Source organism: Mesorhizobium sp. Cs1299R1N3 (genome assembly GCF_037179625.1).
GTDB lineage: Bacteria > Pseudomonadota > Alphaproteobacteria > Rhizobiales > Rhizobiaceae > Mesorhizobium > Mesorhizobium salmacidum.
Genome location: NZ_JAPYKQ010000004.1, coordinates 282446 through 397788, shown reverse-complemented (window position 1 = coordinate 397788; position 115343 = coordinate 282446). Strand labels below are relative to the sequence as shown.

Here is a 115343-nt window from a genome sequence, read left to right as displayed (position 1 = left end):
TTGAGGGCGTGCGTGAACCGATCACGGCGGGCATCTTTCCGACGCATGCTCTGGCGGTGACAGGTTACATCTGTATCGGTGCCTGGGCTCTTGCGTTGCTGCTGCTGGGCCGTTACCGCAAGCACGTCGTTTTCCTGATCTGAGCCTCATGACCTCCATCAAACTGAACAATATCAGCCTCGTCTACCGGCTGTTTGAAAAGCTGACGCTTTCGGCGCCTGGCCGGCGTCGCAGCGCTCTTGGCGGCAACATAGCAAAGGCGGGCACCAAACAGGTCGTGCAGGCGCTCGACGGTGTCAGCTTCGAGCTCAAGGCGGGCGACCGGTTAGGACTTGTCGGCCCGAATGGCGCCGGCAAGACCACCCTGCTCAAGGTTCTATACGGAATCTATCAGCCATCGGGCGGCACGATGTCGATCGCTGGCAAGGTCGATGCGCTGTTCAACATCAACATAGGGTTTCGCCCCGAAGCCACCGGGCGACGAAACATTGTGCTGAGGGGATTGATCAATGGCTGGACGAGAGACGAGATCGAAGAGAAAATGAGCGAAATAATCGATTTCAGCGAATTGGGCGACTTCATCGATGTGCCGTTCAAAGCCTATAGCCAAGGCATGGCCGCGCGCTTGGCCTTCTCGGTGGCGACCGCACTAGAGCCAGAGATTCTGCTAATGGATGAGTGGATAGGCGCAGGCGACGCCTCATTTCAGGAGAAAGCCAAGCGACGCATGAACGAACTCGCGGAGAAGGCAGGCATCATCATTCTGGCGAGCCACGATGAAAGTCTGATCCAGCGCGTATGTACGAAAAAGTTAACGCTTAAAGGGGGACGCGTGGAATCGCTTGAAGACCAAGCGGTTTAACAGCTCCTAGGCGGTTGCACTCCGCAACCGGCAGCGAATAGCCCAGTCGCATCAAAATAGCTGCTGAGCGTCCGGAGAATGAACGGCAATGATTATATCTCATGCTCGTAAATTCGTGTTGTTTTCGCCATGGAAAACGGCGAGCAGTACCTGCAACGACCGGCTAGAGAGGTACAATGAGAGTACGTATAGCAAATTTTTTTACTTTAACAAACACCTGAATAGAGTTACCCATCAGCACATCACAATTTCTGAATTTAAAGCTCTTCCAGAAAGCAAGCTTGGATACACTACAGCGTCGTTCGTTAGAAATCCATACGACAGAGCATATTCTGGCTTCATCCAGCTACAAAGAGACATAGCTTATCAGCCCCTGGCGGAGTATCCTCACGCATGGATTAGAGAGCTCGTAAAAGCTCAATTGAGTGAAAACCAGAAACGCATTGCTGATTCGGACTACGATTTTAATAGATGGATTATGCTTCTGCCGGAATACGAGATAATGGATGTCGGCCGCAACACTAACATGCCATTACACCCCGCAAGCTACTGGACGCACTTTGAAGGCAAGCCGTACGTAAATTTCATAGGAAAAGTGGAGAGATTTGAGCAAGATTTTGAAATTTTCTGCCAACGCGCGGACTTGGATACGCCACCAATGATAAATAGAAACGTAACAAACCTTACCTCATCTGATAAGAACGGGTACCGATATACGGGAATTATGTCGAAGCGCGCAATCTGCCGGATAAACGAAGTCTTCAAAACCGATTTTGATCTTCTTGGCTACGAGATGATTATGTGAGTCTTAGATGATGATTTGAGGTGCAAATACAGGGCCCAATCACTTCGCCTCACTCCGGCGATAGCATTGGCCTCTTGGCGGCATGCTCCGCTGTCGCGGCGCACCCTCAAATGACCTAACATCACCCCATCAAACGATTGTGACTTCGACCTCCTCGACTGTTGACAATCCTTTTTGCTCCGCCAGCCAGCGATCGGCCAGAATTCGGATCGCCTCCTCCGCTTCGACAATCATCTTGGAATAGCGATCATTCTGGAACCCCCAGAGCGTGGACGACACGTCCTCGCGGTGACCAACGAGAAAAGGCAGCGTCACAACGACGCGGAGATTGTCCTGATTTTCCAGATAGCGATCGACCGTGTTTGTCTCAACATTCGTATTCGTTGGATCCCATTCAGCTAGAAGGTTAATTGCATGACGATTGTAGATGTTGAACACCATACTCGTCATGCGATCAATCTTAACAAACGTCATACCGTTGCGCACTTCCACCCCCAACACCTGCGTCTGGGGGTGGACTGATGCAATCATACCAGAGAAGATATCCCAGCGCTCTGTCGAGTCGAGATAGCTCTCAATTGTCTCCATCCTCGTAGAATGATCATCGCGGAACAGCACATCGTCTTCGAAAACAACCAGCCTCTTTTCGTTGGCGGCCCGAGCATGCTTTGCGAGGGCACTATAGCTTGACCCGCAACCGATCCAGCCCTTGATATTCCTTATGCCGTCGAATATTGCGCAGTCGTCGGGCCTCTCACTGAGGAAAGTTCGTCTCCGTTTTATTGTTTCGGGCAACGAAAGCGCTATCTGACTCCCGGCCGGAAGATAAATTGCCTCCTTAAGCGCAACGTGGACGGGAAGTATACCAATGGCCACCAAAAATCGATCAAACATAAAGGTGAAGCGACGGCTACTAAATTCCACGGACCGGGTAACCTCCCGCGCGATCTGCTCGCTGTGAGCCAAAAATTCGCGACCAGCGCTAATCATATCTTCGATAGAATTCTGCTTGAAGAATCGGACCGCCCCTTTGATCTCTGGATAGTCATCTTGGTCCCTAGCTTCCTCCGAAAGAACCGGAATACCTTGCGAAAGGCATTCCTGGATACGCGGCATTTCTAGAAGGGCATCCTCGTAGTAGTGAATATTGATGACCCCACGCGCTTTGCGAATAACTGCATGCATATCCTCGCCAAAGGTACCATTGCATAGCTTGACCTTAAAATGTCGACCAAATTCGTCAAGCATCCTTCTGCGTCTTTCAGAACTGAAATAATCGCCGTAGAATACGAAATCATATTCCTTTTCTCGTGAATCAACCTCATATATCAACTTGTCAGAAGCACCAATCGGCAGGTAGAAGACATGAGGATATGCGATATTATGCTCTTCTAAAAATTCGATATTTACGAGAGAATAATCTAATACGGCAACAGAGTTTTCAAGAGCTACAAAATATTCTTTTGTAAACCAACGAGAACTGACGGTTTGTTCCAACTGGAAGAGAACTCGCTTTTCACCTTGCGGTAGGCGATCAAACATTTGCGCACAGAGAACTATATAGAAATCATGGTCGAATATCTCGGGCGGAGACAGCAGGATCTCGCTCGCGATACCCTTGGCGGCTAGCCGATCTGCGATGCAGTGGGCAATGAAGACGGTGTGCGGCGTTGTCATGATGCCCCAAAGGGTTCCCGTTCGCCCACGGTTCGTATGCACCTCCATTGCCAGTGCCTGCCGGCGGTAGTGCCGCACCCGATCGACGAAGCCCCTGAGATTACCCCGTATCAAGTAGCGGAGAGCATTCTTGACGCGCATTTGCAAAGTGGGGTTGCGCCCGCCGAATATGCCTAGCGTCGCTAGCTGATGAGCTTGTCTATTTAAAACACGGAGCGGGGCCGTGATCTTCCAGGACCTCGAGTCCACAATCCGCTGGTTGGCAACCCTTAACTCACTGTTGAGATTTCGAAGTATCTCAGCTTCGGCGCCAAGCTTCCGCCTCACGGATTCAATTTGGTGCTCAAAAAGTAGAGAGCGCTGCCGTAAATCTCGATTTGCCGCCTTCTGTTGCTCCAGGGCTGCTCGTACATCATCACGCTCCTGCGTTAGCGCCCTCTTCTCCTCCGATTCTTTCTGCAGCATCCCCTCATCCGCTGCAACCTGTATCCGAAGCTGATTTACCTCCGCATCGCGCTCAGCCATCACCCGTTCCCAAGATCGAATGATCTCGGTGTCATTAATCGGCTGCTCCAACACGCCAGCGTCCAACGAGCCGATCTCCCCGTCGGATGCGATAGCCAAAAGGTACAGCGGTTCGTATATACCTTGCGCGACGGAGATTTCGTTATCGGCGTAGAAATAGCTTCGAGCAGACGCCGACGTGGCTATCGGAAGCACCAGTGAACCGAACACTATTCTTTGGGAATAGAAGCTGGCATTTTGAAAATGTTGTTTAATTAGCTGCCGAAATTGATCTTCATATAGTTCTTTTACGTGGAATTTATTATTGAAATTACGAGCATCCGAATAATATTTTTTGTCTGGGCTTGAAATAACTAAAAATCCCCCCGGCTTCAGCACGCGCTTGAATTCGCAGAAGGACCGCTCGTGCTGATCATGATGCTCCAGAGTCTCAAAACTGACGATGACGTCAACGGAACTGTCCTCAAGCGGGATGTTGGCGCAGTCGCCATCTTTGAATTCAAGATTATCGCGCTTATACCGAAGCCGCGCGTGTTCCACTGCCTCTGATGCGATATCTACCCCGACCACATGCTTCGCATGCACAGCCAGAAGGTCGCTGCCGTATCCTTCACCACTCGCGATATCGAGGACGACTTTTCCGGCAACCAGATTCGAAGCTAGGAGATAACGATGGAGGTGTTCCAGGGCGATATTGCCCTGCTCCTCCGGAACAAACCGCTCTCCAGTGAAAGTCATGATATTCGTGTCAGGCATGTTATAACCGCGTTAGGGAGAATGTTTGGGAGGGTATGCGGCGCCACCCACAACCACGCGCCTTCGGCAACCGTCCCCCGTCTGGGAATGACACATGCATCCAATGCATTTGGGGCGTCCGAGCGAATATAATCACCACATCGAGCGTACACAAGGTTGCCCATCGACAGGTGCATAGAGCCCGCGCACGGCCGAAGGAGCGGAGAACAATTTCCAACTCTTTCAGTTGCGGGATGATTGAGAGATATCGCCGCTGGACACATCGGGTGACAACTACCCACTGCAGATTGCGTTATAGTCCGCGTAAGGACCGAACCAACGATTGTGTGGCGAATTTTTTCCATGGCGAAAGATCGTCGGAGGCTGCTATTAGAGTGGTGTTAGGATTCGAGCTTACAGTCCAAACTTCACGAATGCGACCACAATCAGTGCATTTCAACAACAGGCATTCCGCGCTGCATCGGGCCGCCATTTTTTCGGTTTTTTACGGATGGCTAAATTAGCAACAGATGACGATTTCGAGATGCTTAGGCATCTGGCGTCGAAATACTTGTGGAGCGAAGAACGGATCCGCTCCGCTCTTGAAGAGAACGGGGTCAACTTAACCAGAGCGGACTTTTATTCCGAATCGCCGACGATTGCTGAGATTAATCAATCCTTTGAATACGATGAGACAGGAGCACAGCTTCCGGTGTACGAAGATCCCTTGATCTTCGACGTCGACCAAATGGCAACTCTCGCATATTCGCTATCCCCGCTTTTGGCGGGATTTGACCCCTCTATGGACAACGACGGGAGTTCGCGGTTTTTTTGGAAGAATGGGCAGTTCAGCCACTCGGATGCTGCCGCACTCTACGCGTTGATAATTGCGCGGCGCCCGCCAACCATCATAGAGATTGGATCGGGACACAGTACTCGACTGTCGAGCGAGGCATTAGAGGTTGTGGGCGGGGGGCGCATCGTCTGCATCGATCCCGAACCTCGTGCAGAAATCGCGAATCTGCCAAGTGTCGAGTTTATTCGACAACCGGTCCAATCCATTCCCCAGAGTTTCTTTCGTGATTTAATCGCTCCCGGCGATTTTGTCTTTTATGACGGATCTCACACTATCAAATCCGGCAGCGATGCCGTGTTCTTCTATCTAAATATCCTCCCTTATTTACCGAGCGGAACGCTTGTGCATGCGCATGACGTTAGTCTACCATATGCGACTCCTAAAGCCAGCTTGACGAAGCACAGGATGAATTGGAGCGAGCAATACATCCTGATGGCTCACCTTCACAATCGAGCCCGCTACAAAGTACTTCTGGCTAATGCGCTTCTGTGGAAGCAGCGCCCTGCGGCGCTTGAAGAGCTTATGGATGGAAAGTTCGAGCCTGGCGGGCAAAGCCTTTGGTATGAGGTAATAGGCCCAGCAACCTGAGCGCAAATGCTGCCTTTGCGGGATTGTGCGTCAGTTGGAGAGTTCGGCGACTGCTGACACCTCAACCCGTTGTGGCATATAACTGTTTGACGAGCTCGCCTGTCGCGCTTAGTAGATTGACGCTCACTAGGGTTCCGTGGAACAGCCAATCGATACTTCCTGCCTAATTTGGCAATCTCGTTCAACCCAGCCAAGTCTCACCAAATACGGCACCGATGAACCATCGAGCTACCCAGTCATTTTGTGTCTACACAACGATGATCGGTGGGTATGAGCGGCTTAACGAGCAGCCGATCGTTGCGCGTTCAGGAATGCCTTTTATATGCCTGACCGACGATCCGAAGTTGAAGAGCGATACGTGGCAATTCAGGATAGTCTCGCCCATCTTTGGTATGGATCCCATTCGAAGCCAACGTGCCTTGAAGCTTCGCCCTCATGTGCACCTAACAGAATTCAGTGGATCACTTTACATTGACAACACTATAATCCTCAAAGAACCGCCAGAGTTGATTGTCGATCGTTATTGGTGCGAATCTGGATTCAGCGTCCCCACTCACAGTTACCGTGAAACGGTGATGGATGAGTTTATTGAGGTGGCTCGGCTAGGCCTAGATGATCAAAGCCGAATTTTTGAGCAGCTTAATCATTATCTGGTCGAATGCCCAGAAGCGTTAGCCGATAGGCCGTTTTGGAATGCTATTCTGTTGCGGGATCATACCGATCCAACTGTGTGCAACATGTCAGAATTGTGGAGTTCGCATGTCTTACGGTACTCCCGACGTGACCAGCTATCGATAAACTACGCTTTTCGAAAAACCGGACTAAAGCCTGGATTGATCGCTATCGATACCTTCAGCTCTTGGTTCCATGATTACTCACATTTTAACGATCGCGACAACATGGGCGGGATACGGGACCCCATTAACTCGCTTATGCCGCCGCGCGGGCGCATTCGCGATCTTGAAGCAACTCTTATTAAGCAACAGCTAGTGTCAACGGAGCAAGAGCGCATCCATGAAGCCACCGTGCTTACGCAGATGCGGTCTCACGAAGAAGCCCTAACATCGCAAGCGTATGCCCTCAACTCTATCATTGAGGCAACCGCGAACAGGCTGGCAGCAATAGAAGCGTCGAAAAGTTGGAAAGTGGCCCGCTTTTTAAGACAACAAGCCGTTCGATACCCAAAGTTAGCCAAATTCTTTTGGTATTATTTTGATCGACCTTGAGGAAGGTAAGGCGTTTTTTCGCATTCGTTGCTGATACACTCGCTCAGATTTTGGCGCACCACCGCTTCCGTCGACTGCCGCCAGTCTGGCGCGTTCCATCCGAACACACCCGCGAATTTCGCGCTTGATAGCCGGGAGTTGGCGGGACGGCGCGCCTTGGTTGGGTAGTCCATCGTTGTGATATCCCCTACCCGCGCCCAAGGACCACCAGACTTCAGGCTTGTGTCGAGGATATGACGGGCAAAGCCGCTCCAGTTGGTCTCGCCGGTGCCGGCCAGATGATAGGTGCCGAACGCGGCGAAGTCCTTGTCGCGGTGCAGCATGGCGGCCGCATGCAGGATCGCGTCGGCGATATCTAGCGCCGATGTGGGATTGCCCCATTGATCGGCCACCACCGAAATCTCGTCGCGGTCGGCGGCGAGCCGAAGCATGGTTTTCACGAAATTCTTGCCGAACGGGCTGTAGACCCAGGCGGTGCGCAGGATCAGGTGGCGCGGGTTGGCGGCCGCTACCGCCTGCTCGCCGGCGAGCTTGGAGGTTCCATAGATACCGAGCGGCGCCGTCGGGTCGGTTTCGACATAGGCATCGGCCTTGGTTCCGTCGAAGACATAGTCGGTCGAAAGATGGATGACGGGAACACCGAGCCGTGCCGCGGCCTCGGCCACCTTGCCGGCACCGGTCGCGTTCACCGCAAAGGCCAGATCGGGTTCGTCCTCGGCCTGATCGACGGCGGTATAGGCGGCGGCCGACACGACGAGATCGGGCTTCGCAACCGCGATGACGTCGATGACGGTGTCGGGTCTTGCCAGGTCGAGATCCGGGCGACCGAGGGAGACAACCTCCACGCCCGCGCGCGCCTGGCCGGCCTCGAGCAGGCTCGCCGCGACCTGGCCGTCGCGTCCGGTGACGAGGAGCCTCACGCGCCCACCTTGCGTGCTTCGCCCAGCCTTTCGCCGGCATAACGCTGTTCGCGGATCGGCCCCCACCACCATTTGTTGTCGAGGAACCAGTCCACGGTCCTGGCAAGGCCGCTGTCGAAATTCTCCCTGGGCGTCCAGCCGAGCTCGCGGCTTATCTTGGAAGCGTCGATGGCGTAGCGGCGGTCGTGGCCGGGGCGATCGGTGACGAAGGAGATCAGCTCGCGATAGCGCCTGCCGCTGGCGCGCGGGCGCCTGGTGTCGAGCAGGTCGCAGATCGTCTCGACGACGGCGAGGTTGGTGCGTTCCGAATTGCCGCCGACATTGTAGCTCTCGCCCGGATGGCCTTTCGTGGCGACCAGTTCCAGGGCACGCGCATGATCCTCGACGAACAGCCAGTCGCGCACATTGGCGCCGGCGCCGTAGACCGGCAGCGGCCTTTCGTCGAGCGCGTTGAGGATGACGAGCGGGATCAGCTTCTCGGGGAAATGATAGGGCCCGTAGTTGTTCGAACAGTTGGAAAGCACGACCGGCAGGCCGTAGGTCTCGTGCCAGGCGCGCACCAGATGGTCCGAGGCCGCCTTAGAGGCGGAATAGGGCGAGGACGGCGCGTAGGGCGTCTCCTCGACGAACATGCCGCCGTCGAAGGGTAGATCGCCGAACACCTCGTCGGTGGAGACGTGATGGAAGCGGAAGCGGGCCTTCCTGTCGTCGGGCAGGCCACGCCAGTATTCGAGCGCGGCATTGAGCATCTTGTAGGTGCCGACGATGTTGGTCTCGATGAAGGCGCCCGGTCCATCGATCGAGCGGTCGACATGGCTCTCAGCGGCAAGGTTCATGACAATGTCGATATCGTCGCGGCGCAGTATGTCGAGCACCGCCCTTTCGTCACAGATATCAGCCTGGGCGAAGCGGTAATTGTGGACATTCTCGATCGGCCGCAGCGAGGCCAGATTGCCCGCATAGGTCAGTTTGTCGAGGTTGGTCACCCGGTAGGCCGGATTGGCGCACAGATGCCGGCATACCGCCGAACCGATGAAGCCGGCACCGCCCGTCACCAGAAAATTCATCCCGCTGTCCTTATGCACCACACGCTCCATCAGGCGAACACCTCGGCCGCTGCCAGCATCGGCGCCTTGAGATCCTTGTCGGAAAGCTGGAACCCGCCGGCCAGCGACGGCCATTCTATGCCGATGGCAGGATCGTCGAAACGGATCGACCGGTCATGCTCGGGCGAATAGGTGTCGGTCACCTTGTACAGCACCTCGGTGTCGGGCACGAGTGTTACGAAGCCATGCGCGAAGCCCTTTGGCACCAGGATCTGGTTGCCTTTTTCGGCCGACACTTCGAGGGCGACCCATTTGCCGAAGGTTTTCGAGGCGCGGCGGATGTCGACCGCGACGTCGAGAATACTGCCACGGATAACGCGCAACAGCTTGTCCTGGGCGCGCGGCGCAAGCTGGTAATGAAGCCCGCGCAAGACGCCCGGGGCGGCGGAATAGGAGTGATTGTCCTGCACGAAAGTCAAATCAATGCCGGCCTGCGAAAAGCGCTCGGCATTGTAGGTTTCGATGAAGAAACCGCGTGCGTCGCCATGGCGTTTCGGAACGATTTCAAGCACCCCGTCGATGCCCAGGGATCTCACCTCCAGCATCTCTAGCCCTCCGAAAGATCGACGACACGCCGGCGCAGATAAGCGGCGTATTCATTTTTGCCCAGGCGGGCTGCGCGCTCCAGCACCATGTCCGCCGTCAGCCAACCCTGTTCGAAGGCGATTTCCTCCGGGCAGGCGACCTTGATGCCCTGGCGATGTTCGATCGTGCGTACGAAGGAAGAGGCTTCGTGCAGGCTGTCATGGGTGCCGGTGTCGAGCCAGGCATAGCCGCGTCCCAGCCGATGAACATGGAGCTGGCCGCGCTCGAGATAGACGTTGTTGACCGCCGTGATCTCGATCTCGCCACGCGGCGAAGGGCGGATGGTCGGGGCGATGTCGACGACATCATTGTCGTAGAAATAGAGACCCGTGACGGCCCAGTTGGACTTCGGTGTTTGTGGCTTTTCCTCGATCGTCAGCGCGGTTCCGGTCGCCTTATCGAAAGACACCACGCCATAGCGCTCGGGATCCTCTACATGGTAGGCGAACACCGAAGCGCCCCTCTGGCGCGATGCCGCGGCGCGGCAAAGCTGCGACAGCCCGTCGCCAAAATAGATGTTGTCGCCCAGGATCATCGACACGCTGTCCTTGCCGATGAAATCGCGGCCGATGATGAAGGCTTCCGCGAGGCCATTGGGCTGCGGCTGCTCGGCGTAAGACAGTGCCAGCCCAAAATCCGATCCGTCGCCGAGTAAACCACGGAAAGCGGGCAGATCACGAGGCGTCGAAATGATCAGAATCTCTCGTATTCCCGCGAGCATCAACACGCTCAGCGGATAATAGATCATCGGCTTGTCGTAAATGGGAAGAATTTGCTTAGAGACTGCTAATGTTAGTGGATAAAGACGTGTTCCACTGCCTCCAGCAAGGATAATTCCTTTCAAAAAGCTCTCCTTGACATGCCAAAGCCCCCCGGCCCTGAGTGCCTGTGCTTAGGTTTCATGCCTTGGCTTGTCAATGCGGCACACGACAAATGCGTCGACCGTGTTGAATACCGTCTATCGACGGGCGCCTCCCGCTTCGGCCGAACCCGTCTGATCCCATCCTGGCAAGGCCGAGGCCCTGATCACCGATCGCACTTTCGGCTTTATCGAGCACGGGCTTAGGGCAGATGTATCAACACCTAGGCCACAGCCATGATTACATGTGCCTGGATTTTGGCGGCAACTTCGCCGTTGCCATGTCTGTCTGCAATGGCGGATGCCGCGTAGTCGGTCGCGGCGTCCAGTTTTTCAGCGTCCCTGGCCTCGATTTCGCTGCGAAGAACTGTGCCTTGGCAATAGGCGACGGCCGGAAGGCGCGGCGAGGATGCGCGGCTTTGTTCGGCTCTCGTCTCGATCGCGACATCGGAGAAACCCGCGTCCTCCAGATCGCGGCGGATCAGCACCTTGTCGTGGTAGCCGTGCGGCGTGCGTGCCAGGAAGCGCGGCGGATCGTCGGGGAAAATCCTCGCCAGCGCGTTGGTCACGTCATCGGCGAACACATTCTCCTCGATGCGGTCCCATACGTTGAACAAGAACCGTCCTCCCGGCTTCAGGACCCGCCTGGCTTCGCGATAGGCGGAGGTGCGGTTTGGAAAGAACATCGCACCGAACTGACAACAGACGAGATCGAACGCCGCATCCTCGAACGGCAGCGCCATCGCATCCGCCTGGCGCCATTCGATGCGGCTGTCGGGTGTCTGCCGCGAAGCGGCGTAGTCGAGCATCGGCTGGTTCAGGTCGGTCACGACATAGCTTGCGTCCGGGGATAGTCTTGGTGCCAATGCGCGGGTGACGACCCCGGTGCCCGCAGCGATTTCCAGGACCGCGCCTGGCGACAGCGCCGCGGCCCGTTGCGCGATATCCACGGCGAACGGCTCGAAAATTAAGGGCACCATGTAGCGGTCGTAGTTTTCTGGAATCGAGCCCGCGAACAGCTTGTCCGTTTCCAACATGGCAATCCCCACCATCCGATGACTTGGGAGACTAGCACATTTTTTGGTCCCTGGTCCTTTTCGACCGAAGGCCGGCCTCTACGCGGCCAAGAGCGCGTTCATCACGCCCGCCCAAAATAACCCTGGTACCACTCGACGAACCGCCCTACCCCCTCCGTGACGGAGGTGCGGGGGCGGTAGCCGACCGCCGCTTGCAGCGCCGAAGTATCGGCGAAGGTGTCGGGCACGTCGCCGGCCTGCAGCGGCAGGAGCTCGATGACGGCCTTGCGGCCGAGCGCATTTTCCAGCGCCTCGACATAGGCGGTCAGTTTCACCGGGTTGCTGTTGCCGATGTTGAAGATGCGCCAGGGCGCGCTGCTGGTCGCCGGATCCGGATGGCCGGAGTCCCAGGCCGGGTGGGCCGCGGCAGGACTGTCGCTGGCGCGAATCACGCCCTCTGCGATGTCCTCGACATAGGTGAAGTCGCGCGTGTGGTTGCCGTTGTTGAACAGCTTGATCGGCTCGCCGGCCAGGATGTTCCTGGTGAACAGGAACAGAGCCATATCAGGTCGCCCCCAGGGACCGTACACGGTGAAGAAACGCAGCCCCGTGGTGGGCAGGCCGAACAGATGGCTGTAGCTGTGCGCCATCAGTTCGTTGGCGCGCTTGGTGGCGGCGTAGAACTGCAAGGGATGGTCGGCCGGGCGATGCTCGGAAAACGGCATGTCGGTGTTGGCGCCATAGACACTGGAGGTGCTGGCATAGGTCATGTGCCCGACACGGCTGCTGCGGCAGGCCTCGAGTATGTTGGTGAAAGCAACGATGTTGCTCTCGACATAGGCGCGTGGGTTTTCCAGGCTGTAACGGACGCCTGCCTGGGCGGCGAGATGGATCACCCGGTCGAAGGCGTGGTCGGCAAAACAGCCGTCGACCACGGTATGGTCGGCGAGATTGCCGTGGATGAAATGATAGCCGGCATTGGTGCCGCGACTCGCCTCGGCCAGGAGCCGCAGCCGCGCCTGCTTGATCTCAGGGTCGTAGTAATCATTGATGCTGTCGATGCCGACAACCTCGTCACCGCGCTCCAGGAGCCGCCTGGCGACATGATAGCCTATGAAGCCGGCAGCGCCGGTGACCAGAACTTTCATCACAAAGGCCCGTCCGTAACATGCCTGGTGACCAGGCCCGAGCTGACCGTACGCCAAGCTCCGGCCCGGAGTAATCCGGGCCGGATGATCTCAAATCAGGAGCGCTTCAGCAATGACCAGGCGGCGGGCACGAGGCTGGCCGCGAGAGCGACCTTGATCAGGTCGCCGACGATGAACGGCACGACGCCGAATTGCCAGGATTTTTCCGGACCGATGAGCAGCGCCAGCCAGGCGAAACCCATCGCCATCATGACCACTTCGGCAACCAGCATGGCGTTGAAAAGCTTGATCGGATGACGGTCCCAGCCGCGGTCGGCGGCCCAGCCGACAATCGCGGCCATGACCACGAAGCCGGCGAGATAGCCGCCGGTCGAGCCGAGCATATAGGCGATACCTACGCCTTTTTCCGGCGTGCCCTGGAAGACCGGGAAGCCCATCGCGCCTTCCGCCATATAAAGCAGCAGGGTGGCGACGCCGAGCCGCATGCCGAAGGCGGCGGCGATCAGGAAGACGGCGAGCGTCTGCATGGAGATGTCGACAGGCCCGAGCACCACCTTGGTCTTGGCCGAAAGGGTCAACAGCAGCGTCCCGGCAATCGCCAGGACAAACTGCGTTGCCAGTCGCGCGGCACCTTCTTGCGGCAAGGCCAGAAAAACAAGCGGGCGCGTCGTCGTTGCGGTTGTCATGGTCTTCCCCATTCAATCTTGCCGCGAACCAACAATCGCGGCCTTGCGTTTTTCTATATTTGCTTGCGTGCTATGCGGCAATCGGTTTTGCCGTTCTTGGAATAATGTGGCGACATGGCCCTCAAATTCGATATCAGCTTCGACCCCGCTTATGGCCAAGGCGTAAGCGTGGCCCCGGACGTGCAACGCGTCACGGCTGGGAATCCCAGTCCCTTCACCTTTCATGGCACCAACAGCTATGTCGTGGGCCGCGACACGCTGGCGGTGATCGATCCCGGTCCGGATGACGAGGCACATCTTCAAACCTTGCTCGACGTGATCGCCGGCCGGCCGGTCAGCCACATTTTCGTCAGCCACACGCATCGCGACCATTCCCCGCTGGCGGCCCGGCTGAAGGAGCGCACCGGCGCCCAGGTGCTGGCGGAAGGACCGCACCGGCCGGCGAGGCCCTTGCGTATCGGCGAAACCAATCCGCTCGACGCCAGCGCCGACACCGCTTTCGTTCCCGACATCGCGTTGCCGGACAGTGAACTGGTCAGCGGCGATGGCTGGGCGATCCGGACGGTCCTGACCCCCGGCCACACCGCCAATCACGCGGCATTCGCGCTGGAAGGCACCGGCATCCTGTTTTCAGCCGATCATGTCATGGGCTGGGCAACATCCATCGTCGCGCCGCCGGACGGGGCAATGGCCGATTACATGGCATCGCTGGACCGGCTGATCGAGCGCGGCGATCGCCTGCTGCTGCCTGGCCATGGTGGACCGGTGGCTGCGCCGCGCGCTTTCATGCGTGGGCTGAAGACCCATCGCAAGATGCGCGAACGAGCCATACTGGAGCGGATCAGAGCCGGTGACAGGACTATTCCCGCCATGGTCAAGGCGATCTACAGGGATACCGATCCCCGGCTGCACGGCGCCGCCGGCCTGTCGGTGCTTGCCCATCTGGAGGACCTGGTGGAACGCGGCGTGGTGGCGACGGACACTGCCCCCGCCATGGATGGCGTTTTCACCCCGGGCCGATAAGCCTGCCCGCCCGCCCACGGTGTTCACCCGACCATCGCCGCCGGCGCGCAATTCGACCGAAAAAATGGCTATTGGGCCGGCGCCGCGCCGACCTGGCCGGCGACTTCCTGATCCAGTTCCGCCAGGAAATCCGTGATGCGCGCGGCATTGTCGCCAAGATCGTGGCGGCCGTAACGCGAGGCAGATCGCATATCAACGATGACCGTGTCGCCGTCATCCCTCACGCGAATGGCGACGTCCGCAGGAAGGCCAAGAACGAAGCTCGAGGCGATGGCGGTAATGGTCACCTCTGTCTGCCCGGCGAGTTCGGGATAAGGCTCCGAAAGGTCCCAGCCACGCCGGTCGAGCACGGTTTCAACGGCATTGACGACGGTCTCGAATGGCAGGTCGTAGCTGCGTGCGGTGACCAATGGATAGCTGTCGGTCTGCAATGTCTGCTCACCCGGCGTCGGCGGGGACAGCACGTTCATGTCCCTGGTCCGGTCACCGACATCGAGCGCGGGCGGTTCATCGAAATCGGTCGAGATGTCGCGCAGTGGCGGATAGATCGTCGCCCAGTAGGCGGCAACGCCGTAGGGGGTGAGCACCAGCAGCGCCAGCAAGGCGCCGACGGTGAGATCACGGCCCCCACGGTCACCAAAATTCCACAGCCTTGCAAAGGCCAGGCCGGCGAACAGCAGCGCCAGCGCCGCCAGCAGGGCGACAATGCCCAGCACCCACAGGAACACCGGCGTTTGGACGAGGCCGAAGCGATGGCCGACAAAGTTCGTCAGCAAAAGCACCATCGAAAAGGCGGCCGTGCGTCGCGACCAGCCGGCAGCCTTCGACGTTTGCCGTTCGGGAATGCTAACCATTATTCTCTGCGCTGCCCCAACCAGGCTGGAGGTTTAGTGCCTTTTTGCGGCGGCTTGAAGCCGAAACACGCAACATCCCCTCAATCCGTCGGCAAGCGATAGTCCCTGAACTGCTGACGCAAGGTGATCTTCTGGATCTTGCCGGTGGCGGTGTGCGGTATCTCGTCGACGAAGGCGACGTCGTCCGGCATCCACCATTTGGCCACCTTGCCATCCATGAAATCGAGAATCTCGGCCTTGGTCGGTTCCTTGCCAGGCTTGGCAACGACGACCAGCAAGGGCCGCTCGCCCCATTTCGAATGCTGGACGCCGATCGCCGCCGCTTCCGCCACATCGGGATGGCCGACAGCCAGATTTTCCAGGTCGATGGTCGAAATCCATTCGCCGCCGGACTTGATGACGTCCTTCGCGCGATCGGTGATCTGCATGTAACCGCCGGCATCGATATGAGCGACGTCTCCGGTATCGAACCAGCCATCCTCATCGAACTGCTCCGCCCCCACACCGCCATAATAGGCGCGGGCGACGGCCGGGCCGCGGACCTTGAGCCGGCCAAACGTCTTGCCGTCCCAGGGCTGCGCGTTGTCGGCGTCATCGGTCACCTTCATTTCGACGCCGAAGGGCGGGTAACCCTGCTTGCCCTGGACGTCGAGCCTCGCCTCGCCGTCCAGGCCTGCATAGTCCGGCTTCAGGGTGCACAGCGTGCCGAGCGGCGACATTTCGGTCATGCCCCAGGCGTGGATGACCTGGACACCGTAATTGTCCTGGAATTTCGCCATGATCGCGCGCGGGCACGACGAGCCGCCGATCACGACCTTGTTGAGATGGGGAAGCGTCTTGCCGGTCTCTTCCAGATATTGCAGCAGCATCATCCACACGGTCGGCACGGCGGCGCTGAATGTCACCTTCTCCTGATCGAGCAACTCATAGATCGAGGCGCCGTCCATCTTGCAGCCAGGCATGACCAGCTTGGCGCCGGTCATCGGCCCGCTCTGGCCAAGGCCCCAGGCATTGGCGTGGAACATCGGTACCACCGGCAGGACCGTGTCGCGCGCCGACAGGCCCATGGCGTCGGGCATGGCAGCGATCATGGCGTGCAGCACGTTCGAGCGATGGCTGTAGACGACGCCCTTTGGGTCACCCGTCGTGCCGGACGTATAGCACATGCCGGCCGCGGTGCCTTCGTGAAAGGTCTTCCAGGCGAAGTCGCCATCAACCTCGTCAAGCCAGTCCTCGTAGGCAACGACACCGGGCAGGGTCGTTTGCGGCATGTGCGCCTTGTCGGTGAGCACGATCACCTTCTTCAGCGATTGGACGGCACCCGCGATCTTCTCGAGCAACGGGATGAAGGTAAGGTCGACGAAGACGGCCTTGTCCTCGGCGTGGTTCATGATCCAGACGATCTGTTCGGGAAACAGGCGCGGATTGAGGGTGTGGTAGATAGCACCGATGCCCATGATGCCGTACCACGCCTCGATGTGGCGGGCGGTATTCCAGGCCAGTGTCGCGATGCGGTCGCCCAAGGCAAAACCGTCGCGCTCCAAGCGCTGGGCGACCTTGAGGGAACGACGATGGATGTCGGCGTAGGTGGTGCGCACGATCGGTCCCTCGATCGAACGCGACACGATCTCGCGCACACCATGCTGCCTTTCGGCGTTGTCGATCAGCTTGTGGCACAGTAGCGGCCATTCCTGCATCAATCCCAGCATGCCGTTCCCTCCCTCACGCTTTTCACGTCGCGCTTTTGATCGCATTGTGAAGCGAACCGGCGAATTGTCCAGCCACCTACAGGCGCAGCGGACGAAAGTCGGAGTTCGACCTGTATTTGGCAAACGATTGAATCCGGACGCTTTTTGATTTCGTTTGGCGGGCCTTGCTGCCATTCGAGTGACAGGGGCTTCAAATCCATTACGTCCACGCAAACTCTCGTGATCGGACCAACCGCAAAAAAGTGTCATAATCCGGCCATCGTCGGTGTTAAGGTTCGTTAACGGGCAAAGGGGTGCGATTGGCGACTGAGAGAGGTTCGCATGGACGCGCTCGACGATAAGGTTCTCGAGAGTACGCTTGCCGAAAGCCTGGCCGATCTGGTGCCGGACGAAAAGACTGTTTCCGAAGACGAGTTCGTAGAGGTTGTCGGCGGCGCGCTGGAAGCGGTCGGCGGCACGCTGCTGTTCAAGATGTGCGTCCAGAACGAAGGGGAAGGCCAGCATGTCGCGGCGGCATCCGTCGGCGATGGCGGCAATCGCCAGTTCCTGCTGCTCACCTTGCCAACCGGCGGCGGGGCGCTGAAAGTCGAGACCATTTCCAGAAGCAGCAATCCGGTGGCGGGCATCGCGGCCGCCTATGCCGGGCTGATGGATGCCTTCAAAACCGCCGCCTGAATTTCCGCGGCCACGAGAAGGCAATCTTCGCGCCACGCACGGGCGCATGGCGTCTGTTTTGTTTGTGACTACGGGTCTTGCGCAATCCGGCCGTCCACCACACTTAAGGTCGGGGCAAGGAGGAACCAGCATGGACAAGATCGCCAACCCGGCACCCGGCTTCCAGCGCAATCCCGACAAGATCATCACGATAGAGCCCTATTCCGGCACCGTCACGGTCCGCGCCGGCGATACCGTCATCGCGTCGTCCGCGAGGGCGAAGGTGCTGACGGAGGCCCCCTACCCCGCCGCCTTCTACATTCCGTTCACCGACATCGATTTCGACAAGCTCAGCCGAACGGACCACGCGACCCACTGCCCCTATAAGGGTGACGCCAGCTATTGGAGCGTGCTGCCGGCGGGCGAAGCGGGCAATGACGCGATGTGGGCCTACCGCCAGCCGTACGACGAGATGACCGAGATCCGCGACCACGGCGCGTTCTATGCCAGCAAGGTCACCATCGAAGCCAAGCCGGACTGAACGCTTCGGCCCGACGCACTTAAAGGTGCATTGAGATTCAAATCAGGCCCAGTCGTTAGAGCGGTTCGGCGGTTCTATCAAAACACTGAACCGCCCTACTCAGTGGTGCCATGATCGCCCGTCCCGTCGGCGTCGTCGAGCCGCACGAAGGTCATGCCCTTGTCCTTGAGTGCCAGCAAGCCCTGCACCACGCCCTCGCCGGCGGCGTGGGTCGGCTGGTTGATGTGCGAGATAATGACGTCGCCATCCTTGGCAGCGGCGATACGCCTGGCGGTTTCCTTGGCGCCGAGCAGCGAGCCGCCGTCGCCATTGATCGAGAAGCCGGCAATCTTGAAGCCCAGCTTGCGGATCATCGCGATGGCCGAGGGGCTGTATTCGGCGGTTGCGCCACGGAACCATTTCGGCGCCGGCTCGCCGGTCGTGGCCAGAGCCGCGGCCCCTGACTCGACCTCGGCGAGCACAGCCTCCGGGCTGCCGGCGCTGCTTATGCCATAGATCTTCCGTGGCGTGTCGACCGCCGGAACATGGCGGCCGCCGTGATTTTCCAGTTCGAACAGGTCGGGATGCGCCCGCATGATCGCGACGGCCTCGGCGTTGCGCTTCAGCCAGATGCCGGTGACGAAAATGGTGGCCGGTATCTTGTTGTCCACCAGCGCCGAGAGAATGCGCGTGTCGGTCTTGCCGCCGCAGGCATCGAGCGTGAGCGCAACGCGGCCGGTTCCGCTTGCAGCCGGCTTGATGTGCAGCGTGGGTTCGACCAGCGGCGCGGCATGGACGCCGGATATCGGCGCCACCGACATGGCGATCGTGCAGAGATGTTTTTGCAGCAGACGCATTAAACCAAATTCCCGAAACCAAATTCCCGGCTGGCGACTTCAAGCCGCCATCCCAAAAAACCCGCATGAAGGCGGAAATCGGACGAGGGATAGCAGAAAAACGCCTGGCGCGGCAATTTGACCTCCGGCTTGGTGAACATTCGGCGACAGTCTTGCCGACCGATCGCCCTCAGACAACGCGTTCCTTTTTCAGATCGGTGCGTGCGAGGATCTCGCGCACAGCGTCGACGACCGGCTTCACCTCCAGACGCCAGACACAGCAAGCCTTGCTGGGGTCGGACCGGCGACACAAATCCCTGGCCACGCAATCGCAGGGCATTGACGGCCGAAGCGCGATGCTGGGCACGCCGACAGGTCCCCAGCGCGACGGATGCGTCAGGCCGAAAAGGCCGACAACCGGGGTACCCGCGGCAGCGGCCATGTGCATCGGGCCGCTTTCGTTGCCGAGAAACAGCCGGGCCTGTTCCAGGACCGCCAGCAGGCTCTCGAGCGAAAGCGCTCCGACCAGGTCGACCACCGGCGTCGCGGTCCCGGAAACGATCCGCGCGGCGGTTTCACGTTCGCCTGGCCCTCCCACTAGGACGACGCCCAGTCCGGTTTCGGCCGCAACCTGGTCAATCGCCTCGGCAAACCGTTCCGGCTGCCATTGCCGGCCCTTGAAACTCGCGCCCGCATGGACGGCGACGAAGGCGTTCGGGTGGATATCGTGCGTGCGCAGAAGCGCCAGGGCTTTCGTGGCCTCGAATGTCGGCGGCTGGATGCTCGGTACCGTCACGCGCAAATCGATGCCGAGTGCTTCAAGAGGGGAGAGATAGCGATAGACAAAATGCTGCCCGCCAAACCCGTATGGTTTGGCAAACACATTGGCGGGCTGCCGCTCCAGCAGCCTCAGCGGCCTCTCGGGAGGATTGTAGCCGACACGCTTCCTGGCGTTGACGAACCCGCTGACGACCCGAGAGGTCTTGGAATCGGTCAAATCGATCGTCAGATCGAAGTGGAAGCGGCGCAGCGCCCGCACCACGGCATAAAGCTCTTTTCCACGCTCCAGCGGGTTGCCTCGCATGCGGGCCCGCCTGAACGTAACCACCTCGGAAGCGATGCCATGCGCAACCACGAAGCTCTCGAAGTGGGCTTCGCAGAGGAATACGATCCTGGCGCCGGAAAATTCGAGCTGCAGGTTCCTGGCGAGCGTCGAGGCGAGGACGATATCGCCTATGAACTTCGTTTGAATAATCAGGATCGAGCGGAACGGAGCGGGTGATATCTGCAACGTCTGTTTCCGGAGACAATTGGCGGTCATCCGCAAATTGGTCGCAAACAATGTCGAGATTGCGCTCATGTCGCCAGCACGTTCGCGTGAGTTTTCATACAAAACCGTAAGCTTCGTACCGGTCTAGCCGCGTCCTGCCTTTGCCGCGTGCACCGCGGCCTGCGCCGCCGCCAGCCTGGCGATCGGCACGCGATAGGGTGAGCAGGAGACGTAGTCGAGCCCGACATCCTCGCAGAAGCGGATCGACGAGGGATCACCACCATGTTCGCCGCAGATGCCAAGCTTGATGCCAGGCCGCGTCGCCCTGCCCTTTTGCGCCGCCATGCGCACCAGTTCGCCGACACCGTCGATATCGAGGGAGACGAACGGATCCTGCTCGATGATGCCCTTCTGGCGGTAGGTTTCCAGGAAGGAGGCCGCGTCGTCGCGCGAGATGCCGAAGGTGGTCTGGGTGAGGTCGTTGGTGCCGAAGGAGAAGAACTCGGCCGACTCCGCGATGACATGGGCACGGATCGCCGCGCGGGGGAGCTCAATCATCGTTCCAGTGAGGTAATCGATCTTGACGCCGCTCTCGTCCATGACGCTCTTGGCGACCGCATCGATACGCGCCTTCACATAATCGAGTTCCTTCACCAGGCCGACCAGCGGCACCATGATCTCGGGCACCACCAGCGCGCCGGCTTTCCTGCCGGCCTCGACGGCCGCCTCGAAAATGGCGCGCGCCTGCATCTCGGCGATCTCCGGGTAAGAGACGGCGAGCCGACAGCCGCGATGGCCGAGCATCGGGTTGAATTCGTGCAGCGCCTCGGTGCGCTGTCTGAGCTTGTCGGGCGATACGTTCATGGCGGCCGCGACTTCGGCGACTTCCGCTTCCGTCTTGGGCAGGAATTCGTGCAGCGGCGGATCGAGCAGGCGGATCGTCACCGGCAGACCGGCCATGATCTCGAACAGCTCCAGGAAATCCGAGCGCTGCATGGGCAGAAGCTTGGCCAGCGCGGCGCGCCGGTCCTTCTCGGTGTCGGCCAGGATCATCTCGCGCATGGCGACGATGCGGGCGCCGTCGAAGAACATGTGCTCGGTGCGGCAAAGGCCGATGCCTTCGGCGCCGAAAGAGCGCGCCATGCGCGCATCGAGCGGCGTTTCGGCATTGGTGCGCACCCTCATGCGGCGCACCGCGTCCGCCCACTCCATGATCGCGGCGAAATCGCCTGACAATTCCGGCTGCAGCATCGCCACGGCGCCCTTGAGCACCTGGCCATTGCCGCCATCGATGGTGATGATGTCGCCCTTGCGGAAGGTCTGTCCCATCGAGAGCAGCGTGCCGGCCCTGTAGTCGACACGCAGCGAGCCGGCGCCCGAGACGCAAGGCTTGCCCATGCCGCGCGCAACGACGGCGGCGTGGCTGGTCATGCCGCCGCGCGTGGTCAGGATGCCTTCGGCCGCATGCATGCCGTGGATATCTTCCGGACTGGTCTCTATGCGCACCAGGATCGCCTTGCGTCCTTGCGTCTTCAGGTCCTCGGCATCGCCGGAGGAAAAGACGATCTCGCCGGTGGCGGCTCCCGGCGACGCCGGCAGGCCGACGCCGATGACGTCGCGCGCGGCTTTTGGGTCGATGGTCGGATGCAGCAACTGGTCGAGCGAAGCCGGATCGATGCGAGCGACAGCCTCCTCCTTGGTGATCAGCCCGTCCCTGGCCATCTCGACCGCGATCCTGAGTGCCGCCTTGGCGGTGCGCTTGCCGGACCTTGTCTGCAGCATCCACAATTTGCCGCGCTCGATTGTGAATTCGAGGTCCTGCATGTCGCGGTAGTGCTTTTCCAGGCTGTCGGAGATGGTGACGAAGGACTGGAAGGCGTCCGGCATCAGCTTCTGCAGTGACGGCTTGTCGGAACCCGCCGCGATGCGCGCCGCCTCGGTGATGTTCTGCGGCGTGCGGATGCCGGCAACGACATCCTCGCCCTGCGCGTTGACCAGGAACTCGCCATAGAGCTGCTTTTCGCCGGTCGACGGGTTGCGGGTGAAGGCAACGCCGGTGGCCGAGGTCTCGCCCATATTGCCGAACACCATGGCCTGGACATTGACCGCCGTGCCCCAGCTTTCGGGAATATCGTGCAGGCGCCGGTAGGTGATGGCGCGGTTGTTCATCCAGCTCGAAAACACCGCGCCGATCGCGCCCCAGAGCTGCTCGTGCGGATCCTGCGGGAACGGCTTGCCCAGCTCTTCCTCGACCTTGGCCTTGTAGAGCGCGATGACGCCTTGCCATTCGATGGCCGTCAGCTCGGTGTCGAGCTCATGGCCGAGGCTGGCTTTCTGGTCTTCCAGGATTTCCTCGAACACCTCGTGATCGAGACCCATGACGACATCGGAATACATCTGGATGAAACGGCGGTAGCTGTCATAGGCAAAGCGCGCATCGCCGGAATCGGAGGCCAGCGCCTCGACCGTCTCGTCGTTCAATCCGAGATTGAGCACGGTGTCCATCATGCCGGGCATCGACGCCCGGGCGCCGGAACGCACCGAAACCAGGAGCAGCTTCGACGGGTCGCCGAACCGGCGGCCAGTCAGCCGGCCGATATGGTCGAGCGCGACGGCGACGTCGGCTTCCAATCCCGCCGGGTAGGCACGGCCATCGGCATAGTAGGCATTGCAGACCTCGGTGGTGATCGTGAAGCCCGGCGGCACCGGCAGGCCCAGGCTGCACATCTCGGCCAGATTGGCGCCCTTGCCGCCCAACAGATTCCTGTCGCCGGCACGGCCTTCCGCCGCACCATCGCCAAAGGTGAAAACCCATTTGGTCATGCTTTGCTCTCCGGTTGCAGGAGATTGGAAAGATTGGCGAAACGGAAAGCTCCGCCCGTGTCCGACTTCGAGCGATATGATGCTGCAGTGCGAAACGCAAGCGCCGGGCAAGTCGTCGGGTCGCTACAATCGATTAAGAAAAAGCCATCGCCCGGGATGCGTCAAAAAGACTTGCCACCTGATGGTTCGATGTCTAGAACATAAAGGGAACAAAGAGGTGCCTCATGAAACAGCCTGGAAAACTGGACTCTCTGGAAATGCCGGCGACCGGCGGCACGCTGGACCGGATGAAAGGCTTCTACAGTGCCGCCTTTGGCTGGTCGTTCACCGATTATGGACCAACCTATTCGGCCTTTGCGGAGGGGCTGGACGGAGGTTTTCAGGCCGATGCAGAGGAAGCGCCGGCCAAGCCGCTGCCTGTGCTTTACAGTGAGAATCTGGAAGAAACCCTTGGCGCGGTCGAAAGCGCCGGCGGAACGATCGTCAAGCCGATATTCCCATTCCCCGGCGGTCGACGCTTCCACTTTGTCGACCCGGCCGGCAACGAGTTGGCTGTGTGGTCCGTATAATCCGTTGTGGATCATCTGGCGGCAATCGCGCTGCTGGTCAGCCGGGTGCCTTCGCGGTCGCTCATAAGCATTGTGCTTTTCGGCTGCTCTGCTAATAACGCGCCCGCACAGCGACTCTGACGGCTATTGGGGCGTCGCCAAGTGGTAAGGCATCGGTTTTTGGTACCGACATTCCCAGGTTCGAATCCTGGCGCCCCAGCCAAGCGCAGACTTCATTGAGACCGAAGCACGCACCGAATCGACCCTGCTCCACCCAAGAAGTGTCCGCTCGGCCGTGCCTCGGCGATCTCGCCAGCCACGTAGATGTCAAAGCGCGACCAGAGCATGTCGGCAATGGGGGTGGCCGGACAAAACCCTCCTTCGCCTGGGTTTGTTAAGGGTGCCCTTATTGCCTGCGAGAGCAACTTTATTTGCAGACGGGCGTACTCGTCAGCATGTTGTCAGAACAGGCTTGCTGTTTGCCATCTCCATATTTTGTTGCGGTGCTCCAAGTTTCGACGCCGGCACTTGATCCCCCCGACATCTCAAATGTGTGCTATTTTTGCTACATTTTTTGGCCGTCTGCCCAAAATCTATCGTTTAGTCACAGCTTAATAATGAAACGTCCACGTTAATTTGTAAGATAGCGAACAAAGCCAGGCGCCGAGCCGGCTGGGGCGCCCTTGAAAAGGGCGGGGAAACGTGGGTGGGAAAATGAAGACGACAGGTCTGTCGACCAAGGTCATGGGCGTTGGCCTCTTGATGACGGCTACCATGCTGAGCTGCTGGGGCGCGCATGCATTGACGCTCAAGGAGGCCATGGCGGTTGCGGTGGAATCCAACCCGGAAATCGGCCAGGCCATCGAAAACCGTGAGGCGATCGAGTTCGAGCTGCGGCAGGCGAAAGGGCTTTATCTCCCAAGCGTCGACCTGCAGGCATCTACTGGTGCTCGCCGCCTGGACAACTCCTCCCGCCGAGCGCTCTCCATCGAGCACGATGCGCTTTATCCCGCGGAGACCGATCTGACGGTTTCACAAACGCTTTATGATAGCGGCGCAAGACGAGCCGAACTCAACCGTCAGGCCTCCCGAGTCGATGGCGCCTCGTTCCGCGTGCTGGAGCGATCCGAGTTCATCGGGCTGTCGGTTGTCCAGGATTACCTGGAATACATGCTTCAGGGCTCGATCGTGGCAGAGGCAAAGAAGAATCTGGGCTTTCATCAAGCGATTCTCCACGACATCAGGGAAGGCATCGCAGGCGGCGGGTTGAACGAAGCCGACCGGCAACAGGCCGAGGAGCGCTTGTTCGCGGCCAAGGCCCGCATGCAGGAAGCCTCCGAGGAACTCGAGGCCTCGAGGATACGCTTCTTCAAGACAGTCGGGAAACCGCTGACCAATGCTTCGCGGCCTGGCGATGTTTCCTCCGCGCTGCCAAGGTCGCTCGACGACGCACTGGGCATTGCGCGGGAGAACAATCCGCGCGTCCACATGGCCAATAGCGATATTGCGGCCGCGGCCTCGCAGGTTGACGCCGCTCGGGCGAAATACGGCCCTTCGATCGTCGCCGAAGGCACCGCCCGGGCCGGATATGACATTGACGGCGACAATGGAGACACGTCCGATTTGCAGGCACGATTGGTGCTGCGTTGGAACCTGTACCGCGGCGGCATCGACAAAGCGAATGAGCAGGAGCAAATCCGCCGCGCCAGCGAGCAGCGGCTTGGGCTGCATCAGGTTCTGCGGGAGATCGAAGAGGCCGTTCGCACGTCCTGGGATCGCCGCTTCCGGCAAGCCGATTTGGCAAAGACCCTGAAGCTGCAAGCCGCTTCCAGCGAGAAGCTGGTTGCCTCTTATCGCGAGCAGTTCAAGGTCGGACAGCGCTCGCTGCTCGATGTGCTGGATGCGCAAAATACACGGTTCAACACAGCGACGCTGGCGGACACCGCGTCCTACGCATCCCTTTTTGCCCAATATCGGCTTCTGGCAGCGACCGGGCAGTTGCTGAAAACGATGGACATCCATCCGCCAAAGCAGGCCACGGCCTACGCCAAGGACGAATTTGCTGTTCCGGCGAACGCGGACACCGAAACCTATGCACGGACCCCGTCGGAACAGACGAACGATATACCTTTCGACATCCTTGCCCCGGTCAGGAAGAAGTGAGCCGGTGTAAGGGGGGTTGAGGGTCCTGGCGGGCGGGTCGTGAATCAGCAGCCACATATTCTGTCGCCCAAGGAGGCATTCAAGGCCTGCTTTTCGGCGGTTGCCGCCTATCTCGGCAGGCCGAGCGCGGAAACCGTGCTGTTTGCCGGGGTAGCGATTTCGGACACGCGCATCGAGGTCACCGAGATCAGGCATCTTGCCGAACGCATCGGTCTCGAGACCCACGAATTCAACCATCGCGACTTCTTGCGCGGTCGCGTCGATCTTCCCGCAATTCTCTTCCGTGTCAGCCAGTTGCCGATCGCCCTGCTGGCGGAAATCGACGGCGACGGGTATCTTACTGCCCCGCAGGAAGACGGGCGCACGACTGTCGGCAAATCCGAGCTGGCCGCAAGTTACATCAGCGGCGGCGTATCCTTCTCGATCACCTATGCCAACGCCACCGAAGGCATGAAGGTCGGGTCGGCGCAGCAGATCGAACGGCGCCATTGGCTGACAGGAACGATGGGCGCTTTCTGGCGTACCTATTCGAAGGTCGTGCTGTCGGCGATCTTCATCAACCTGCTGGCCATCGCCTCGCCGATCTTCACCATGAACGTCTATGACCGCATATTGCCGAACAAGGCGATATCGACGCTCTGGGTGCTGGCGATCGGTATCGGTGCCGTCATTCTTTTCGACCTGCTTCTGAAGACGGCCCGGGCCTCGCTCATCGACTATGCCGGGCGCAAGGCGGACCTGCGGATATCGTATTTGCTGTTCGAGAAGGTGCTGAATTCATCCTTGTCCGCTCGTCCGGGCTCGACCGGCGAATATGCCAACCGTGTCACTCAATATGAGTTCGTCAGGGAGTTCTTCACCTCCAACACCATCAGCGTCTTCATCGACACGGCCTTCGTCTTCATCTTCCTGCTGGTCATCTACGCGATCGGCGATTGGTTGGTCGTCATACCGGCCTTGGCATTCGTGGCGTCGGTGATAGTCGGCCTCGTCACGCAACGCCGCATCGGCAAACGGGTCGCCGCGTCGATGAACGAGGCATCCCAGCGCCAGGCCTTGCTGGTCGAGTCCATCTCCACGCTGGAAACAATCAAGTCCCTGCGTGCCGAAGCCTACTTGCTGAGGAAGTGGGGCGAGCATTCGAAGAATGCGGCCAACACCTCCGAGAAGATCAAGCAGCTCTCGGCGGCGGCCGGCAACATCACCCAGGCCATCCAGCAGCTTGTGACGGTCGCCCTGGTCGTGGCCGGAGCCTATGCCTTTTCGGAAGGGCACGTTTCGACAGGAGCCATTATCGGCACGGTGATGCTGGCGAGCCGGGCCGTGGCTCCGCTCGGCCAGATCGCGATCACCTTGTCGAGATTTCGGCAGGCCATGCTCTCCTTGAGAATGGTGAATTCCATCATGGCCCAACCGGAAGACCGGCCGGACACGGTGGGCTTTGTCAATCGCCCGATCCGCAATGGGGCGATGACGTTCAAGAATGTCGGCTTCGTCTACCCCGGCTCGGAAAACGAGGTTCTGTCCGGCCTGAACTTCTCGGTGAAGCCGGGGGAGCGCATCGGCATCATCGGCCGCATCGGGTCAGGCAAGACGACGATGGGACGCCTGATCGGCAGGCTTTTCCTGCCGAGTTCAGGCGAGCTGCTGTTGGATGGCATCGACATCCGCCAGTATCACCCGTCGGAGGTGCGCGCCGCCGTGGGAATCGTCGCGCAAGCCGGCGATCTGTTTTCGGGCACAGTGAAGGAGAACCTGCTCATGGCAGCTCCCGAGGCGACCGACGAACAGATCATCGAAGCCGCAAAAGCCGCCGGCGTCGACGAGTTCGTCTCTCGCCATCCACGCGGCTACGACATGAATGTCGGCGAGCGGGGCACCAATCTTTCCGGCGGGCAGAGACAGACGGTGGCGATTGCCCGGCTGCTTTTGACCAAGCCGAAGATCGTCTTTCTGGATGAACCGTCCGGCTCGATGGACCTGGCTTCGGAACGACAGCTGATCAAGCAACTCAAGACGGCATTTGACCGCAACACGACGCTGATCGTCTCGACGCATCGCTTCAGCATGCTCGAATTGGCTGATCGCCTTATTGTGGTCGAGCAAGGAAAGATCGTTGCCGATGGGCCAAAAGAACAAGTCATTCAGGCGCTGCAGAGAACAAATACCTGAATGAACAAATTATATCGGGCTGAAACCGATATAATAACGGGGCGTAGGAAATGCTTGCCAGAGAAGACCGCCCGCCGCTTTTTGCGACGGCGTCCATATTCATCATAGCGGCGCTCTTCGTCGCCTTTGTCGCTTGGTCATCATTCGCCGAGGTCGACGAGATCGCGCGTGGCGACGGCAAGGTCATACCGGCCTCCAAGACCCAGGTCATCCAAGCCAGCGAGCCGGGCGTCGTTCAGGAAATCGCCGTTAAGGTGGGGCAGGTCGTCAGGAAGAACGACCTTATCATTCGTCTCGACAACACTTTGAACACGTCCAGCCTCGGCGAACAGCAGGCCAAGGCGCGGGCCCTGCAAACACGGATCGCCAGGCTCAAATACGAACAGAGCGGCAGCATCACCGGATCGTTTCCGTGTCCGCAGGACATTCAGGCGGTGGCACCCGAAATCTGCGACAACGAGCAAAATCTCCTCGTTGCCCGGCGCGAAAACTTCGACAACAAGCTGTCGGTGCTCAAGTCGCGCCTCGACCAGCGCGAAAAGGAACTCGACGAGGCGAACGCCAATGTCGACCGCCTGACAAAAAACCTGGCTGTGAGCGACCAGCAGGCGAAGCTGGTCGAGGCGATGGTCAAGAAAGGTCTGATGGCAAGGACCGAGCAGCTCAAGGTCGAACAGGAGCAGACCGAACTCAACGGCCAATTGAACCTGGCCGGCGAGACGATAAAGAAAGCCAAGTCGGCGATCACCGAGGCGCAGCTCCAGGTCGAGGAACTCGGGCTGCAGTTGAAACAGGAAGCGCTCGATGACCTGACGCAGGCCTTGGCCGATCTTTCCGTGGTGGACGAAACCATTCGCGGCGCGACCGACAAAGTCGCGCGAACGGATATCCGTTCTCCGGTGGACGGTATCGTCAACACGATGGAACTGAACACCGTCGGCGCCTTCGTCCAGCCCGGTACTGTCGTAGCCGGCATTGTGCCCACTTCCGAGACATTGCTGGTCGAAGCGCGTGTTTCGCCCCGCGATGTCGCCTTTATCCGCCCCGACCAGGATGCCTTGATAAAGGTCACGGCTTACGACTTCTCGATCTTTGGCGGCATCGAAGGCAAGGTTTCCAACATTACCGCGGACAGCCTGGTCGATCAGAAGACGGGCGAGCCCTATTACCAGGTGCGTGTTTCAACCGACAAATCGACACTGGAGCGAGACGGAAAGGCATATTCAATCATCCCCGGCATGATCTGTTCCGTGGATATCAAGACCGGACGCAAGACGATCCTGAGCTACCTGCTGAAGCCGATCAACAAAGCACGTCAGGAGGCAATGAGTGAGCGCTAGCGCCATCTCTCCCCCGCCCCCCGAAGACCGTTTGCTTCTGCCGCTGCCGACAGAAGATTTCGAGCTCGAGTTCCGCGTCGTGGCGCGCGGCGGCACAAGGCGCGGCATCCGTCTGGAACGGGCTTTCTGGCTTTCGCTGAAACAGATGGCCGAGAGCCGCAAATGCACCATCGGCATGCTGGTCGACGAGATCGCCGAAAGTCACGCGGAGAACGGAAACCTGACCTCGGCAATTCGGGTGGCCTGCATTCGCGCGTTGGGACACGAGAACCTGAATTTGCGCAGGCTTGCGTCGATCAGAACGGTAAACGCCATTCTGCTTGCCTGTCCGTCGCCGGCTTTCGCCTTGGCATCGACCAAGAAGATCGTGACGTTCAATGCGCCATTCCAGCAATTGGTCAAACGGCAGTTGCCGACGGCATTCGACGGAGACACGCGGCAGGACCTGAAGCTGGCGCTGGATCTCAACGTGGCGGATATATTCGCGCGCCTCGACACCAACGGCGACGTTGCCGTTGCGAGCGGATTTGTGATCGGCGCCGGAGAGCGCCGTTACCGGGGCCAGCTGAACGTGGTGCGCGCGCCGGTGCTGGACCTGGAATTGCTGATGGCTTTTGTCTTCAACGGTTAGAGCCGCTCATCGTTTCGCGGAACCGTTCTATCTCTTTGTCTTGAAGCAATTTGCCCAGGCAAAGCGCTACGCACTTTTCCTTGAATTGCTCCGGGCATTCAGCCGGGGACAAACAGCGACCGCGCTTTGCCTTTACTTGACTTCCATCTGCGCGCCTTCGCCAGGCGCGACGGTTTCGAAACCGCCTTTGACGTCGGCCATCTGCGCGGCCCCCGGTTTGGACCCATGGATCCATGCCCGGTCGGTGCTGAACGAGTACAGTGGCTGATAGTCCGGAAGCGCGCTGTCCTTGAGCACCGTATTGTTGAGACTGTCGAGAATGTAAGCGCCGCTTGCAGTGCTCACCGAAAGCACGGCGTGGAAGAAACCTCGCTTGCGGTCCTGGAGAACGACGAGCGACATGCTGCGTGCCGGAATGCCGGCCCTCAGCAACGCCGTCATCTTGAGAATGGCGAAGTCCTCGCAGTCGCCGGCGCGATTGGCGAGGATTTCCGAAGGCTTCGCCCAATAGTCGAGCTTGCCGTAAACGACGCTGTCCTTCCTGTAGGCGATCAGGTGGTTGATGCCGCTGTTGATGAACGACAGTTTTTCGACAAACCTCTTGCCTTGGGCAGCAGAAACCATGGCCGCGAAGGCCGGGCTCTTGTGGTCGCAGGGACTGCCGGCGGTGCAACCGGTTATGGCCTGGTAGACCGGTGCCCAGCGCGCCGAAACCGGAAAATTGCGCATGGACAGCGCAACCGACCCGAACACGCCCGGGATAATCGACGCAGTCTGCATCGGGTCGACATCCCTGCCTTCTTGCGCCATCGAGGCGCTGGACCGGTCTTGCGCGGAAACGGGATTGTAGCCGTTCAGGACGAGGCTGATCTGGTAGGCGGCGGCCGGCTGCCAGGGCTGGTAGCTCCGCAGCGAAATGCCGCCGAGACCAGGCGGTGCCTGGACCGTTCCAAGCAGTGCTGTTTCGGGCAGGAAATCCCTGATGACCGGCCCGGCAAGGGCTGGCTGCGTCGCGCCGGCTATCCCCAGTGCCAGCAGAAGCAACTCGAGTTTTCTCTTCCCCGGAGCATTCTTTTGTTTTTTCATGACGCCCACCTTTGACCGTGGACGCTACCAATCTTGTCTCAAATTACTGGAAATGAAGGTGGATAACTTTCCCGCAAAGTGATTTTGCTATTTTGTGTAAAATTTTATACGTATTTATACTTCTATTTACCAAGTTTTTCGCGCTAGTCGTGGCAAAGCGCCGCGCATTCCAAGCAAGATATAACTGATTATATGTTCACAGTTTACCAAGCGTAAAAAAAGTCATCGAACGCATATCCAAATATATAGAATGGATTGACGGACCGTTGCAAAGTCGGGGCGCCGCCTGTCTCTTTCCGGGAAATGCCGGAGGGGTTAAAGCTATGACGACCAGTATTGAGTTGGACAACGTTTCGAACTCGTGGGACGAGCATTCCGTCTCCAACGATCACCACGACCTGACAGCGCCGATCCAGTTGGTGGCGCAGGCCGCGCCGGCCGAGCAAGCAGCGGCGCCGGCTCAAACAGCGCCGGCAGCGGCCGAGCCTGTGCCGGTCGATGTCGGCGGCGGCGCGCCAGCGGCTGCTCCGCCAGCGGCGAATGCCCCCCACGAATACGTGGCTGACGCAAGCAACGTCGTAAAGCTTCCCGCCAACGTCTCGATCGACAACATCAAGGTCGACGGCCACAACCTCGTGCTCGAGCAGGCGGACGGCTCGGTCATCGTCATCAAGGACGGTGCCCTGAATGTGCCGACCTTCATCATCGGCGAAGTCGAAGTGCCGCGTGTGGCCTTGATCGCCGCGCTGGAAGCGAGCCATGTCGATGTCGCCTTCGGCGCGGACGGCTCGATATCGGCGGGCCCGGGAGGTTCGACCTCGAGCGCCGGCGGCAATTTCGAACAGCCTGCCGGCGGGATCGGCGACGGCTTCGGCCTGTCGGCCCTCCTGCCACCAACGGACCTGCAATTTGGGCAGCCGGATCATCGCGAATTGTTCCCGAGCCTCCTGGAGAACGATTCCACTCCCTCCATTGGCGCCATAGGGGAAGCGACGGTCCATGAGGCCGGCCTTCCGGCCCGTGGTGGCGAGTCGGCCGGCTCGGATGCAGCGTCGGATTCCGAGACGGTATCGGGCACGATCGGGTTCACCTCGCCGGACGGCGTGTCGGAAGTGACGCTGGGCGGCCATGTGCTGACCGGTGCCCCGCAGACCTTCAGCGACGCTACCGGCTCGCTGACCGCAAGCTATGTCTTTGATGCTGCCTCGGGCGTTGGCACGATCAGCTACTCCTATACTCTCGGCGACAACACCTCGGGCGACAATACGAGCGTGAATTTTGCGGTTGGAGTGACGGATGGCGATGGCGACACGGCTCCTCCCGGCAACCTGGTCATCAACATCATCGACGATGTGCCGACGGCCCATGCCGACAGCAACGACGTGACCGAGGGTGTCCTGCTCACCGTCACGGCCGCGGCCGGCGTGCTGACCAACGACGTCGCCGGCGCCGACGGCGCCATCGTCAGCGGCGTGCGAGCCGCTGGTGCGGACACTTCAACCGCTGTGACCGGCGGGGTCGCCACCGACATAGCGGGCCTGCACGGCACGCTACATCTCAACGCCGACGGGTCCTACACCTATCAGTCGACCGCCAACAACATCACCTCGGCGACGACCGACGTCTTCGTCTACACCATCAAGGACGGCGACGGCGACCTGTCGACCACGACGCTGACCATCAATCTCAGCGATGCCGGGCTGGTCGCTCCGGCCGACAGCGACGTCACCGTCGACGAGGCAGCTCTCGACACCTCGACCACCGGCGCAGACCTCACGCACGGCACCGTTACCGGCTCGCTGCCGCTCCTGACCACCGAGACCGACGCGACCAACCATCTCAACGCCTTGGGCGGTGTCGGCGGGCTCACCTATACGGAGCAGACCACCGTCGGCACCTACGGCACAATCCATATCAATACCGACGGCAGCTATGTCTACACGCTGACCAGCAACCATCTCAACGCCCAGGCCGATGACGGTGCGCAGACCATCTCGGGGCTGGAGAACTTCACCTATACGGTCACCGACAGCGTCGGCAATTCCACCACGGGCACCATCACCGTCAATATCATCGACGACGTGCCGACGGCCCATGCCGACAGCAACGACGTGACCGAGGGTGTCCTGCTCACCGTCACGGCCGCGGCCGGCGTGCTGACCAACGACGTCGCCGGCGCCGACGGCGCCATCGTCAGCGGCGTGCGCGCCGCTGGTGCGGACACTTCAACCGCTGTGACTGGCGGGGTCGCCACCGACATAGCGGGCCTGCACGGCACGCTGCATCTCAACGCCGACGGGTCCTACACCTATCAGTCGACCGCCAACAACATCACCTTTGCGACGACCGACGTCTTCGTCTACACCATCAAGGATGGTGACGGCGACCTGTCGACCACGACGCTGACCATCAATCTCAGCGATGCCGGGCTGGTCGCTCCGGCCGACAGCGACGTCACCGTCAACGAAGCAGCACTCGACCTCAACAAGGATGGTGCCGATCTCGCCGCCGGCACCGTTACCGGCTCGCTGCCGCTCCTGACCACCGAGACCGACGCGACCAACCAGCTCAACGCCTCGGGCGGTGTCGGCGCGCTCACCTATACCGAGCAGACCACCGTCGGCACCTACGGCACAATCCATATCAATACCGACGGCAGCTATGTCTACACGCTGACCAGCAACCATCTCAACGCCCAGGCCGATGACGGTGCGCAGACCATCTCGGGGCTGGAGAACTTCACCTATACGGTCACCGACAGCGTCGGCAATTCCACCACGGGCACCATCACCGTCAATATCATCGACGACGTGCCGAAAGCCATCGGCACGGCCCAGCTCACGGCAAATGTCGATGAGGACGGCCTCCACAATGCCCAGTCTGTCGGCAATGTCGACAATTCCCAGCCCGGCGAAGTAGCCGGGACCAACTCGGCCATTGCCACAGGCGCCGCCGGTGCCTTGAATCTTCTCGTCGATTTCGGTGCGGACGGTCCGAACCCGACATCGGCCTTTGGGCTGGTCACGCAAGCTGCTCCTTCCGACTCCGGCATCGACTCGAAGGGCGCGGATGTCCTGATTGTCTCCGACGGCACCACGCTCACCGGCTATGTCGATATCGGCGGCGGAGCCGGCTACCAGGCGGGCACGGACAGACCGGTGTTTACGCTGACTGTCGGCGCCGACGGCTCATACGTCTTCACGCTGATCGATCAGATCGACCATCCGACGCTGAACGGCGCCGTGGGTGACAATACGGAAAACACGCTTGCGAATGGCGGGATCGATTTTTCGTCATTCATCATTGCCAAGGATGGCGATGGCGACACCGTCGAACTGGCGGCCGGCACGTTCAAGGTCCAGGTGCTCGACGATGTTCCGCAGATCACCGCGCGGGATGCCGCCACCACGACGACCACCACCACGGAAACGATCGTCTACACGCTGCAGGCCGGTAACACCGATGTTCGCGGCATGGACGGCGCCGGCAATCACGACATCAAGCTGTCCGGCGTCGACGTCAATGAGGGCGACAATTCCGTCAACACCACCGGCACCAAGATCGGCGTCGGCGACGGCCAGATCATCGATGGATACGAGACCCATCCAGGTGTGACCGGACCTGAAATCCTGACCATGGATTTCGTCAACAACCTCGTGGTCACGGCCAACAATCCAAATCCGCCGACCATCACCGATAGCGGTTCCTATGATGTGTCATCCGTCGCCTTCACCATAGACGTCGCCGAAGCCAAGGGCATCGAGAGTGCGGTCCTGTTCATCGGCGCTAAGGATGGCGGCGTGTTCGAGCCGTTCACCGTGACGGTCAATGGCGTGCTCACAGCCGGCACCGCCGTCTTCGAAGGCGGCGTGCAGGTCGGCTACGCCTTCGCCGGGGTACCGGATGGCGCTACCGTGGAAGTCGTGGGCAGCACCCCATTCGACCAGCTCAAGGTGGGCAACTACAACAACTTCACGTTCGATTCCAATGCGGGCGGCACCGATGCCACCTTGAGCGGGGGGAATCCGTTCAAGATCTTCGGCATCGAGGCGAAGATCACGACTGTCACCACACAGACCGAGGTCTTCCGGGTCAGCCATGACGAATCCGCCGGCGTCAACAATTCCGCCGACCCCAATCCGGCCAACGATACGGCCCTGCCCCCGCCGGCTCTGGTCCAGGAGGCTGACGCGCTCGGCTATGCGAAATCGTCGGCAAGCGCGCTCGGGCTCTTCAACGCCTCGGTCGGCGCCGACGAAAATGCCACGTTCTCCTTCGCGGTGACCGATGCCAACGGAAATGCGCTCGTCAATGTCGATTCCGGACTGAAGACGATCGGTGGCGCCACAATTCTGCTCTCGACGAACGCCGACGGCGTTCTCGTGGGGTCGGCCAACGGCGTCGACGTATTCAAGGTCTATGTCGACCCGACCGGTGCGGTCTGGATCGGCCAGTATCAACCGATCGCGCACAGCATCGATGGCGGCAGTGCGGCTGCCTTCGACGACATCGCGACCGTCGCCGCCGATCTGCACGTCAAGGCGACGATCACAGATTTCGACGGCGATTCGACCACCGCCGTTTCCCATGTCGCCCTGAGCGTCGAATTCCAGGATGACGGCCCGGCGGCCGTCAATGATCAGGATTCGGTGACCGAGGACGGACCGACGACGGCTGACGGCAATGTCGTTACCGGCACCGGCGGCAGCGACGCCAATATCACCGACGGCCACGCCGATCATCTTGGCAGCGACGGCTTCGGCGCGATCGCCTGGGATGGCGCTGTCACCAACCACGTCAACGGGACTTACGGCCAGCTCACGGTGGGCGCCGACGGCAGCTACAGCTATGTGCTCTATACGCAGGCCCAGAATCCGGCTGCCTATGCCGCGGTCCAGGGTCTTTCGGCGGGCCAGAGCCTGAACGAAAGCTTCGGCTACACCGTGACGGATGGCGACGGCGACACTTCGCCGGCGTCCCTGACGATCACCGTCAACGGTGCTGATGATATCGTCACCATTTCAGGCCTGACGCTTCAGGCGGATGGCGGCGACGCGACGGTCGACGAGAAGGGACTGCCGCCACACGGATCCAATCCCGCAGGGTCGGGAGAATTGTCCGATAGCAATCCAAACAACAATTCCGACCATTCGGAAACCGCCGTCGGCACATTCGCCTTCACTTCGCCCGATGGTCTGGGATCGCTGCAGGTCGGCACGACCATCATCAGCTACGCCAATCTGGCCAATTCCGGTTCGGTTCCGGTCGTCATTGTCGGCGGCCCGACCTATGGCACGCTCACGATCACGGGCTTCAGCGGAACAAACGCCGGCGGCACTGTCACCTACAGCTTCACGCTGACCGACAACGTTGCGCATCCGGGCGTGGGGATCACCGGCGCAGCTGACCAGCTTTTCGCCAACTATGGCGTTGTCGTCACCGACGAAGATGGCAGTGCATCGAACTCGACGCTGTCGATCGCCATCAATGATGATGGACCCACCGCCCATGTCGACAGCGGCAATGTCAATGAAGGCGCGTTGCTCAGCGTTGCCGCCGTTGCCGGCGTGCTGGTCAATGACATCGCCGGTGCCGACGGCGCCACCATCGACGGCGTGCGCGCCGCAGGCGGCAACACAATCACCGCCGTATCGGGTGGCGTCAACACCGACATCGTCGGCCTGCACGGTACGCTGCATCTCTACGCAGACGGCTCCTACACCTACCAGTCGACCGCCAACAACATCTCCTCGGCGACGACCGACGTCTTCGTCTACACCCTCAAGGATGGCGACGGCGACCTGTCGACCACGACGCTGACCATCAACCTCAGCGATGCCGGCCTCTTCGCTCCCACCAACAGCGATGTCACCGTCAACGAGGCGGCCCTCGACACCTCGACCACCGGAGCCGATCTCACCCACGGCACCGTCACCGGCTCGCTGCCGGGCTCGACCGCCGAGACCGATGCCGCTAACCAGCTCAATGCCACCGGCGGCTTCGCACCGCTCACCTATCAGCTGGCCAGCGGCGGCAATGCCGCCACAGCCGGAACCTACGGCACCATCCAGGTCCACACCGACGGCAGCTATGTCTATACGCTGACCGCACCCGTGCACGGACCGGCAACCGCCGGCACCGATACCGTCAATGCCGCCGAGAGCTTCACCTATCAGGTCACCGACGCAAACGGGAACACCACCACCGGCACCATCAACATCGCCATCGTCGATGACGTCCCGACAGCCGCCACCGACAGCGGCAATGTCAATGAAGGCGCGTTGCTCAGCGTTGCCGCCGTTGCCGGCGTGCTGGTCAATGACATCGCCGGTGCCGACGGCGCCACCATCGACGGCGTGCGCGCCGCAGGCGGCAACACAATCACCGCCGTATCGGGTGGCGTCAACACCGACATCGTCGGCCTGCACGGTACGCTGCATCTCTACGCAGACGGCTCCTACACCTACCAGTCGACCGCCAACAACATCTCCTCGGCGACGACCGACGTCTTCGTCTACACCCTCAAGGATGGCGACGGCGACCTGTCGACCACGACGCTGACCATCAACCTCAGCGATGCCGGCCTCTTCGCTCCCACCAACAGCGATGTCACCGTCAACGAGGCGGCCCTCGACACCTCGACCACCGGAGCCGATCTCACCCACGGCACCGTCACCGGCTCGCTGCCGGGCTCGACCGCCGAGACCGATGCCGCTAACCAGCTCAATGCCACCGGCGGCTTCGCACCGCTCACCTATCAGCTGGCCAGCGGCGGCAATGCCGCCACAGCCGGAACCTACGGCACCATCCAGGTCCACACCGACGGCAGCTATGTCTATACGCTGACCGCACCCGTGCACGGACCGGCAACCGCCGGCACCGATACCGTCAATGCCGCCGAGAGCTTCACCTATCAGGTCACCGACGCAAACGGGAACACCACCACCGGCACCATCAACATCGCCATCGTCGATGACGTCCCGACAGCCCATGACGACACGTGGGGTTCGACCATCACTGGACCCACCACTCTTACCGGCCTGCTCGGCAACGACGTCTTCGGTGCCGATGGCGTGGATACGGACAATGCCCCAACACTAGGCCAGGTCACAGTAACGACAAACGGCGCCCACGGCATCGTGGTTTACAACAACAACGGCACCTTCACCTATACGCCAACGAGCGGCTACAACGGCGGGGACACCTTCACCTACACGATCAAGGACGGCGACGGCGACACATCGACAGCCACTGTTTCGCTGACCGTGAATATGAATGACGCGCCGGTTGTGGCGGATACCCAGAATTGGATGCCCAGTGACCCCGCGCAGCAGACCAGCGGCACGCCGACCTATCCAAGCGGGTATCCTCTGCTCGTCACGATCCCTACCGATGCGGATGGCGACAACCTCATCGTCACTGCGACCGGAGTGCCTTCAGGGGTGTTCTATTACAATGGGTCAAACTACGTCGCACTGACGGTCAACACGGTGCTCTACAACCCATCCGCCAATATCAACCTGCTGGATGATCTGGTTTACCGACCGACGGCTGCGGTTACCGACACGGTCAATTCCAATCTTGTGCTGAGTGTCTCCGATGGCACTCTCACGACTACGCAGACTGTAGGTATTCACGAGGTTCCGCCGACCAGCATTCCGGGGCCGACGGGCAACATACAAGGCAGCCAAAACAGCCCGCTCACATCCGGCAACGATGCGGACGCTCCCTTTGTCTTGAACCCCGAGTTCGCAAATGCCGTCAACAATGATGCCTCGGCCGGCTCTATCACGCTACGGACCGATTTTCAGAACCGACCGGGATATTCGATCCCAATTCAAGCGGGGGATCAAAACGGCAACGCTCTCGAAGCTCAGGTCAATGTTTATATCTATGTGGATGGAATAAAGTTCCAGGCAGTATCCGTCGCCGATGGAAACCCAAACACGTGGGTATTCGACGGACAGCTTATGACAGCTGTGGTCGATTTCGACACGATCGTGAATACGACAACTCCTTCGCAGACACTTGCGCAATACATTGCGCTGAATCCGGTCGCCGCCGGCGAAACCTGGACAATACAATATGACGACATCACTCCAGGCAATGACCAGGCCCGGATGCTTAATTTCGCCTTGCAAGTGTTCGACCCAGGAAACCCAGGCATAGTCGTCAATGGCAATGCTTTGCTGGCAGATCAGATATACGGCGGCTCCGGCAGCGATACTTTATCTGGAAACGGAGGGGATGATATTATCATCGGCCGCGGAGGCAATGATCTCATCAACGGCGGTAACGGGAATGACCTGCTCGACGGGGGTCTCGGAAGAGATACGATGACCGGCGGCGCCGGTAACGACACCTTCGTGATCGGGGCTGGCGATTCGACCCCCGTCATCGGCGGATCGGGCAACGCCGGCACGATCTCCGGCTACGACATCATCACCGACTTCGTCGCCGGCACCGACAAGCTGACTCTGCCGGGTACGCTAGTGGCTGCCACAGCCGGCCTCGTCGATGGAGCAGGAGACTCCGTGTTGACGATCGGCGGAGATACTGTTGAATCTCATTCGGTTACTAATGGCATCGCCAGTTTCTTCGGGACCGATGCCGGTGGCTCGTCGTTGACTATCACCACAACGTCAGGTTTAGCGGCGGCCGTCCAATATCTCATGGGAACGGACATCGGCAACGCCGGAGCAACACTTGCGTTCACGGCAACGATCTTGGGCGTAAACCACACCTTCGTGTACACTCAGACAACCGATAGTGCCGGCGTGGGAGCATTGGTCGATCTGCAGAACGTCACGGTTGCGAACCTGGACACCCTCATGGGCGGATCGATCGATCCCGTCATTCTCGACCTGAACCACAATGGCTTTGCCTTCTCCGATGTCAGCCACGGTGTCCAATTCGACATGAACGGTGATGGCACGAAGGAACAACTCGCCTGGAACACGTCGAACGACGGCATACTGGCGATCGATCTCAATCATGACGGCAAGATCGATGACGGCACGGAGCTGTTCACGCCGAACTTCAACGGCGGCCACTTCGCCAACGGCGCCGCCGCGCTGGCGTCGCTCGACAGCAACCATGACGGTGTCATCGACCATAACGACGCGGCTTTCGACAGCCTGCTGATCTGGAAGGACGCCGACGCTAACGGCATCAGTAATGTCGGGGAATTGTCACACCTTGCCGATAACGGTATCGTTTCCATCAACATAGCGGCGACCGCGACTGTTGGTGAAATCGACGGGCAGACCGTGACAGGCAACGGAACCTTCCAAATGGCCGACGGCACGACAGGCAACTATGTCGAGGTCGAACTCGACACCTCGCTTGTTGCACCGACGGAGCCGTCTGTCGCTACTGACGGTACAAAGACCTTCACTGTCGGCTCTCTCGAGGTTGCCGATCTGATCGCTGATTTCCACGATGGCGCGAACGGCGACAAGATCGATCTTACGGCGTTGCTCAAGGGGCTGGCCGGCGTCACCGACCTCGAAGCCGGCGGCTTCGTGGAGATCGCGCAGTCCTCGGCCAACGCGGCCAACGCCGAGGTCAAGGTCGATACGAATGGCGGCGGGGACAACTACCATACAGTCGCCGTGCTGGAGAACTATACGTTCCACAGCGCCGCCGAAGCAGTCAAAATACTCTATGATGACAGCCATGGCACCAAGCAGGACGTGGCCTAAGCGCGAAAGGGACGGGGTAAGCAACATGAACAGAATTTTGCGAGTGGCTTTCGGAGCCGGTCTGCTGTCGATCTTGTCGACGGGACTCTATGCCGCCGACATCATCGAAGGCCCGACGGCTGATTATTGCCGCACCGTTGGAACGTCCAATCTCGTGCTGACCGACAACACGGTCGACCTCACGAAACAGGTCGTGAAGCTGATGGACGAGTCGGTCGCCGTCGCCAACAGCCCGGAATGGATCCATTCATCCCGGCCGGTCTTCGTCTGGGCATCGGAAGCCAAGGTCGCCTGCGGCATGGCTTACGGCTACCTGAAGACCAACTACAAGGACGAAGACACGCTCAACAAGTGCGAGTGCTTTCACGACCGCATGGTCGAGTACATGAACTGACCGCAGCGAGAGCACACCGGCGGGTCCGATGATTGGCGATCGCGCATCGCTCGCCGTGATCGCCGGAGCGATTGCGCTGACCGGTTGGCTGGTGCCGGCGGCGCCAGCCAGGGAATTCGAACCGTCTTCCGTCGAACAGGCAACATCAGACATCGCAACGCGGCGGATGCACTGCAGTGCCGCAGCCCAGTGGTCGCGCGAGACCTACAAGGCGTTCGCGACCTGTCAGGCATCGATCTACGGTCTTGAACCGGCACTGGCGCATGCCGTGATCGAGATCGAAAGCGGCTTCGATCCTGACGCACGCGGGGGCGCTGGAGAAGTCGGACTGATGCAAGTCATGCCGGCGACCGCGCGCATGCTCGGCTTTCGCGGTTCGCTCGAGAATCTCAGCGCGCCCGCGACCAATATCGCGTTTGGCGTCGAGTATCTGGCGCTCGCGAACAAGCTCGCCGGCGGCGATCTGTGCACGACCGTGATGAAATATCGCGCTGGCCACAACGAGACCCGGTTCTCGGCACTTTCCGTTCGCTATTGCGAGCGTGCGAGAGCCATACTGGCAAGGGATGGCCTGGAGGTAGCCGGGCCGTTGCCTGTGGCGACATTCGGGTTTTCTGCCCTTTCGCAGGAAAGCATGCCGACAGGGGCAAAGCGTGTCTGTGTGCGCAGGTTTTTCGTGCCCGGCCCACGCTACATGAGATGTGCCGACTATCGAACCGTGGAGCAGGCCAGACGCATCAAAGCGCTCAGGGCCGAGCTGTTCCGTGACTGAGCACTTCGGTCGAATGGGGCCGCCATGATATATCGTGCGGACGAGACCGGGAAAGACATGTCGTCGCCATGCGCGGCAGACAGGGTGGGAGCAAAAAATGGAATTTGACCGGCCGGTCCACGGCCCGCGGACATGGGTGGTCGCTTCCGTGCTGGCAATGTCGTTGCTCGGCTGCCAATCGAAAGGCGCGGTGTCCGACGCGCTCGATCCCGCTGCCATCCAGGCCCCCAATCAGCCGGCTGCCGTTGCTGTCGCCAATGCAAGCCTGACAACGCAGTCACTCGGCACCGGCCCCACAAAAGTCGCCATGCTGCTGCCCCTCTCCGCCTCCGGATCCGCAGGCGAAAACGGCAGAAAGATGCTCGACGCCGCCAAGCTCGCGATGACTGATCTCGGCAACCCCCTGCTGACGCTTACCATCGAGGACACGAGGGGAGACGCGACCTACTCCCAGCAACTGGCGGTTAAAGCCATTACTTCGGGAGCGAAAGTGGTCATCGGTCCGACCGAACTGGCGGCGGCGCAGCATGTCGCCAAATTGTCGGGCTCAAACCGGCCGGTGGTTCTGGCTCTCGCGGACAATTTTGCCGGTGGCCCGGGCGTCTATGCGGTATGCCTCAGCGAGGCGGACAGCGCCGCGGCAGGCGCCGGCGCCATCGCGGCCAAGGGCGGCAAGAAGTTCGTCCTGCTGGTGCCAGCGGGCGCGAGTGCCGATATCGTCGAAAAACGGGTCGCCAACAGCCTCAGCGTGTATGGAGCCGCCCTTGCAATCACCATACCCTATACGAGCGCCGACAGCGCGGCCAAGGCGGTGGCGGACATGGGCTCGCTGGTGGACGCGCCCGATGCCGTGATCGTTGCCAGCGGCGACAGCAATCCGTCGCCAATCCTGATCGCCCTGAAGGCAAAGGGCATTCCTGGAAAATCGACCTCCGTGGTTGGCACGAACCGCTGGCTGGAGCATCCGACCAGTCCACTTTTCGAAGGCGCCTATATCGCGACGCTCGACCAACACGAAACAGGTCCGATTTCGGATCGTTTCAAGGCAACCTTCAACTACCAGGCCGACGTCAATGTCGCTTATGCCTATGACATGGTTGCCTTGACCGCAGGGATCGCGAGCGCTGCCGGACCTAACGGTTTCAACAGGCAGGTTTTCGAAAACCGGAGCGGATTTCGCGGATCGACCGGCTTGTTCAGGTTCCGCGCGGATGGATCCAGCGAACGCTCGATGCCGTTTTACCGGATTGAAAAAGGCGCGCTCAAACCGGTTGCCAAATCGACGTCCAGCTTCTAGCGAATTGGGCGCGGCAGGCCTGATGGGACAAGCCGGACGCCTTCGCATGATGATCGCGGTCGCAAGCCTCGAGCTTCTCGTCGGCATCCTGCTGCTGGTCAAGGCAGCGACCCTGTTCCCTGTCGAACGGACCGTCACCAACCCGGCCCCGGACGTCAGCGTTGAAGTCGCGCAGCACCCGGTTCGATCGATCGTCAATTCAGCCCGCAAGATTGCCCAGGATCTCATCGCACCGCCGCGGATCGAGGGGTCCGGCATGGAGCGGGTGGAACCTCGCTTGCCCCTTGGCGATCTCGGCCTCGCCCCACAACCCAAGCCATCGATGCCCAAGGATTGGCAGGAAACACCGCTGTACCATCCGGTGGCCACGTCGTCGGCCGGTTTCGAATCCATGGGGCGGAAATTGTTCATCAGCGGGACCCAAAGCGTTGCGACCGACAGGGTCTGCCTGTTTCACGAGAGTGCCTGGCCTTGCGGGCAGCGGGCGCGCGCGGCTTTCAACAACTGGATGCGCGGGCGGGCGCTGAGCTGTTTTGTACCTCCGGCGGTCGACCGCTTCCCTGTCGCGGCGACATGCAGGCTGGGCAAACAGGATGTCGGCGCCTGGCTCGTATCGAATGGCTGGGCGCTGGCCTTGCCGGGCGGCATCTATGGCAAGGCCGAAGCAACTGCGAGGACGGCGGAGATGGGAATCTTCGGCCCCCCGTAGGCGGCAGCAATCGGATTCGCCACAAAGGGCCGCATCGTCTGTTCAAAAAGCTGGCGATACGTCTCAAATTGTATTGTTCTTCGAAACCGAAATCGTAACTTGCGGGTCTTATGCTTGGCGTTCGAACGGAGATCGACGATGAGCAACGCAGCAGCTGATGTCCCGGCCCATCACGAATGGAAGAATGTCGCCTGGTTGGCTTTCCTTGGGACCATCGGCAGCTTGTGCGTCTCCCTGATCCTGAACTACCTGCTGTTGTTCAGCGAGACGCTGACGCCTTTCGGGCGTGGCATGATCACCGCAACGCTTTTGCCTTTGGTGATCTGCCTGCCGCTTTTTGTGTTCATAGGCCTGAAACTGGCCGAGATCCGTCGCTATAGGCGGGAACTTAACAGGGCCGCTACCTTCGATACGCTGACCGGTTGCCTGAACGGCAAGGTTTTCACGTCGCTGATCGAGAGACGGGCAATCAGGTCTTCCCCACCTGGCGAGCGATCGGGCGCCTTCCTGGTCATTCATCCTGAACATCTGAACGCCATCAATCTGCGCTTCGGCCTGAGCTGGGGCGACGAAGCCTTGCGCCTGATAGCCTCGACCATCCGGTCTTGCGTGCGCTCGCAAGACGTCGTCGGCCGCATAGGCGCGTCCATGTTCGGCGTCTTCCTTCCCGGAACGAGCGAGGCCGAAGCCAGGACAGTTGGCGAGCGTATCCGCGCCAGTGTCTCGCAGGTCTATTTTGCCCCTCAGGGCGCCGAGGAGATCCTGGCCGTCACCGTCGGAGGCGTGGTTTTCGAGCAGGACCTGGACTTCGAGGACATGTTCCGGCCAGCGGAAGAGAGCTTGTCGGGCAAAGGCGGTTTTGCACTGTCGCGCATTCAACCCGCTTCAGCCTGACGCCCTCCAAGACTTGTTCGGTTTTGCCGCGACTTTTGCGATAATCGGGAAAGTCGATGCCAGAATGCGTGGCTTACCGCCCGCGATCCCTCGCTACGATCCTTGGCTGAGGGCGAACGCGCAGATCCCGCGGCGCTGTCGGCGTCAGCTCGCCTCGCGCATCGCTTCGGCGGCCTGCAAGTCGACGGAGACCAACTGGCTGACGCCCTGCTCGGCCATGGTCACGCCGAACAGCCTGTCCATGCGGGCCATGGTGATGGGATTGTGGGTGATGATGACGAAACGCGTCTCGGTGGTGTTGGCCATCTCGTCCATGAGATTGCAGAAGCGCTCGACATTGTGATCGTCAAGCGGCGCATCGACTTCGTCGAGCACGCAGATCGGCGCCGGATTGGTCAGGAACACGGCAAAGATCAGCGACATCGCCGTCAGCGCCTGCTCGCCGCCCGACAGCAACGTCATGGTCTGCGGCTTCTTGCCGGGCGGACGGGCCAGGATTTCAAGTCCCGCCTCCAGCGGATCCTCGGATTCGATCAGTTGCAATTCCGCCGTGCCACCACCGAACAGATGCGAGAACAGCCGCTGGAAATGGCTGTTCACCACATCGAAGGCGGCTAGCAGCCGCTCGCGGCCTTCACGGTTGAGGCTCTGGATTGCTTGCCTGAGCTTGCGGATCGCTTCGATGATGTCCTCGCGCTCGGACACGATAGCCTCCAGGCGATCGGAAAGCTCCTTCTGCTCTTCCTCGGCGCGCAAATTGACGGCGCCGAGCCGTTCGCGCTCGATCTTCAACCGGTCGAGCTGGCGTTCGATCTCGGGCATCTCGGGCATCGGGTCGCCGGCTTCCAGGCCGGTGTGGCGGATGACCAGATGCGGCGGCGTGTTCAGCGTTTCCTGGATGCGCGCCTCGACCTCCAGCCGGCGCTCGTCCGCCGCCGTCAGCCGTTCCTCGGCACGGGCGCGGGTTTCGCGCGCTTCGGCCAGCGACTGGATGGCTGATGTGGCCGCCTTGTCCAGTTCGGCCTGCCTGTTCTCCGCTTCCTGCAACCGGTCGGCGGCCGCCTTGCGCAAGGTCTCAGCCTCGGTCAGTTGCGACAGCAGCGCACGGCGCTTGGCGTCGATCTCGTCGGGCGCATCGGCCAGCCGTTCGCGCTCGGCCTCGGCCTCGGCCTTGCGTTCGCCGAGCGAGGCGATCTGTGTCGAGGCGTTTTCGGCACGCACCAGCCAGTTGCTGCGCTCGGCGCCGATGGCGTCCAGCCGTCGCGTGCGGGCCTCGGCTTCGCGCCGCAACCCCTCATGGACGGCACGCGCGTCGGCAAGCGTGGCGCGGTCGCGAGAGACATTGGCCGAGGACTGTTCGAGCTGCAATTGCAGGTCGCCGAGATCCGGCGCGTCCTGCAGCAGCATCTCGGCCTCGACGAAAGCCGCCGATGTCTCCTCGTGGCTGTCGACGATGCGGGCGCGCGCTTCGTCCAGCGCGGCACGCCGGCTCGACAGTTCACCGCCGGCCTTTTCGGCCTCGGCCAGCGCATTGCGGGCGGCGTCCAGCCGGTGCTGGGCTTCGCGTCCGGCCTGGCGTGTGGTTCGCTCCGCTTCGCTTGCCTGGCGCAGCGCCTGCTCGGCCTGTGCCAGCGTCTCCTCGGCCTGGCGCAGGACGAGCGTCGCCTGCACCGCTTCGGCATCGAGTTCGGCAAGCCGGTTCTTCTGCGCCAGCCTTTGTGCCGCGGCGGTCGGTGCATCGGCGCTGGCGGTCAGACCGTCCCAGCGCCACAACGCGCCCTCGCGACTGACCAGGCGCTGGCCGGGAGCCAGAAGCCCCTGCAACCGGCGGCCGTCAGCGGCCTCGACGATGCCGATCTGCGCCAGGCGGCGGGCAAGTTGTGCCGGCGCGCGAACCACGCTGGCAAGGCTCTTGATCCCTTCCGGAAGCGCGGCGTCGCCGGGCTGGATTTCGCTTTCGCCCCAATGCGCCGGTGCGCTACGGTCGAGCGGCACGTCGAGGTCTTCGCCCAAGGCCGCGCCCAGGGCCGTCTCGAAGCCGCGCTCGACGCTGATCTGCTCCAGCACGGAAGCGAAGAGATCGCCGCTGGCCGCGTTCAGGATCTTGGCCAGCGTACGCGCTTCGGTCTCGATCCCAGCCAGTTCCGCCTTGGCGTCCTGAAGCGGGGGCCGAGCGGCACTTTCGGCGCCACGAGCATCGATGACCGACTGCTCGGCCTGCGCCACCGCGGCCTCGGACTCTTCCAGCAATGCCAGCGCCTGTTCGACCAGGATCCGTTTCTCGGCCGGGTCCGGCAGGCCGGCTACCTTGGCGAGGATGTCCGATAACTCCCGATCGACATCTGCGAGCTGACGGGCGAAGCGATCGCGCCGCTCGGCGGTTTCGCGCAAAGTCCGTTCGATCTGATGGCGCGAGGCGGCGGCCTCGGCGCGCTCGGCGGTCAGCGCGGCGAGCTTGGCTTCGCTTTGCGCAAGCGTCGAGGCGGCCTGTTCGAATGCCGCGCGGGTAGTGGCTTCTCGCTCCGCGGCGCCGGCGTTTTCGGAGTTCAGCGCGGCCTCTTCCGCGCGCAGGCGCTCGAGTACGTCGGCATTGTCGCGCACCATCCGCTCTTCGCGGGCGACGTCGCCGTCGAGTTGCTGCAACCGGCGCTCGAGTTCGGCCTGCCGGGTGCGGATGCGGCCGGCTTCTTCCTCGATCTGCGACCTGGCGATCGATAGCCGCTGGAAGGCTGCGGCAGCCGCGGCTTCCGCGTCGCGCAGGTCAGGCAAGCGATGGGCGGAGATGCCCTGCTCCTTGGCCGCGTTCATCTGCGTGGCGGCGCGGTCTCCGACGAGCGCCGTGGCCGTCGCCAGTGCCGAACGCGCCTCGCCTTCCTGCGTCTTGGCCAACGTCCAGCGCAGATGCAAGAGCGTTGCTTCGGCCTTGCGGATGTCGGCGGACAGGTTCTTGAAGCGGGAAGCCTGGCGCGCTTGGCGCTTCAGGCTTTCGATCTGGCTTTCCAGTTCGCCGACGACATCGTCCAGGCGTTCGAGGTTCTGCTCGGCCGCCTTAAGCCGCAGTTCCGCCTCGTGGCGGCGGGTGTGCAGCCCGGAAATGCCGGCCGCCTCTTCGAGCAGCGCACGGCGCGCCTGCGGCTTGGCCTGGATCAGTTCGCCGATACGGCCCTGCCCGACCATCGAGGGCGAGCGCGCGCCGGTCGACTGGTCGGCGAACAGAAGCTGCACGTCCTTGGCGCGCGCTTCCTTGCCGTTGATACGGTAGAGCGAGCCGGCCTCGCGCTCGATACGGCGCGACACCTGCAGTTCGTCGGCATCGTTGAAGGCTGATGGAGCCGAGCGGTCGCTGTTGTCGAGGAACAGCGTGACTTCGGCGGTGTTGCGGGCGGGGCGCGTGCCCGAGCCGGAAAAGATCACGTCGTCCATGCCGGACGCGCGCATGTTCTTGTAGGAGCTTTCGCCCATCACCCAGCGCAGCGCCTCGACGAGGTTCGACTTGCCGCACCCGTTCGGCCCGACAATACCGGTCAGGCCGCGTTCGATGACGAACTCGCCGGGTTCGACGAAGGACTTGAAACCAAGGAGGCGGAGGCGCGAAAACTTCATTCACGCGCCTCATACACCGGTTCCGCAAAACTGTACCGAGGTTTTGCGACAGGGCGCATAGCGCGCGAACAGATAGAGAGGCAGGCAGCGCCGGAGCGCTGCCGCTTCGGCGCTGAGCTGATGTCAGAGCAGAGGGTCGATGATGGCCGACATTTCCTCAATCGACATCGCCCCTTTGTAGGTCTTACCGTTGATGAAGAAGGTCGGTGTCGAGTCGACCTTGAATTCATTGGCGCCACGCTTCTGGACCGATCTCACATCGTCCAGAAGTTTCTGGTCCGTCAAGCAGGCCTCGAAGGACTCCTGTGTAAAACCGGCAAGCTTGGAGATTTGCAGCAGCGCATCCTTTGTGTTGGACACGCCGACCCAGTTCGCCTGCTGCCTGAACAAGACACCGACCATCGGGAAATAGTTATCCTTGGCGCAGCGCGCCAACATGAAACCGGCTTCGGCGCTCGGATCGAACGGGAATTCGCGCAGGATGTAACGGGCCTTGCCGGTATCGATATACTTGGTCTTCAAATCCGGGAAGGTGGTCTCGGCGAAATGCGCGCAGTGCGGGCAGGTCATCGAGGCATATTCGACGATGGTGACCTTGGCGTCATCCTTGCCGAGCTGCTTGTCGGGCAGCGCACCCGGCTTCATCAGTTCGGTCATGTCGACGGTGCCCTGCGCTTCCGGCACCTGGACCGCGGCGGGCGTGGCCGGTTTTGCGGGCGCCCCCGGGTCCGCGGGCTTCACATCCGCAGCCTTGGCCTGTTCGCCGGAGTCACTGCAGGCGGCGAGCAGGGCCACCGCCGGGATAGCGGCCAGCGAAGTCAGGACGTTTCTGCGAGAGAAGCTTTGGCCAAACGGGGTACGGCTCATACGAATCACCTGATAAGGGTTGGATTTTGCAATGCAATGGCACGAAAAAGCGAGAGTTGGCGCGAATTAAGGCATCCCTGTCCCCAATCCAATCGCGAAACCTGACGAGGGTGATCACGAATGCGAGAGATTAACGACAAACCTATGACCGTTGCCAGTCATAACTAGGCTTTCCTAGCGCCCAGAATGGTCGCACCCAGCCGTTCCAGCGAGGCGCGCAGCCCGTCATCCTCGATCAGCCCGACAGTATCGGCCAATTTCGCCTTTTCCGCCGCGCTCAGTGGCCTGAGGGCAGGTTTGGGCCGGGCTCTTCCCGAGCTTACCGGCTTCTGCACGATCCTGATCCGGCCTATCGCCCTGAAACCCAGGAAGGCGTTCACCCGGTTGATGATCTCGCCGGTCTCGTGCTGCAGATGAAGCGCGGCCATGCCTTCGCAGGCGATGACCAGCACGGCCGGCTCGAACGGATCGTCTTCGTGCAGGCGGCGGGGCCACTGGATCTTTTCGGGCCGCGAGTGGATGGCCAGGCGCGGTCCGGCAATCTCTTCCCAGGACTGGACAAGACCGATCGATATGCCTGCCCGCTTGCGCAGCACCGGATCGAGGATCTCGGTGGCGAGGTCGCTCACCGGAACGGGATTGCCGAAGGGCCTTTTCCCTGCCATGTGCGTTCTCCAGCCACGACCCAGCAGATACCGGCCAGGCCAACGCAAGATCAATGGCACCAGCAGACCAGACCCGCAAGGCCCTGACCAGCAAGGCCATCTCAGACGATACGGCGTCGCGCCTGCTCGCCTGGTACGACGCGCATCATCGCGAATTGCCGTGGCGCGTGACGCCGCGCGAGCATGCACGCGGCGTGCGGCCCGACCCCTACCGCATCTGGCTGTCCGAAGTGATGCTGCAGCAGACCACCGTCGAAGCGGTGAAATCCTATTTCCGCGCCTTTGTCGAGAAATGGCCCGATGTCGAAGCGCTGGCAGCGGCGCCGACCGAGGATGTGATGAAAGCCTGGGCGGGGCTCGGCTATTACTCCCGCGCCCGCAATCTCAAGGCCTGTGCCGATCTGGTGGCGGCACGCGGCGGCCGGTTTCCAGGCACCGAGACCGAACTTCGAGAATTGCCGGGGATCGGCGCCTATACGTCGGCGGCGATCACGGCAATCGCCTTCGACCGTCCCGCGGCCGTTGTCGACGGCAATGTCGAACGCGTCATCTCAAGGCTGTTTTCGATCACGACGCCGCTGAGCGAAGCCAAGCCCGAGATACGGACCCATGTCGAGCGCATGGTGCCGGCGACAAGGCCCGGCGACTTCGCCCAGGCGATGATGGATCTCGGCGCCACGATCTGCACGCCGCGCCGGCCACGCTGCATGCCGTGCCCGCTGCGCGAGGACTGCAGCGCCGTCATTGCGGGCGACCCCGAGAATTTCCCGGTGCGGCGGCCAAAAGCCGACAAGCCGCTGCGGCGCGGCGCGGCTTTCGTGGCCACACGTGAGGACGGCGCCATTCTTTTGCGCAAGCGGCCGGAAAAGGGCCTGCTTGGCGGCATGACGGAAGTGCCGACCACCGCCTGGACGGCGCGGGCGGACGGAGCCACCACGCAAGCGGCGGCGCCCTTTCCCGGCAACTGGCTGCGCGCCGGAAAAATCACGCATGTCTTCACCCATTTCGCGCTCGAACTCGAAGTCTTTCGCGCCCACATCAAAGGTGATGCACTGGCAGGGTATTTCTGGTCGCTGGCCCATGAGATTTCAGGCGAGGCGCTGCCCACTGTCATGAAAAAGGCAATCGAGGCTGCGATACCCGGCGCGACGAAAAAGCCGTCGCCATTGAGTACAAAGAGGCCCCATGACTGAAATCCGCCACATCGTTTTCGACATAGGCCGCGTGCTGATCCATTACGATCCGAACATTCCGTTCAGCCGCCTCATTCCCGATGCCGAAGAGCGAAAGTGGTTCTTCGACAATGTCTGCACGCATGACTGGAACATCGAACAGGATCGCGGCCGGACCTGGGAAGATGCCGAGGCGCTGCTGATCGCGGAGCATCCCGAGCACGCCGAAAACATCCGCAATTTCCGTCGCCACTGGCACGAGATGGTTCCGCATGCCTATGACGACAGCGTCGCCATTATGCTCGGCCTGATCGACAGCGGCCATGATGTGACGATGCTGACCAACTTTGCCTCCGACACGCTGGCAGAAGCGCGCGAACGCTTCGATTTCCTCGATCGTCCGCGCGGCGTCACCATTTCCGGCGAGATCGGCAAGATAAAGCCGGACCGCGGCATTTACGACTACCACGTGGCCGCGTTCGGCCTCGAACCGTCCGCGACGCTGTTCATCGACGACAGCCAGAAAAATGTCGACGGCGCCAAGGCCGCCGGCTGGCAGGCGGTGCTGTTCACCGATGCCAGTACGCTTCAGGCAGATCTTGAACGCTTTGGAATCAAGGCGTGATCTCTATCGCTTGCGGCGATCCGTTGAGAGTTTGAATCAACGAATATGATGCAAGCGGCAGGGGGTCAGCCCCCTGCCCGTTCCATGCCGAGGCGGGCGATGCGACGCAGTTCGTCGATCGGGGTCAATCCGCCGCTGCGCTCATAATGCCAGAAGGTCCAGCCGTTGCAGGCGTCCAGCCCCTGCACCTCGGCGCCGATCTTGTGGATCGAGCCGGCGCTGTCGCCGATCGCCACCGTGCCATCGGCGCGAACCTTGGCGGCCCAGCGCTTCTTGGCGTCGTAGAGCGTGGCGCCGGGCGTCATCAGCCCAGTGTCGATCAGGCTGACGAAGGCGACCCGCGGCTCGGCGCGTTTGCCGGTAAGCACGGTAAGATCCGCTTCGTCGAATGGCCGCACGGCATCGATGCGCTCATTGGCGGCGTCGATATAGGCCTGCTCGCGCTCGATGCCGACGAAGTGGCGGCCGAGGCGCTTGGCCACGGCACCCGTCGTACCGGAGCCGAAGAACGGGTCGAGCACGACGTCACCCGGCTTGGTCGACGCCATCATGATGCGGGCAAGCAGCGCCTCGGGCTTCTGCGTCGGATGCAGCTTGTCGCCATTGTCGTTCTTCAGGCGCTCGCCACCGGTGCAGATCGGGAACAGCCAGTCGGAGCGCATCTGGATATCATCGTTCGACGCCTTCAGCGCTTCATAGTTGAAGGTATAGCCTTTGCCCTTCTGATCGCGGGAGGCCCAGATCATCGTCTCATGCGCGTTCTGGAAGCGGCGGCCGCGGAAATTCGGCATCGGGTTGGTCTTGCGCCAGACCACGTCATTGAGGATCCAAAAGCCGAGATCCTGCATCTTGGCGCCGACCCGGAAGATGTTGTGGTAGGAGCCGATGACCCAGATCGTGCCGTTGGGCTTCAGCACGCGGCGCGCCGCCAGCAGCCAGGCGCGGGTGAAGGCGTCATAGGCCTCAAAACTTTCGAACTGGTCCCAGTCATCGTCGACCGCGTCGACCTTGGACTGGTCGGGACGGTGCAGATCGCCGTCCAGCTGCAGATTGTAGGGCGGATCGGCAAAGATGACGTCGATCGACTTTTCCGGCAGGCGGTCAAGGGCCGCGACGCAATCGCCTTTCAGGATGGTGTCCAGCCACTCGGACTGCTGGGGAGCGTAGGAGAGCTCGTCGAGAAGACGCACGGCTGACATTTTCACACCCAAGGCACGCGTTACTGTTTACTCGCCGTTATGGTTACCGATCAGCGTAAATATTCGGTGAAGGCGCGCGGATGGCGACCAGATTTGCGAAGGTCCGGCCGTTGGTGTATGCCGCGCCGCTTGGGCCCTGAGTGGCCATCCCCTCCATCCTCCATCGTCCGGATCACCATGCCCCAGCCAGATCTTGTCATCTTCGATTGCGACGGCGTGCTCGTCGATTCCGAAATCATCGCCGCGCGGGTCGAGGCCGAATTGATCACCCTGGCCGGATATGAAATCTCGGCGGAGGAGATTGCCGAGACCTATGCGGGTCTGACCTTCAAGGACATCCTGATCCGGATCGAGGAGAAGTCGAAAATCCCGTTTCAGGTGTCGCTGATCGATCGCGCCGAGGAACTGGTCGACCGCAAACTGCGCAGCGACGTGCGGGCCATCGAGGGTGTGCGCGAAGCGGTCGCCTCGGTCACGGCGCAGCGCTGCATCTGCTCCAATTCACGTTCGGAGCGGATCGAGTTCATGCTGGAGAAGGTGCATCTGCTGCCATTCTTCGCCGGGCGCATCTTCTCGGCGATGGAGACGCCGACCGGAAAGACCAAGCCGGCTCCGGACGTGTTCCTGCATGCCGCCGAAAAGCTCGCCGCCAACCCGGCGAACACCTTCGTCATCGAGGATTCCGTGCACGGCGTCACCGGCGCCAAGGCCGCCGGCATGCGCGTGATCGGTTTTACGGGCGCCAGCCACAGCTATCCCGGCCATGCCGATGCCCTGACGGAGGCCGGCGCCGAAACGGTCATCCGGCGGTGGGCGGAGTTGAAAAGCGTGATCGCGGCCCTGTCGGAATGGTCTGCGGATGCTTGAGATGCGTGCGCCCGGCCGGACGCACGCCACGCTGACAGCCGCCTACAGCATGTCGCGGCGAATAGGATCGCCCGACCTGCTGTAGGCTTCTGGTTTTTATGCATGTCGTTATACCGGAACCGAGGACACTTCCGGGCGACATCCATTAGTTTGTCGCGGTCGCCTTCTTCCTGTGGGTCTTCTTCTTCGGCTTGTCGGTCGTTGCCTTGGGCGCGGTTTCATCATAACCGGCATAGGCTTGATAGTCCGCGGCCGTTGGCGCCGGTACGACGACATTGGAATCGGTGAAGACAAACTGGGTGGCGACCGAGGGGTCGGTCACCTGAACCTGATACTGGTGGATCTGCGAATAAAGTACGTCGGTGCCATGCATGACCGCCGTGCGGATCGGCATGGTGATGGAGCCCGGCGTGAACTTCGGTCCGGGTACGATCTTGCCGGCGACCGCGATTTTCATCGTCAGTTGCCCGTCGGCACGGCTGCAATCGCGGGTCACGTCGCTGATCGACGCCTGATAAATGATCCTCGCCGAATCGTCGGGCGGCGTGGCAGCGGCGGCGTCGGCCGCGGCCTGGGCCGCGGCATCCGCGGCCGCGTCGCCGGTCTTCTTGAGCTTCGGCTTGGGCTTCTGGACCTCGTTGACATAGGTATTGAAGAACGCGGTGCCATCGCGCACCGTCACCCTTGGGCAATAGGCGTTCAGCTGGCTGGCCAGCACCTTGGGATCCTGTGGCGGCGGAGGCGCCGTCGGGTCCTTCTTGCCGAAGCCGAGGTTCAGGATGCCATTGTCGCCTGATTGGCAGCCGGCGGCGGCAAGCATAAAGCCCGTGAGCGCAAGACCCGCCAAAAAGCGACCACTTGATATACGAAACGCCATGAAACTGCACTTCCCTCTCGCAAAGCTGGTGACGTATATCAACCGCGCGGCAAAAATGCGACTAGAGCCGGTGCAGAAATTAACCACCTTGTGGTGAACGGAAAAACCAGCGGCAAACGGATCTGTGACATGCATTATGTGAGTACCCGCGGGGAAGCGCCCGCGCTTGGATTTTCCGACGCCATCCTGGCTGGGCTGGCGCGCGATGGCGGGCTCTATGTGCCGCGCGAATGGCCGCGCTTCTCGGCAGCCGACATCCGCGCCATGCGCGGCCTTGCCTATCCCGACCTCGCCATCCGCGTGTTGACGCCGTTTCTGGGCGGCGAGATCGCCGCGCCGGTCTTCGAGCGCCTCGTCCGCGAAGCCTATGCCACCTTCCGCCATGAGGCTGTCTGCCCGTTGGTGCAGACCGGCGCCAACACTTTTGTCCTCGAACTCTTTCATGGGCCGACACTGGCGTTCAAGGACGTGGCGATGCAGTTGCTTGCCCGGCTGATGGACCATGTGCTTGCCGAACGCGGCCAGCATGCGACCATCGTCGGCGCCACGTCGGGCGATACCGGCGGCGCGGCTATCGATGCCTTTGCCGGGCGCAGCCGCACCGACATCTTCGTCCTTTTTCCGCATGGCCGCGTCTCGCCGGTGCAGCAGCGGCAGATGACAACGTCGTCGGCTGAAAATGTCCATGCGCTGGCGATCGAGGGCAATTTCGACGATTGTCAGGGCCTGCTGAAGGATATGTTCAACGATCACGGCTTCCGCGACCGGGTGTCACTGTCGGGGGTCAATTCGATCAACTGGGCGCGAATCATGGCCCAGATCGTCTATTATTTCTCCTCGGCGCTGTCGCTCGGCGCGCCGGACAGGCCGGTGTCGTTCACGGTGCCGACCGGCAATTTCGGCGATATTTTCGCCGGCTACGCCGCCAAGAAGATGGGCCTGCCGATCGAACGGCTGGTCATCGCCACCAACGACAACGACATATTGGCACGCACCTTCGCGACCGGCGAATACCGCACCAAGGGGGTCTTTGCGACCACCTCGCCGTCAATGGACATCCAGGTGTCATCGAATTTCGAACGCCTGCTGTTCGAGGCGTCGAACCGCGACGCGGCGACCGTTCGACGTTACATGGCAGGCCTCAAACAATCGGGCGCCTTCACTATCGACGCCGCGGAAATCGCCGGGATGCGGTCCGAATTCGATGCCGGCCGCGCTGACATGGACGAGGTCGCCGCCGCCATTCGCTCGACGCTGGCAAACAGCAACTACCTGCTCGATCCGCATACGGCGGCAGCCATGCACGTGGCGGCGGGCAAGGCTGGTGCGGTGCCGATGGTGGTGCTGGGCACCGCCCATCCGGCGAAATTCCCGGCCGCCGTCGAGGCCGCCAGCGGGGTCTCGCCCGCCCTGCCCGCATGGCTGGGGGGATTGATGACATTTGAGGAAAAATACACGGTACTTCCATCCGACCTCAAAATGGTGGAAGATTACGTCAGCCGCCGCGCGCGGGCGGCGCGTTAAGGAGTACGAGCCATATGGGTGTTGAGGTAAGCCGTCTGTCGAACGGCCTGACAGTCGCCACCGAAACCCTTCCAAGTATCGAATCGGTTGCCTTGGGTGCCTGGGTCAAGTCGGGTGCCCGCAATGAACGCGAAGAAGAGCATGGCATGGCCCATTTGCTCGAGCACATGGCGTTCAAGGGGACGAAGCGGCGAAGCGCCTTCGAGATCGCCTCGGAAATCGAGGACGTCGGCGGCGAGATCAATGCCGCCACCAGCGTCGAGACCACATCCTACTACGCCAGGGTGCTCTCCGACGATGTGCCGCTGGCCGTCGACATCCTGTCCGACATCCTGCAGGAGTCCGAATTCGACCCGCAGGAACTCGAGCGCGAGCAGCATGTCATCCTGCAGGAGATCGGCGCCGCCCACGACACGCCAGACGACATCGTCTTTGACCGTTTCACCGAGACGGCCTTCCGCCACCAGACCATTGGCCGCTCGATCCTGGGCACGCCCGAAACCGTAAAATCCTTCACTTCCAAGCAGTTGCATGATTTCATCGAACGCCAGTATGGCGCCGAGCGGATGGTGATCGTGGCCGCGGGCGACATCAAGCACGACAAGTTCGTGCGCGAGGTCGAAAATCGGCTCGGCGGTTTCCGCAGCAAAGCCGACAGCACCATTCCGCAATACGCGCAATATGTGGGCGGGGATTTCCGCGAGGACCGCGACCTGATGGACGCGCAGATCGTGCTGGGCTTCGAGGGCCGCGCCTACCATGTGCGCGATTTCTACGCATCGCAGGTATTGTCGATGATTCTCGGCGGCGGCATGTCATCGCGTCTGTTCCAGGAAGTTCGCGAGAAACGCGGTCTCTGCTACTCGGTCTATGCCTTTCACTGGGGCTTTTCCGACACGGGCATATTCGGCGTCCATGCCGCCACGGGGCAAAGCGACATCGCCAAACTGGTGCCCGTCATCGTCGACGAGTTGCAGAAGGTCGGCGACAGCATCCTGCAGGAAGAGCTCGACCGTGCACGCGCACAGTATCGCGCCGGGCTGATCATGTCCGCCGAAAGCCCGGCCAGCCGCGCCTCGCAAATCGCGCGGCAACTGCTCCTTTTCGGCAGGCCGATCGCAAAGGAAGAGCTGATGGAGCGGCTGGCGGCGCTGACGATCGAGCGACTGACCGATCTGTCGTCGCGGATGTTCTCGACCAAGCCGACGCTTACCGCTGTCGGGCCCGTGGGTACGCTGGCGCCATACGAGGCGATCCTTGATTCGCTTCCGGGCACGCAGGCCACGGCCCGCAGGCTCGCCGTCTAAGTCCCCAGCCCCGTGTTCGCGCTCCCTTTCTTTCGCCGTGACCTGCCGGCACTGAAGGGCAACCTGGTCACGCTGCGCGTGCCGTTCACCAACGACTACCGCGAGTGGTCGACGGTGCGCGGCGAAAGCCGGGCGTTCCTGGAGCCGTGGGAGCCGCGCTGGACCCCGGACGAACTCGATCGCACGGCATGGCGCCTGCGCATCAGCCGCTATCGCGAGGACTATGCGCAGGGAACCGCGATCGCCTTCTTCATCTTCGAGAAGTCGAGCGGCAAGCTCGCGGGCGGCATCACGCTCGGCAACATACGCCACGGCGTCTCGCAAAGTGGCCATGTCGGCTACTGGATCGGCGAGCGCTTCGGCGGCCGCGGCCTGATGACCGACGCGGTCAAGGTGGTGGCCCGCTTCGCCTTCGATACGCTGAGGTTGCACCGGATCGAAGCCGCCTGTATTCCCGACAATATCAGGTCGATCCGCGTGCTTGAAAAAGCCGGATTCCGGCGCGAAGGACTTCTGCGATCCTATCTCAGGATCAACGGCCTCTGGCAGGACCACTACCTCTACGCCCGGATCGCCGACGATCCGCCGGGCGCTGGAACGAAGGACTGATTTTGACGAATTTCCTGCGAAACGGGCCGCTGATCGCCTTTCTGCTGGCGACGATGCTGACGCTGTGCGCCGCTTCGTCGGCCTTTGCCGTCGAACCCATCAAGATTGCGCGCGACGATGTCGCGCTCGACCTTTCGCGCGCTGTCGAGATCTACCGCAACCAGGGTGAAAACTTCCAGGTGTCGACCGCGCCCGGGCCGGACGGCATCGTGCGGCGCATCGAGGTCGAGGCCAACGATGCCCGCTCGACCGGCGATTGGGCGGTCTTCGCGCTCGCCAACACTACCGACCAGCAGCTCGACAGGCTGATCGTCGCGCCGCATTTCCGGCTGGTCAATTCCGGCATCTTCTGGCCGGATCTGGGCTCGACGCGCATCGCAGCCATCACGCCCAGCGAAGGCTTCGCGCTCGACCGCCAGACCAGCCCCGACGCCGACGTGTTCCGGGTGACGCTGAACCCCGGCACGGTGATCACCTTCATCGCCGAGCTTGCCTCGCCGAAGCTGCCGCAGGTCTACCTCTGGGATCCGGAATCCTACAAGGACTCGGTCAATTCCTACACGCTGTTTCGTGGCATCGTCATCGGCATCGCAGGCCTTCTGGCGCTGTTCCTGACCATATTGTTCGTCGTCAAGGGGACGTCGATGTTCCCGGCGACGGCGGCCCTTGCCTGGGCGGTGCTTGCCTATATCTGCGTCGATTTCGGCTTCCTCAACAAGGTCATCGAGATATCGCCCGGCAACGAGCAAATGTGGCGGGCCGGAACGGAGGTGGCGCTGGCGGCGACCTTCGTGGTCTTCCTGTTCGCCTATCTCAACCTCAACCGATGGCATGGCCATTTCAGCTATGGCGCCCTGGTCTGGATTCTGGGCCTGCTGCTGATCGCCGGCGTCGCCATCGTCGATCCGGCGGTTGCCGCCGGCATCGCCCGCATCTCGTTTGCCGCCACGGCGCTGACCGGGCTCGGCCTGATCATCTTCCTCGGTATTCGTGGTTATGACCGAGCGATCATGCTGGTGCCCAGTTGGGTCATGGTGCTGTTATGGCTGTGCGGGTCGTGGATGGCGATCACCGGCATGCTCGACAACGACATCGCCCAGCCGGCGCTCGGCGGTGGGCTGATCCTGATCATCCTGCTGATCGGCTTCACCGTCATGCAGCACGCCTTTGCAGGCGGTGCGCTGCATCAGGGGCTGTTCTCCGATCTCGAGCGACAGGCGCTGGCCGTCGCCGGGTCGGGCGATACGGTGTGGGACTGGGACGTGCTGCGCGACCGCGTGGTGACCAAACCCGATGTCAGCATCCAGCTCGGCCTTGCCCCCAACAGCCTGGGCGGTGCCGCGCGCAACTGGCTGCCGGTGCTGCATGCCGATGACCGCGACACGTTCCGCACGACGCTCGACGTCGTTCTGGAGCATCGCCGTGGCAAGGTGGCGCAGAATTTCCGCCTGCGCGGCGCCGACGGGCACTATCACTGGTTTGCCCTGCGCGCGCGCCCGGTCATCGGGTCGGACGGCGAGGTGATCCGCTGCGTCGGCACCATGGTCGACGTAACCGAACAGAAGAAATCCGAGGAGCGGCTGCTGCACGACGCCGTGCACGACAATCTGACCGGCCTGCCGAACCGCGAATTGTTCATGAACCGGCTGGAGGCGATCATCTCGATCGCCCGCACCGAAGAGAAGGTGCGGCCGACCGTCTTCGTGATCGACATCGACCGCTTCAAGCAGGTCAATGATGGGCTCGGCATCTCGGCCGGCGACACCATCCTGCTCACCATAGCGCGGCGCCTGCACCGGCTGTTGAAGCCGAAGGATTCACTGTCGCGCTTCGCCGGCGACCAGTTTGCGCTGATGCTGCTGTCCGAGCAGGATCCCGCCCGCATCGCCGGCGTGGCCGATGCGATCAAGCATGCGATCAACAATCCGATCACCTTTGCCAAGCGCGAGATCGTGCTGACCGCCTCGATCGGCCTGATCACCTGGACCTCGGCGCAGACCTCGGCCGAGGACATGGTCAAGGATGCGGAGCTCGCCATGCATCAGGCCAAGCGTTTCGGCGGCGACAGGATCGAGCCGTTCCGGCCGGCTTTCCGCACAGTCGGCACCGACCGTCTGCAGTTCGAATCCGACCTGCGTCGCGCCATCGAACGGCGCGAATTCACGCTGGCCTATCAGCCGATCGTGCGCCTGGAAGACGGCAGCGTCGCCGGCTTCGAAGCGTTGCTGCGCTGGGACCATCCACGCCGCGGCATGATCCCGCCGGCCGATTTCATCCCGGTCGCCGAAAGCTGCGGGCTGATCGTGCAGCTTGGGCTGTTTGCCATGCAGCAAGCAGCCGAGGATCTCGCAGGATGGCAAAAGCAAATCGGCGACGCGCCGCTGTCGGTCTCGGTCAACCTGTCCAGCCGCCAGCTCATCCGCCGCGACCTCGTCAGCGATGTGCGTTCCGTGATCGCGCGCGCCAATTTGAAGCCGCGCTGCTTCCGGCTCGAACTCACCGAATCCCTGGTCATGGACAATCCCGAGCAGACGGCCCACGTACTGACCAAGCTGAAGCAGCTCGGCATCGGCCTGTCGCTGGACGATTTCGGCACCGGCTATTCATCGCTCGCCTATCTGACGCGGTTCCCGTTCGACACCATCAAGATCGACAAGAGCTTCGTCGACGACAGCACGCCAAAACGCGCGGTGCTGCTCAAATCCATGGTCAACATGGCGCATGAACTCGGCCTGTCGGTGGTCGCCGAAGGCATATCAGACGAGCGCGATGCGCTGGAGTTGCGCCAGATGGGCTGCGAATATGTGCAGAGCTTCATGTTCGGCGCGCCGATGCCGGGCGACCAGGTGCTAAAGACGCTGAAGGAGCAGTATCCGCTAACCCAGGCCTGAGAGAATCTCAGGCGTGGCCGGCAGCCAGGCTGAGATGGGCGAGATCGATGCCGATCGAGGCGAGAATCCGGTCGTATTTGCGCTCGATATCGGCGTCGAACAGCAATTCCGGCGTCGCCGGGCAAGTCAGCCAGCCATTTTCGGCGATCTCGGTTTCCAGTTGGCCGGCGCCCCAACCCGAATAGCCGAGCGCCATCAGCGCGCGGCGCGGCCCTCGCCCTGACGATATCGCCCGCAATATGTCGACGGTCGCAGTCAGGCAGATGTCGTCGGAAACGGTGAGCGAGGAGTCCACGCGGTAGTCGCCCGAATGCAGGACGAAGCCCCGACTGCGGTCGACAGGCCCGCCATTGCGCACGACGAAATCGCGCGCCTGCGCCGGAAGGCGGATCGCCTCCAGCTCGTTCATGATGCCGAGCTGCACCAAAAGGTCCGGAAACAGCATCTGCTGCGTCTGGTTGATGATCAGGCCCATCGCGCCTTCGTCGCTGTGGGCGCAGATGTAGATGACCGAGCGCGTGAAACGATCGTCCTTCATGCCGGGCATGGCAATCAGGAATTGATCGTCGAGAAAGCCGCGTCCGGCGGCTGTCTTCTTGTGGCGCAACAAATCCATGCCAGGGAGCGTAACGCGTTTCCCGGGCGCCGAAAAGATGCGCAGTACCGGATTCGACCAAAGCCCACATTGCGGGGCCGGCCTTGGCTTGCCCGCGAAGGTCACGCAAATATGATATCGGCAAGGGCCATGAAATCATTGCGCGGCCACGAAGGGACGATCAAATCATCGCCATGCAAAGCTTGAAAATCCTGTTGCTCGGTACTGCCATCGGATTGGCGGCCGCCCTCCCCGCCACCGCCTCCTCATCCGCCTGGTACAACAGCGAAGGCGGCAAGGTGCGGCTGGTGACCAGCGGCAAGCCGGACGACGCCGGCCGCATTCAGGGTGTTCTCGATATCGCGCTCAAACCCGGCTGGAAGACTTACTGGCGCGACCCGGGTGACGCAGGTGTGCCGCCGCAGCTGGACATTTCGGCCAGCACCAATATTGCCGATGCGACACTGTCGTTTCCCGCACCGCAGCGCCACGACGATGGTTATGGCAAATGGGCCGGCTACAACTATCCGGTTTCGCTGCCGGTGACGTTCACGCTGGCGACGCCGGACCAGCCGGCCGTCATCGATGCCGACATTTTTCTCGGCATTTGTGAAACCATCTGCATCCCGGTGCAGACACGGCTGAGCGTCGACCCAGCTTCCGATCCCGACAATGCCGACGACGCCGCATTGGTAAAGGCGAGTTTCACGGCATTGCCGGCACCTGCAAAACCCGATTTTGGCGTCAAGGTGCTGCCGGGCGATCACGAAACGCTGGTTGTCGAGGCGAGCTTCCCTGGCGATCCGCAGGCAGCGGATTTCTTCGTCGCCGGCGAACGCGATTATATGTTCGGCACCTCCTCCCGCGCGGAAAAAGACGGCAAGTTGATCTTCACCGTGCCGATCCTCGATCGCCCCTCGACGACGCCGACGGACGGGGGGCTCCACTATACGCTGACGAGTTCGGCGGGCGCGGTCGAAGGGCTGCTGCCTTTCCCTTGAAGTGCGTCGTATTGAAACGAACCCGTACGATGCGCTCCAATGTCATCTCCTTGTACATGTCGTTAGCCCAAGATCGCTGCGCACTTTGGGCGACATGTACTGAAGCTACTGCCGCGATGGTTGCGGGAAGCCACCGAGTTCGCTAGGCAAGCACGCGTCCTTCCCCATTCCCCAAGCGAGGAACTCATGACCATCTCCGTTGGCGACAAGCTGCCCGAGGCGACCTTCAAGACCATGACGGCCGACGGCGCGAAGCCGATCACGTCGGCCGAGATTTTTCCGGGCAAGAAAGTGGTGCTGTTCGGCGTTCCCGGCGCCTTCACGCCGACCTGCAGCAATAACCATCTGCCCGGCTATCTCGAGAACCATGACGCGATCCTGGCGCGTGGCGTCGACACCATCGCAGTCGTTTCAGTCAACGACGTCCACGTCATGGGCGCCTGGGCGCGCTTCACCGGCGGCGAAGGCAAGATCCTGTTCCTCGCCGACGGCAATGGCGACTTCGCCAAGGCGGTCGGTCTTGACGCGGACTACTCCGGTGGCGGCATGGGCCTGCGCTCGAAGCGTTTTTCGATGATTATCGACGACGGCAAGGTCACCGCGCTCAATGTCGAGACCAAACCCGGTGTCGATGAGTCAGGCGCGGCTCATATTCTCGGCCAGCTCTGAGCTTCGACGGCCGGTCAGGCGAGGCCGCAACGGCTGGCCTCGCCCGACATGCGGCTGCGCTCCAGAACTGCCGGCTCCCGGAGGGGATTCCAACATGTTTGATATCTTCTGGCGCGCTATCGCGATCGGCGTCGGCGCCACCGTCCTGATGGATATCTGGGCCTTCTTCCTGCACAAGGCGTTTGGCCAGCCACGGCCGAACTGGGGGCCGGTCGGGCGCTGGGTCTGGCACCTCGGCGACAAGGTGTTTCATGACGATATCGGTGATGCGGCGCCCTACGCCCATGAGAAGGCGCTGGGCTGGGCTTTCCATTACTTCGTCGGCATCATCTACGGCATCATCCTGGTGGTGCTGGCGGGCGCAGGCTGGCTGGCCTCCCCGACCTTCCTGCCGGCCTTCATCCTCGGCATCGTCACCGTCGGCGCCGGGTGGTTCTTGCTGGCGCCAGGCATGGGCGCCGGCTGGGCGGCTTCAAAGCGGCCGAACCCGATGGAGATCCGCGCCCTCAATCTGGTCTCGCACACGGTGTTCGCGCTCGGCCTTTGGGTTACGGCGCTGCTGATCCGCTAAAATCAGGGCTCTTCCAGCCTGTCGATCGGCTGCCATCCATGGATAACGTGGCGCGCACCGACATTGTAAGCAAAATAATTGCCGCCGCCCGACGGCTGATCCGCTTCGCGGCTGATCTGCCTGCCACTCAGCGACAGCAGCAGGAGTGTTCCCACGCCTCCATGGCCCACAACAGCAATGTTGCCGGCGCCGCCGGCATCGAGTACGGCCTCAACCTCGCTCACGATGCGCTGCTGCGCGTCGATGGCCCGCTCCCAGCCACGGATGCTTTCGTGCGGATTGGCGAAGAACTGATCGGCGACCGCCTCGAACTCCGGAGGCGGCACGAAACCCGTCGCCGACCGGTCGTTCTCATGCATCCGCTCCCTCACCTCTACGGCAAGATTTAGATGCCGCCCGAGCACTTCGGCGGTTTCGATGGCCTTGCGTTCGCCCGACGACACCACATGTCCGATCGATGCGATCCACGGCTGGTTCAGCATTGCGTGCGCCCTGGCCCGGCCGATGTCGGACAGGCCCCAATCCGGTACCGGATTGGTGGCGTCGATCTGAACCTGAGGATGGGTGATGTAGTAGGCGATCGGCATGACAGAAATTCTCCGGCCGGTCAGCCGGCCGCGAACAGAAGCTCAATAGCTCTGGGTCGAACGACGTGCTTTCGTGACCAGCGGCTGCTTTGCCTGGATATCGAGCTTCGGTGCCGACACCGCCGGCCTGAAAGGTCCCTTCTTGAACGGCGCCATGCCTTCCCTTGCCAGTTCGTCGGCACGCTCGTTCTCGGTATGGCCGGCATGGCCCTTCACCCAGTTCCAAGTGACCTTGTGGCGTCGGTTGGCCTCGTCCAGCGCCTGCCAGAGCTCGCCGTTCTTGACCGGCTTCTTGTCCGCGGTCTTCCAGCCATTCCGCTTCCAGCCATGGATCCATTTGGAAATGCCGTCCATGACGTATTTGCTGTCGGTATGAAGCTCGACCGTGCAAGGCTCCTTCAACGCGTTCAGCGCCGAGATGGCCGCCAGCAATTCCATGCGGTTGTTGGTGGTCTCGGCCTCGCCGCCGAAAAGCTCCTTGGTGGTGCCGTTGAAGCGCAGGATGGCGCCCCAGCCGCCGGGGCCGGGATTGCCCGAACAGGCGCCATCGGTAAAGATTTCAACCTGCTTGCTCATGCCAATCCATATTCCGAAGGAGATCTGATCGCCCGGTGGAACCGCATTCTTCTGATGTATTCGGTCGGGTCGCGTTTCATCACCAGCCCGCCATCGGGGACGGTCAGCCAATCGTAAAGCCGGGTCAGCATGAAGCGCAGCGCCGAGCCGCGCGACAGCATCGGCAGCGCCGCCTTCTCCTCCGCGCTCAGGGGGCGCACGCTCTGATAACCGGCAAGCAATGCCTTGCCCTTGGTGAGATTGAAGGAAAAATCCTTCTCGAAGCACCAGGCATTGAGGCAGGTGGCGACATCGTAGGCGTAGAGATCGTCACAGGCGAAATAGAAATCGATCAGCCCCGATAGCTTCTCGCCCAGGAAAAAGACATTGTCCGGGAAAAGATCGGCATGGATGATGCCCTCGGGAAGGCCCTTGGGCCAGTTCTGCTCGAAATCGGCGAAGTCGGCATCGACCTCGGCCGCAAGGCCCGGCTCGACCTCGTCGGCGCGGTCGCGAGACGCATCCCAAAGCTTGCGCCAGCCATCGAGAGCGAGCGCGTTCGGGCGCCTCATGGAAAAATCGGCGCCGGCCAGATGCAGCGCGGCCAGCGCCTTGCCGACCTCGGCACAATGCGTCGCGGCCGGTCGCCGCAGCGAAAGCCCCTCGAGGAAGGTGATGATGACCGCCGGCCGGCCGGCCAGCGTGCCGATGACGCTGCCGTCATGCGCGGTCACCGGCAGCGGGCAGGACACCCCCTTGTTGGCGAGGTGGCCCATCAACCCGAGGAAGAACGGCAGATCCTTCTTCTCGACCCGCTTTTCATAGAGCGTCAGGATGTAGGAGCCGCTGGAGGTGTGCAGCAGGAAGTTCGAATTCTCGGTGCCTTCGGCGATGCCCTTGTAGGACAGGAGATCGCCGACCGGGTAGTGCTTCAGGAAAGCACCGAGTTCGCCCTCCGCAACGTCTGTATAGACCGCCATGGCCGTTCACGCGGCCCCGTTGACGAAGGCCATGTCGGCCGGCGTCAGTTCGACATCGCGCAATACCCGCATGACCGGAAAATCCTCTGTTTCGGTGGCCGTGATGGCCAAGTCGATGGTCACATCGAAACGCTGGCGGAACGCGTCGATGATCTCGTCGACGATGATCTGGGGCGCCGATGCCCCCGCCGACAGGCCGAGCGTCGAAATGCCGCCGATCTCATTCCACGGAATTTCAGCGGCGCGCTGCACGAGAAGCGACATGGCGGCGCCGGCGCGTTCCGCAACTTCGACGAGGCGGCGCGAATTCGAGGAATTGGGGGCGCCGACGATCAGATAGAGGTCAGCACCCGGGGCGGTGTCCTTGACCGCCTCCTGGCGGTTGGTGGTGGCGTAGCAGATCGATTCCGCCGCCGGCGCCTGAAGGTCCGGAAAGCGCTCCTGCAGCGCGCGGATGATGCCGGCGGTATCCTCGACCGAGAGCGTTGTCTGGGTGACGAAACCGAGTGCCTTGGGATCGGCGGGCACAAGCCGGGCGGCATCGGCTTCGGTCTCGATCAGCGTTACCGCGCCTTCCGGCAACTGCCCCATGGTGCCGATCACCTCGGGGTGCCCGGCATGGCCGATCAGCAGAACGTGGCGGCCAAGCCGCTGGTGACGCATCGCCTGTTTGTGGACCTTGGAGACCAGCGGACAGGTTGCGTCGAGATAGAACAGGTTGCGCGCCTGCGCGTCCGCCGGCACCGACTTGGGCACGCCGTGCGCCGAGAAGACGACCGGCGACTGCCGGTGTTCGGCCGGAATTTCGGAAAGTTCCTCGATGAAGACGGCGCCGAGGCTTTGCAGCCCCTCGACGACATAGCGGTTGTGCACGATCTCGTGGCGGACATAGACCGGCGCGCCATATTTCTTCAGTGCCAGCACGACAATCTGGATGGCACGGTCGACGCCCGCGCAAAAACCGCGCGGCTGGCAGAGCCGGATCGTCAGAGGAGGCTTGGCGATTGTGTGAAGCATTAAATCCTGCCGGTTCGTCAGCGCCGAAATGAGGTGCCCACCCCTGCCCTGTCAAGGGTATCGCTCGTGTTCATTCCTCTTTCGCCGGTCGGCGAAGCCGTAGGATGAGTACGGCGGCAAGCGCCGCGGCAAGCCCATACCAGGTGACAGCATATTGCAGATGGCTGTTCGGCAGATCGATGATGGTGACGCCTCCGACCGGCAGGCCGCCTGGATTTGGCGTCTTGTCGGCATCGATGAAGATCGGCACCAGCGTGAAGCCGGCCGGCAGGCCGGCGCTCGCGGCCATGACGTCGCGGTCCTTCCAGTAGAAGATGTTCTTGGCCACGTCATTGTCGGGAAGCATCATGGAGGGCTTTGCCGGAAGCGGGTTGCGGGCAAGCCCGGTGACCGTGACCTTGCCCGCCACCTGTCCCTTGGCGCGCTTGGCGGCGTCCTTCAGGTCGTAGGGCACAAAGCCACGGTTGATCAGGACGAAACGGCCATCGTCAAGGGCTAGCGGCGTGTAGACATTGAAGCCGGCATCCCCTTCCCAGGTCGCGTAGAAATGCCGTTCGCCGGAATGCAGGAAAGTGCCGGTGACAGTGACCGGCGTGTAGTCGACGTCGCCGGTCGAGGCGAATTCCTTCTCGACCTCGGCCAGCGGCAGCGGCGCCGAATGCGTGCGCTGGTCGATCGTCTGCAGCAGGTCTTCCTTCCAGTGCAGGCGCTGGATCTGCCATGTGCCGAGCGCCAGCAAGACCAAGAACAGCACAAGGCCAAGGGCGAACAACAGTGCCGATCTCGGCCGCGAACGGCCGCCGGCCTTGACGGAAGCCTCGCTCATTCGCCGCGGTCCAGCCGGCCCTCGGCCGCTTTGTTGCGGTATTGAAGGGTGAGCAGCACGCCCTTGATCAACCGGAGCGCCGTCAGGCACAGCACCAGGGCCAGTGGGATCCATATCAGCAGATGCAGCCAGAGCGGCGGACTCAGCGTCACCTCGACCCAGAGCGCCAGGCCGACGATGATGAAGCCGATGATCAGGATGACGAAGACCGCCGGCCCGTCGCCGGCATCGGCGTAGGAATAGTCGAGGCCGCAATTGACGCAGCGCTTGCCGACGGTGAGAAAGCCGGAAAACAGCCGCCCCTCGCCGCAACGCGGGCAACGGCCGTGCAGGCCGGCCGAGATCGGATCGATCGGAGGCCAGATCGCCCTATCTTCACTCATGGTTGTCTTCATTCACGGTCATTGCCCGATATCGATCGGCGTCCCATCGGCCACCATTGCCCAGATTTCGTCCATGTCGGAGTCCGTAACCCCAATGCAGCCATCGGTCCAGTCGACCAATTGAAGCAGCCAGCCCCACCAGCCGAAGCCGTTCGGCTGGCCGTGGATCATGATCATGCCGCCGGGATCGACATTGCGTGCCTTCGCGGCCGCCAGATCCTTGGCATCGGGATAAGAGACATGGATCGACTTGTGCGCGATGCTGTTGGGATTGCGCCAGTCGAGGATATAACGCCCCTCGGGCGTGCGCTGATCGCCCTCCTGTTGCTTGTGGCCGAAGGGATCCCCACCGAGCGCAATGCCGTAGCTGCGCAGGACCTTGCCGTCGCCGATCAGTTCGAGCCGCCGTTCCGCCTTATGGACACGCACCAGATCGACCCTGTCACCGGCAAGAGCCGGGAATGCCACGACGATAAACGCGAAACTTGCCGAGATCAGCCGCATCTTCCATCGATCGACGATCATTGCGCCGAAAAGAAGAAGGCGGCCACGTCGCCGCGGCCGCCTTTCCTAAATCGAATCCCAAAGGCGGGATCAGTGACCTTCGATCACCGCGCCGACCGATCCCCAGACGTAGATCGAGGCAAACAGGAACAGCCAGACCACGTCGACGAAGTGCCAGTACCAGGCGGCCGCCTCGAAGCCGAAATGCTGCTTGGGGGTGAAGTCGCCCTTCATCGCGCGGATCAGGCAGACCAGCAGGAAGATGGTGCCGATGATGACATGGAAGCCATGGAAGCCGGTCGCCATGAAAAAGGTGGCGCCGTAGATGGAATCCTTGAAGCCGAACGGCGCGTGCATGTACTCGTAGGCCTGCACCATGGTGAACAGCATGCCGAGGCCGACGGTCAGCACCAGGCCGTTGACCAGCCCCTTGCGGTCGCCGTGGAGGAGCGAGTGATGCGCCCAGGTGACCGTGGTGCCCGACAGCAGCAGGATGACGGTGTTGTAAAGCGGCAGATGGAAGGGATCGAGAACCTCCATGCCCTTCGGCGGCCAGACACCACCGGTAAACGTGTGGCGCGCGTAGTTCTGCACCTCCCCGGCAAAAAGGCTGGCATCGAAATAGGCCCAGAACCAGGCGACGAAGAACATCACCTCCGAGGCGATGAACATGATCATGCCGTAGCGCAGGTGGAGCGACACGACGCGCGTGTGGTGGCCCTCATGCGCTTCCTTGATCGTGTCGGACCACCAGGCGAACATGGTGTACAGGACGATCACGATGCCAATGAAGAACAGCCACGGATTGGCGATGTTGAAGCCGAAGATCGGGAAGGAGCCGCCCTTCAGGTATTCCATGAGGCAGACACCGCCAAAAGCGGTGACAAGCGCCCCGACCGATCCCACGAAAGGCCACGGGCTAGGGTCGACGAGATGGTAGTCATGGTGTGGTTTTGCGTGCGCGTCTGCCATATCAACCCCCGAGATTTCCTTCGGTATCTGAAACTGTCTTGCTGTTGCCCTTGGCCGGCTCCGAGGAGGCGACCGGCTTGTTCTTCTCGACCGGGAACATCGTATAGGACAGGGTGATCGTCTTGATGTCCTTCAGTTCCGGCACATTCACGATGTCGGGGTCCACATAGAACAGGACCGGCATGTCCAGCGTCTCGCCGGGCTTCAGCGTCGTATCGGTGAAGCAGAAGCATTCGACCTTGTTGAAGTACGGACCGGCCAGTTCCGGCTGCACGTTGAAGGTGGCGCGGCCTGTGACGGGGCGATTGAACTTGTTGGTCGCCTGATAGTGCGCCTGCACGGTCTGCCCGATCTTCATGGTCATCGAGCGCTGGACCGGCTGGAATTCCCAAGGTACGCCGGCAATGTTGGCGTCGAAGCGGACGGTGACCTCGCGGTCAAGCACGCGGCCGGCATACTGCCTCTCGGCACGCTGCGTGGTACCACCGTAGCCGGTCGCCTGGCAGAACATCTTGTAGAGCGGCACGGCTGCATAGGCCATGCCGATCATGCCGGTGAAGAAGGCGAGGCAGACGGCCGCGACGGCGCGGTTGCTGGTCTTGCCGGCCGTCTTTCTGGGCGTCTCGACGCTCATCACATCTTGCCCGACAAATTGTGGCCGAACTTCACGATCGTGGCGATGTAGAAAATCACGACCAGCAGAGCCAGCGCTACGCCTATCGCAATGGAACGGCTGCGCTGGGCCTTCTTCTGGCGATCGGTCAAGGTGACCGTCTCGAGTTCTTTCTCGACCATGGTCATGCCCCACCCATGGCAAGCGCGCGTTCGACGACACAGTCGGCCAGATAGGCGGCGAAGATGGCGAAGAGATAGAGCAGCGAATAGGCGAACAGGGCCTTGGCCGGCTTCATGGCGCGGTCGTCGTGGGCCATGCCAAGCACTTTCCAGGCATACCAGACGAAACCAACACCCAGCAGCAGAGCGGCCACGCCATAGAATGGCGTCGTGTAGCCGAGCAGCCAGGGCAGCACGCCGACCGGGGCCAGCACCAGTGCGTAGGCGAAAATCTGACGGCGGGTCGATGCATGGCCGGCAACGTTCGGCATCATCGGGATGCCCGCGCGGCTATAGTCCTCGGACTTGAACAGCGCGAGCGCCCAGAAATGCGGCGGCGTCCACAGGAAAATGATCAGGAACAGGATGATGCTTTCGAGGCTGACCGATCCGGTCGCCGCGGCCCAGCCGATAACCGGCGGGATGGCGCCCGCGGCACCGCCGATGACAATGTTCTGCGGCGTCGAGCGTTTCAGCCACATCGTGTACACGACGGCATAGAAGAAGATGGTGAAGGCCAGCAGCGTCGCGGCCAGCCAGTTGACCAGCACGCCGAGCGTCATCACCGACAGGACCGAAAGGACCAGGCCGAAGCTGAGCGCCTCGTGCGGCTGGATACGACCGGACGGGATTGGGCGGCTGGCGGTCCTGGTCATCACCGCGTCGATGTCGGCGTCGTACCACATGTTGAGAGCACCCGAGGCGCCAGCCCCAATCGCGATAGCCAGGATGGCTATCACCGCCAGCAGCGGGTTGATGGTCACCGGTGCCGCGACCAGCCCGACAAAGGCGGTGAACACCACCAGCGACATGACGCGCGGCTTCAGGAGGGCGAAGAAATCGCCCGCCGTCGCTTCCGACATGCGGAAGCCCGCTTCGTCAATGCTGGTTTTGTCGACTAGGGCCATGCGTACTCAAGTCCATTATTCCGTTGGCCAAAACCGCCGGCGGACCGGCGGTTTTGCATTCGAGGGGAGCCGCCTTACCTGATCTTCGGCAGCTGCTCCCACTGGTGGAAGGGCGGCGGCGAAGGCAGCTGCCATTCGAGAGTCGTTGCGCCCTCGCCCCATGGGTTGGCTCCGGCCACCCGCTTCTTCTGGAACGCTTCGAACACGCAGTAGAGGAAGATCAGGACGCCGACGGCCGAGATATAAGAACCGATGGACGACACATAGTTCCAGCCCGCAAACGCGTCGGGATAGTCGATGGTGCGGCGCGGCATGCCGGCGAGGCCGAGGAAATGCTGCGGGAAGAAGATCAGGTTGACGCCGACGAAGGTGACCCAGAAGTGGGTGTTGGCGATGACAGGCGAATACATGTAGCCGGTCATCTTCGGAAACCAGTAATACCAGCCCGCGAAGATGGCGAACACCGCGCCCAGCGACAGCACGTAGTGGAAGTGGGCAATGACGAAATAGGTGTCATGCAGCGACCGGTCGAGGCCGGCATTGGCCAGCTGGACGCCGGTGACACCGCCGATGGTGAACAGGAAGATGAAGCCCAGCGCCCACAGCATCGGCGTCTTGAACGAGATCGACCCGCCCCACATCGTTGCGATCCAGGAGAAGATCTTCACGCCCGTCGGCACCGCGATGACCATGGTGGCGAAGACGAAATAGCGCTGCGTGTCGAGCGACAGGCCGGTCGTGTACATGTGGTGCGCCCAGACGATGAAGCCGACGGCGCCGATCGCGACCATCGCGTAAGCCATGCCGAGATAACCGAACACCGGCTTGCGCGAAAAGGTCGAGATGACGTGGCTGATGATGCCGAAGCCCGGCAGGATCAGGATGTAGACTTCCGGGTGACCGAAGAACCAGAACAGATGCTGGAACAGGATCGGGTCACCACCGCCATCAGGCGCGAAGAACGTCGTGCCGAAGTTGCGGTCGGTGAGCAGCATGGTGATGCCACCGGCCAGAACCGGCAAGGACAACAGCAGCAGGAATGCGGTGATCAGCACCGACCATGCAAACAGCGGCATCTTGTGCAGGGTCATGCCGGGCGCGCGCATGTTGAAGATGGTGGTGATAAAGTTGATGGCGCCGAGGATCGACGAGGCGCCGGCGATGTGGATCGACAGGATCGCCAGATCCATGGCCGGTCCGGGCTGGCCCGAAGTCGACAGCGGCGGATAGAGCGTCCAGCCGCCGCCCACGCCAAAGGCGCCAGGCGCACTCGGAACGAACATCGAGGTGAGCAGCAGGATGAACGCCGGCGGCAGCAGCCAGAACGAAATGTTGTTCATGCGCGGGAACGCCATGTCGGGAGCACCAATCATGATCGGCACCATCCAGTTGGCAAAACCGCCGATAAGCGCCGGCATGACCATGAAGAAGATCATGATCAGGGCGTGCGCGGTGGCGAAGGCATTGTACATGCTCTTGCCGCCGTCGATCGCGGCGTCACCGTTCATGCCATAGACCATCTGCGCCAGGCCGCTGAAGATCTGGATGCCAGGCTCCTGCAGCTCCATACGGATGGCGACCGAAAGCGCGCCGCCGATGATGCCGGCCATGATCGCAAAGATCAGGTAGAGCGTACCGATGTCCTTGTGGTTGGTCGAATAAACCCACCGCACCCAGCCATGATACGGCTTATGGTCGTGCCCGTCGTGAGCTGCAGCGTCTGCCATGTTCCGCTCCGTTCCCTAAATCTTGCTAACCCGCGACATCAGTTGCCGGCGGCCGCTACCTTGTTCTGGCCATCGACCTCGGCCATGAGCGTCTTGTTGGCACCCGGCAGATTGGTCTTGGCTGCCGCCAGCCAGGTCTTGAACTGCGCATCCGAGACGACACGGATGGCGATCGGCATGAAGGCGTGGTCCTTGCCGCAGAGCTGCGAGCACTGACCATAATACAGGCCTTCCTTCTCCGCCTTGAACCAGGTCTCGTTGGTGCGGCCCGGAACGGCGTCGATCTTGATGCCGAAGGACGGCATGGCGAAGGAGTGGATCACGTCGGTCGCGGTGACCAGCACGCGGGTCATGGTGTTGACCGGCACCACCAGCTCATTGTCGACAGCGAGCAGGCGTGGATAGGCCTTGCGGTCCTCCTTGCCGGCGGCGGCGCGGTCACCTTCCTGGAGGATAGCGGAGTTGAAAGCGAGCGTGTTGTCGGTCTGGTACTCGTAATCCCAGTTCCACTGGTTGCCGGTCGCCTTGACCGTCAGCTTGGCCTCTTCCGGCGGCGTGTACTGCGCGGTCAAGAGCTGGAACGAGGGAATGGCGAGACAGAGCAGGACGACGACCGGGCCGACGGTCCAGATCACCTCGATCAGCGTGTTGTGGCTGGTGTTGGAGGGAACCGGGTTGGCGCTCGCGCGGAACCTCACGATGCAATAGGCGAGGAGAAGCAGCACCAGGATGGTGATCGGAACGATGAACCACATCGTGTAGTTTCCGAACCACTCGATCTGCCGCATCATGTCGGTCGCCGGCGCCTGGAAGGTGGTCTCCCACTCCACGGGCTGATCGGCATGGGCGGATGTGCCTGCAAAAATCGTGGCAGCGGCACAAGCACTTAGAAACTTGGCACTTGCTGGAAACCTGCCGCTGGCTAGGAAATTTCTCATCGCCCTCTTCGTCTCCCAGTTCCTCGCGGCGGTGCCAACGAGAATAACGAACAATGCCGGGACGGGAATCCCGACAGTCTCAAGCTGGTTCAAACCATACTCTTTTTCCCTCCGCAAGAAAGGAGCGGTCGAAACCGTGCGGCATTTTTGCGCGCAAGCTGACATAGCTCTTCCAGGGCAATGGCCATGGTAGCGAATCGAGTATGTTCGGCGGTCTGTCCGCCCTATGCCGGCGGCGCCCGCAAAGCGTCGTAATTCAGGCGAATTTGGCAGGGAAAAGCGCTGTATTGCCTGTTTCGGGACAGTCCGGCCGCGGTCTCGTCCTTTACTTGGTATTGGCGCGGCTTAAAGTGCCGTGATTCGCAATGGAGCCGTCATGAACTCTTGGCTTTCGAGACTGAGGCATACGCGACCGGGACTTTCGAGAACCCTGGCGAACGCCGTGTTTCTCGCCGTCCTGTCCGCGGCCGGCCTGTTCGTCGCCGGTCAGGCCAATGCCGCCCAGCCGAGCGGCACGGTGCGCTCGACGCATGGCGCCTGGTCGATCATTTGCGACACGCCGGCCGGCGCCACCGCGGAACAATGCGTGATGATGCAGAACGTCGTCGCCGAGGACCGTCCGGAGATGGGGCTTTCGGTCGTCGTGCTGCGTACCGCCGACAACAAGGCCGAGATCCTGCGCGTGCTGGCGCCGCTCGGCGTGCTGTTGCCGAACGGGCTCGGCCTCAACGTCGACGGCAAGGACATCGGCCGCGCCTATTTCGTGCGCTGCTTCCAGGACGGCTGCTACGCCGAGGTCATTCTCGAAAAGCCGCTGCTCGACACGCTGAAGACCGGCACGTCGGCAACGTTCATCGTCTTCCAGACGCCTGAGGAAGGCATCGGCATCCCGGTCGACCTCAAGGGTTTCGCCGACGGTTTTGCCGCCCTGCCCTGATCGCGGCTCTGCGCTGAACCAGACCTGGACGCTGAACCAGACCTGGACGCGGCTTTTGCCGACCCAGAAGCATGGCTTGCATCAACCGGACGATGTCATTCGTCGGCACTGATCTTCATTGCCGATTGTGTGGGCGCGGCTTCACGCCTACATCGGGGGAAAGCAATCATCCCACGGACGGACGCGCCATGAACAGCCTGATCGGCCAATTCGACATTTCAGACGACCGCATCAAGCAGATCGTCGCCGACACCATCAAGGGTGCCGACGACGGCGAGCTTTTCCTCGAATACAGCGAAAGCGAAGCGCTGATGTTCGACAACGGCCGGCTCAAGACCGCCAATTTCAACACCGACCAGGGCTTCGGCCTGCGTGCGGTCGCGGGCGAAGCCAGCGGCTACGCCCATTCCAGCGACCTGTCCGAGGCATCGCTGCTGCGCGCGGCCGAAGCCGTGTCGACCGTCAAGGGTGGCTATTCCGGTACGCTTGCCGCAGCCCCCGCCCGCACCAACCGCCATCTCTATGGCGACGAGAACCCAATCCCCTCGCCTTCCTTCGAGGCCAAGGGGAAGCTGCTGCAGGAAATCGACGCCTGGCTGCGCGCCGAGGATCCACGCGTGCGCCAGGTGACGGCCTCGATCGCCGCATCCTGGCAGCATGTCGAGATCGTGCGCGCCGACGGCCAGGTGGTACGCGATATCAGGCCGCTGGTCCGCGTCAACGTCTCGGTCGTCGTCGGCGACGGCGACCGCCAGGAGAGCGGCTCCTATGGCATGGGCGGACGCAAGGCGTTCGGCGACTTCCTGATCGAGGATAGCTGGAAGCACGCCGCCAGGGAGGCGCTCCGGCAGGCGCTGGTCAATTTGGCGGCGATCCCGGCACCGGCGGGCACTTTCGACATCGTGCTGTCCAGCGGCTGGCCGGGCGTGATGCTGCACGAAGCCGTGGGGCACGGACTGGAAGGCGACTTCAACCGCAAGAAGACCTCGGCCTTCGCCGGCCTGATGGGGCAGCAGGTGGCCGCCAAGGGCGTCACTGTCGTTGACGACGGCACCATCCCCGAACGGCGCGGGTCGCTCACCGTCGACGATGAAGGCACGCCTTCGGCCCGCAACGTTTTGATCGAGGACGGCAAGCTGGTCGACTACATGCAGGATCGGCAGAACGCGCGGCTGATGGGCATGAAAGCCACCGGCAACGGCCGGCGTGAAGGCTATGCGCACCAGCCGATGCCGCGCATGACCAACACCTACATGACCTCAGGCGACATGGAGCCGGACGAGATCATCGCTTCCGTCAAGAACGGCATCTATGCCGTCTCCTTCGGCGGCGGCCAGGTCGACATCACGTCGGGCAAATTCGTGTTCGGCTGCACCGAGGCCTACATGATCGAGAACGGCAAGGTGACGCAGCCGATCAAGGGCGCCATGCTGATCGGCAACGGGCCTGACGCCATGCACCGCGTCACGATGGTCGGCAACGACATGAAGCTCGACAATGGCATCGGCATGTGCGGCAAGGCCGGCCAGGGCGTACCCGTCGGCGTCGGCCAGCCGCATCTGAGGATGAACCAGATGACGGTCGGCGGCACGAGGGTCTGAGGCGTTGATGCCAACCTACGGCGGCAACCTCTGCCTTATGCGAAACACAATCGTGTTAGGATATTATTAATTGTTCAATTGCCCGAACTGGCGTTTGCGCTTTAGCTTGTCGCCAGTCTTCTCGTTGCGGTGGTGTTGGCAGTGCTGCGTTTCCCTCACGTCCTGACCTCTTCGTTCCTCTTTGGCGTCGTTTCGTTGGTTGGTATTTCGTCGCTCTGTGTCAGCCCGGCGGCTGCGCAGTCGACATGGTTCAAGCGAACATCGACGCAACCCGCGGCCGGTGCAAACTCAGTCGCGGTCGGGGGACGCACCAGCGTTCCGTACGGTTGGGTCGATTTCTGCCATCGCCGGCCGAAAGAGTGCAAGGTGCCGGCCCTGCCCGCCACGAGCGTCAAGCTGACAGCGCAGAACCTGAGCATCCTCAAACGGATAAACCAAAAGGCGAACCGCTCCATCAAGCCCGTCAGCAACTACGATCACTGGGGCACGACGATGGACCACTGGGACTATCCGGTGGACGGCAAGGGCGACTGCAAGATCTACGCGCTCTACAAGCGCAAGCTTCTTCGGGAGGCGGGATTTCCCCGGCAGGCGCTGCTGATGACGGTGGTGCGCGACCTGAACAATGAGGGTCACACCATCCTGACGGTGAAGACCGACAAGGGCGATCTCATCCTGGACAATATGGTCGACGAAATCCGCCCCTGGAATGCAACCGGCTATTATTTCCTGAAACGCCAATCGCAACAGAACCCGAACATCTGGGTTTCGCTCAACCAGCGAGGCGGCACGCCAAAAACCTGACGGATGCCGCCAAGCTCGTAGTTTGAGCGGCCGGAGCGAACCGCCTTTGACGGGCTGACGCGCCACAAACCAGCGATACCCTCTCTCGCAAGGTCACGGGCGGGATGTGCGCCCGGCGAACGGGAAGGTGACCCCGGCCGCGACAGCTTACTGGTTGCAGGCCGGTTCGCCCTGCTGTCCGCAAGACGGCTTCTTCTTAAGCTGCTGTGGCGGCTGCTCCTGCGGGAGACGCCGCTCTTGCATCTGCTGTCTCGGCTGCGCGCGGAATTCCGGCTTCGGCTCCGATCTCTGCGGCCGGAGCACCTGCTCGTTAGGCCTTTCCGGTTTCAACTGACGCTGCGCATTCTCGTTCGGCCTGATCTTGAAGTTGCGCTGGACGTTAACCTCCGGGCCGGCGGCGCCCTGTTCGCTGTTCTGCAGCCGGCGCAACGTCCTGCCCCTGTCGTTCCTGCCGGCGGAGCCCTGATTCTCGTCGGAGAACACGGCCGGATTGTTCCTCCTGAACCGTTTCTGCACGCCCGATCCGTTGTCGGTTGGCTCACCGTTGACGGTCGGCAGTCTGCGGAACTTCCTGCTCTTGTCGTTTCCGCTGGCCGGGCCTTGATCCTGCTTGGAGAACACCTCCGGATTGTTCTTCCTGAGCCGCTCCTGCACGCCAGGCCGATTTTCGGCCGGCGCACCGTTGACGGTCGGCACCTTGCGCAACTTCCTGCCCTTGTCCTTTCCACTGGCCAGGCCCTGATCGTTGGGTTCGACAGCGGACTGACCGGCGGACAAGTCCCTGCGCATCAGCTTTTTCGGTTTGCCGGTGTTCTGGTCCGAGAAGGCGTTCGGATTGTTTTTCCTGAACCTCTCCTCGGCACTCAGCCCGTTCTCGGCCGGAGCACCGTTGACGGTCGGCAGCTTGCGGAACTTCTTGCCCTGCTGAGCCGTGCCCTGCTCTCCGGTAACAGCAGCACCGGCATTTCCGGTCGCCTCTTGGTTGCCGCCTACGATGCCTTGCTTGCCAAGCTGCTTCCTGGACTTATTGCTGGGCAAATTCTCGCCGTTCAGCGCCGGCTTGCCGTTGACGAGCGGCAGCTTTTTACCGTTGGCTCCTGGCAGTGCGTGGTCGGTTTCAAGCTTGCCGGTCGACAAGTTCTTCGACAGCGGAGTCGCGGCACCAGGCTGCTGGCCCTGTATCACACGCTGGCCAGGCTTCTGCGGCAAGCCACCCTGTTGCTGATTGGACGGGGCCTGATTGGACAGGGCCTGACCGGACATGGCCGCTCTCTTTTTCAGCAGCGGCGGCAGCGCGACCCTGGCCGCCAGTGCAGCCGAGCCGGCCCCAACCGTGCCTCCGGCCGTGTTCTGGCCTGTAGTGAGGCCACCCTGAGCATTGTGATTGATGGTCTCGTTTTTGATCGTCGTGTTGATGTTGTTGATGACGGTCGTGTTGTGGATGTTGTTGAAGATGATGTCGTTCGGCGGCGGCACGATGTGACGCGGCGGGTTGATGAACGCAGGTATCGGCACGAACACCGGCGTTGGCAGGACGAAGACGTCGACCGGCGGCGGCGGCGCCACCAGCACGACGAAATCCGGCGGCGGCGGCGGCAGGAAGATCACCGCGATCGGCGGTGGCGGCTCGAAGTCGAAATCGGGATCGTCGAAATAGAGCACCGGCCTGTCGACGTAGACGATTTCCTCCTCCGGCGGCGGCGGCAAATCATACTCATAGACGGTGAATTCCTCCGGCGGCTCCAGGGCCGCATCGAAATGTTCGAGCCGCCGGCGCGCGTCCCAAGCATGCGGACCATGCGGATAGCGCCGCAAATAAGACCAATAGGCTTCCGGCGTGTCCTGCAGCCAGGTCTCGCGCCACGTCATCGCCTCGCGCCGCGCGGCGATGATGGCGCGCACGCGCTTGGCCATCGGATCGTGTGGATAAGCGCCGAGGAAATCCTCGTAGCCGCGCATCGTGTCGCGGTCGAGAGCCGCGACATAGGCGTCATGAGCGTTGAAGTCGCGGATCGCCCTGGTCCGATTGGACCGGGATTCGGCCTCCGAAACCCTGGGTGCGGGCGCGTCCGCGGCACGGTCGAAGAAGACGAACGGCGTGGTGATTTTCGAGGCGTTCCACGGCACTTCCGCACCTTGCGTCACCTCGTTGACGCGCAGTCGTGTGCGGTCGAACACGTCGTCAAGCGACAATCCGCCTTCGCGTATCATCTCGGCCAGCGCCTGGGCATAGGCGCCGTAGGGGCCTTTGCCTTCGGGCGCGACCGTTCCGGGAGCGGCGTTGAAGGCGATCAGCATGTTCGGATCGGGATCGACCAACGCAAGGCCGCCGGCCAGCGGCTCTTTCCACTTCGGGAAGGGATTTGGCCGCGCCGCGTCGAGCACGACGATGTTGACCTTCGTCGGCAATCCGGCCAGCGACTTGGTGACATCGGAGAGCCGCATCGCCTGAAGCGGCACGTCGGCTGGACTGGCAATCTGGGCATCGATCGGCAGGTAGTAATTCTCGCCTTCGAACTGCACGCCGTGGCCGGCGAGATAGACGAAGACAATCGCGTCGGGACCGGCGGCGGAGACCTTGCCGAGGAAATCACGCAATGCGCCGCGCAGCGATTCCTGATCGACATCGCGCGCCCCCACCACATCGAACCCCGCCGCCTGCAAGGTCTGCGCGATCAGGCCCGCATCATTGGCGGCGGTCGCGAGCTCGCCGGACTGATACGCGCCATTGCCGATGACGAACGCCAAGCGCTTTTCACCTTGCGCGAGGGCTCCGGTCGCGGAGCTGACCGCGAAAAAGATAAGAGCGACGATGAGGCCGACGAATTTCTGAAGCGTCTGCATGTCCGCTATCGCCATCGATTCATATTAGTAACGACGAATAGGCCGAAATGTTTCCCAAAGATGCGAAATTAGAAGCCCGCACAAAGGCGGCTTTAGGGCGCAATTTCGTCGAAAGAACAGAGGCTTCAGAAATTTCCTGCGAACCGGCGGTCGCGAACTACCGCCGCCGCTTCGGCTTCCCCAGCAGCGCAACCGCTTCGACATGGGGCGACCACAGGAACTGGTCGATCGGCGTCACGCTTTTCAAGGTGTAGCCGCCGTCGATGAGGATGCGCAGGTCGCGAGCCAGCGTTACCGGGTTGCAGGACACCGCGGCAATGAATGGAACATCCGAGCGGGCGATCTGCTTCGACTGGTCCTCGGCACCGGCGCGCGGCGGATCGAAGACCAAGCCGTCGAAGGCGTTCAACTCCTTGAACGTCAGTGGCCGGCGAAACAGGTCGCGACGCTCGCCCGTCACCCGCTTGATGCCTGTCGCGAAGCGGGATCCCCGGTCGAGCGCCGAAAGTGCGGCCGCATCGCCTTCGACCGCGTGCACTTCCGACGTCGCGGCCAACCGCAAGGCGAAGCTGCCGCAGCCGGCAAAAAGGTCGGCGACCTTTTTTGCACGTTTCAGATGTCCGCCGACGATCTCGGCCATGGTCTGTTCGGCTGCCTCGGTCGCCTGCAGGAAGGCGCCCGGCGGCAGCGCCACCGCGACGCTGCCGAACATGACGACCGGCTTCCTTGGCTCGATGACGATCTCGTCATCGATGGACAGTCTGGCAAAGCCCTGTGCAATGACAAAATTGGAGGCGATACGGCGCTGGTGTTCGCCGAGCTTGCCGGATTCATGCACCGCGATCTCGAGGCCGGAACCCGTAACGGTGACCGCCATCCGGAATGATTTGGTGGTGGCGCATATCAATTCGGCCAGCGCCCTCAGCTGGCCGAATGCCGCGACGATCTCGGGCAGTGAGATCGGGCATTCGGATATGGAGATGATCTCCGGCGACAGATGGCGATTGAAGCCGAGCAACATGCCTGTTTCGGTGCGCCGGGCGGCAAGCACCACACGGCGGCGCGACTGCGGTGCGCAGGCGACCAACTCTCCGATTTCGCACTCGATGCCCTTGCCCTTCAATGCGTGCACCACCTTTTCACGCTTCCACTGTCGGTAGGCTTCGGCTTCCAGATGCTGGAGGGCACAACCGCCGCATTCGGTGAAGTGGCGGCAGGCGGGTTCGATGCGCAGCGGCGAGGCCTCCACCACCGCCATCAGCGCCGCACGATCCCTTTCGCGCGCGGCGGTGACGGTCTCGCCCGGCAGCGTGAAGGGAATGAACAGATCGCCGCTTTCGGTTTCGGCGATACCGTCGCCCTGCGATCCGAGCTTTCGTATTGTGAAGCGTGCGCTCATCGGTCCTTGACCCCACCGAGCAGGAATTCGCGATTGCCGTCGCCACCTTCGATCGGCGACAGATGCAGGCCGAGCGAACGCCAGCCGGGAACGGCATCCAGCCAATCCTGCAGCAGGCCCGCGACACGGGCGGCATCGAAAGGATCCTTCAACAGACCCCCTTTGCCGATCGCCTCGCGGCCCGCCTCGAATTGCGGTTTGACCAGAAAGACCGCGCCGGCACCGGACTTGGCAAGAGCAAGCGCCGGCGGCAGCGCAAGTTTCAGCGAGATGAAACTGACGTCGGCAACGATGAAATCCGGACTGCGACCGGCAAGATCGGCGGCCGTGAGATCGCGCGCGTTCAGGCCTTCGATCACGGTTACGCGCGGATCAGCGCCGACATCAGGATGCATCTGGCCGTGCCCGACATCGATTGCCGTGACATGGGAGGCGCCGCGTTCGAGCAATACTTGGGTGAACCCGCCTGTCGAGGCGCCGATGTCGAGGGCTTCGCGGCCAGCGGGGTCGAGGCCGAAATGGTCCAGTCCACCGATAAGTTTGAGCGCCGCGCGCGAGACATAGCCTTGCGCCGGATCATCGATGACAACAAGGCATTGCGGCGAAACGTTCTGACCGGGCTTGCGGGCAATGGCGCCGTCAACCGTCACCGTGCCGCGCTCGACCGCGTCGCGGGCACGCGAGCGGCTGGCAAACAGCCCGCGGTGGACGAGCAGGTCGTCGAGCCGCTGGCGTGTGCTGGCTGGCAGAGGCGAATTCATCGGCCTTCTCTGACGAAAGCCTGCGGTGAAGGCAAGAACATTACACCGAACAAGGTGACGTCGTGCGAGGGCGGCTGGTGCAGCGAGCCAAGCCGCGGCTTGCGCGCATCGCATCTGGTCCGGCAGAATATTAGTCGAGGAGGACCCCCTGTTGTCGCAACACGGAGGACGAATGCTGATGGGAACCTGCCACTGTGGCGCGGCCCACTGGACCCTGGAAGGCGATCCCGGCCCGGTGACGGCCTGCAACTGCACGCTTTGCCGCCGCTATGGCGCGCTCTGGGCCTATGATTATGTCAACGAACGTATTCGCGTTTCAGGGCGGACGGCCAGCTATACGCGCGCCGGAAAGGACACGCCGTCGCTTGAAATCCTGTTCTGCCCGATATGCGCCTGCGTGCTGGCATGGCGCGGCTTGCGCGCCAGCGATTCTGGCCGAATACGGATCGCAGTCAATGTGCGGCTGGCACCACCCGAAGCCGTCGCCGACTTGCCGATCGACCATTTCGATGGCCTCGACACTTACGACGATCTGCCCCGCGATGGCCGCTGTGTGCGCGACATGTGGTTTTAAAAGATGGTCCGTAAAACCTGGCGCTCGACAGCGGGAGACAGACCATCGTCCCGGTTCCCCGACGCCTGTTCACCTGGATGCTTGGTCACAACAGCGGACGGAGGTGCGGGGTCCGGCAGCACCACAAGCTGCGGCACCTGCTTGTAGGAAAAGCCGCCGCGAATATCGCCAATCTTGCCGGCCACAATGCCTAGCGCCGCCTTTTCAAGATTGCGGTCGTAGGGTGTTTCGGCCGCGGCCGGCAAGACCGTCACGGCCAAGAAGGCCGCGCCGCACAGAAGCGTCTTCATTGTTGTTGTCTCCCTGCCTGACGCCGGTCTAGCAGGGTGCCGTTGAAAAACGGCCAAGGGACACAGTAAGCGAAACGCCAAACGGCAGCGTTAACAACGCGTTACAAAATAAAGCCGGCAAACTGATCCAAGCTGTTCAGGTTTTGATTCAGGCGCGCTGGGCGCGGACCGTATGGCCGAGGGCCGTGAAAACAGTGCGCACGATCCCGGCGGCGTCGAGGCCGGCGTCGGCATACATCTTCTCCGGCTTGGCGTGGTCGGTGAAGGCGTCCGGCAGTACCAGCGGGCGTACCTTCAGGCCATTTTCCAGCAGTCCTTCATGGGCAAGGAACTGCAGTACATGGCTGGCGAAGCCTCCAATAGCGCCCTCCTCCACCGTCACCAGCACCTCATGCGAGCGGGCCAGCCGGCGGATCAAATCCTGGTCGAGCGGCTTGGCGAAGCGGGCGTCGGCAACGGTGGTGGAAAGCCCGGCCGCGCCGAGTTCCTCTGCGGCGATGAGGCAATCCTGCAAGCGCGTGCCGAAGGACAGCAGGGCAACCTTGCTGCCTTCCCGGACGATGCGGCCTTTGCCGATCTCGAGAACCGAGCCGCGCTCGGGCATGTCCACGCCGACCCCGTTGCCGCGCGGATAGCGGAAGGCGATCGGCCCATCGTCATAGCTGGCGGCGGTGCGCACCATGTGGCGCAACTCCGCTTCGTCGGCGGCGGCCATCACGACAAAGCCCGGCAGGCTTGCCAGGAAGGTGGTGTCGAACGCGCCGCAATGGGTGGCTCCATCGGCGCCGACGAAGCCGGCGCGATCGATAGGGAAACGCACCGGCAGTTTCTGGATCGCGACATCATGGACGACCTGATCGTAGGCGCGCTGCAGGAACGTCGAATAGATCGCCGCGAAGGGCTTGTAGCCCTCCGTCGCCAGGCCGGCGGCGAAGGTCACCGCATGCTGCTCGGCGATGCCGACATCGAAGGTCCTCGACGGGAACACCTCGCCGAACAGATCGAGGCCGGTGCCGCTCGGCATGGCGGCGGTGACGGCGACAATGCGGTCGTCATCGCGGCCCTCCTGGATCAGGCTTTCGGCGAACACCTTGGTGTAGGCCGGCGCGTTGGCCGGCGCCTTGGCCTGCGCGCCGGTGATGACGTCGAATTTGTTGACGCCATGGTATTTGTCCGCGGCCGCTTCCGCCGGCGCGTAACCCTTGCCCTTCTGGGTGACGACATGGATCAGCACCGGACCCTTGCCGTTGTCGCGGACATTTTTCAGGACCGGGATCAGATGCTCCAGATTGTGACCGTCGATCGGGCCGATGTGATAGAAGCCGAGTTCCTCGAACAAAGTGCCGCCGGTGACATAGCCGCGCGCATGCTCGACCGCGCGGGTGATGGCTCGATCGGCCCGCTTGCCGAGGTAGGAGGTCAGTTTCTTGCCGAAGTCGCGCAAGCCGATATAGGCCTTGCCGGAAGCCAGGCGCGCCAGATAGGCGCTCATGGCGCCGGTCGGCGGCGCAATCGACATGTCGTTGTCGTTGAGGATGACGATGAGGCGGGCATCGAGCGCGCCCGCATTGTTCATCGCCTCATAGGCCATGCCGGCCGACATGGCGCCGTCGCCGATGACTGAAATGACATTGTTGCGGGCACCCGAAAGGTCGCGGGCGGCGGCCATGCCGAGACCCGCCGATATCGACGTCGAGGAGTGGGCGGCGCCGAACGGGTCATACTCGCTCTCGGCCCGGCGGGTGAAGCCCGACAAGCCGCCTTCCTGACGCAAGGTGCGGATGCGGTCCCGGCGTCCGGTCAGGATCTTGTGCGGATAGGCCTGATGGCCGACATCCCAGATCAGCCGGTCATCGGGTGTGTTGAAGACATAATGCAGCGCCACCGTCAGTTCGACCACGCCAAGGCCGGCACCAAGGTGGCCGCCGGTGTGGGAGACAGCATCGACCAGTTCGGCGCGCAGCTCGGACGCCAGTTGCGGCAATTCGCTCTCGGCCAGCGTGCGCAGGTCGGCCGGGACGCGAACCTTGTCGAGAAGCGGCGTATGCGGCGTTGCGTTCACGTTGGGCCCAGACTCTCTTTTCATCGGCGGGATAAGCCGCCGGCCGGCGAAAGTAAATGCGTGTCGGTGACGCGGATGGTCAGCCCCTCACCGCGCCGCTCAGCCTTCCGGTAGCGGAATGAACTCTTTCTCATCGCCAGGAACGATATCGAAGCGGCCGGTCTTCCATTCCTGCTTGGCCTGCTCGATGCGCTCCTTGGACGAAGAGACGAAATTCCACCAGATGTAGCGCTTCGAACCGAGCGAGGCGCCGCCGAACAGCATGAAATGCGCACCGGTTTGCGACGATATGACGATCTCGTCGCCGGGCCGGAACACCAGCAGCCGTTCGGCCGGAAAGACGTCGCCTGAAATCGAGACCTCGCCCTCCAGCGTGTAGATGGCGCGCTCTTCCGCATCGGCCGGGATTTTGACGCTGGCACCAGGCCCCAGCCGCAAATCGGCGTAGAGCGTGTCGGAATCTGCCCGCACCGGGGACCGCAATCCCTGGAAGTCACCGATGACGACGCGGCCGCTGACGCCTTCGGCATCGATCTCTTGAAGCCGCAGCGCCGCTGTGTTCTCGAACACCGGTGCAACCTCTTCCTTGCCATCCGGCAGAGCCAGCCAAGTCTGCAGGCCGGAGATCGACATCGGCGCGCCGCGCAATTCCTGCGGCGTGCGCTCGGAGTGGACGATGCCGCGGCCCGCGGTCATCAGGTTCACGTCGCCGGGCTCGATCACCATTTCGGTGCCGAGCGAATCGCGATGCCTGATCTTGCCATCGAACAGATAGGTCACTGTCGACAGGCCGATATGCGGGTGCGGACGGACATCGAGCGCCTGGCCGGCGCGCATGATCGCGGGGCCCATGCGATCGAAGAAAATGAACGGCCCGACCAGCCTTCTCTTGGCGGTGGGCAAGGCGCGGCGCACCTCGAAGCCGCCAATATCCTTGGCGTTGGGGATGACCATCAGCTCGATCTGGTCGCTGGCGAAGGCATCGCCGGCCTCAGGGTCTTTCCCCGGGAAGAAGCTCATGAACTCTCCTCATCAGCGCTCGGTGGCCGCTTTGGACATATCAGGCGAACCGGATCGCCGCCTTTGCTCTCAGTTTGGCCGCCACCTCTTCGCGATTGCGCGGGTGCTGGTGGGTTTCGAGGGAATCAAGCAATTCGCGCGCGGATGCCGCGATGGCTTCGACCGCATGATCGAACGCATGCTGGTTCTGTTTCGACGGTCGCGTCGTTCCGCTGAGCTTGCGGACAAACTGGAGTGCCGCGTCGCGGACTTCGTCATTGGTTGCCGGCGGATCAAAATTGAACAGGGTCTTGATGTTTCTGCACATCGCTTCCGTATCTCCTCTTGTCCGTTTCAATCGGGACGAGTTGTATCCTCAATCATGATCGTGTCCAAAAGTCGGTAAGGCTGCTCCGGGCCTATTCCGCGTCGAGCGGCTCGGTTCCAACCGGCTTGCCGTCGCGCGACAGCCTGATCTTCTCGACCTTGTCCTCGGCGGCCTTCAGCAACCGGTCGCAATGCACCTTCAGCGCCTCGCCGCGCTCGTAGATCCGGATCGACTGGTCGAGCGGCACGTCGCCACGTTCCAGATCATCGACGATCTTCTCCAGCGCGTCGAGTGCCTGCTCGAAGCTCATCGCCTTGACGTCTTCGTTGATCTCAGCAGTCATCATTCATCCTTTCATCAGTCGCCCGACATGGGCGGCGACCGAAAATGCCAATCCCTGCAGATCGTAGCCGCCCTCGAGCAGGCTGACGAGCCGGTTGCCGCTATGGCGCGCGGCACGCTGCATCAGCTGGCCGGTCGCCCAGTCGAAATCGTCCTCGGTCAGATTGATCTCCGCCAGCGGGTCGCGATGGTGGGCGTCGAAGCCGGCCGAAATGATGATCAGGTCGGGCGCGAAATTGTCGAGTGCCGGCAGCACGCGCGACAGGAAAGCATCGCGAAACACCTCGCTGCCGGTCTGCGGCGCCAGCGGCGCGTTGACGATATTGCCGGCGCCGGTCTCGTTCTTCGCGCCGGTGCCGGGATAGAGCGGCATCTGGTGCGTCGAGCAATAGAGCACCGAGGGATCGTCCCAGAAAATATCCTGCGTGCCGTTGCCGTGGTGCACGTCCCAATCGACGACGGCGACACGCTCGGCGCCATGCTTCTTCTGCGCATAGCGGGCAGCGATAGCCGCCGTGTTGAAGAAGCAGAAGCCCATGGCCGTGTTCTTTTCAGCATGATGGCCAGGCGGACGGGCCGCGACGAAGACATTGTCGGCGCGGCCCGCAAAGACGTCGTCGACGGCGGCATTGGCGGCGCCGATCGCCGTGATCACCGCCTGCCAGCTCTTCGGGCTGGCGGTGGTGTCGGCGTCGATGCGGGCGAGGCCTTCATCGGGAATGGCGGCGCGCACGCGCGCGGCGAAATCGGCGGGATGCGCGTAGAGGATGGTGGCCTCGTCGCCTTGCGGTGCCTCGACGCGGTCAAGCACGGCAAAAGCTTCGTCGTCGAGCACGCGCTCGATGGCGCGCAAGCGGTCGGGCCGCTCGGGGTGACCTGGCGGGGTGATGTGTTCGAGGAAGATCGGGTGCGTGTAGAGACGAGTGGCCATGTCCCCTATCTAGTGCCCCGGCGCCGTGATGGCCATGCGTTGCGGCTTGATCGCTGGGGAAAATCACGCCTGCGTCCATTCATGTCGCTGCGGGGATTGGCGTCGCCGGCCCTTCGGCGTAAGGTCGCCGCCACTGCCTGGTGCCTGCCGGACGGTTGTTTTAGCCGCATTCCGCGACGCCAAGTGATTCCACTTGGCTGCAAATGCTCTAGCGGGAGAATCGGGAACACGGTTTGATACCGTGGCGTGCCCAACGCTGTGAGGGGGACCGCGCCGGTAAATGCCACTGTCGATGACGGGAAGGCACCGGACGCGGGTTGATCCCGAGCCAGAAGACCGGCCTGGCAGGCATCGTCATCCGCATGGTCAGGCGGATGGCATCAGAGCGACGTGCGCCCTCTTGGACGCACGGAATCTGCTGCAATCGCAAGGGGACAAGCGATGCCGGAAGCTATGACCGCTCCAACGGGCGATGGATTTGATCAGATCGCGCGCGACGCGGTTTACCGCGCCATGTTCACGCGGCGCGATGTCCGCAGCCATTTTACATCGGAAGCGATCGACGACGAGGTGCTGGCGCGGCTGCTGCTTGCCGCCCATCACGCGCCATCGGTCGGCTTCATGCAGCCTTGGAATTTCATCGTCATTCGCGATGCCGCGCGACGGGCGCAGGTGCGCGACCTGTTCCTTGCCGCGCGCGAACAGGAACTGCCGGCAATCGAGGCGGACCGGCGGGCGCTCTACCGCAAGCTCAAGCTCGAAGGCATCTGCGAAAGCGCATTGAACATCTGTATCACCTGCGACCGTGAGCGCTCGAAAGGCTCGCCGTTGGGACGGTGGCACAATCCGGAAATGGATCTCTACAGCACGGTCTGCGCGGTGCAGAATTTCTGGCTGGCGGCACGCGCCGAGGGAGTCGGCGTCGGCTGGGTCAGCATCATCGAGGCGCAAGCGCTGAAAAGGCTACTGTCCATCCCCGACCACGTGACGCCGATCGCCTATCTCTGCGTCGGCCGTGTCTCGGAGTTCGCGCCAAAACCGGACCTCGAAACGCACGGCTGGGGCCGACGGCTGCCGCTGCCCGACCTGATCATGAGCGAGACTTTTTGCGGGCAAGGTGAAGCATCGCTCAAATCTACGGTGGCCCGCCTCAACACCGTCGCCGCTGCGCCGGCAAACCCCGCCGATCAGCGCGTCGCGCCGGCCGTGCCCCAGCGCGAACCGTCGAAGGTGGAGAGCGCCTTGCGCTTGAGTTCCCGGAACTTCGACGAGGCATCGGCCAGCCTGGCGTCCCAAGCGGCATCGGGCACCTGACCCTCGATGGTCTTGAAATAGACCTGCATCAGGCAGGCGATGGCGAACGGCTCGATGAACGCCGCCTTAAAGGCCCAGGCAAAGACGATGGCCAGAACGAAGGCCCAACCGGCGAGCTGTCCGGGCATGACGTAAAGAATGGCGGCTGCCGGGGCCAGCATCAGCAGGAAGATGACGAAGGAGACCCCCCACATGATCACGGCCAGCCAGACGGCGTTCTTGACCATGATCTTGCCGTTCTGGGCGTAGAGCACAACGCCTTGCCGCGCGGTCTCGAAGGGTGAGGACGAATTGATGCGGATGTTGTAGCCGAGAATGATCTCGTCGACATAGGTCAGCGACAGGCGGATCACCGTGTTGAGGAACGAGACCAGGCCGCTCAGGCCCGGAATGGGCAGGAAAGCCGCGATGCCGCCCAGCAGGCCGGTGATGGCGCGGATGGCGCCCTTGACCAGCTGGTCGACGACGAAAAGGATGTTCGCCTCGGCAAAACGCTCGGTCACAACCTCTTTCGCGTAGGCGATCTGGTTCTGGCCGTCGGGTACGTCGTGGCCGTCGATCAGATGCACCATGACGGCGATATGGCCTGCCTTGACGACGTAGAGGATGTATTCGCGGATCCAGTAGACAGCGATCGAGACGAGGCCGAAACCGACAATCCCGCCCCACATGGCAAAGGACAACGGCCCGTCGGGATCGGTGGAGATATGGCCGACGCCATAGCCGACCGAGGCACCCGTGCCGGTGGCCATGATATAGGCCAGCGTAATGCCGAAATAGACGATCATGCGAAAGACGATGAAAGGCCAGGTCCGCATCATGATGGACACCGACCTGCCGATATCGAAATCCCACATGCCCCGAATCCCCCAGAGGTGGCTGTGGAGGATGCGCCCAAACCGTCTATTGTCAATTGCGAGCGGTGGCGGAGCCCGATTGCGGGTCAGTTTGGCCGCGCTTCCGGCTTCTCGAGCAGGCCTTCGAGCAATTGCTTGAACGCGACCACCACCTTCCTCGACGTCGCTTCGGGATCGTTCGAGTTGGCGATCCGCTGCGCGGCCTGACTGCTCGCCCCGTTGATCAGCCGCGCCGCCGTCTCGGGATCGAGGCCCGCCACGACCACCCCCTCCTCTTGCAGCGCGGTCAGATGATCGGTCATTGAACCGACGCAGGCATTGGCATTCGACCACTGTGCCGGATCGCCCAGCACGGCCGGACCGTCCCGGAACATGATGCGCTGGATTTCCGGCTCCAGCGCCATTTCGATGTAGGTCGTGCATTCGTCGACGAAATGCTGCCAGCGGGTTGGCGCCCTCGACGCGACCTCATTCACCCGCGCGGCCATTTCAGCGTCGATTTCGGCGATGACTGCCTGCAGCAGTCCCTTCTTGTCGCCGAAGTGATGATAGAGGGCGCCGCGCGTCAGTCCGGCCGACGCGGTGAAATCGTCCATCGACGCTTCGGCATAACCGATGGTGCCAAAGGCTTGGCGCGCCGCGGCGATCAGCTTGGCACGCGTCTCGGCGATCATCTCCTTGCGGGGTCGGTGCATGCTCTGGCCTTATCTACATACGCTCCGTATGCCAATTGACATACGCGACGTATGGTCTATTTAACACTTATACGTCTCGTATGTAATTGTAGAATCGCCCCTTGTCGAGGAACAGGATCATGCAAAACCCCTACTCGGAAATCTTTCGCGCTCCTGGCGCCAGGGGCTTTGCCGCCGCCGGCTTCATGGCGCGCCTGCCGATCGCCATGGCGCCGATCGGCATCGTGGCGATGCTGTCGCAGACGCGTGGCGAATACTGGCTGGCGGGTGCGGTTTCGGCGACATTCGCCTTGGCCAATGCTTTCCTGGCGCCGCAAATATCGAGGTTGGTCGACCGCCTCGGCCAGACGCGGGTTGTCGTCCCCACCACGGTCATCTCCGTGCTCGCATTCGCGGCCCTGATCGCATCGGCCAATCAGGACTGGCCGGTATGGACGCTATTCGTGTCGGCATTGCTGGCCGCGGCGATGCCAAGCATGCCGGCAATGGTACGCGCGCGCTGGACCGAGATTTTCCGGGGCCGGCCCGAGATGAACACCGCCTTCGCCTTCGAGTCGGCGGCGGATGAACTGGTCTACATCGCCGGCGCATCGCTGTCGGTTGGTCTCAGCGCCGCGCTGTTCCCGGAAGCGGGCGTGCTCGTCAGCACGCTGTTCCTAGCCCTGGGCTCGACAGCCTTCATCCTGCAGCGTTCGACCGAACCGCAGGTGCGACCGGTGGACCATGGCTCAACCGGCTCGGCTATCCGCCTGCGGCCGGTTCAAATCATCACCTTCGCCATGATCTTCATCGGCGCGACTTTCGCGACGACGGAGGTGAGCACGGTGGCGATCACCAAGGAACTCGGCCAGCCGGGCGCCGCAAGTCTCGTCATCGGCGTCTATGCGCTGGGCTCCTTCGTGCTCGGCATCATCATCGGCGCGCTCAACCTGAAAGCACCGCTGCAGCGCCAGCTCGCCATCGCGGTCGCGTTGGTCGCGCTCGGCACACTGCTGCCGCTTACCGCCAGCACCGTGCCCGTGCTCGCGCTGACTGTCTTCATCAGCGGCGTGGCGATCTCGCCGACCTTCATCACCGCCTTCGGCCTGATCGAACGGCATGTGCCTGAGACGATGCTGACCGAAGGCATCACCTGGGTGACCACCGACATCGGCATCGGCATGGCGCTCGGTTCGTTCGCTGCCGGCGCGGTGGTGGATGCGTTCGGCGCCCAGAACGGGTTCTGGGTTTCGGTGGCATCGGGCGTTATCGCACTGGTCACGGTGCTGCTCGGCCAGCGCAGCCTCGCCACCCACGAATGCGAGTTGGATGGATGCGAGGCGGCAATCCCGGCCGAGTGACAGCCAGGATTTCTTGAGCTCAGATAATCTCGGTCTTGGCGATGTGGATGCCAAACCCTTCGAGACCGACATAATGGCGTTCGCGCGAGGCGATCAGGTTGATGGAGGAAATGCCGAGATCCTTCAGGATCTGCGCGCCAAGGCCGATCTCGCGCCATTCGCTCTCGCGCCGGCGCGCCTCTTCATGGTCCTCGCGATCGCCCGGCGCCGGCCGGTTGCGCTCCTGGTGGGCGACGCCGACCGAGCCCTCGCGCAGATAGACGATGACGCCGCGCTTGCGCTCGCCCATCGCCTTCATGATGCCGTCGAGGCGGTGGCTGGTGCCGAACACGTCGGTTACGACGTCCTCCGAATGCAGTCGCACCGGGACGTCCTCGCCGTCGCGGATATCGCCGAAGACGATGGCGACGTGATGCATCGTGTCCCAGGGCAGCGTGTAGGTGAAGACCTGCGCCTTGCCACCCAGCGTCTCGATATCGGAGCAGGCGACGCGCTCGACCAGCGTTTCCTTGCGCTGCCGGTAAGCGATCAGGTCGGCGACCGATACCTGCTTGAGACCGTGCTCCTCGGCGAAGGCCGCGACCTGCGGGCCGCGCTTGACGGTGCCGTCATCATTGACCAGTTCCGAGATCACGCCGATCGGCGGCAGGCCGGCGAGCTTGCAGAGGTCGACCGCGGCCTCGGTGTGACCCGAGCGCATCAACACGCCGCCTTCGCGCGCGATGAGCGGAAAGATGTGGCCGGGGCGGACGAAATCGGAGGCGCCGACATTGCCGTTGGCAAGGTTGCGCACGGTCAGCGTGCGGTCGTCGGCTGAAATGCCTGTCGTGGTGCCATGCTTGAAGTCGACGCTGACGGTGAAGGCGGTCGTGTGGGCCGAATCATTGTCGGCCACCATCGGCGCGAGGTTCAGCCGCTTGGCCTCCTCGCGCGGCATCGGTGTACAGACGATGCCCGACGTGTTGCGCACGATGAAGGCCATCTTCTCCGGCGTGCAGTGGACGGCGGCGACAATCAGGTCGCCCTCGTTCTCACGCCCGTCATCGTCCATGACGACGACGATCTCGCCGCGTTCGAAGGCCCGAATTGCTTCGACGATTTTCTTCTGGTCGTAAGGCATAAAGCGCTCGTTTCACTCGCAGGGAGTAGGGGAATAGGATAGTGCCGGAGTAGGGAAAAGGAAAATTTGGCCGTTTCGGCGTGGCAGCCAAGCTTAGTCCCCTATTCCTTATCCCCTTCCTGTCTGTCCTCGGTGCCGCAGATAGTGGTCGGCGATGGCGCAGGCAACCATGGCCTCGCCGATCGGCACGGCGCGGATGCCGACGCAAGGGTCGTGGCGACCCTTGGTCATCACCTCTACGTCGTTGCCGTCCTTGTCGATCGATTTGCGCGGCGTAAGGATCGACGACGTCGGCTTCACGGCAAAGCGCGCGACGATCGCCTGGCCGGTGGAGATGCCGCCGAGTATGCCGCCGGCATTGTTGGACAGGAACACCGGCCTGCCATCATTGCCCATGCGCATCTCGTCGGCATTCTGTTCCCCGGTGATGCGGGCGGCCTCGAAGCCGTTGCCGATCTCGACGCCCTTGACGGCGTTGATCGACATCAGGCCGGAGGCAATGTCCTGGTCGAGCTTGGCGTAAATCGGCGCGCCGAGGCCAGGAGGCACACCGTCAGCGACGATCTCGATCACCGCGCCGACCGAGGAGCCGGCCTTGCGGATGCCGTCGAGATACTGGGTGAAAACAGAAACGGAAGCCGGGTCCGGGGTGAAGAACGGATTTTCCGCATCGCCGATGAAATTCCAGTTCCAGTTGGCGCGGTCGATCGACTTTTCGCCCATCGACACCAGCGCGCCGCGCACCACCATGCCCGGCACCACCTTGCGGGCGAGCGCGCCGGCGGCGACCCTGGCCGCGGTCTCGCGCGCGGAAGAGCGGCCGCCACCGCGATAGTCCCGTACGCCGTATTTGACCTCGTAGGTGTAGTCGGCATGGCCCGGCCGGAACTGGCGGGCGATCTCGCCATAGTCCTTCGAGCGCTGATCGACATTCTCGATCAACATCGACACCGGCGTGCCGGTGGTGATCATCGTCGCGCCGTCCTCGTCGAGGACGAAGCCTGAGAGGATCTTCACTTCGTCCGGCTCGCGGCGTTGGGTGACGAAGCGCGATTGGCCGGGTCGGCGCTTGTCGAGTTCGGCCTGGATTTCATCGCGCGTGAAACGGATACCCGGCGGACAGCCATCGACGACGCAGCCGAGCGCCGCGCCATGGCTCTCGCCCCAGGTGGTGACGCGGAAAAGATGGCCAAACGTGTTGTGAGACATGGAAAGTGCCCTGCCCGGCATCGAAACCGGCTGAAGCCAGCCTTCTATTGGCGTTTTCCACAGTGGTCAAACTGTGATCTGGCGGATTTAGTTTTGACACATTCGGTTGGTTTCTGCTCTGCTCCATTCGCCGTTGAGGATCCGCCGCCACCCAGGCCGGCGCAATGACCAAAGAGGACGATGATGCGTACCCTGATTGGCGCTGTTGCCGCCACGCTGCTGCTTTCCACCGCCGCCTTTGCCGGCCAGACCGAAGGCCTGATCAAGAAGGTCGACAAGGACGCGTTGACGCTGACGCTTGATGACGGCAAATCCTACAAGCTGAACGCCGAGACCGATCTCGACGCGCTGAAGCCAGGCATGGACATCGTCATCGCTTACGATGTGACCGATGGCGAAAACGTCGTCACCGACATGCAGTTGCCGGGAGACAGCGACACGAACTAAAGCGCGTCGCGTCGAAACGGATTCATGCGACACGCTTTAGGTCTTGTTTTGTGCATGTCGTCTTCCCCAAAACCGGGTCACTTTTGGGCGACATGCATTAGGAATTGGCCTTTGCCAGCGTCCTAAAGCCACTCCAGGCTGTTGCCTTCAAGTTTGAGCACGCGATCGTGCGGTATCTCCAGGTTCGCGGCCTCGTCCTCGGGCCTATCAAGCACGAAGCGAAACAGGGCGCGCATGACACCGCCATGCGTGACACAGATCGTCTTGCGGTCGATCTCGTCGAACCATGGCTTCACCCGCTCAAGCAGCATCTGGTAGCTCTCGGCACCTTCGCCCGGCGGCTGAAAATTCCATTTGTCGCGAGCACGCGTCCTGCTTGCCCCGGGAGAACGCGTATCGAGCTCGGCAAATGTAAAGCCCTGCCAATCGCCGAAATTGACTTCAATGAGCCTGACATCGGTTCGATAGGCGAGCGGATCGAGCTTCATGGCGGCGCGGATGCGTTCCATCGTCTCGCGCGTCCGTCTCATCGGGCTCGCGACGAAGTCGAACTCGTTGGGATCGCCGATGAGTTCGGCCAGCCGATGGCCGTTTCTGGTCGCCTGCTCGCGGCCGAGGGCATTGAGATCGGTGTCGGCCTGGCCCTGAAGCCGGAACTCGGCGTTCCACGCGGTCTGGCCGTGGCGCACGATATAAACCAGCGGGTACATCAGCTCTTCCGGAGATCGGGCCAGGGCCTGGACGGAGGATAGGCGGAGAGAACTAATCCTTGACCGTCGAAATATCCGGCGCGTCGACCGCCTTCATGCCGACGACATGATAGCCGGAATCGACATGGTGCACCTCGCCGGTGACGCCACGCGACAGGTCGGACAGGAAATAGACGCCGGAATCGCCGACTTCTTCCTGCGTGACTGTCTGCTTCAGCGGCGAATTGTATTCGTTCCACTTCAGGATGTAGCGGAAATCGCCGATGCCGGAGGCGGCAAGCGTCTTGATCGGGCCGGCGGAAATCGCGTTGACGCGGATCTTCTTGGCGCCGAGATCAACCGCGAGGTAACGCACGCTGGCCTCGAGTGCCGCCTTGGCGACGCCCATGACGTTATAGTGCGGCATTACCTTCTCGGCGCCGTAATAGGTCAGCGTCAGCAGCGACCCGCCCTCGGTCATCAGCGCTTCGGCACGCTTGGCGATGGTGGTGAAGGAATAGACCGAAATGTCCATGGTGCGCAGGAAATTGTCGCGCGTCGTCTCGACATAGCGGCCGGTCAGCTCGTCCTTGTCGGAAAAAGCGATGGCGTGGACGAGGAAGTCGAGCTTGCCCCAGTGCTTGGCGACATTGGCGAAAACCTCGTCCAAGCTCGCGGGATCGGTGACGTCGCAATGGCCGGCGACAAAGGCGCCCAGTTCCGCCGCCAGCGGCTCGACGCGCTTCTTGAAGGCTTCGCCCTGATAGGTCAGTGCGATCTCGGCGCCGTGATCGACGCAGGCCTTGGCAATGCCATAGGCGATCGACCTGTTATTGGCGACGCCAAGAATAAGGCCGCGCTTGCCGGCCATTAGGCCCTGTCCACCCGCCATGTCAGCGCTCTCCGCAAGGTTTCTGCTTTGTGGAGTGCCTATCGCACAGGCACACAGCCCCTTCAAGCGTTCAAACCGGACAGTTCGGGGGACAAAAGCTCTTGATCAGCCTTTTTGGCCGCGCAACAGCGATTCCAGCGCGCTGTCGCCGCCTTCCGGCAGCATGATACGCACATGGGCGTAGAGGTCGCCATGGCCGCCGGCTTTCTCGGGCAAGCCCCTGCCCTTGAGCCGCAGGACCTTGTCCGAACTCGACCAGGCGGGAACGTTGACAGCGAGCCTGCCGGTCGGCGTCTCGACCGGCACCTTGGCGCCCAGCACGGCATCGGCCAGCGAAACCGGCAGATCGGCGTGCAGGTCGCGACCCTCGATGCGGTAGCGCGGATGGCGGCGGATGTGGATCTTGACCAGTGCGTCGCCGGGCTGACCCGGTCCCTGCTCGCCCTGGCCTTTCAACCGGATGGTCTGGCCATCCTCGACATAGGCCGGCAGCTTGACCGCCACCTTGCGGCCATCCGGGAACATCGCCGTGACCTTTTCGGCGTTCGCAGCTTCCTCGATGGTGACGTCGAGCGTGACGTTCAGGTCAGCTGATGTCGCCGGCTGGCGGCGGTCGCCTGCGCCTGGCCCGCGCGCGCCTGAAAAGGCATCGCCGAAAATCTGGCTGAAGATGTCGCTGTTGCCGTCGAACGGATCGCCGCCGGGGCGGCCCGAGCGAAACTCGAATCGCGAGCCGCCGGCGCCCTGTTGCTGGCGGCGAAACCCGGCAAAGGGGTCGCTACCACCGGCCGCACCTTCAAAACCCTGGAAACGCGGCTTGCCATCGGCATCGATCTCGCCACGATCGAAAGCGGCACGGTTCTTCTCGTCGCCGATGACCTCGTAGGCCTGATTGGCCGCGGCAAAACGGTCCTTCGCCTTGGGATCATTCGGATTCTGGTCCGGATGATGTTTCTTGGCGAGTTTCCGATACGCCGATTTTATGTCCTTGGCCGATGCGTTCTTTGCAACGCCCAGCACCTCATAGGGGTCGCGCATGCTTCCTGCCCTGGAAAAGGAGTGAGTCCATACTTGCCCCCTATATGCGCTCGCATAGGAAGAAATTCCAGTAGCGGTGCGTCATATCAAGGACTGAAAATCAGAGTGCCTTGAAGCCCTGCATGCGCCAGCCGCCGGCGCTGGCAAGACAGAGTTCGCCCTCGAACATGGCAACGCCGTCAAAGCTCTCGCGCGAAGCCTTGAAGCGGCGGCACGTCTGGCCGCTGTCGTTCAATTCCGCCAGTTCCGTGATGGAGCCGCGCGAGCCGGTGCCGGCATTCGCCCAAGGCACGGCCTGGCCACTGAGTTGCTCGATGTCGGCGGAGGATACCGCATTGCCGATCGTCGTCTGGTCCGAGTCGCGATCCGAATCGGCCGGCTTGGCCGAAGCCGATGTGCTGCTGGTCAGGATCGAGCGGTCGACTTCGGCTTTGTCCAGGCTGAAGCCGCCCGCACCGCAGCCAGCAAGCGGCAGGGCGATTGCCACGATCGCCGCTTTCGCGCTGGCTGAAGCGATAACGCCCCATTGCCTGCTGTCAAAAGCTTGCGCGATACGCGACAATCGGCAACCTCCCTGATCTCGTGACAATTTGAGAAAAACTATGAGTGACACAGCGTTAATAACCAGTGACTTTACCGAAGCGGCCGAGCCGTTTCGCCTCTTTGCCGCATGGCTGGACGACGCCACCAAGAGCGAAATCAACGATGCCAACGGCGTGGCGCTGGCGACCGTCGATGCCGAGGGCATGCCGGACGTACGGATGGTGCTGCTCAAGGGGTTCGATGAAAGCGGCTTTGTGTTCTACACGAATTTCGAAAGCGCCAAGGGCCAGGAGATTCTAGGCAGCATGAAGGCGGCGATGTGTTTCCACTGGAAATCGCTGCGCCGCCAGGTCCGCATTCGCGGTCCGGTGGAAATCGTCAGCGACGCCGAGGCCGACAGCTATTACGCGACGCGGCCACGCGGCAGCCGCATCGGCGCCTGGGCCTCGAAGCAGTCGCGGCCGCTGGAAAGCCGCTTTGCCCTGGAAAAGGCCGTCGCGGAATACACAGCGCGCTACGCTATCGGCGAGATTCCACGGCCCAAACACTGGTCGGGCTTCCGCATCGTGCCGAAGACGATCGAATTCTGGCACGACAGGCCGTTCCGGCTGCATGACCGAGTGGTCTTCTCACGCGACGCCGATGGTGGGTGGAGCAAGACGAGGCTTTATCCCTGAAAGGGTAAGGTTCAGCCCTTTTTCCTGGTCATGAATGCCGTGAGGGCCGCGCGCGCCTCGTCGGATTTCAGCCGCTCACGGAAATGCTCGCTCTCCACTCCGATGCGGGCAACCAGATCGTCGCGTGAGCCGCGCATCAGGTCGCGCGCGATCTTGAGAGCCTGCGGGGGCTTGGCCGCGATCTGGCCGGCGGCCGAGAGGACCGAGGCCTCCAGAGCGCCCTCCTCGACCACCTCGTAGATCAGTCCAGCGGCCTTCGCGCGCTCGGCCGAGAAGCCTTCGCCGAGGGCAAGCAGCGCAAACGCAGCTTGCTGACCCAGGATGCGCGGCGCCAAAAGGCTCGATCCAGCCTCCGGCACGAGGCCGAGATCGACGAAGGGCGTGCGGAACACGGTGCGTGGCGTGGCGAAGGTCAGATCGCAATGCAGGTTGATCGTGGTGCCGATGCCGACCGCGATGCCGTCGACGCCAGAGACGATGGGTTTTTCGACCCGGGCCAACGCCAGCAGGAAATCCCAGACTTCCGTGCCACCATCGCCGCCGGTGGCCACCACCATGAAGTCGGCAAGGTCGTTGCCGGATGAGAAGGCGCCGGGCACACCGAGAAAGACATGAACGCGGACCGCCGGATCGGCGTCGCCTTCGGCAAGGGCCGCCGACATCTTGGCATACATGGCGCGCGTCAGGGCGTTCTTCTTGTCCGGGCGGTTCATGCGGATGAGCTGGATGGCGCCCTGGCGCTCGACGAGGATGTGGTCTGTCACGGTCTTTTCCTTGTGAAGATCAGGCGGAAATCAGTGCCTTGCCGGCAGCAGCCAGGCTTTCGGCGCCGCCGATGACGCGCTCCTTCAAAGCGCTGACTTCGCCAAGCAGGTTTTCGGCGAAGAAGCGGCAAAGCGCAATGCGGCCCTGGTCGACAAGAGCGGCCCGCGCCAGATAGGCGCCGCCGGCGGCAAGTGAGATCAGCCTGAGATAAGGCGTCGCACCCGCCAGCGCCTCCTCAGTCCGGCCGTCGGCCGACAATTTCTGCAGGAAGCGCGTTGCTTGCGTCAAATCGGAGAGCGCCTGATCGAGAGCATCAGCGGTGCGGCCAAACCCTTCGAGGTTCGACGTTCGCACCGCGTTGGCAATACCAGCCAGTTCGTCGATATAGCCATGCACGTGCTCGCCGCCACCAAGCGGCAGCTTGCGCATCACCAGATCGATCGCCTGGATGCCGTTGGTGCCTTCATAGATCGGCGCGATACGGGCGTCGCGATAGAGGGCTGCCGCACCCGTTTCCTCGATGAAGCCCATGCCGCCATGCACCTGGACGCCAAGCGAGGCGACCTCTACGCCGACATCAGTGGAAAAGGCCTTGGCGAGCGGCGTCAAGAGATTGGCACGGTCGCGCCAATGCGCCGCCTCGTCATCGGACGTTGCGCGCGCGAGATCGATGGCGTGGGCGCAGGAATAGCTGATGGCGCGGGCGATCTGTGTCAGCGCTTTCATGGTCAGGAGATTGCGCTGCACGTCCGGGTGATGGACGATTGGCGCCATGCCGGCGCCACCAAAGCTTGCCGCCTTGCCCTGACGGCGCTCATTGGCATAGGCGATCGCTTTCTGGGTCGCGGCTTCCGCGACAGCGACGCCCTGCATGCCGACGCAAAGCCGCGCATTGTTCATCATCGTGAACATGCAGGCGAGGCCCTTGTTCTCCTCACCGATCAGCCAGCCGATGGCGCCGGGTTGGGCACCCTGGAAACCGTCGCCATAGATCATGGTGCAGGTCGGCGAGGCATGGATGCCGAGCTTGTGCTCGAGCCCGGAACAGAAGACGTCGTTGCGCGCACCCAGCGAGCCGTCGTCGCCGACCAGGAATTTCGGCACCAGGAACAGCGAGATGCCGCGCGTTCCGGCCGGTGCATCGGGCAGCCGCGCCAGCACCAGATGGACGATGTTGTCGGTGAAATCGTGCTCGCCATAGGTGATGAATATCTTCTGGCCGAAGATGCGGTAGGTGCCGTCGCCGGCCGGCTCGGCGCGGCTGCGCAGGGCGGCGAGGTCCGATCCGGCCTGCGGCTCGGTCAGGTTCATCGTGCCCATCCATTCGCCGGAGACGAGCTTTGCGAGATATTTGGCCTTGAGGCCCTCAGAGGCGTGCTTATCGAGCGCTTCGACCGCGCCCATGGTCAGCGTTGGACCGATGCCGAAGGCCATGGCTGCCGAATTCCACATTTCGAGCGCGGCGACGCCGAGCATGGCCGGCAGCGCCTGACCGCCATACTCTTCCGGCCCGGAGAGCGCGTTCCAGCCGCCTTCGATCCAGCGGCGATAGAGTTCCTTCCAGCCCGGCGGGGTGGTGACGACCGCGTCCTTCAACACGGCGCCGTGTTCGTCGCCGATTTTATAAAGGGGTGCCACCTCCTCGGTGGCGAAGCGGCCAGCTTCGCCAAGGACTGCATCGACCAGATCCTCGCCGAGATCGCCGAACGCACCGGCATCGATGGCCGATTTCATGCCGGCGACGTGCTTCAGGGTGAACGCAATATCCTCGACCGGTGCCCGATACATGCCGCTCGATCCTCCTGATGCACCGGCCTTGCCGACCCTAGAGCCAGTGCCGCCGCAAAACCATCCGCCTTTGGGCGGCCTCCATTTTCTTTTTACGTAAACGTCAAAATTTGTCACGCGGATTTTGCAATCGGGCCTGCCTGTACTAAATTCAGCTAAATTCGACGGATGCCGGATCAAATCGAACGGCGACAGAAAACCAGCCGACCGGAAGATTCCAATGCTTGCCAGACCTGACGCCTATCGCTGTGTTGAATGCGGCTTACCTTTTCGGGCAGCGGGATTTTCCTACTATCACGGCGACGTGGCAAACGGTGCCGCCTACTGGTCGGATCGCGGCATATTGTGCTCGCCGCGATGCTCGCTTGCCCACCACCGCAAACGCGCCGCCGAAGGGACACTGCAGCAAGAGCCCGCGCCGGACCCGTTCGAATCTCAGCCGTTCAGCCAGCGGTGAAAGCTGGGCCAGAGGAGACATGCTGCCAAACAAGCAGGCGCTTATTGCGCGGACCCAGTCAGCGCTGCCCTCCCCTACGAGGCCGCAGTCATGCGCCTCTCAATCGAGGATCAGATCGCCTTGGCGTAGGCGATTGTGAATCCGCCCGAACCGAATGAAGCGCTACGCGCAGCCGCCAATGCTTACAAACGGCTGGTCATGGATTCCCGGTAAATTTCGCGCTTGCCAGCTATCTGCCAAGGACCGCGTCGATCCTGGCCATTTCCGAAGTAAATCCTTAACCATAGCGGTCCAGGATTTGCTTTGATCAACGGGGATTCCCTGTTTGAAAAGGACGGCGTGTTTCCTTCGCCGCACAGCGCTTCTCGCTCTTGCGGCGACAATGGCGCTGTCGATGGCGGCAAAGGCTTCGGACTTTTCCGAGCCGTGGAAGAGTGCCGACCGTGCTCTGGTGGTCGATGCCTACGAGTACAATTCCATCGACTGGGCCCGGCTTGCCACCGACAAACGCATCGTCGCCTTCATCAACAAGGCGTCCGACGGCATGCCGCCGCCCTACTTCTGTTTCGGCAGCGACACCGACGTGAAGCTGTGCAAGGCGCTGTGGAAACGCCACGCGGTGACGCGCGAATTGTTCCAGACACGCAGGGTCGTGGCCAAGACGCTCGGCATGAAATGGGGCGCCTATCATCTCGCCCGTCCCGGCAATCCGGTCGAGCAGGCCAACAATTTCCTCGATTTCGCCGACCCCGCGCCGGATGATCTCATGGCTCTCGACATCGAGGGCAACGATCCCTCGCAATGGATGTCGCTCGATGACGCCGAGGAGTTCGCGCGCCAGGTGCATCGGCGCGTCGGCCGCTTCCCGGTGCTCTACACCAATGGCAAGACCGCCCAATATATCGCCGACAACCGCTACAAATACCGGCTCCTGTCGCGGCTGCCTCTGTGGTACGCGCGTTACAAGCCCGACATCGACGTGCATTTTCCGATGGGCAACTGGCAGGGCTACGCGCTCTGGCAGTTTTCGGCGCAGGCCAATTGCGGGCGCTTCCGTTGCCCCTACAGGGTTGCCGGCACGCCCGACAACATCGACGTCAACGTGGCGCCCACTAATGCCGTCACGCTGCGTCAGCAATGGCCTTTCGGCGGCCTGATCGACGTGCCTCCCGATTATCTTGCCAGCGTGCCGGTGCCGCTCTCGCGGGAAGCTGCCCTGGCCGGCAAAGCGACCATCATCTATGCCGATGTGGCGACGCCGCCGACCTTCGAGGAAATGGCCGCCGTGCTCGGTTCGCGCTGGTCGAAATTCCGCGACGGGTTCCGCATGCCTGTCGTGAAGACGGTGCCGCGACGGCCGGGCTTCGGTATTGTCCAATATGTCGCCTGGAAGCGGGCCGGGCAGCGTTCACCCGAGCAACTCGACGCCGCCTTCGCAGCGGCCGCCGACCCGGTCAGCACCGCTTCGACAACCCTTGACCGCGGCCAGCGGTAGCCGCCACCCGGTCGGAGCTTCAGCCTGCCTGCTCGCGCGCCACGGCCTGCCACCCGATGTCGCGGCGGCAGAACCCGTCCGGCCAGTCGATCCGGTCGAGCGCGGCATAGGCCCGCGCCTGCGCCTCGCCAACGGTGGCGCCGGTCGCCGTGACGTTGAGCACACGGCCGCCATTGGCGACCAGCGCGCCGCCATTGATGGCTGTACCGGCATGGAAAATCTGGACGCCTTCACCGGCGGCGTCCTCGACGCCGCGGATGACGGAGCCTTTCTCCGGCGTGCCGGGATAGCCCCTCGCCGCCATCACAATGGTCAGCGCCGCCTCGTCGCGCCAGCGCACGGAGGTATGCGCAAGCTGGCCGTCGACGGCGGCATTGAGCAGCACCACAAGATCGTCCTTCAGCCGCATCATCAACACCTGGCATTCAGGATCGCCGAAGCGGGTGTTGTATTCGATCAGCTTCGGCCCGTTTTCCGTGATCATCAGCCCGGCGAACAGAATGCCGGCGAAAGGCGCGCCGAGATCGGCCATGCCGCGCATGGTCGGGTCGATGATCTCGCGCATGGTGCGCTCGATCATGTCAGGCGGCATCACCGGGGCCGGCGAATAGGCGCCCATGCCGCCGGTGTTGGGACCGACATCGCCGTCGCCGACGCGCTTGTGGTCCTGCGCGGTGCCGAAGGGAAGCGCCGTTGTGCCGTCGCAGAGGCAGAAGAAACTCGCCTCCTCGCCGGTCATGAATTCCTCGATCACCACCTCCGCGCCTGCGGCGCCGAACGACCCATCGAAACAGGCATCGACTGCCGCCTGTGCTTCATCCATCGTCATGGCGACGGTGACACCCTTGCCGGCTGCGAGCCCGTCGGCCTTGATGACGATCGGCGCACCCATCTTCTCGACATAGGCCTTGGCGGAGGCCAGATCGCCGAACCGGCCATAGGCGGCGGTCGGGATGTTGTAGCGGGCGCAGAGATCCTTGGTGAAACCCTTCGAACCTTCCAACCGCGCGGCGGCCTTTGAAGGCCCGAAGACGCGGATGTTTTCGGCGCGCAGATCATCGGCGATACCGGCCACCAGCGGCCCTTCCGGACCGACCACGACGAGATCGATTTTTTTCTCGCGGCAGAAGGCGGCTACGGCGGCATGATCGGCGATATCGAGCTTCACCAGTTCGGCCTCGGCGCCGATGCCCGGATTGCCGGGCGCCGCGTAGAGCTTGGTCAGCAGCGGCGAAGCGGCGATCTTCCAGGCCAGCGCATGTTCGCGGCCGCCGGAGCCGAGAAGAAGAACGTTCATGGCCACCTCATGATGCCGACTATCCCATAGAGAAAACAACCCGCTATTGCTCTCTGGACGACGGGTCAAGGCATCAGGGTGGATTGATCTGAATTGCGCACGGGAACGTTATGCCTGCCGAATGGGGGCGCAGGCCACCAACGCCCCCTATTCTGGCTCTCGTTCAGCCCTGATGGACCACCGGGAACCAGTCCTCGCGCAGCTTCTGCCCCGGCTGCATGCCATGACCGTGATAGGGCGGCGAGGTGCGGCCCGGCCGCTCGACATAATGGGCATCGTCGCCGACCCAGCGCAGCGACAGCGCCCGGCGCCGTGCCGAGGTCATATTGCCGCGCGCGCCGTGCGCCGTCCTGAAGTCGAACAGGATGGCGTCGCCCGGCTCCATCTCCCATTCGATAACTTTCATCGATGAATCGTTGTCGGGATCGGGCACCGGACGATAATCACCCTCGGCGGCGTAGAAATTGCCGTCGTCCAGCCAGCGTACCGGCAGGATCATCTTGTCCCATTTGTGCGAGCCGGCGATCAGACGCAGCGTCGCCTCCTTCACCGGATCGATAGGGATCCAGAAGCTCACCGTCTGCTGGCCGTCGACGAAATAATAGGGAATGTCCTGGTGCCACGGCGTCGGCTTCTGCGTGCCAGGTTCCTTGACCAGGACATGGTCGTGGAAGAACTGCGCGGTGCGCGACTGCATCACCGCGGCTGCCAGTCGCGCCGCGGGCGACTCGCGCACCACCTTGACGAATTCGGGGATGCGCTCCCAATTGCAGTAATCGTCGAAAAAGCTGCCGCGGCCATTGGCAATGTCGGACGCCGTGGCGCTGCGGTTCTGCATGTTGCGCTCGATGCCGGCGGCGATCGTGTCGACCCAGCCCTTGAAGGCGCCGCGGACACAGACCGCGCCGTCGCGCTGGTAGTCGGCGATTGTCCGTGGATCGATGATTTCGGTATCCATTGCCGGTGGAGCGGGTTGGGAAGCCATGTTGTCCTCCTTTCAGGATCGAGGCGACTATCGCAACGGCCGCTCATTCAGTAAAATAATAACTTCTCATCCGACACATAGGTTTGAACTATGAGTCTGACGCTCGCCCAGCTACGCTATCTCGTCGCCGTCACCCGCCATGGCAGCGTCACGGGCGCGGCCCGGGCTCTCAACATTTCGCAACCGTCTATTTCGGTGGCGATCGATGCCATCGAAAAGGATTTCGGCCAGAAACTGTTCGTGCGCCAGCGTGGAAGCGGTGTCTCGCTGACCTCCTTCGGTCGTGCCGCCGTGGCAAAGGCAAAGCAGGTTCTTGCCGAGACAGACGAACTCCTGGGCCTCGGGAAAGTCAACTCGGCGATCGGCGGCGAGCTGGTGCTCGGCTGCTTCGAGGACCTGGCGCCCTATTTCGCGCCGGGCCTCCTCCGCGCCTTCTCCGAACGCCATCCAGCGGTCGCCGTCATCGTCCGCGACGAGACGTTCGAGACGCTCGGGCGACGCTTGGGGGACGCCGCCGTCGATCTCGGCCTCAGCTACGATCTCGGCCTGCCGTCGCATTTCGCCCGCATCCTGCTGCACGAGCTGCGGCCGCATGCACTGTTGCCGGCGGGCCATGCGCTGGCGGACCGCCCCGAGGTCAGCCTGGCAGATCTGGCCGCCTACCCGCTGATCACCACCGACCAGCCGCATAGCTGGCAGCATATGCTTGACCTGTTCCGCGGCCGTGGCCTGTCACCCGTCGCCGACATGCGCACAAGCTCGTTCGAACTCCAGCGCAGCATGGTGGCGAACGGCTTCGGCGTCGCGGTCAGCTATACCCGCCCGCATGGCGACCACAGCTATGACGGCTTGCGCCTCGTCTGCAAACCGCTGTCGGATCCGCTGCCCATGCAGCGCATCATCCTCACCCACGATACGCATCAGCGCGTGTCGAATGCGGCGCTGGCTTTCATCGAGGTGGCAAAAGTCTGGTTTTCCACACGCGACATCTTCACCTCCTGACGGGTGGACGGACGCTCCTGCCCTGCTTGCCGCTTGACGGTTTCCGCTGCTGCTGCCACTCCATGCCAATGGAACCTGTCCAGTCGAAAGCGTCCCAGGGCCGCGTCTCCGATGCGCCGAACCGCCATTGGGTCTACCGCTTGCTGCCGCGCGCGATCTGGCCCTATGCACAGCTTGCACGGTGGGACAGGCCGATCGGCTGGCAGTTGCTTTTGTGGCCGTGCTGGTGGTCGGCCGCACTGGCGGCGAGCGCCTATCCCCGGCCTGGCGACCCGCTGCTTTCGCTGCTGCCGGCGCCACTCTATCTCGTGCTGTTCCTGATTGGCGCCATTGCCATGCGTGGCGCCGGCTGCACCTACAACGACATTGTCGACGAGGACATCGACAACCAGGTCGAACGCACCCGATCGCGCCCGCTGCCATCCGGCCAGACCACGCGCCGGCGGGCCTGGCTGTTTCTTGTCCTGCAAGCCCTGGTCGGCCTGGCGGTGCTCCTGCAGTTCAACAGCTTCGCCATCCTGCTCGGCGTCTGCTCACTCGCGATCGTCGCCGTCTACCCATTCATGAAGCGGATAACCAACTGGCCGCAACTGTTTCTCGGTTTTGCCTTTTCCTGGGGCGCGCTGATGGGATGGGCCGTCGAGTTCGGCGATCTCGATGGCCCTGCCATCATGCTCTATATCGGTTCGATCCTGTGGGTGATCGGCTACGACACGATCTATGCGCACCAGGACAAGGAAGACGACGCCATTGTCGGCGTGCGTTCGACGGCGCGGCTGTTCGGCGACAACACCAAAGCGTGGCTCGCTGGGCTGTATGGCGGTACGCTGATCTGCTTCGCCATCGCCTTCGCTTCGGCGCAGGCCCCGGTGGTGGCACTGGCTGGCTTGATAGCGGCCGGTGCCCATATGGCCCGGCAGATCGCGGTGCTGGATATCGACGATCCGGACCAATGCCTGCGGCTGTTCCGGTCGAACAACCAGGTCGGCTGGCTGATCTTCCTCGGCCTGATCGGCGGCGCGCTATGGGTGGCGCTGAAGCCGCTGGTGTAGCGGCTTTTTCCCCTCCTCCCCGTTACGGGAAGAAGGGGAGCCAGGTCTCACTCCCGCGCAATGATCTCCTGGCCGTCGATGACCAGCCTGAGGCCGAGGTCACCAGCCCTGCGGCGGGCAAGGAAGCGCGGGCGGCGCATGGTCGAGACACGGCCCTTGCGGCGGTTCTGGGGCGGCAATGTCTTGATGGCGGCGCCGAGCGATTCTTCCAGCGTGCGGGCGACGCCGTCGGATTCGATCAGCAGCATCGGCAGGCGGTAGGCATCGGCCCAGGCGCGCCAGTCGGCGGCGACGTCTTCGAGATCGTCGGCCACCAGCAGCGGCACCGACAACATCGGATCGTTGTGCAGGAGTTCCAGGGTCACCGTGACATTGCCTTCCGGATCCTCCATCGCACGAGCGGCGACACCGCGAAATGCATTGGCGGGCAGCACAATGATCGCCGGCAGGCCGCTCATCTCGAGCAGGCGGCGGATCACGGCGCCACGCTGGTCGATGGTGAAGGTCACGTCGCCATAATCGTCGCGTGTCGCGTAGCTCACCACCTGCGGCAGGCGGAATGGGTCGAGACGCATGTTGCGTCCCGCCCAGACTGGCTTCAGTCCAGTGTTCACGTTCATAGAGCGCCTTCCTGTCTGTCTCCTGAGAGCCGGTGTCCGGTTCTCTCCGGGCCAGTTTTCCCGGCCTCGTTATGGGGAAACAGTAGCGCCGGCTCCTTACCGCCGCGCTTAAGAAAGTCGGTTAAATTTTGCTGATCTCAGGGATGGTTATCGGAATGCCACCAGCCACAAGATGTTGAAAGGATCAGATAACCTTACCAGGATTCATGATGCCGGCCGGATCGAACGCAGCCTTTACCCGGCGCATCAGATCGATGGCCATCGGCGGCGCGGTGGCGATCAGTTCGTCGCGCTTCAACTGGCCGATGCCATGCTCTGCCGAGATCGAACCATGCAGGCTGCGCACCACGTCATGCACGGCCTTGTTCATGGCATGGTAGAGCGCCAGAAACGCCTCGTCGTCGCCGTCGACGGGCCGCGAGATGTTATAGTGGAGGTTGCCGTCTCCCATATGCCCGAAACAGACCACCCTGGCGCCAGCACTGACCGAGGCCACCGCGCCAGCGGCCTCCGCGATGAAGCGCGGTATCGATGCGATCGGCACTGAAATGTCGTGCTTGATCGAAGCGCCTTCCGGCTTCTGCGCCTCGGGCAACAGCTCGCGGAAATCCCAGAAGGCGTCGCCCTGCCCGAGGCTGGCGGCGATGACCGCGTCGCCGACGAATTCCTGCTCGAGGCCCGCGGAAAGCACGTCCTCGATCAGCGCCCGAGAATCCTCCGATGAGCGGCCGGACGATATCTGCATCAGCACATACCAGGGCCAATCCTCCATCAGCGGCCGCGTCACGCCCGGGGCATGCGCCAGCGTGAAATCGTATGGCCGCTTGCCGATCAGTTCGAAGGCGGTGAGCGCTGCCCCGGCGCGGTCCATGGCCAGGCTGAACAGGGAAAGAGCGGCCTCGGGCGACGACAGGCCGACGAAGGCGACGTCGCGCCCCTTCGGCTTCGGAAACAGTTTGAGCACGGCGGCGGTGATGATACCGAGCGTGCCTTCGGCGCCGACGAACAGGTTCTTCAGGTCGTAGCCGGTATTGTCCTTCTTCAGCTTGCGCAAATCGTCGAACACCTCGCCGGTCGGCAGCACCACCTCGACGCCGAGGCAGAGTTCGCGCGCATTGCCATAGGCAAGCACGCCGGTGCCGCCGGCATTGGACGACAGATTGCCGCCGATCTGGCAGGAGCCTTGCGCGGCGAGCGAGAGCGGGAACAGCCGCTCGGCGGCGTCGGCCGCTTCCTGCAAGGTCTGCAGGATGACACCGGCCTCGACCGTGACCGTGTTCGACAGGACATCGATCTCGCGGATGCGGTTCAGCCGCGACAGCGACAGGACGATTTCATGGCCGGATTTGTCCGGCACCTGCGCGCCGACCAGCCCGGTGTTGCCGCTTTGCGGCACGATTGGCGTTCCGGTCTCTGTCGCCAGCCGCATGATCCGGCTGACCTCGTCGACGCTGCCCGGCCGCAGCACCAGGGACGTCGCGCCATGCCAGAGGCCGCGTCGCTCGATCAGATAAGGTGCGATGTCCTGCTGGTCGCGCAGCGCATATTTCTCACCGACGATCGCCGCGAAACGATCGATGAGAGCGGGATCGAGTGTCTTTGCAGTCTCGGTCATCTGGCAAAACTACGTCGAGGGCTGTGCGTTGTCACGAGGAGCGGCGGCACGGGAGAGCCGGTCGTTGATCGCCTCGCCGAGCCCGTCAAAGGGAATCGGCTCGACCGCGATGGTGCGCGCGCCGCTGCGATCGAGGTCCTGCATGTAGGCGAAGAGATTGCTTGCCGCTTCACGCAGGTCGCCTGAAACCGACAGGTTGAGGAAAGCGGTTGCGCCGCGCCAGCCTTCCGCTCTCTGGCTGCCAAAGCCGAGCAGCGCTTCGCCCTCGCCGACCGCCCGCGCATTGAGCCGCACAGCGGCACCCGGCGCGTAGTGCGAGGCCAGCATGCCCGGCGCTTCGACGCCGGCAGCGCCGCCGCGCAGCAGGTCGATGCCGATGGCCGCCTCGATTTCCCCTGCGGCAATGCCACCGGGCCGAAGCAGGCGCAACCTCTCGCCTTCGGCCTTGACGATGGTCGATTCCAGCCCGACCGGTGTTGCGCCGCCATCGACCACCAACTTGATACGCGCCCCTAAATCCGCCGCCACCGCTTGCGCCGTCGTCGCGCTGATCTTGCCGGATGAATTGGCGCTGGGTGCCGCAAGCGGTCGGCCAAGCCTGGCGATCAGCTCGCCGCCAAAACCCCTCGGCATGCGCAAGGCGATCGTGTCGAGCCCGGCGGTGACCAGCGGATGAATGCCGTTGCCGGGGCGCTGCGGCAGCACCAGCGTCAGCGGACCCGGCCAGAAGGCAAGCGCGAGCTTCTTCGACAGCGGATCGAACGAGGCAATGCGCTCGGCCATCGCCATGTCGGCGACATGGGCGATCAGCGGATTGAAACGCGGCCGCCCCTTGGCCTCGAAAATGCGCGCCACGCCAATGCCGTTGGTGGCGTCGCCGGCCAGCCCGTAGACGGTCTCGGTCGGAATGGCGACGACATCGCCGCCCTCAAGCAGCGCCAATGCCGGTTCCATCGCTTCGCCGACGGCAAGTATTTCAGCCACTCTCGTCACCTCGCGGATGCCGGCTGCGTAGTACGACAGCGCCGCCGGGGCAAGCGGGCATTGGCAATTCATCAATTCCTAAAATGCTATGTTTCCATGAAAGCCGGTATCAATCGCCGGGCACTATCGTGCGGCTTCTGGGCAATGGGGAGCTATTTCAGTGTCTATGCGTATCTGGGGAACGCTTGCTATCAGTCTGGCTGCTACGGCTGGCGGGGCTCAGGCCTCGTCGCTGGTCTTTCCCAGCGCGCCGGCCTCGACGCCCTCCATCCTTGCGCTGAAGGCCGCCGACGGCAAGGCGAGCGACGTGGTGTCCGTCGTTGCGCTCGGCGAGCCTGACGTCACCGATGAAAAGGTGGCGGCAATCCCGGACAAGGCCGGGGCAAGGCACGCCTTCCCGCTGAGCCCGATGATCATTCGCGGCGGGGTCGTCGGCGGCGCCTTCTCGACACCGGTGCAGGCCAAAACCCCGGCAGCGGCAACCGCCCCCGCCACGGCGACCGCCTCGGCCGCCCCCGCGCCTGCAGTGCAAGGGAAAGCAGCGGCACCGGCGGCAGCCGCGCCACGGCCGGCAGCCCGACAGCCTGCTTCAGGAGCCGGCAAGGTCAAATAGCGACCTCGCCAAACCGGGCAGTCAAATGCTCGGCTGCTTGACGGCGGTCTGGCGCGCTGCGCACCATTGTCAGGCGAATTTCGTCCGACGTATCTCGCCGGTCGGCGCCGCGGCCTGAATTTAGCCAAGCGGCTTCGGCAGACGGGATTGCATTGTTCAAGGCAAGGGGGTTGCTCATGAAAAAATCGAAGACCGTTACAGTGGCAGGGCTTCTGCTGGCGTCATTGTTTGGCGGCGCGGCTCATGCGGACGACATGCTGGGGTCCTATGTCGCCCGCATTTCCGATCGCGATCACCAGGCAAGCGACGGCTACGCGCTGGACGGCGCCGCGCAGATGGTGCGGCAGGACCGCGCCAACTGGCACAAATTCCATCGCCGCGACAGCGACGACGAGGGCGACGGCTGGTTCAGGACCAACGACCAGCGCGCCGATCTGCAGCGCATGCTGGAACGCCCCGGCGCGATGAGTTCCTCGACCAAGCGGGCCATCGTCAATGGCGAGCCGCTGATCCAGGTCGACGTCTATGAAAACAGCGTGCGCGTCAGCATTCTGGAGAACTGATCAAATCTGTTTGAAAAGACAACAAAAAGGGCGGCGCCAAAGCACCGCCCTTTTCTCGAGAAAACCTGTCGCCTGAAATCAGGCCGCTTCTTCCTTGTCGTCGTCTTCTTCGTCGGACTCGCCGTCTTCGGATTCTTCTTCGCCCTCGGCGTCGTCGCCTTCGGCCTTCACAGCGTCATCGGCGTCGTCTTCGTCGGACTCTTCGCCTTCTTCATCATCGCCATCCTCGTCATCGCCATCCTCGTCTTCATCAGACATATCCGCGGCTTCGACCGTGGCGGCGGCGGCATGATCGAGGGCGGTTTCGGAAGCGGATTCAATCGCCTCGGCGGGGGCCGAGGTCTCTTCTGTCACTTCGATTTCGTGATCGGAATTCATGGAAGCCTCCGTTGGGTTGGGGAACATGTCCCTTTTGCCACGGAGAGATCATCGTCATATGACTGTAAGCCGGCTCGAACGGCCGGCTGGAAGATATTTTTCGTGGGCCTACAGCCCGGTTTATCCCTGCGTGATCTTGTCCGAAAACCGGTGCCCACTTTTCGGGATCATGTTTCTCAGCCGGCGATTTTCGAGAAATCCGCGACCTGGCCGGTAGCGGTCCGAATACGGGCGAGCAGCGCAAGACGGTTGGCACGTACCGACAAGTCCTCATCATTCACGAGAACATGCTCAAAGAATGAATCAACGGGTTCACGCAACACGCTAAGCGCCAGCATGGCTGCGGAAAAGTCTTGGTTTTGAATCGCTTCGCCGGCTTGCTTCTCGGCCTGATTCACCGCCGCAAACAGCGACTTCTCGGCATCTTGCCGGAACAACGCCGGCTCAACGGTTTCGGCGACCGCCGTTTTCTTCTTCTCTTCGGCGGCCAGAATGTTGGCGGCACGCTTGGTGCCGGCGAGCAAATTCTTGCCGTCCTCGGTATCAAGGAAAGAGCCAAGCGCCTCGACGCGGCGCACGATCTGCAGGAGGTCGTCGGACTGCGGCGTGATGACGGCATCGATGAGATCGTGCCGTGCGCCCTGGTCGCGAAGATAGACTTTGAGACGATCGTGGAAGAAAGATAGGAGGTCGGCGATCAGCGGCGACAGCGATGCCTCAAGCTCCATCAGACGCTGGCCGTCAAAGAACTCTCGCTCCTGGTCAGCGGAGCCAAAGCTTTCTGAACTTGCCTTGGCCAGCCCGCCTTTCAACAGGTTGGAAATCACGCCTGCTTCCAACAACAATCGGCTTGCGCCCTTGTAGTCGCGAATGCGCGAATCGAGCATGGCGACGACGCCGCGGCTCACAGCGCCCTCGCCTTCTTGTTCGTATGCGGCGAGTGCCGACGAGACCGCTGCCGCGATGGCGATGCCCAGCGAAAGCTTGAGCTTGTTTTCCAGTATGACCCGAACCACGCCTAGCGCCGATCGACGCAGCGCGTACGGATCCTTCGATCCCGTAGGCTTTTCGTCGATGGCCCAGAAGCCGACCAGCGTGTCCAGCTTGTCAGCGAGCGCGACAGCGACCGACACCGGGTCGCCCGGCACATAATCGGACGGGCCTTGTGGCTTGTAATGCTCCTCGATGGCCGCAGCCACAGATGCCGGTTCGCCCTGCAGCAGCGCATATTTTCGACCCATCGCGCCCTGGAGCTCGGGGAACTCGCCAACCACTTCGGTGGTGAGATCGGCTTTGGCGAGAACCGCCGCGCGACCTGCGAGCGCATTATCGGCGCCGACGATCGGCGCCAGTTCTTCGGCAAGCCGGGCAATCCGCTCCACCCGCTCGCCTTGCGTGCCGAGCTTGGCGTGAAAGGTCACGTTGAGGTGGTCGAGCCGGGCCATACGCTGGTCGAGCGGCTTCTTCAGATCGAGCCCGAACTTTTCAGCCGATGCTTCCAGCTCAACGAGATCAGGCAGATCGCCCTGGTCGGTCTTCCAGAAATAGAGCGCGTCGGACAGGCGGGCGCGCACCACCTTGCCGTTGCCGTGCGCGATTTCCTTGCCGCCGTCACTGGCTTCGATGTTGGCGGTGAGAATGAAACGGTTGGAGAGCGCCTCGCCTTCCCCCTGCGGCCGCGTTACAAAGCATTTCTGGTTGGCGCGGATGGTCAGGCGGATCACCTCCGCCGGAATGGCCAGGAAAGCCTCTTCGAACTCGCCCATCAGCACGACAGGCCATTCGACCAGCCCCGACACTTCTTCAAGCAGTCCCTCGTCCTCGACAAGGTCGAGCCCGTTGGCGAAAGCGAGATTGCGGGCGTCGGCGAGGATAATCTCCTTGCGCCGGTCTGCATCGAGCACGACCTTGGCCGCTTCCAGCTTCGACACATAATCGTCGAAGCGGCGCACGATGATTTCGCCGGGCGCATGGAAGCGGTGGCCGTAGGTGATGTTGCCCGAGCGGATGCCGTCGATCTCGAAATCGACCACGACCGGCTCCTCGGTCTCGGGGCCGAAGGTGCACAGGATCGATTGCAGCGGCCGCACCCAGCGCAGTGATCCGGGCTTGGCCGAGGCCGGCCCCCAGCGCATCGACTTCGGCCAGGGGAAAGTGCGGATGATATCTGGCACCAGACCGGCGATGATCTCTTCGGCCGCCCTGCCCGGCTTCGAAATGTGCGCGACATAGAAGTCGCCCTTCTTCGGGTCGGAATGGACATGCGCCTCGGCGATCGAAGACAGCCCGGCCTTGCGCAGAAAACCCTGGACCGCCTGTTCAGGCGCCGATGTCGACGGCCCCTTGATATCCTCGTGAATATCCTTCGAGCGTGCGTTGAGGCCACGGATATCGAGGGTGAGGCGCCGCGGCGTCCAATACTCACGCGCCGCCTCGTAGGTCAGCCCCGCCTCGACCAGACCGTCGGTCAGCATCTTCCTCAGATCACCCGCCGCCTTGCGCTGCATGCGAGCGGGAATCTCTTCCGAGCGAAGTTCTAGAAGCAGGTCAGGCATGGTTGGGGCTCACGCGGCAAAATGGTCCGCGCGGGGCATAGCAACTCGGCTGGCCGCTGTCACCCTTTCCGGAAATTTTGGCCACCTTGTCGGGACGAGCCGATGCCGCCCGTCCTTGGATCAAAGATTTCCATGAACCGAACGCAGCGCTGAAGCGACCCACGCTCAGGCAGGGAACTATTGGCTGAACGATCATGAAAACGGCATCCAGACTT

Annotated in this window: 102 protein-coding genes, 1 tRNA gene, 1 pseudogene and 1 riboswitch (2 of these 105 running past the window's edge); of the genes and pseudogenes, 45 read left to right on the top strand and 59 right to left on the bottom strand. The window is 62.1% G+C overall.

What is annotated here, in order from left to right:
- From O7B34_RS13005 to O7B34_RS12995, 3 genes are all read left to right on the top strand, one after another.
- Positions 1-143: the final stretch of an ABC transporter permease gene (locus O7B34_RS13005; RefSeq protein WP_337146407.1), read on the top strand. It extends 745 nt beyond the left edge of the window; 143 of the gene's 888 nt are visible here — the last part of the coding sequence; its start codon lies off the left edge, out of view; it ends in the stop codon at positions 141-143.
- Between the two features lie 5 nt (positions 144-148).
- Positions 149-862: an ABC transporter ATP-binding protein gene (locus O7B34_RS13000; RefSeq protein ID WP_337146406.1), complete on the top strand. Its 714-nt coding sequence runs from the start codon at positions 149-151 to the stop codon at positions 860-862.
- 88 nt (positions 863-950) lie between these two features.
- The gene (locus O7B34_RS12995; RefSeq protein WP_337146405.1) at positions 951-1667 is read left to right on the top strand and encodes a sulfotransferase family 2 domain-containing protein; all 717 of its coding nucleotides are present in this window, start codon (positions 951-953) and stop codon (positions 1665-1667) included.
- 129 nt (positions 1668-1796) lie between these two features.
- Here O7B34_RS12995 and O7B34_RS12990 read toward each other — a convergent pair whose 3' ends face one another.
- The gene (locus tag O7B34_RS12990; protein WP_337146404.1) at positions 1797-4625 is read right to left on the bottom strand and encodes a methyltransferase domain-containing protein; all 2829 of its coding nucleotides are present in this window, start codon (positions 4623-4625) and stop codon (positions 1797-1799) included.
- Between the two features lie 490 nt (positions 4626-5115).
- On the opposite strand from O7B34_RS12990, the gene O7B34_RS12985 reads away from it, so the two are divergent.
- Both O7B34_RS12985 and O7B34_RS12980 read left to right on the top strand, forming a co-directional pair.
- Positions 5116-6048, top strand: coding sequence for a class I SAM-dependent methyltransferase (locus O7B34_RS12985; protein ID WP_337146403.1), 933 nt, complete (start codon positions 5116-5118; stop codon positions 6046-6048).
- A gap of 215 nt (positions 6049-6263) precedes the next feature.
- On the top strand, positions 6264-7274 hold the full coding sequence (locus O7B34_RS12980) for a glycosyltransferase domain-containing protein (RefSeq protein ID WP_337146402.1): 1011 nt from the start codon (positions 6264-6266) through the stop codon (positions 7272-7274).
- On the opposite strand, the gene rfbD is transcribed toward O7B34_RS12980, so the two are convergent.
- From rfbD to O7B34_RS12945, 7 genes are all read right to left on the bottom strand, one after another.
- Positions 7256-8194, bottom strand: a complete 939-nt coding sequence (gene rfbD / locus O7B34_RS12975) for a dTDP-4-dehydrorhamnose reductase (RefSeq protein ID WP_337146401.1) — start codon at positions 8192-8194, stop codon at positions 7256-7258. The two genes, O7B34_RS12980 and rfbD, sit on opposite strands and share 19 nt — an antisense overlap.
- A complete protein-coding gene (gene rfbB / locus O7B34_RS12970) occupies positions 8191-9261 on the bottom strand; it encodes a dTDP-glucose 4,6-dehydratase (RefSeq protein ID WP_337146400.1) in 1071 nt (356 codons plus the stop codon). The genes rfbD and rfbB overlap by 4 nt, the downstream gene beginning before the upstream one ends.
- Before the next feature lie 29 nt (positions 9262-9290).
- The gene (gene rfbC / locus O7B34_RS12965) at positions 9291-9845 is read right to left on the bottom strand and encodes a dTDP-4-dehydrorhamnose 3,5-epimerase (RefSeq protein WP_337146399.1); all 555 of its coding nucleotides are present in this window, start codon (positions 9843-9845) and stop codon (positions 9291-9293) included.
- A 2-nt stretch (positions 9846-9847) separates the two neighbouring features.
- Complete coding sequence (gene rfbA / locus O7B34_RS12960; RefSeq protein WP_140717955.1) at positions 9848-10729, bottom strand: glucose-1-phosphate thymidylyltransferase RfbA; 882 nt, start codon at positions 10727-10729, stop codon at positions 9848-9850.
- Between the two features lie 239 nt (positions 10730-10968).
- Positions 10969-11781 (bottom strand): class I SAM-dependent methyltransferase, encoded by an 813-nt coding sequence (locus O7B34_RS12955; RefSeq protein WP_337146398.1) that lies wholly within the window; start codon positions 11779-11781, stop codon positions 10969-10971.
- A 101-nt stretch (positions 11782-11882) separates the two neighbouring features.
- Positions 11883-12908, bottom strand: coding sequence for an NAD-dependent epimerase (locus tag O7B34_RS12950; protein WP_337146397.1), 1026 nt, complete (start codon positions 12906-12908; stop codon positions 11883-11885).
- Between the two features lie 95 nt (positions 12909-13003).
- A complete protein-coding gene (locus tag O7B34_RS12945) occupies positions 13004-13594 on the bottom strand; it encodes a biotin transporter BioY (RefSeq protein ID WP_337146396.1) in 591 nt (196 codons plus the stop codon).
- A gap of 114 nt (positions 13595-13708) precedes the next feature.
- Between O7B34_RS12945 and O7B34_RS12940 the strand changes: the two genes are divergently transcribed.
- Complete coding sequence (locus O7B34_RS12940) at positions 13709-14617, top strand: MBL fold metallo-hydrolase (RefSeq protein ID WP_337146395.1); 909 nt, start codon at positions 13709-13711, stop codon at positions 14615-14617.
- Between the two features lie 68 nt (positions 14618-14685).
- Here O7B34_RS12940 and O7B34_RS12935 read toward each other — a convergent pair whose 3' ends face one another.
- On the bottom strand, positions 14686-15471 hold the full coding sequence (locus O7B34_RS12935) for a DUF1499 domain-containing protein (protein ID WP_337146394.1): 786 nt from the start codon (positions 15469-15471) through the stop codon (positions 14686-14688).
- Between the two features lie 80 nt (positions 15472-15551).
- Complete coding sequence (locus O7B34_RS12930) at positions 15552-17180, bottom strand: fatty-acid--CoA ligase (protein WP_337146393.1); 1629 nt, start codon at positions 17178-17180, stop codon at positions 15552-15554.
- Positions 17181-17501: 321 nt separating this feature from the next.
- Here O7B34_RS12930 and O7B34_RS12925 point away from each other — a divergent pair, with 321 nt between their 5' ends.
- Positions 17502-17855: a hypothetical protein gene (locus O7B34_RS12925; protein ID WP_140510466.1), complete on the top strand. Its 354-nt coding sequence runs from the start codon at positions 17502-17504 to the stop codon at positions 17853-17855.
- A 130-nt stretch (positions 17856-17985) separates the two neighbouring features.
- Complete coding sequence (locus O7B34_RS12920; RefSeq protein WP_337143666.1) at positions 17986-18375, top strand: DUF427 domain-containing protein; 390 nt, start codon at positions 17986-17988, stop codon at positions 18373-18375.
- Between the two features lie 95 nt (positions 18376-18470).
- Here the strand turns inward: O7B34_RS12920 and O7B34_RS12915 are convergent, their stop codons facing one another.
- The 3 genes from O7B34_RS12915 to ppdK form a co-directional block, all read right to left on the bottom strand.
- A complete protein-coding gene (locus tag O7B34_RS12915) occupies positions 18471-19211 on the bottom strand; it encodes a polysaccharide deacetylase family protein (RefSeq protein WP_337146392.1) in 741 nt (246 codons plus the stop codon).
- A gap of 169 nt (positions 19212-19380) precedes the next feature.
- On the bottom strand, positions 19381-20481 hold the full coding sequence (locus O7B34_RS12910) for a glycosyltransferase family 9 protein (RefSeq protein WP_337146391.1): 1101 nt from the start codon (positions 20479-20481) through the stop codon (positions 19381-19383).
- Positions 20482-20604: 123 nt separating this feature from the next.
- Positions 20605-23283 (bottom strand): pyruvate, phosphate dikinase, encoded by a 2679-nt coding sequence (ppdK, locus tag O7B34_RS12905; RefSeq protein WP_337146390.1) that lies wholly within the window; start codon positions 23281-23283, stop codon positions 20605-20607.
- A 224-nt stretch (positions 23284-23507) separates the two neighbouring features.
- Between ppdK and O7B34_RS12900 the strand changes: the two genes are divergently transcribed.
- The 6 genes from O7B34_RS12900 (at position 23508) to O7B34_RS12875 (ending at position 30137) form a co-directional block, all read left to right on the top strand.
- Positions 23508-23852, top strand: a complete 345-nt coding sequence (locus O7B34_RS12900; protein WP_337146389.1) for a VOC family protein — start codon at positions 23508-23510, stop codon at positions 23850-23852.
- A gap of 127 nt (positions 23853-23979) precedes the next feature.
- A tRNA-Gln gene (locus tag O7B34_RS12895) sits at positions 23980-24054 on the top strand.
- A gap of 491 nt (positions 24055-24545) precedes the next feature.
- The gene (locus O7B34_RS12890; protein WP_027145931.1) at positions 24546-25994 is read left to right on the top strand and encodes a TolC family protein; all 1449 of its coding nucleotides are present in this window, start codon (positions 24546-24548) and stop codon (positions 25992-25994) included.
- A gap of 39 nt (positions 25995-26033) precedes the next feature.
- A complete protein-coding gene (locus tag O7B34_RS12885) occupies positions 26034-28166 on the top strand; it encodes a type I secretion system permease/ATPase (protein WP_337146388.1) in 2133 nt (710 codons plus the stop codon).
- 50 nt (positions 28167-28216) lie between these two features.
- Positions 28217-29506, top strand: coding sequence for an HlyD family type I secretion periplasmic adaptor subunit (locus O7B34_RS12880; RefSeq protein WP_337143660.1), 1290 nt, complete (start codon positions 28217-28219; stop codon positions 29504-29506).
- Positions 29496-30137 carry a ribbon-helix-helix domain-containing protein gene (locus tag O7B34_RS12875; protein WP_140718022.1) on the top strand — a complete coding sequence of 214 codons (642 nt, stop codon included), beginning with the start codon at positions 29496-29498 and terminating at the stop codon, positions 30135-30137. Before O7B34_RS12880 ends, O7B34_RS12875 begins: the two co-directional genes overlap by 11 nt.
- Positions 30138-30269: 132 nt before the next feature.
- Here O7B34_RS12875 and O7B34_RS12870 read toward each other — a convergent pair whose 3' ends face one another.
- Positions 30270-31223: a transglutaminase-like cysteine peptidase gene (locus tag O7B34_RS12870; RefSeq protein WP_337146387.1), complete on the bottom strand. Its 954-nt coding sequence runs from the start codon at positions 31221-31223 to the stop codon at positions 30270-30272.
- A 323-nt stretch (positions 31224-31546) separates the two neighbouring features.
- On the opposite strand from O7B34_RS12870, the gene O7B34_RS12865 reads away from it, so the two are divergent.
- The 6 genes from O7B34_RS12865 to O7B34_RS12840 all read left to right on the top strand — a co-directional run bounded on the left by O7B34_RS12865 (position 31547) and on the right by O7B34_RS12840 (position 44993).
- Entirely contained in the window at positions 31547-40927 is a 9381-nt protein-coding gene (locus tag O7B34_RS12865; protein WP_337146386.1) for an Ig-like domain-containing protein, read from the top strand.
- 25 nt (positions 40928-40952) lie between these two features.
- Positions 40953-41321, top strand: coding sequence for a hypothetical protein (locus O7B34_RS12860; RefSeq protein ID WP_337146385.1), 369 nt, complete (start codon positions 40953-40955; stop codon positions 41319-41321).
- Positions 41322-41349: 28 nt separating this feature from the next.
- Positions 41350-42093, top strand: a complete 744-nt coding sequence (locus O7B34_RS12855) for a lytic transglycosylase domain-containing protein (protein WP_337146384.1) — start codon at positions 41350-41352, stop codon at positions 42091-42093.
- Positions 42094-42190: 97 nt separating this feature from the next.
- Entirely contained in the window at positions 42191-43390 is a 1200-nt protein-coding gene (locus O7B34_RS12850; protein WP_337146383.1) for a penicillin-binding protein activator, read from the top strand.
- A 46-nt stretch (positions 43391-43436) separates the two neighbouring features.
- Positions 43437-44099: a thermonuclease family protein gene (locus O7B34_RS12845; protein WP_337146382.1), complete on the top strand. Its 663-nt coding sequence runs from the start codon at positions 43437-43439 to the stop codon at positions 44097-44099.
- Positions 44100-44237: 138 nt separating this feature from the next.
- Complete coding sequence (locus O7B34_RS12840) at positions 44238-44993, top strand: GGDEF domain-containing protein (protein ID WP_337141615.1); 756 nt, start codon at positions 44238-44240, stop codon at positions 44991-44993.
- A 144-nt stretch (positions 44994-45137) separates the two neighbouring features.
- Here O7B34_RS12840 and smc read toward each other — a convergent pair whose 3' ends face one another.
- From smc to O7B34_RS12825, 3 genes are all read right to left on the bottom strand, one after another.
- Positions 45138-48596 (bottom strand): chromosome segregation protein SMC, encoded by a 3459-nt coding sequence (gene smc, locus O7B34_RS12835; RefSeq protein WP_337146381.1) that lies wholly within the window; start codon positions 48594-48596, stop codon positions 45138-45140.
- 123 nt (positions 48597-48719) lie between these two features.
- Complete coding sequence (locus O7B34_RS12830; protein WP_337146380.1) at positions 48720-49463, bottom strand: DsbA family protein; 744 nt, start codon at positions 49461-49463, stop codon at positions 48720-48722.
- A 164-nt stretch (positions 49464-49627) separates the two neighbouring features.
- Entirely contained in the window at positions 49628-50128 is a 501-nt protein-coding gene (locus tag O7B34_RS12825) for a DUF721 domain-containing protein (protein ID WP_027142382.1), read from the bottom strand.
- A 53-nt stretch (positions 50129-50181) separates the two neighbouring features.
- Here O7B34_RS12825 and mutY point away from each other — a divergent pair, with 53 nt between their 5' ends.
- Positions 50182-51321, top strand: a complete 1140-nt coding sequence (gene mutY, locus O7B34_RS12820) for an A/G-specific adenine glycosylase (RefSeq protein WP_337146379.1) — start codon at positions 50182-50184, stop codon at positions 51319-51321.
- Positions 51314-51925, top strand: a complete 612-nt coding sequence (locus O7B34_RS12815) for an HAD family hydrolase (RefSeq protein ID WP_337146378.1) — start codon at positions 51314-51316, stop codon at positions 51923-51925. Before mutY ends, O7B34_RS12815 begins: the two co-directional genes overlap by 8 nt.
- A 65-nt stretch (positions 51926-51990) precedes the next feature.
- On the opposite strand, the gene O7B34_RS12810 is transcribed toward O7B34_RS12815, so the two are convergent.
- A complete protein-coding gene (locus tag O7B34_RS12810) occupies positions 51991-53124 on the bottom strand; it encodes a site-specific DNA-methyltransferase (RefSeq protein ID WP_337146377.1) in 1134 nt (377 codons plus the stop codon).
- A 177-nt stretch (positions 53125-53301) separates the two neighbouring features.
- Here O7B34_RS12810 and O7B34_RS12805 point away from each other — a divergent pair, with 177 nt between their 5' ends.
- Positions 53302-53991, top strand: a complete 690-nt coding sequence (locus O7B34_RS12805) for an HAD family hydrolase (RefSeq protein WP_337146376.1) — start codon at positions 53302-53304, stop codon at positions 53989-53991.
- Between the two features lie 145 nt (positions 53992-54136).
- Here the strand turns inward: O7B34_RS12805 and O7B34_RS12800 are convergent, their stop codons facing one another.
- Positions 54137-54868, bottom strand: coding sequence for a hypothetical protein (locus O7B34_RS12800; protein WP_337146375.1), 732 nt, complete (start codon positions 54866-54868; stop codon positions 54137-54139).
- Positions 54869-54997: 129 nt separating this feature from the next.
- Here O7B34_RS12800 and thrC point away from each other — a divergent pair, with 129 nt between their 5' ends.
- Genes thrC through O7B34_RS12780 form a run of 4 tightly spaced genes read left to right on the top strand, consistent with a single transcriptional unit; the run spans position 54998 to position 61199 of the window.
- Entirely contained in the window at positions 54998-56392 is a 1395-nt protein-coding gene (thrC, locus tag O7B34_RS12795) for a threonine synthase (protein ID WP_337146374.1), read from the top strand.
- Between the two features lie 14 nt (positions 56393-56406).
- Positions 56407-57699 carry a M16 family metallopeptidase gene (locus O7B34_RS12790; RefSeq protein ID WP_337141605.1) on the top strand — a complete coding sequence of 431 codons (1293 nt, stop codon included), beginning with the start codon at positions 56407-56409 and terminating at the stop codon, positions 57697-57699.
- Between the two features lie 12 nt (positions 57700-57711).
- The gene (locus O7B34_RS12785; protein ID WP_027142372.1) at positions 57712-58308 is read left to right on the top strand and encodes a GNAT family N-acetyltransferase; all 597 of its coding nucleotides are present in this window, start codon (positions 57712-57714) and stop codon (positions 58306-58308) included.
- A 2-nt stretch (positions 58309-58310) separates the two neighbouring features.
- Positions 58311-61199 (top strand): EAL domain-containing protein, encoded by a 2889-nt coding sequence (locus O7B34_RS12780; protein WP_337141603.1) that lies wholly within the window; start codon positions 58311-58313, stop codon positions 61197-61199.
- A gap of 7 nt (positions 61200-61206) precedes the next feature.
- On the opposite strand, the gene O7B34_RS12775 is transcribed toward O7B34_RS12780, so the two are convergent.
- Entirely contained in the window at positions 61207-61815 is a 609-nt protein-coding gene (locus O7B34_RS12775; protein ID WP_027142370.1) for a YqgE/AlgH family protein, read from the bottom strand.
- 173 nt (positions 61816-61988) lie between these two features.
- Between O7B34_RS12775 and O7B34_RS12770 the strand changes: the two genes are divergently transcribed.
- The 3 genes from O7B34_RS12770 (at position 61989) to O7B34_RS12760 (ending at position 64035) form a co-directional block, all read left to right on the top strand.
- Positions 61989-62795 (top strand): protein-disulfide reductase DsbD domain-containing protein, encoded by an 807-nt coding sequence (locus O7B34_RS12770; protein ID WP_337146373.1) that lies wholly within the window; start codon positions 61989-61991, stop codon positions 62793-62795.
- Between the two features lie 186 nt (positions 62796-62981).
- Positions 62982-63464 (top strand): peroxiredoxin, encoded by a 483-nt coding sequence (locus O7B34_RS12765; RefSeq protein WP_015318782.1) that lies wholly within the window; start codon positions 62982-62984, stop codon positions 63462-63464.
- A gap of 94 nt (positions 63465-63558) precedes the next feature.
- Positions 63559-64035: a DUF2938 domain-containing protein gene (locus tag O7B34_RS12760; RefSeq protein ID WP_337146372.1), complete on the top strand. Its 477-nt coding sequence runs from the start codon at positions 63559-63561 to the stop codon at positions 64033-64035.
- 2 nt (positions 64036-64037) lie between these two features.
- Here O7B34_RS12760 and O7B34_RS12755 read toward each other — a convergent pair whose 3' ends face one another.
- The 13 genes from O7B34_RS12755 to coxB form a co-directional block, all read right to left on the bottom strand.
- Positions 64038-64622, bottom strand: a complete 585-nt coding sequence (locus tag O7B34_RS12755; RefSeq protein ID WP_337146371.1) for a histidine phosphatase family protein — start codon at positions 64620-64622, stop codon at positions 64038-64040.
- A gap of 42 nt (positions 64623-64664) precedes the next feature.
- Positions 64665-65198: a ribonuclease HI gene (rnhA, locus tag O7B34_RS12750; RefSeq protein WP_337146370.1), complete on the bottom strand. Its 534-nt coding sequence runs from the start codon at positions 65196-65198 to the stop codon at positions 64665-64667.
- Complete coding sequence (locus O7B34_RS12745; RefSeq protein WP_337129854.1) at positions 65195-66157, bottom strand: homoserine kinase; 963 nt, start codon at positions 66155-66157, stop codon at positions 65195-65197. The genes rnhA and O7B34_RS12745 overlap by 4 nt, the downstream gene beginning before the upstream one ends.
- Before the next feature lie 6 nt (positions 66158-66163).
- A complete protein-coding gene (gene ispH, locus O7B34_RS12740; RefSeq protein WP_337146369.1) occupies positions 66164-67174 on the bottom strand; it encodes a 4-hydroxy-3-methylbut-2-enyl diphosphate reductase in 1011 nt (336 codons plus the stop codon).
- Between the two features lie 70 nt (positions 67175-67244).
- Positions 67245-68000: an SURF1 family protein gene (locus O7B34_RS12735; protein WP_337146368.1), complete on the bottom strand. Its 756-nt coding sequence runs from the start codon at positions 67998-68000 to the stop codon at positions 67245-67247.
- The gene (locus O7B34_RS12730; protein WP_027142361.1) at positions 67997-68383 is read right to left on the bottom strand and encodes a DUF983 domain-containing protein; all 387 of its coding nucleotides are present in this window, start codon (positions 68381-68383) and stop codon (positions 67997-67999) included. Before O7B34_RS12730 ends, O7B34_RS12735 begins: the two co-directional genes overlap by 4 nt.
- Before the next feature lie 18 nt (positions 68384-68401).
- Positions 68402-68908 (bottom strand): L,D-transpeptidase family protein, encoded by a 507-nt coding sequence (locus tag O7B34_RS12725; protein WP_337146367.1) that lies wholly within the window; start codon positions 68906-68908, stop codon positions 68402-68404.
- A gap of 69 nt (positions 68909-68977) precedes the next feature.
- A complete protein-coding gene (locus tag O7B34_RS12720) occupies positions 68978-69859 on the bottom strand; it encodes a cytochrome c oxidase subunit 3 (protein ID WP_027142360.1) in 882 nt (293 codons plus the stop codon).
- A gap of 1 nt (position 69860) precedes the next feature.
- Positions 69861-70493, bottom strand: a complete 633-nt coding sequence (locus O7B34_RS12715; protein WP_337146366.1) for a cytochrome c oxidase assembly protein — start codon at positions 70491-70493, stop codon at positions 69861-69863.
- On the bottom strand, positions 70493-70660 hold the full coding sequence (locus O7B34_RS12710; protein WP_167531499.1) for a hypothetical protein: 168 nt from the start codon (positions 70658-70660) through the stop codon (positions 70493-70495). The genes O7B34_RS12715 and O7B34_RS12710 overlap by 1 nt, the downstream gene beginning before the upstream one ends.
- Positions 70657-71601: a heme o synthase gene (locus O7B34_RS12705; RefSeq protein ID WP_337146365.1), complete on the bottom strand. Its 945-nt coding sequence runs from the start codon at positions 71599-71601 to the stop codon at positions 70657-70659. The genes O7B34_RS12710 and O7B34_RS12705 overlap by 4 nt, the downstream gene beginning before the upstream one ends.
- A 74-nt stretch (positions 71602-71675) precedes the next feature.
- Complete coding sequence (ctaD, locus tag O7B34_RS12700; RefSeq protein WP_140507797.1) at positions 71676-73328, bottom strand: cytochrome c oxidase subunit I; 1653 nt, start codon at positions 73326-73328, stop codon at positions 71676-71678.
- A gap of 38 nt (positions 73329-73366) precedes the next feature.
- Positions 73367-74383, bottom strand: coding sequence for a cytochrome c oxidase subunit II (coxB, locus tag O7B34_RS12695; RefSeq protein WP_337146364.1), 1017 nt, complete (start codon positions 74381-74383; stop codon positions 73367-73369).
- A 259-nt stretch (positions 74384-74642) separates the two neighbouring features.
- Between coxB and O7B34_RS12690 the strand changes: the two genes are divergently transcribed.
- From O7B34_RS12690 to O7B34_RS12680, 3 genes are all read left to right on the top strand, one after another.
- Entirely contained in the window at positions 74643-75203 is a 561-nt protein-coding gene (locus tag O7B34_RS12690) for an invasion associated locus B family protein (protein WP_337107914.1), read from the top strand.
- Positions 75204-75391: 188 nt separating this feature from the next.
- Positions 75392-76804, top strand: coding sequence for a metalloprotease TldD (gene tldD / locus O7B34_RS12685; protein WP_337146363.1), 1413 nt, complete (start codon positions 75392-75394; stop codon positions 76802-76804).
- A gap of 129 nt (positions 76805-76933) precedes the next feature.
- Positions 76934-77608: a transglutaminase-like cysteine peptidase gene (locus O7B34_RS12680; RefSeq protein ID WP_337141591.1), complete on the top strand. Its 675-nt coding sequence runs from the start codon at positions 76934-76936 to the stop codon at positions 77606-77608.
- 147 nt (positions 77609-77755) lie between these two features.
- On the opposite strand, the gene O7B34_RS12675 is transcribed toward O7B34_RS12680, so the two are convergent.
- The 3 genes from O7B34_RS12675 to O7B34_RS12665 form a co-directional block, all read right to left on the bottom strand.
- Positions 77756-80452, bottom strand: a complete 2697-nt coding sequence (locus O7B34_RS12675; RefSeq protein ID WP_337146362.1) for a caspase family protein — start codon at positions 80450-80452, stop codon at positions 77756-77758.
- A 157-nt stretch (positions 80453-80609) separates the two neighbouring features.
- Positions 80610-81851 carry a class I SAM-dependent RNA methyltransferase gene (locus O7B34_RS12670; RefSeq protein ID WP_337146361.1) on the bottom strand — a complete coding sequence of 414 codons (1242 nt, stop codon included), beginning with the start codon at positions 81849-81851 and terminating at the stop codon, positions 80610-80612.
- Positions 81848-82612 (bottom strand): TlyA family RNA methyltransferase, encoded by a 765-nt coding sequence (locus tag O7B34_RS12665; RefSeq protein WP_337146360.1) that lies wholly within the window; start codon positions 82610-82612, stop codon positions 81848-81850. Before O7B34_RS12665 ends, O7B34_RS12670 begins: the two co-directional genes overlap by 4 nt.
- 172 nt (positions 82613-82784) lie before the next feature.
- Between O7B34_RS12665 and O7B34_RS12660 the strand changes: the two genes are divergently transcribed.
- Positions 82785-83186 (top strand): GFA family protein, encoded by a 402-nt coding sequence (locus tag O7B34_RS12660; RefSeq protein WP_140716845.1) that lies wholly within the window; start codon positions 82785-82787, stop codon positions 83184-83186.
- Here O7B34_RS12660 and O7B34_RS12655 read toward each other — a convergent pair.
- The 6 genes from O7B34_RS12655 to O7B34_RS12630 form a co-directional block, all read right to left on the bottom strand.
- A complete protein-coding gene (locus tag O7B34_RS12655; protein ID WP_337146359.1) occupies positions 83183-83476 on the bottom strand; it encodes a hypothetical protein in 294 nt (97 codons plus the stop codon). The two genes, O7B34_RS12660 and O7B34_RS12655, sit on opposite strands and share 4 nt — an antisense overlap.
- 148 nt (positions 83477-83624) lie before the next feature.
- Positions 83625-85562 carry a 1-deoxy-D-xylulose-5-phosphate synthase gene (gene dxs, locus O7B34_RS12650; RefSeq protein ID WP_337146358.1) on the bottom strand — a complete coding sequence of 646 codons (1938 nt, stop codon included), beginning with the start codon at positions 85560-85562 and terminating at the stop codon, positions 83625-83627.
- 75 nt (positions 85563-85637) lie between these two features.
- Complete coding sequence (locus O7B34_RS12645) at positions 85638-86558, bottom strand: pirin family protein (protein WP_337146357.1); 921 nt, start codon at positions 86556-86558, stop codon at positions 85638-85640.
- Positions 86559-86598: 40 nt separating this feature from the next.
- Positions 86599-86865, bottom strand: coding sequence for a DUF2277 domain-containing protein (locus O7B34_RS12640; RefSeq protein ID WP_027035955.1), 267 nt, complete (start codon positions 86863-86865; stop codon positions 86599-86601).
- Between the two features lie 91 nt (positions 86866-86956).
- A complete protein-coding gene (locus O7B34_RS12635) occupies positions 86957-87208 on the bottom strand; it encodes an exodeoxyribonuclease VII small subunit (RefSeq protein WP_337146423.1) in 252 nt (83 codons plus the stop codon).
- 3 nt (positions 87209-87211) lie between these two features.
- Complete coding sequence (locus tag O7B34_RS12630; protein ID WP_337146356.1) at positions 87212-88138, bottom strand: histone deacetylase family protein; 927 nt, start codon at positions 88136-88138, stop codon at positions 87212-87214.
- A 178-nt stretch (positions 88139-88316) separates the two neighbouring features.
- Positions 88317-88497, top strand: a riboswitch (cobalamin riboswitch).
- 82 nt (positions 88498-88579) lie between these two features.
- Here O7B34_RS12630 and bluB point away from each other — a divergent pair.
- A pseudogene (gene bluB / locus O7B34_RS12625) lies at positions 88580-89158 on the top strand (5,6-dimethylbenzimidazole synthase); the annotation flags it as partial.
- A gap of 167 nt (positions 89159-89325) precedes the next feature.
- On the opposite strand, the gene O7B34_RS12620 reads toward bluB, so the two are convergent.
- Positions 89326-90309, bottom strand: a complete 984-nt coding sequence (locus O7B34_RS12620) for a hypothetical protein (RefSeq protein WP_027142342.1) — start codon at positions 90307-90309, stop codon at positions 89326-89328.
- Between the two features lie 86 nt (positions 90310-90395).
- Positions 90396-91004 (bottom strand): TetR/AcrR family transcriptional regulator, encoded by a 609-nt coding sequence (locus tag O7B34_RS12615; RefSeq protein ID WP_337146355.1) that lies wholly within the window; start codon positions 91002-91004, stop codon positions 90396-90398.
- 119 nt (positions 91005-91123) lie between these two features.
- On the opposite strand from O7B34_RS12615, the gene O7B34_RS12610 reads away from it, so the two are divergent.
- The gene (locus tag O7B34_RS12610; protein WP_337146354.1) at positions 91124-92344 is read left to right on the top strand and encodes an MFS transporter; all 1221 of its coding nucleotides are present in this window, start codon (positions 91124-91126) and stop codon (positions 92342-92344) included.
- 19 nt (positions 92345-92363) lie between these two features.
- On the opposite strand, the gene ribB is transcribed toward O7B34_RS12610, so the two are convergent.
- Complete coding sequence (gene ribB, locus O7B34_RS12605; RefSeq protein WP_027142339.1) at positions 92364-93464, bottom strand: 3,4-dihydroxy-2-butanone-4-phosphate synthase; 1101 nt, start codon at positions 93462-93464, stop codon at positions 92364-92366.
- Positions 93465-93572: 108 nt separating this feature from the next.
- Positions 93573-94673 carry a chorismate synthase gene (aroC, locus tag O7B34_RS12600; protein ID WP_337146353.1) on the bottom strand — a complete coding sequence of 367 codons (1101 nt, stop codon included), beginning with the start codon at positions 94671-94673 and terminating at the stop codon, positions 93573-93575.
- Between the two features lie 183 nt (positions 94674-94856).
- On the opposite strand from aroC, the gene O7B34_RS12595 reads away from it, so the two are divergent.
- Positions 94857-95120 carry a DUF1344 domain-containing protein gene (locus O7B34_RS12595; protein WP_023783490.1) on the top strand — a complete coding sequence of 88 codons (264 nt, stop codon included), beginning with the start codon at positions 94857-94859 and terminating at the stop codon, positions 95118-95120.
- A 122-nt stretch (positions 95121-95242) separates the two neighbouring features.
- On the opposite strand, the gene O7B34_RS12590 is transcribed toward O7B34_RS12595, so the two are convergent.
- The 4 genes from O7B34_RS12590 to O7B34_RS12575 all read right to left on the bottom strand — a co-directional run bounded on the left by O7B34_RS12590 (position 95243) and on the right by O7B34_RS12575 (position 98301).
- On the bottom strand, positions 95243-95830 hold the full coding sequence (locus O7B34_RS12590) for a histidine phosphatase family protein (protein WP_337146352.1): 588 nt from the start codon (positions 95828-95830) through the stop codon (positions 95243-95245).
- Positions 95831-95882: 52 nt separating this feature from the next.
- The gene (gene fabI / locus O7B34_RS12585) at positions 95883-96701 is read right to left on the bottom strand and encodes an enoyl-ACP reductase FabI (protein WP_015318818.1); all 819 of its coding nucleotides are present in this window, start codon (positions 96699-96701) and stop codon (positions 95883-95885) included.
- Between the two features lie 105 nt (positions 96702-96806).
- Positions 96807-97739, bottom strand: a complete 933-nt coding sequence (locus O7B34_RS12580; protein WP_337146351.1) for a J domain-containing protein — start codon at positions 97737-97739, stop codon at positions 96807-96809.
- 100 nt (positions 97740-97839) lie between these two features.
- Complete coding sequence (locus O7B34_RS12575) at positions 97840-98301, bottom strand: RT0821/Lpp0805 family surface protein (RefSeq protein WP_337146350.1); 462 nt, start codon at positions 98299-98301, stop codon at positions 97840-97842.
- A 40-nt stretch (positions 98302-98341) separates the two neighbouring features.
- Between O7B34_RS12575 and pdxH the strand changes: the two genes are divergently transcribed.
- Positions 98342-98959 (top strand): pyridoxamine 5'-phosphate oxidase, encoded by a 618-nt coding sequence (gene pdxH, locus O7B34_RS12570; RefSeq protein ID WP_140745707.1) that lies wholly within the window; start codon positions 98342-98344, stop codon positions 98957-98959.
- 11 nt (positions 98960-98970) lie between these two features.
- On the opposite strand, the gene O7B34_RS12565 is transcribed toward pdxH, so the two are convergent.
- Positions 98971-99723: a crotonase/enoyl-CoA hydratase family protein gene (locus tag O7B34_RS12565; protein WP_337146349.1), complete on the bottom strand. Its 753-nt coding sequence runs from the start codon at positions 99721-99723 to the stop codon at positions 98971-98973.
- Positions 99724-99742: 19 nt separating this feature from the next.
- Positions 99743-101512 (bottom strand): acyl-CoA dehydrogenase family protein, encoded by a 1770-nt coding sequence (locus O7B34_RS12560; protein ID WP_337146348.1) that lies wholly within the window; start codon positions 101510-101512, stop codon positions 99743-99745.
- Between the two features lie 220 nt (positions 101513-101732).
- Between O7B34_RS12560 and O7B34_RS12555 the strand changes: the two genes are divergently transcribed.
- Positions 101733-101969 carry a hypothetical protein gene (locus tag O7B34_RS12555; RefSeq protein WP_337146347.1) on the top strand — a complete coding sequence of 79 codons (237 nt, stop codon included), beginning with the start codon at positions 101733-101735 and terminating at the stop codon, positions 101967-101969.
- Positions 101970-102351: 382 nt separating this feature from the next.
- Positions 102352-103464: a glycoside hydrolase family 25 protein gene (locus O7B34_RS12550; RefSeq protein WP_337146346.1), complete on the top strand. Its 1113-nt coding sequence runs from the start codon at positions 102352-102354 to the stop codon at positions 103462-103464.
- A gap of 19 nt (positions 103465-103483) precedes the next feature.
- Here the strand turns inward: O7B34_RS12550 and purD are convergent, their stop codons facing one another.
- Positions 103484-104761, bottom strand: a complete 1278-nt coding sequence (gene purD, locus O7B34_RS12545) for a phosphoribosylamine--glycine ligase (protein WP_337146345.1) — start codon at positions 104759-104761, stop codon at positions 103484-103486.
- A 163-nt stretch (positions 104762-104924) separates the two neighbouring features.
- Positions 104925-105746: a phytanoyl-CoA dioxygenase family protein gene (locus tag O7B34_RS12540; protein ID WP_337146344.1), complete on the bottom strand. Its 822-nt coding sequence runs from the start codon at positions 105744-105746 to the stop codon at positions 104925-104927.
- 90 nt (positions 105747-105836) lie between these two features.
- Between O7B34_RS12540 and O7B34_RS12535 the strand changes: the two genes are divergently transcribed.
- Positions 105837-106748, top strand: coding sequence for a LysR family transcriptional regulator (locus tag O7B34_RS12535; protein WP_337146343.1), 912 nt, complete (start codon positions 105837-105839; stop codon positions 106746-106748).
- Between the two features lie 68 nt (positions 106749-106816).
- Entirely contained in the window at positions 106817-107800 is a 984-nt protein-coding gene (ubiA, locus tag O7B34_RS12530) for a 4-hydroxybenzoate octaprenyltransferase (RefSeq protein WP_337146422.1), read from the top strand.
- A 47-nt stretch (positions 107801-107847) separates the two neighbouring features.
- On the opposite strand, the gene O7B34_RS12525 is transcribed toward ubiA, so the two are convergent.
- The 3 genes from O7B34_RS12525 to O7B34_RS12515 all read right to left on the bottom strand — a co-directional run bounded on the left by O7B34_RS12525 (position 107848) and on the right by O7B34_RS12515 (position 111019).
- Positions 107848-108414 carry a DUF6101 family protein gene (locus tag O7B34_RS12525; RefSeq protein ID WP_337146421.1) on the bottom strand — a complete coding sequence of 189 codons (567 nt, stop codon included), beginning with the start codon at positions 108412-108414 and terminating at the stop codon, positions 107848-107850.
- Between the two features lie 190 nt (positions 108415-108604).
- Entirely contained in the window at positions 108605-110035 is a 1431-nt protein-coding gene (locus tag O7B34_RS12520; RefSeq protein WP_337146342.1) for an FAD-binding oxidoreductase, read from the bottom strand.
- Between the two features lie 9 nt (positions 110036-110044).
- Positions 110045-111019, bottom strand: coding sequence for an L-threonylcarbamoyladenylate synthase (locus O7B34_RS12515; protein ID WP_337146341.1), 975 nt, complete (start codon positions 111017-111019; stop codon positions 110045-110047).
- A gap of 166 nt (positions 111020-111185) precedes the next feature.
- Here O7B34_RS12515 and O7B34_RS12510 point away from each other — a divergent pair, with 166 nt between their 5' ends.
- On the top strand, positions 111186-111632 hold the full coding sequence (locus O7B34_RS12510) for a hypothetical protein (RefSeq protein ID WP_337146420.1): 447 nt from the start codon (positions 111186-111188) through the stop codon (positions 111630-111632).
- Between the two features lie 176 nt (positions 111633-111808).
- The gene (locus O7B34_RS12505; protein WP_337146340.1) at positions 111809-112195 is read left to right on the top strand and encodes a hypothetical protein; all 387 of its coding nucleotides are present in this window, start codon (positions 111809-111811) and stop codon (positions 112193-112195) included.
- Positions 112196-112273: 78 nt separating this feature from the next.
- Here the strand turns inward: O7B34_RS12505 and O7B34_RS12500 are convergent, their stop codons facing one another.
- Together O7B34_RS12500 and glyS are read right to left on the bottom strand one after the other, a co-directional pair.
- Complete coding sequence (locus O7B34_RS12500; protein WP_337146339.1) at positions 112274-112573, bottom strand: ATPase; 300 nt, start codon at positions 112571-112573, stop codon at positions 112274-112276.
- A gap of 176 nt (positions 112574-112749) precedes the next feature.
- Entirely contained in the window at positions 112750-115128 is a 2379-nt protein-coding gene (glyS, locus tag O7B34_RS12495; protein WP_337146338.1) for a glycine--tRNA ligase subunit beta, read from the bottom strand.
- Positions 115129-115322: 194 nt separating this feature from the next.
- Between glyS and O7B34_RS12490 the strand changes: the two genes are divergently transcribed.
- Positions 115323-115343 carry the beginning of a hypothetical protein gene (locus O7B34_RS12490; RefSeq protein ID WP_337146337.1) on the top strand. It continues 156 nt past the right edge of the window, so the window shows 21 of its 177 coding nt (coding positions 1-21); it begins with the start codon at positions 115323-115325; the stop codon falls past the right edge of the window.

Coding starts and splice junctions, on each gene's coding strand:
- O7B34_RS12825 (WP_027142382.1), bottom strand. CDS start 50,128: ATGGCAGGGAAAAGGCCCTTCGGCAATCCCGTTCCGGTGAGCGACCTC.
- O7B34_RS12990 (WP_337146404.1), bottom strand. CDS start 4,625: ATGCCTGACACGAATATCATGACTTTCACTGGAGAGCGGTTTGTTCCG.
- O7B34_RS12710 (WP_167531499.1), bottom strand. CDS start 70,660: ATGACCATGGTCGAGAAAGAACTCGAGACGGTCACCTTGACCGATCGC.
- O7B34_RS12595 (WP_023783490.1), top strand. CDS start 94,857: ATGCGTACCCTGATTGGCGCTGTTGCCGCCACGCTGCTGCTTTCCACC.
- O7B34_RS12730 (WP_027142361.1), bottom strand. CDS start 68,383: ATGAGTGAAGATAGGGCGATCTGGCCTCCGATCGATCCGATCTCGGCC.
- O7B34_RS12850 (WP_337146383.1), top strand. CDS start 42,191: ATGGAATTTGACCGGCCGGTCCACGGCCCGCGGACATGGGTGGTCGCT.
- aroC (WP_337146353.1), bottom strand. CDS start 94,673: ATGTCTCACAACACGTTTGGCCATCTTTTCCGCGTCACCACCTGGGGC.
- O7B34_RS12535 (WP_337146343.1), top strand. CDS start 105,837: ATGAGTCTGACGCTCGCCCAGCTACGCTATCTCGTCGCCGTCACCCGC.
- O7B34_RS12635 (WP_337146423.1), bottom strand. CDS start 87,208: ATGACTGCTGAGATCAACGAAGACGTCAAGGCGATGAGCTTCGAGCAG.
- ribB (WP_027142339.1), bottom strand. CDS start 93,464: ATGCCTTACGACCAGAAGAAAATCGTCGAAGCAATTCGGGCCTTCGAA.
- O7B34_RS12675 (WP_337146362.1), bottom strand. CDS start 80,452: ATGCAGACGCTTCAGAAATTCGTCGGCCTCATCGTCGCTCTTATCTTT.
- O7B34_RS12930 (WP_337146393.1), bottom strand. CDS start 17,180: ATGCTGGGATTGATGCAGGAATGGCCGCTACTGTGCCACAAGCTGATC.
- glyS (WP_337146338.1), bottom strand. CDS start 115,128: ATGCCTGACCTGCTTCTAGAACTTCGCTCGGAAGAGATTCCCGCTCGC.
- O7B34_RS12630 (WP_337146356.1), bottom strand. CDS start 88,138: ATGGCCACTCGTCTCTACACGCACCCGATCTTCCTCGAACACATCACC.
- O7B34_RS12775 (WP_027142370.1), bottom strand. CDS start 61,815: ATGGATTTGTTGCGCCACAAGAAGACAGCCGCCGGACGCGGCTTTCTC.
- O7B34_RS12880 (WP_337143660.1), top strand. CDS start 28,217: ATGCTTGCCAGAGAAGACCGCCCGCCGCTTTTTGCGACGGCGTCCATA.
- O7B34_RS12745 (WP_337129854.1), bottom strand. CDS start 66,157: ATGGCGGTCTATACAGACGTTGCGGAGGGCGAACTCGGTGCTTTCCTG.
- O7B34_RS12935 (WP_337146394.1), bottom strand. CDS start 15,471: ATGGTTAGCATTCCCGAACGGCAAACGTCGAAGGCTGCCGGCTGGTCG.
- O7B34_RS12985 (WP_337146403.1), top strand. CDS start 5,116: ATGGCTAAATTAGCAACAGATGACGATTTCGAGATGCTTAGGCATCTG.
- ispH (WP_337146369.1), bottom strand. CDS start 67,174: ATGCTTCACACAATCGCCAAGCCTCCTCTGACGATCCGGCTCTGCCAG.
- tldD (WP_337146363.1), top strand. CDS start 75,392: ATGAACAGCCTGATCGGCCAATTCGACATTTCAGACGACCGCATCAAG.
- O7B34_RS12830 (WP_337146380.1), bottom strand. CDS start 49,463: ATGAGCCGTACCCCGTTTGGCCAAAGCTTCTCTCGCAGAAACGTCCTG.
- O7B34_RS12950 (WP_337146397.1), bottom strand. CDS start 12,908: ATGAAAGTTCTGGTCACCGGCGCTGCCGGCTTCATAGGCTATCATGTC.
- O7B34_RS12815 (WP_337146378.1), top strand. CDS start 51,314: ATGACTGAAATCCGCCACATCGTTTTCGACATAGGCCGCGTGCTGATC.
- purD (WP_337146345.1), bottom strand. CDS start 104,761: ATGAACGTTCTTCTTCTCGGCTCCGGCGGCCGCGAACATGCGCTGGCC.
- O7B34_RS12860 (WP_337146385.1), top strand. CDS start 40,953: ATGAACAGAATTTTGCGAGTGGCTTTCGGAGCCGGTCTGCTGTCGATC.
- O7B34_RS12770 (WP_337146373.1), top strand. CDS start 61,989: ATGCAAAGCTTGAAAATCCTGTTGCTCGGTACTGCCATCGGATTGGCG.
- O7B34_RS12995 (WP_337146405.1), top strand. CDS start 951: ATGATTATATCTCATGCTCGTAAATTCGTGTTGTTTTCGCCATGGAAA.
- smc (WP_337146381.1), bottom strand. CDS start 48,596: ATGAAGTTTTCGCGCCTCCGCCTCCTTGGTTTCAAGTCCTTCGTCGAA.
- O7B34_RS12705 (WP_337146365.1), bottom strand. CDS start 71,601: ATGGCCCTAGTCGACAAAACCAGCATTGACGAAGCGGGCTTCCGCATG.
- O7B34_RS12855 (WP_337146384.1), top strand. CDS start 41,350: ATGATTGGCGATCGCGCATCGCTCGCCGTGATCGCCGGAGCGATTGCG.
- O7B34_RS12845 (WP_337146382.1), top strand. CDS start 43,437: ATGATGATCGCGGTCGCAAGCCTCGAGCTTCTCGTCGGCATCCTGCTG.
- mutY (WP_337146379.1), top strand. CDS start 50,182: ATGGCACCAGCAGACCAGACCCGCAAGGCCCTGACCAGCAAGGCCATC.
- O7B34_RS12715 (WP_337146366.1), bottom strand. CDS start 70,493: ATGAGCGTCGAGACGCCCAGAAAGACGGCCGGCAAGACCAGCAACCGC.
- O7B34_RS12690 (WP_337107914.1), top strand. CDS start 74,643: ATGAACTCTTGGCTTTCGAGACTGAGGCATACGCGACCGGGACTTTCG.
- O7B34_RS12945 (WP_337146396.1), bottom strand. CDS start 13,594: ATGACAACCGCAACGACGACGCGCCCGCTTGTTTTTCTGGCCTTGCCG.
- O7B34_RS12755 (WP_337146371.1), bottom strand. CDS start 64,622: ATGCCGATCGCCTACTACATCACCCATCCTCAGGTTCAGATCGACGCC.
- O7B34_RS12555 (WP_337146347.1), top strand. CDS start 101,733: ATGCTTGCCAGACCTGACGCCTATCGCTGTGTTGAATGCGGCTTACCT.
- O7B34_RS12980 (WP_337146402.1), top strand. CDS start 6,264: ATGAACCATCGAGCTACCCAGTCATTTTGTGTCTACACAACGATGATC.
- O7B34_RS12805 (WP_337146376.1), top strand. CDS start 53,302: ATGCCCCAGCCAGATCTTGTCATCTTCGATTGCGACGGCGTGCTCGTC.
- O7B34_RS12810 (WP_337146377.1), bottom strand. CDS start 53,124: ATGTCAGCCGTGCGTCTTCTCGACGAGCTCTCCTACGCTCCCCAGCAG.
- thrC (WP_337146374.1), top strand. CDS start 54,998: ATGCATTATGTGAGTACCCGCGGGGAAGCGCCCGCGCTTGGATTTTCC.
- O7B34_RS12760 (WP_337146372.1), top strand. CDS start 63,559: ATGTTTGATATCTTCTGGCGCGCTATCGCGATCGGCGTCGGCGCCACC.
- O7B34_RS12800 (WP_337146375.1), bottom strand. CDS start 54,868: ATGGCGTTTCGTATATCAAGTGGTCGCTTTTTGGCGGGTCTTGCGCTC.
- O7B34_RS12900 (WP_337146389.1), top strand. CDS start 23,508: ATGAAACAGCCTGGAAAACTGGACTCTCTGGAAATGCCGGCGACCGGC.
- O7B34_RS12580 (WP_337146351.1), bottom strand. CDS start 97,739: ATGCGCGACCCCTATGAGGTGCTGGGCGTTGCAAAGAACGCATCGGCC.
- O7B34_RS12560 (WP_337146348.1), bottom strand. CDS start 101,512: ATGTATCGGGCACCGGTCGAGGATATTGCGTTCACCCTGAAGCACGTC.
- O7B34_RS12660 (WP_140716845.1), top strand. CDS start 82,785: ATGCTGATGGGAACCTGCCACTGTGGCGCGGCCCACTGGACCCTGGAA.
- dxs (WP_337146358.1), bottom strand. CDS start 85,562: ATGAAAAGAGAGTCTGGGCCCAACGTGAACGCAACGCCGCATACGCCG.
- O7B34_RS12500 (WP_337146339.1), bottom strand. CDS start 112,573: ATGAATTCCGATCACGAAATCGAAGTGACAGAAGAGACCTCGGCCCCC.
- O7B34_RS12645 (WP_337146357.1), bottom strand. CDS start 86,558: ATGAGCTTCTTCCCGGGGAAAGACCCTGAGGCCGGCGATGCCTTCGCC.
- O7B34_RS12890 (WP_027145931.1), top strand. CDS start 24,546: ATGAAGACGACAGGTCTGTCGACCAAGGTCATGGGCGTTGGCCTCTTG.
- O7B34_RS12765 (WP_015318782.1), top strand. CDS start 62,982: ATGACCATCTCCGTTGGCGACAAGCTGCCCGAGGCGACCTTCAAGACC.
- O7B34_RS12505 (WP_337146340.1), top strand. CDS start 111,809: ATGAAAAAATCGAAGACCGTTACAGTGGCAGGGCTTCTGCTGGCGTCA.
- O7B34_RS12925 (WP_140510466.1), top strand. CDS start 17,502: ATGGACGCGCTCGACGATAAGGTTCTCGAGAGTACGCTTGCCGAAAGC.
- O7B34_RS12840 (WP_337141615.1), top strand. CDS start 44,238: ATGAGCAACGCAGCAGCTGATGTCCCGGCCCATCACGAATGGAAGAAT.
- ctaD (WP_140507797.1), bottom strand. CDS start 73,328: ATGGCAGACGCTGCAGCTCACGACGGGCACGACCATAAGCCGTATCAT.
- O7B34_RS12670 (WP_337146361.1), bottom strand. CDS start 81,851: ATGAGCGCACGCTTCACAATACGAAAGCTCGGATCGCAGGGCGACGGT.
- O7B34_RS12540 (WP_337146344.1), bottom strand. CDS start 105,746: ATGGCTTCCCAACCCGCTCCACCGGCAATGGATACCGAAATCATCGAT.
- O7B34_RS12720 (WP_027142360.1), bottom strand. CDS start 69,859: ATGGCAGACGCGCACGCAAAACCACACCATGACTACCATCTCGTCGAC.
- ppdK (WP_337146390.1), bottom strand. CDS start 23,283: ATGACCAAATGGGTTTTCACCTTTGGCGATGGTGCGGCGGAAGGCCGT.
- rfbB (WP_337146400.1), bottom strand. CDS start 9,261: ATGAATTTTCTGGTGACGGGCGGTGCCGGCTTCATCGGTTCGGCGGTA.
- pdxH (WP_140745707.1), top strand. CDS start 98,342: ATGAGTGACACAGCGTTAATAACCAGTGACTTTACCGAAGCGGCCGAG.
- rnhA (WP_337146370.1), bottom strand. CDS start 65,198: ATGAGCAAGCAGGTTGAAATCTTTACCGATGGCGCCTGTTCGGGCAAT.
- O7B34_RS12940 (WP_337146395.1), top strand. CDS start 13,709: ATGGCCCTCAAATTCGATATCAGCTTCGACCCCGCTTATGGCCAAGGC.
- O7B34_RS12955 (WP_337146398.1), bottom strand. CDS start 11,781: ATGTTGGAAACGGACAAGCTGTTCGCGGGCTCGATTCCAGAAAACTAC.
- rfbC (WP_337146399.1), bottom strand. CDS start 9,845: ATGCTGGAGGTGAGATCCCTGGGCATCGACGGGGTGCTTGAAATCGTT.
- O7B34_RS12640 (WP_027035955.1), bottom strand. CDS start 86,865: ATGTGCAGAAACATCAAGACCCTGTTCAATTTTGATCCGCCGGCAACC.
- O7B34_RS12865 (WP_337146386.1), top strand. CDS start 31,547: ATGACGACCAGTATTGAGTTGGACAACGTTTCGAACTCGTGGGACGAG.
- O7B34_RS12620 (WP_027142342.1), bottom strand. CDS start 90,309: ATGTGGGATTTCGATATCGGCAGGTCGGTGTCCATCATGATGCGGACC.
- O7B34_RS12725 (WP_337146367.1), bottom strand. CDS start 68,908: ATGATCGTCGATCGATGGAAGATGCGGCTGATCTCGGCAAGTTTCGCG.
- O7B34_RS12610 (WP_337146354.1), top strand. CDS start 91,124: ATGCAAAACCCCTACTCGGAAATCTTTCGCGCTCCTGGCGCCAGGGGC.
- O7B34_RS12510 (WP_337146420.1), top strand. CDS start 111,186: ATGCGTATCTGGGGAACGCTTGCTATCAGTCTGGCTGCTACGGCTGGC.
- O7B34_RS12735 (WP_337146368.1), bottom strand. CDS start 68,000: ATGAGCGAGGCTTCCGTCAAGGCCGGCGGCCGTTCGCGGCCGAGATCG.
- ubiA (WP_337146422.1), top strand. CDS start 106,817: ATGGAACCTGTCCAGTCGAAAGCGTCCCAGGGCCGCGTCTCCGATGCG.
- fabI (WP_015318818.1), bottom strand. CDS start 96,701: ATGGCGGGTGGACAGGGCCTAATGGCCGGCAAGCGCGGCCTTATTCTT.
- O7B34_RS12665 (WP_337146360.1), bottom strand. CDS start 82,612: ATGAATTCGCCTCTGCCAGCCAGCACACGCCAGCGGCTCGACGACCTG.
- O7B34_RS12615 (WP_337146355.1), bottom strand. CDS start 91,004: ATGCACCGACCCCGCAAGGAGATGATCGCCGAGACGCGTGCCAAGCTG.
- O7B34_RS12550 (WP_337146346.1), top strand. CDS start 102,352: ATGGCGCTGTCGATGGCGGCAAAGGCTTCGGACTTTTCCGAGCCGTGG.
- O7B34_RS13000 (WP_337146406.1), top strand. CDS start 149: ATGACCTCCATCAAACTGAACAATATCAGCCTCGTCTACCGGCTGTTT.
- O7B34_RS12655 (WP_337146359.1), bottom strand. CDS start 83,476: ATGAAGACGCTTCTGTGCGGCGCGGCCTTCTTGGCCGTGACGGTCTTG.
- O7B34_RS12915 (WP_337146392.1), bottom strand. CDS start 19,211: ATGCGTCTGCTGCAAAAACATCTCTGCACGATCGCCATGTCGGTGGCG.
- O7B34_RS12870 (WP_337146387.1), bottom strand. CDS start 31,223: ATGAAAAAACAAAAGAATGCTCCGGGGAAGAGAAAACTCGAGTTGCTT.
- O7B34_RS12520 (WP_337146342.1), bottom strand. CDS start 110,035: ATGACCGAGACTGCAAAGACACTCGATCCCGCTCTCATCGATCGTTTC.
- O7B34_RS12590 (WP_337146352.1), bottom strand. CDS start 95,830: ATGTACCCGCTGGTTTATATCGTGCGCCACGGCCAGACCGCGTGGAAC.
- O7B34_RS12920 (WP_337143666.1), top strand. CDS start 17,986: ATGGACAAGATCGCCAACCCGGCACCCGGCTTCCAGCGCAATCCCGAC.
- O7B34_RS12790 (WP_337141605.1), top strand. CDS start 56,407: ATGGGTGTTGAGGTAAGCCGTCTGTCGAACGGCCTGACAGTCGCCACC.